Origin of the sequence: Vibrio sp. CUB2 (assembly GCF_001557945.1) — a bacterium.
In the GTDB taxonomy this organism is placed as follows: Bacteria; Pseudomonadota; Gammaproteobacteria; order Enterobacterales; family Vibrionaceae; genus Vibrio; species Vibrio owensii.
Genome location: NZ_LNRB01000011.1, coordinates 1 through 115,343, shown reverse-complemented (window position 1 = coordinate 115,343; position 115,343 = coordinate 1). Strand labels below are relative to the sequence as shown.

Genomic DNA, 115,343 nt, shown 5'->3' with positions numbered 1-115,343 from the left:
GACTGTATTTAAAGTAAATAAAAGTTCACAATAAAGTTCACGGAAATAAAAAATTCACAGGAAGTTTATTTTTGTGATCTCGGTAGAGGCAGAGTCTATGACTTATTGATAGCTTAATAGGCAGTTAATCCATTAATCACGAAACAGGTTTGAATATGTCTTACACGATGATTGCAGAAGAGTTGGTGGGCTCGTTAGGCGGAGAAGAAAACATTGTCTCTGTCGCTCACTGTGCCACTCGATTACGCGTAATGGTTGCCGATGAAAACAAAATTGATAAGAAACGCATCGAAGGCACCGACAAGGTAAAAGGCGCATTTTTTAACAGCGGCCAATACCAAATTATTTTCGGCACCGGAACGGTGAACCGAGTCTTTGAAGCGTTTGAGAACTTAAAGCTGAAGACCGCTTCGAAAGATGAACAACGTAAAGCGGTTGAAAAACAAGGGACGGCTTTCCAACGTGCGATCCGTACGTTTGGTGATGTTTTCGTGCCAATCATTCCAGCGCTTGTTGCGACAGGCTTGTTTATGGGTTTGCGTGGCTTGTTCATGCAGCCAGAGATCTTAGGCTTGTTTGGTCTAACGCCAGAAACCATTCCGCAAAACTTCATTCTTTATACTCAAATTCTGACGGATACTGCCTTCATTTTCTTACCAGCACTGATCGCGTGGTCGGCGGCGCGCGTGTTTGGTGGGTCTCCTTTAATTGGTCTGATTTTGGGTATGATGCTGGTGTCGCCAGCGCTGCCAAATGCATGGTCTGTGGCGTCTGGTGAGCTTGATCCAATCATGTTCTTTGGCTTTATTCCCGTGCTTGGTTACCAAGGTTCGGTTATCCCCGCCTTTATTGCCGGTATGTTGGGAGCCAAACTAGAGCGCCGTATTCGTAACTTCGTACCAGAAGCTTTGGACTTAGTCGTCACGCCATTCCTAACGCTATTGGTGATGATTACGGCTTCTCTATTTGTGATTGGTCCTATCTTCCACTGGTTAGAACTTATTATTCTGCAAGGTGCACAGTTCATGCTGGATCTGCCACTGGGTCTGAGCGGTATCTTGATTGGTGGTCTGCAACAAATCGTTGTGATGACGGGTGTGCACCACATCTTCAACCTGCTTGAGATTCAATTGCTGACCAACACTGGTGCAAACGAATTCAACGCCATCATTACCGCTGCAATCGCCGCACAAGGTGCTGCTTGTCTTGCGGTTGGTGTGAAAACTAAAGACAAGAAACTCAAAGCTTTGGCAATGCCATCAACACTATCTGCATTCTTGGGTATCACTGAGCCAGCGCTATACGGTGTGAACCTTCGCTTCTTCAAACCATTCATTATGGGCTTGATTGGCGGTGCAGTTGGCGGCTTCTTCGCAACGGTATTTGGTTTGAAAGCAACAGGCATGGCTATCACGGTAATTCCAGGAGCGCTGCTCTACTTGAATGGTCAAATGCTGGGTTACCTAGCGGTGAACTTAATTGCTATCGGTACGGCATTTACTCTGACTTACCTATTTGGTTACTCAGACAAGATGCTGCAAGACAAGTAATCCCTTGTGTTTTCATCCCCCTGACTTCAGGGGGATTCCTGTTTCTAGATTTTAATAAGGCTTACCATGACAGCAGAACAAACCTACATTAACGACGTGTTGGCGATTGCCTTAAATCAGATGGCAAATCCGCAAGAAGACCCTTTCCGTCCGACTTGGCACTTTGCACCGCAATTTGGCTTATTGAACGACCCAAACGGCTTGGCGCACTTTGCGGGCGAATATCACCTGTTTTATCAATGGAATCCAAAAGCGTGTGCGCATGGTGCGAAAGCATGGGGACACGCCACCAGTAAAGATCTTATTCACTGGCAGCATCAACCTTTGGCGTTAGCACCAACAGAAAACTACGAAACGCACGGTTGTTATTCTGGCTCCGGCTTGGTGGTGGATGGTGCGCTGGAACTGTTTTACACCGGCAACGTGAAGTTTGAACAAGGTGGCCGAACCGCTTACCAATGCAGGGCTACGTTAGAGGCGGGGAAACAAGTAGAGAAACAAGGCATTGTGCTCGACTTACCACAAGGCTACAGCGGCCATGTGCGCGATCCAAAAGTATGGTTGCACGATGGTGAGTACTACATGGTGCTGGGTGCAGAAGATCTCGATTATAAAGGCAAAGTGCTGCTGTACCGTTCATCAGACAGGCAGCAATGGCAGTTTGTTGGTGAAGTATTTGGTGATGGCCGCAATCAACATCAAAGTGATGACTTTATGTTGGAATGCCCAGATCTTTTCCCGATTGGTGACCAATACGCGCTGATCACTTGCCCGAAAAACTGGTTAGAAGTGGACGGTCGTAAAGTGGAAACCTTTGATGTGACTTATCATCTCGGTCAACTTGATTACCCAACGGCGGGCTTTGAACATGGCAAAGGCGTCTTGATGGATCATGGTTTCGATTTTTATGCGCCTCAGACATTTGAAGATGAGCAAGGCCGCCGCATTCTCTTTGGGTGGATGGGGAAACCAGATGAGTTCGAATCTTACCAACCAACGATAGAGTTTGGCTGGATTCACCAAATGACTTGCCCGCGAGAACTGATTCTTCAAGATGGACGCTTACTGCAAAAACCAAGTGCAGAACTCGAATCTTTGCGTTCGCAACCACAAAGCTTTACCAACCAATCGCTGCGTTTTTATGGATTGTCTTCTGAACTGCTGATTGAAAATGTTCCGGCAGAACTGACCATCGATGTTGCTGCCGATTTGAAGTTGCAAGTGACGCCACAAGGGCTAGCAACCATCCGCCGAAATCTGAAAACGGGTGAGTGGGAATCAAAGCAGTGGCAAGGTGAGGTTCGTCATCTACAAATTCTTCGCGACCATTCATGTGTGGAAGCATTTATTAACCAAGGTGAGGCGGTATCGACATCACGCTTCTTCGGCCAAAACGCACAAGGTGTGGGTTTTGTGATTGAGAGCGAAAGCGCAGTCACGGCAACACATTGGCAATTAGAGGCATAACCGTAGCTGCAAGTGCAGTTACCATGACGAGAGAGCGGTAGCTATGTATAATGATCCGACTGTTTCACAAGGAATGATATTGTCCGTGGATGTCAATCAAGTAATTCCCAATATTCGTATGCGTATGCCTTCACTCACGCGTACCGAACAATCCATTGCGGAAAACTTTCTCAAGCCTCACTTCATGCAGAAGTCGACTTCAATTAAAGAAGTGGCGGAGCGATTGGGTGTGTCAACGGCGTTGATCGTTAAGGTGTCAAAGAAGCTTGGCTTCAGTGGTTTTAAACAGCTTAAAGATGCGTTAAACGCTCATCATCACTCAGATTCTTACGCGCCAAGTGAGCAACTTCAGCCGGATGATTCTTGCGAGCAGATCGTCACTAAGGTGCTGCAAAACTCCATCAATGCCTTGACGGAAATTCTCAACTTTGTGGATGCCAACATGGTGAGCGCTGCCGCCGAGGCTATCATTAACGCGCGTAACATTGAGTTGTACGCAGCGGGTGGTTCGAACATCATCTGTGAAGATTTCCAGCACAAGCTTTTGCGTTTTGGTATTCGCGCATCAGTGCCTCGTGACCGTCACTTAATGTTGATGTCGGCTAGCGTGCTGAGCGAAAAAGACGTAGTGCTGGTGGTATCGCATTCAGGTCAAACCGTTGATCTGATGGATGCTGTCCGCCTTGCAAAGCAATCTGGTGCGACGATCATCTCTATCACCAACAACTTCCACGCTGAGTTGTCCCAACTTTCCGATTACCCGCTATACGCGCCGGCATCACCAGAACCGCTATTAGGTAAAAACGGCATCGCGCGCTTGGTCAAACTTGCCATGATCGACAGCTTGTATGCGACCATCGCGAGTAAGATTCCAGATCAAGCGGAAGAGAATTTAGAGAAGACCACCAAAGCGGTGGCGATTCTGCACCGATAAAGGTCGCTAGACGAGGCAAAGCTTCGAGATAAACAGGATTCAAAAACAATAAAGGCTGACATTACGTCAGCCTTTTTCTTATCTGTCCCTCGGGTTCTAGGATTAGAACGGATGGTTCGATAGTTGGTCGCTGCTTTCTAGCATCTTCTCAGCTACGTAGCGATGTGTGGCTGTGGTTGGGTGAGTCACATCCCAGAACACAAACTTGTCAGAGCCAGAAGAAGCACACTCTGAGCGCAACGCATGATGATACAAGTAATCTGCAGAAGACGAACGGTTAATGTCTTGGCAAGCTTGGCTCGCATTAACGAAGCCGTGTTGCTCTGGGTTCGTAGTTAAGCTTTCAAACAGGGCATGGGTATCATACAGAGTGATGTTGTAGCCTTGTGCTGTGTAGTACGCTGCTTGCGCTTTGATGAACTCGTTCATCTCGACGATCTTCGCACGGATCTTGTCGATTTCCTCTTGAGTTGAGTAGGTAAACTGTGGCGCACGAGTGGCGTCTGGTAGCGTCATCAACAACAAGTTCTTCGCACCCGCATCGGTCAGTTTGATCAAGGCTTCCGCGTAGTCTGATTTCACTTCGGGAACGCTGCGGTTGTAGTTCATAAAGTCATTCAAACCAAACTCAAGCGTAAACAATGTATTGGCTGGCTTGTAGTTTTTGGCCAGTTTCGCATACGCCAAGTAAGATGAAACTTGCTCACCCACTCCCGTCAGAGCGATGTATTGGTTTTCACCCGCTGCGCCGCCTACAGCCCAGTTGTAGAGCGGTAGGTTCTTGGCTTGAGCAATGTACTCTGTCCATACAAACCCGTTAGAGAAATGCCCTAAGAACCAGCTATTTGGATTCGGGAATCGCCATTGTGATGCGTTAAAGATGTTGCCTGTATCCGACAAACTGTCACCCAGCGCGACGACCTTGTTGATTTGATCGGGTTGCATGACTGGATCGTTGCTCCAGATGGTGTGGTTGTAGGAGAAACGGTTATCGGCAGCAAAGAAGGTGATGTCTGCGTTTTCATTCGCCAGATCTAGGGTCTGCTCACAACGCTCTTTGATGATGCTTTGTGGTGTGTCGGTGTAAAACATGTTTTTGAAAGAAACAGCACTCCACCAATAGCCATCAATTGTGAAGTAACTGCCGTCAGGATTTTCTGCCCATTCCCAATCTGTCGCAGGCTCGTCTTCTGAATAACTGGTGCGGTACCAACAGCGAACATAAGTGTAGGTTTGTTTCGCTTGCGCACTTCTGACTTGCGAGGCACTTACCATTTCAGGAGTCAGTGATGGCTCGTCGGCGTGAGCCAAACTCAGTGGTAGTAATAATGCACTAAGTAACGTAATGGTCTTATTCATGATTCACTCTCTATGATGATTATCGTCATGATTTAAGTGAGAATTTATCTCACCAAACGCCCTCATTCTGAGTAAATACCCTACTTAGTCAAATATCTAATTATTCATTCTGTCAATTTTGGTACCGCAATCGTATTTCAATAGATTTGGTAAATACTAAGATTTTATAAAATCTAGAATAATTACTCACTAACATTAATTTAACATGCACTTTTTGTATTAATAAGTAATTGCTTTATAAGGTTTTGGTGGTGTTTTTGTATGTTAACTAAATCTGTTGTTTAGATGATCTTTTGTTCATTGTTGTGTATTCATGAAACAAATTGTTTGGCATTTTTAGGCGATAACCTATAGCTGAATTGCTCATGCATAAGTCAGGGTTATGATTTTTCATGAGGATAAAGTGAATAAAAATCAGCTCAAAAAGGAATAGAGCAAATGCATCACACAACAACTAAATTAAATGGCTTGTTTTCATTGTCTGCCGTTGCAGTAGCACTGACATTTTCGATGTCAGCGCATGCGACTCCTTTAACGGGGTTCGACGAATCTAACTTGCCGACAAAATACATCGTCAAATTTAAAGAAGATACGTCCAGTCCTTCAGCATTGGGTGGGAACTCATTCTGGGGGCCACGCATCGCGCAAGAGTCAGTCTTAGATCAGCTCAAAGCGCGTAAAGTGGAAAAGCTAGGAAATCGCGCGATTTACAGCGTGGAGATGGAAGACTCGGAGTTGGGGCAATTACGTAATCGCAGCGATGTGGAATACGTTGAAATTGACCCACCGCGTTATCTGTTAAGTGAGACTATCCCATGGGGCTACGAGGCGGTAAACGCTCAGCTTCTGGATGACTCAAATGCAGGGAATCGCACCGTGTGTATCATCGACTCGGGTTACGATTTGGCGCACAACGATCTGAGTGGTAACCGAGTGTCGGGTACAAACGATAGCGGTACCGGTTCTTGGAGTGTTCCGGGGAATAACAACGCTCACGGTACACACGTAGCGGGTACGATTGCCGCGATTGCCAACACGGAAGGCATCAAAGGCGTTATGCCAAACCAAAACGTGAATTTGCACATCGTTAAGGTGTTCAATGAAGCGGGTTGGGGCTACTCATCCAGCTTGGTGAAAGCGGTACAAACTTGTGCTGACAACGGCGCGAACGTCGTCAACATGAGCCTTGGTGGTAGCCAGTCGAGTGTGACGGAGAAAAACGCGTTGCAAACCATTTACGACCAAGGCGTGTTGCTGATTGCCGCTGCGGGTAACGATGGTAACACTGCGCACAGCTACCCAGCGTCTTACGACTCAGTTATGTCCGTTGCGGCAGTGGATGATAAGCGTGATCACGCGGCGTTCTCTCAAGCGACAGACCAAGTTGAAATCGCAGGTCCGGGCGTAGCGATTCTATCTACGGTGACAGTCGGCGAGGGTAAGCTTTCAGACATTCGTTTGAACGGTGTTAGCCAGTTCGATCGTGGCATCGTTCCTCACAACCGCTTGATCCAATCGGGCGGCAGTTACGGTCCTGATCCAGTAGCCGGTTCTATCACGGCGACACTGGCAAGTTGTGACGTATCTGGTAGCAGCTCCAGCTGTGGTGATATGTCTGGCAAGATCTGTTTGACCGAGCGTGTGGGCAACCAATCATCAGGCAACTACCCAGAAATCGATGCAGTTCAAGCGTGTTACAACGCAGGCGCAAGTGCGGCGATTGTGTACAGTAACTCTGAGCTTCCGGGTTTGCAGAATCCTTTCCTTGTCGATCAAAACAACGCGGCGCGTATTGTGTCTGTAACGGTTGATCGTGCTTTCGGTCAGGAGCTGTTGGGCTATGTTGGTCAAGACATCACGGTATCGACCACCAAGGGTGAAGACTACGAGTACTACAACGGTACTTCGATGGCGACACCGCACGTAACGGGTGTTGCAGGTTTAGTGTGGAGTTACCATCCAACCTGTACCGCAGCACAAGTACGTAACGCACTGATCAAGACAGCAACGGACATCGACGTAACAGGTCGTGATAACCGCACAGGTCATGGTCTTGTGAATGCTGAAGCAGCGAAACAATACCTAGACGCTGGCTGTAATGGTCCAGATGGCGGCGGCTCTGGCAACGACAACGTTCTAGAAAATGGTGTGGCGAAAACGCAGCTTTCTGGCGGCAGCAAATCAAGCACAGTATTTGTGTTTGACGTCCCAGCGGATGCAACGCAAGCGACATTCAACATGAGTGGTGGTTCTGGTGATGCTGACCTTTACGTACGCTTCAATGGCACACCAAGTACCAGCACTTACGACTGTCGTTCATGGGCGGGCGGTAATGGCGAAAGCTGTAGCTTGAACGTATCTGGCGCAGGGCAATATGAAGTATTGGTTTACGGCTACAGCGCGTACTCTGGTGTTTCTCTTGTTGCCGCGCATAACGGTTCGGGTGATTCATCAGGCGGCGGTTCTGCACCTTCTAGCTACACCAACTCGAATGCAGTAGCGATTCCTGACAACAGCTCTGCAGGTATCGTAAGCCCATTAGATGTGGCTCGCTCTGGCGATGCAGGTTCAGTGACTATCGACTTGGATATCACTCACACCTACATTGGTGATCTTCGTGTCACGCTAACGTCACCAGATGGTGGTCAAGTAGTATTGCACGACAATGCGGGTGGTGGTGCGAACGACATTAAAACCAGTTTCCAAGCGGACTTCTCTGGTTTTGAATCACAAGGCACATGGGAACTTAAAGCGGTGGACAATGCCAGAAGAGACACAGGCACCATCAACAGTTGGACTCTGACCTTTCAATAAGGAGTGACTATGAAGAAGTTGACCTTACTTTCTTTGTCTGCGGTAGGCGCTACCGCACTATTGGCAATCGGACTGAGCTCAAGCAGCTTGGCAAACAATCAAGGATTTCCTCTCGTGGATGAACGCCAAGATCAAGCCGAGCAGCAACCTGCACGTTACTTTGTTAAGTATCATGAAGGGAAAGAGAGCGAAGTGAGAGCGCTTCTTCGTCAGCACAACATTGAAGTGGTCGACGCTCTGGTGAAACAACACGTGTTGGTTGTGGTGGGTGAACAGGCGGAAGTCGATAAGCTCGCGGATCACGATGCGGTCGAATACACCGAGCAAGAGCCGACAAGAAAGCTGCTATCTAACGGAAGTACGTTTCAATAAACCAAACCTCCTTAAGATAGTGCCAAAAAGAAAAACGCCCCTCACGTGAGGGGCGTTTGTTTTCTTTCATGCTCCGGTTCTTCTAAAGTCAGTCGCTTGCTATGACTAGAGACTCTTTAGGATTGATGCCGATGAGCCTATTCCCGCATCAATCAAGTCAGTTATCAGCTAGTCATATTCAGACTAACTACTTAACGAACAATCAGACCCAGTAGGATACCAACAGCGCCGAAGTCTGCGTCACTAAAGGTCGTGTTAGCAAAGCCTAGGTCACCAAGTACTGGCATTAGGAATACTGGTAGGAAGGTAATCAGTAGACCTTGTGCAAAAGCACCCAAGATTGCACCGCGACGACCACCTGTAGCGTTACCAAATACACCTGCTGCTGCACCCACGAAGAAGTGTGGAACGACACCAGGGATAATCACAGTAAGACCCATCACGTAAAGTAGGAACATACCCAAAAGACCTGCTGCAAAACTCGATAGGAAGCCAACCAATACCGCGTTTGGTGCGTATGGGAATACAACCGGACAATCAAGCGCAGGTTTTGCGTTTGGTACTAGTTTGTCTGAGATACCTTTAAACGCTGGAACGATTTCTGCGATAACCATACGTACACCTTGAAGGATAACGTACACACCACCGGCGAATGTGATGGATTGCATCAGCGCGAACATGAACCAGTGTTTACCACCGCTGACTTCGCGTACAAAGTCACCGCCAGCGAAGATACACGTCACCATAAAGATGATGCCCATGGTGAATGAGATTGCTACTGGCGTATCACGTAGGAACAACAAGCTCTTAGGTACGTTCATCTCTTCAGTAGAGTGTTCTTTGTTACCGAACTTGCTGCCAATAAAGCCAGCTAGCACGTAAGAAAGGGTAGAGAAGTGACCAATCGCAACGTCGTCAGAACCTGTAACTTGCTTCATGTACTTGTGAGCAATCGCAGGGAAGAACACCATCACAGAGCCCACAACCAGAGAGCCAAGTGCGATCAGTGGAACACCTTTCATGCCGCTAGAAGCAAGGATCGCCGCTACCATCATCGACATAAATAGCGTGTGGTGACCTGTTAGGAAGATGAATTTCCATGGCGTGAAGCGAGCGATCAAGATGTTCACTAACATACCGAAGAACATGATCATCGCCATCTCTTTACCAAACGCTTCTTGCGCGATAGAGACGATAGCTTCGTTGTTTGGAACCACGCCTGTGATGCCGAACGCGTGTTGGAAAATTGTCGCAAAGTCACCCAGTGAAGTCACAACCAGACCCGCACCCGCGCCAAGCACGATGAAACCAAGAATGGTTTTTACCGTGCCTTTAATGCACTCGGTGACCGGTTTTTTCTGGGCAATTAAGCCGATTAGGGCGATAAGACCTACCAGAACCGCCGGCTCTGATAGGACATCGTTCATTAAGAAACTGAAAAACTCCATAACGCCACCTTATAGAGCGCCAAGCTCTTGAAGTGCTACAGATAGACGCTCTTTCATTGCCACTTTGTCGACCATGTTATCAAGCGCAACGATGCGAGGTTCAACGCCAAGTGCGTTCAACTGTTCAACGATGTCGTTAGTACCGATGAAGATGTCACAATCCGTACCTTTTGCAGAACCTAGATCGATATGATCTACTTCTGCGTTTACATTCAACTCTTTCACGATGCCTTTGATGCTCATTTCCATCATTAGGCTAGTACCAAGACCGTGACCGCAAACAACCATAATTTTCATAATTCAGACCTTTTCTTTTTATAGGGGTGTATGCCCATTTCGAAGGGCACATCAGGAGTTAGTATTTTTCGATGATCGCTAGAACATCTTGTGTGTTTTGAGCGGTGCAGATGGCTTCTACATGCTCTTCATTCATAAACAACTCAGCCAGTTTAGAAATCGCATCCACGTGTGAGTTACTGTCTGTCGCGGCTAGCGTAACCAGCATTTTCACTGGATCGTTACCTTCAGAATCGAAGTTCACGCCGTTTTGAATCACCGTGATGGCAAGAGACAAACGGTTAACGCCATCTTCAGGGCGAGCGTGTGGCATTGCCATACCAGGACCTACCACGTAGTAAGGACCGAGCTCTTCGTGTGAGCGGTAAATAGCGTCCACGTAGCTTGGCTCAATCGCGCCATTTTCAATCAGTGCTTCACAGGATTTGCTCACCGCATCTTTCCAGTCAGTAGCATCAGAATGGATGCGAATCACATCAGAGGTAATCAGTTCACGTAGCATTGGATCTTTCCGGTTTGTTGTTTTGTTGATGGGTACTTTATCGATCAATTTGTCAGAAAAACCTGAGAATGATCACAAATGGTAGCGCTATCTGATAGCGCTATCATAAATTGTGATAGCGCTACCATTTTTATCAGTCGTCCGAGTTTCATATGCTTGTGATCGACTTCTAATGCGCTAATATCAAAACCAATAAAACGCTGTGGTAAGATGTCGCGGCAGAAAATAGAGAACACTAAATAAGAACAATGAGCGAACCTCGCAAACGAAGAAGTACTGGCAATGTCACCTTGGCGGACGTCGCTAAAAAAGCCGGCGTAGGCACCATGACGGTGTCGAGAGCATTACGAACGCCCGAGCTAGTATCTGACAAGCTGAGAGAAAAGATTCAACAAGTGGTTGATGAGCTCGGCTATATCCCGAATAAAGCGGCAGGGGCTTTGGCGTCTGCTGAAAGTTACTCCATCGCTCTTATCATTCCTTCCCTGTTTGAAAAAGCGTGCGCGCTTTTCTTACCGAGCTTTCAACAAGCGTTGAACAAAGCGGGTTATCAGTTGCTGCTTGGCTACAGTGATTACTCGGTAGAGCAAGAAGAGAAACTGCTTTCGACATTTCTTGAGAGCCGCCCAGCGGGAGTGGTGCTGTTTGGTAATGAACACAGCCAACGAACCAATCAACTTTTGGAAGCCTCGAACACACCAGTATTGGAAATTGCTGAGTTAAGTTCGAAAGCCAGTTATCTCAATATCGGTGTTGACCATTTTGAGGTGGGTAAAGCCTGTACCAAGCATGTGATTGAGCAAGGCTTCAAGAACGTGGGCTTCATTGGTGCGCGCGGCGATCACTCCACTTTGCAACGTAAGCTACACGGCTGGCAAAGCGCGATGATTGAGAACTACCTTGCGCCGGACCATTTCTTAACCACGCACGAAGCGCCATCTTCACAATTAGGTGCGGAAGGATTGGCAAAACTATTGCTGCGCGATTCAAGTTTGAATGCTCTGGTATGTAGCCATGAAGAGATTGCGATTGGCGCATTGTTTGAGTGTCACCGACGAGTGCTGAAAGTCCCAACCGACATTGCGATTATTTGTTTAGAAGGTTCTTCCATGGGTGAGCACGCCTATCCAAGTTTGACCTGTGCGGAATTCGACTACGAACGCATGGGGACGAAAGCTGCAGACAAGTTACTGCAAGCCATTAAAGGTGAGCCTGTAGAGCACGCAACGGACATGGGCTTTAAGCTAAAACGCCGAGCGAGCACTGCGATCAACTAATTTGATTTGGTTAGCGACAAAACGCGATACAAAAAACCTCTCGATGCTGAGAGGTTTTTTATGCGTGAGAATAATGATTCTCTACTAAGGACGCTCACCTGCTGCTAGGCGACGTTCGATATCTGCCACTACTTCTGGGAAGTCAGCAATAGTATCGATGAGATAGTGCGGCGAGCTCTTGAGCAATTTTGCACGCGCTTTTTCACGAGCGGCATTAAGTGTTGCTTCGTCCGCGGCTTGGTATTCTTCAAACGTGAGACCTGCTTCGTTACCAGAAAGCAGCAAACCAACGGTCCACATACCGGCGTTGTGACCTTCATCGATGCCCGGTGCGGCGTCATCCACTTTGATACACGCATTAACGTCGGTTACATTCAGCTCAATCACGTTCTTCAGTGCCATAAATGGCGCAGGGCGACCACCTTGTGGCAGGTCATCCGTGGCTACTACGTAATCCGGTTTGTAGCCGTAATCCGCTGCAACAGGAATCAGTACATCCATCACTTGGCGAGGGTAACCAGAACAAGAACCGATCTTGATGCCTTTGTCTTTCAGAGCGTTCACAACTTCAATCGCATTAAGGATTGGCTCTGCGTGGTCAGCCACTTTTGCTTTTTGCAGAGGCATGAATGCTGCGTAGATAGCGTCGATGTCTTCGCTGGTCATTGAGCGACCAAACTTCTCATTCCAACGCTTATCAACTGCAGGGATGCGACCCACAGCTTGGATGTGATCCCACTTACCAAGACCCATTGGTTCGCGCGCTTCTTCAAGGTCGATTTCAAAATCAAAGCCTTGTTTGAATGCTTCCACAAAGATGCTGGTTGGCGCAAAAGAGCCGAAATCGACGATAGTGCCAGCCCAGTCAAAGATCACTGCTTGAATTGGTGAGTTGCTCATGTTCAATCCTTTTTCTTGCTTGCCAGAGCGCTGCCTACACGTTGGAACTGCGCTCAGGATAAATTGGTTTTTGTTGAGGTCTATCGACCCTAAAAGTAGTTAAAGTCTTTGCACACTTTGGCGATGGCTTCTTCGAAGATCGCCAACGCTTCTGTTAGTTGTTCGCGAGTGATGATCAGCGGTGGGCTGAGTTGAATCACATTGCCTTGCGATACCTTGAAGCTCACGCCATTGTTGAGGCATTGGTACAACACAGCTTCCGCTTCGTCATACGCGCGTGCTTTGCTTTCGTGGTCAGTGACCAACTCAATGCCCCATAACATGCCGATGCCACGTACATCGCCAATCACAGGGTACTTGGCTTTCATCTCTAGCAGCTTTTCACGCATAAACTGGCTGTCGGCTTTGGCTTTATCTAGCAAGCCGTCTTGCTCAATGGCTTCCATGGTTGCCAGTGCTGCAGCACAACCGATAGGGCTTTTCTCATGAGTGTAGTGACCCATGGAGATTTGTTCGGCGGTGTTGTATTTGTCTTTGGTTACCATGGCTGCGATAGGCACTAAGCCTCCGCCCAAACCTTTACCGATGCACAGAATATCTGGCTCGATGTCGTAGGCTTGGTAGGTAAACCATTCACCGCTGCGACCCATGCCGTTAGGGATGTCGTCGATGATCAGCATGACATTGTGTTTGTCACAGATTTCGCGGATGCGTTTCCAGTAGGCTTTACTCGGCACTTGTACGTCGGTATTACGAACCGCTTCTGCGATAAACGCGCCCACGCCGCCTTCTTTCTCAATCACGTACTCAAGGTAGTCGGCATAATGCACATCGCTACCGTCGGCAACTGGGAAAGCGCCTCGGTAAGATACGGCTGGTGGAATGCGCTCAACGCCTGCCATTAATGGTCCCATGCCTTGACGGAAACACGCTTCACCACCTACTGAGATGGCATCCAACGATGCGCCGTGGAAGGAATCCCACAGAGAGACCACCTTGTAGTTGCCCGTGATGTGGCGTGCTAATTTAAGAGCCATGCCAACCGCAGATGTGCCACCCGGAGCAAACAACACGCGATTCAACTCGCCGCCACAGATTTGGGTGAGTTTTTCGGCACATTCAACCGCGGTTTCATTGGTAAAACGACGTGGTGAAAACGGCAGTTTGGCAATTTGCTCTTGCACACGCTTAATCACATGCGGATGACCGTAGCCTAGCTGATGGACGTTATTGCCATGGAAGTCCATGTATTTTTTACCGGTAGCATCTTGGATGTAGATGCCTTCTGCTGCTTCCAAGGTATCTAAGCAAGGCGTTGACATGGCTTGATGAAGAAAGACTTCCGAATCACGCTTCAATAATGCTTGCGTGCGTTCGTCGTCCATCGATGCATTCCAAGCTTGGCGCGCTGGCGTCGTGTTGACATCCCCTTCGCTGCGGAAATGGGTGGGTTTGATATTCTGAGTCATAACGCTCTCTCAATCAGAAGGCTGCTTTATGCAACTTGCCAGTACATTGCTTTTTCAATTGCACCGATTAAGCGCTCGATATCTGCTGGGTAAACTTCGCCAATGTTGCCGATACGGAAGCAATCTGCGTTCGATACCTTACCCGGATAAATCACAAAACCTTGCTCTTTCAAACGTGTGTAGAACGCTTTGAATTGGTAATCACTGTGCGTCGGAGAGTAGAAAGAAGTGATGATTGGCGAGTGAAGATCATCACTCAGTAGTGGCTCAAACCCCAAAGAGCGCATACCTGCAACCAGTGTTTTCTGGTTAGTTTGGTAACGGTTATGACGAGCCTCAATGCCGCCTTCTTGCTCCAGTTCTATCAATGCTTGATAGAAAGCGCGAACCGTGTGCGTTGGAGACGTAAAACGCCATTTACCGTGGTTCACTTCCATGCAGTGCCACTGGTCGTAAAGATCAAGGCTCAAAGAACGTGCCTGACCTTGGCACTTTTCTAGCTCAGTTTGTTTCGCAATCACAAAGCCAAAGCCCGGAACGCCTTGAATACATTTGTTTGCAGAGCTGATCATAAAATCGATGCCTAATTCTGCAATATCGATAGGAATGCCACCAAAGCTCGACATGGCATCGAGAATCACGACTTTACCGTGTGCTTTTGCCGCAGAAGCAAATGCCTCAATTGGGTTAAGCATGCCAGTGGTTGTCTCGCAGTGAACAATTGCCACGTGTGTGATCGCAGGATCCGATGCCAATGCAGTTTCCACCTCGTTCAAGTGTGGCTGTGATGTTTCACCTGGGGAAACTACATGGCATGGAATATTTAGGTAATCAGCGATCTGAGCGATACGTGCACCGTAAGCGCCGTTGTCGACAACCAACAATTTTCCATCTTTGCCAATGGCACTGCCAATCGTTGCTTCGACTGATGCGGTGCCGCTACCTTGCATTAGTACACTGGTGTAGCCGTCTTGCTCCGTCGCCAGTTTTACAAGCTTAGTGCGGATCACTTCTACAATGTCTTTGTTGTATTCATCATCCCAAGTACACCAGTCTTTAAGCATGGCTTCACGTACCGTTTCAGAAGTAGATAGAGGACCTGGAGTCAGTAGTAGGTATTCGTTTTTCATCTCGATTTCCATCAGAATAGGCTAATTGGTCTACACCAAATTTTGAGTTCACTCTAGCGAGGAAGAAAAGGGCAGTAAATAGGCGAATATCCAATTTCATAAAACTTTAATATCCAGAAAATGGCGGATCAATTGAACGATTATTCATCGCAAATTTTCGTAAAACTGCCATTTAATGGTCATGATTTCGTCACAAAGGCTCAGTAGGGTGGTTATCGTCAACTGGTACAGACCAAATGAAAACTTAGCCAAATTAACTGGAGAAAATGATGAAAAACCGTTTGATGAAAGGATCGCTGGCTGCACTTGTCTCTCTGCTAGCTACGAATGCAATGGCAGCACAGGAAGTCACGGTTTACACCGCTTTCGAAACTGACATTCTTGCGAAATACAAGTCTGCGTTTGAGAAAGATAACCCAGATATAAAGATTAAGTGGGTTCGCGATTCAACCGGTATCATGACGGCGAAATTGCTGGCAGAAAAGAACAACCCCCAAGCGGAAGTGGTTTGGGGTCTTGCTGGCTCGTCAATGGCACTGCTTAAAGATGAAGGTCTTCTTAAGCCTTACACACCAAAAGGTTTGGAAGAGCTGCACGCGAACCTAAACGACCCTCAATCAAACCAAGCTTGGTTCGGTAACGATGCATTCTTTAACGCAGTTTGTTTCAACGAAGCGGTAGCGAAACAACTTAACCTGCCTAAACCAACATCTTGGGAAGATCTAACGAAACCGGTTTACAAAGGTCACATTGCAATGCCGAACCCAGCGTCTTCGGGCACTGGCTACATGCAGGTTTCTGCTTGGCTACAAAACATGGGTGAAGATCAGGCATGGAACTACATGCGTGACCTAGATAAGAACATTGCACACTACACTCACTCTGGCTCTAAACCATGTGTTCAAGCGGGTATGGGTGAAGTGGCTATCGGTATTTCGATGGCAAGCCGCGGCGCGAAGCTGAAAACACAAGGCGCACCACTAGCGGTTATCACACCAAAAGGCATCGGCTGGGAATCAGAAGCCGTTGGCCTAGTAAAAGAATCGGATGCAGCGAAGCGCGTTGTCGACTGGTCAATCTCTAAAGCAGCAAACGAGCTTTACGTAGAAATGTACCCAGTGGTTGCACATAAAGAAGTTAAAGCGACTGTGTCTAACTTCCCGAACGTTCAAGAGAACATGGCGAAGATGGACTTCGCGCAAATGGGTAGCAAGCGTGCAGAGATTCTAGCGGCATGGTCTGAGAAGTTCGACGCGAAATCAGAGCCAAAGTCTTAATTGAATTTGCTTTGAGTTGAATGCTGAAATCCACCTCGATTGAGGTGGATTTTTTGTTTTTAGAAGAGGTGAGAGTAAACAGCCTAAAAGTAGCAACCCCACCTAACCTCCCCTTAGCTTCAACTTCGGGAGACTACAATAGTCATGCTGGTAAAGGGGAGGGACTGGTTCTGCGTTCGCGAATAGTTTAATTCACAATGCAACTTCCAACGTGCTGAAAATAGATTCTGAATACTCGCCTAGAATCTTTCAGAATGACATCGTGAAAGCACTGAGCTAACCGCAATAAAGAACAGCTCTCCCCCTTTATAACCACATTCAAATGCTTGGCAAAGCATGTCAAGAAAAGGGGGAGTTGGAGGGGGGGTGCAAGCACCTACCTCGACGTTAAGCAACCCCACCTAACCTCCCCTTGGCTTCAACTTTAGGGGACTACAATAGTCGTGCTGGTAAAGGGGAGGGACTGGTTCTGCATTCGCGGATAATTTAATTCAAAATGCAACATCCAACGCGCTTCAAGTAGATTCTGAATACTCGCCTAGGCTCTTTCAGAATGACGTTGGGAAAGCACGGAGCTCACCGCAGCAAAGAACAGCTCTCCCCCTTGATAACCACATTCAAATGCTTGGCAAAGCATGTCGAGAGAAGGGGGAGTTGGAGGGGGTTGGAATCGCACCTAACGTTAAACCATCAACCCCACCTAACCTCCCCTTGGCTTTAACTTCTGGGAACTACAACAGTCATGTTGGTAAAGGGGAGGAACTGGCTCTGCATTCGCGGATAGTTTAATTCACAATGCAACATCCCACGCGCTTAAAGTAGATTCTGAATACTTGCCTAGGCTCTTTCAGAATGATGTCGGGAAAGCACAGAGCTCACCGCAGCAAAGAAAACTCTCCCCCTTGATAACCAAATTTAAATGCTTGGCAAACAATGCTGATAGAAGGGGGAGTTGGAGGGGGTTGCAAGCGCAGAAACAAACCTCATCGCCCTTCATCTATTTGTCATCTTCTGGCTATAAATTTGTCATTGGAACGTAACACTCCAAAACTAAAGTTGGTATATACCATTTGGAGCGTGTGTTATGTCAACTAACCAACATTACCTAAATATTGAAAATGTAGTGAAGCAATTCGGACAGTTCACTGCATTAAAGAAAATCTCGCTAGCGATTGAGAAGGGCGAGTTCGTTTGTTTTCTTGGTCCTTCTGGCTGCGGTAAAACCACTCTGCTACGTGCCATTGCAGGTCTAGACTTGCCAACATCTGGTGCAATCTTTCAAAACGGTCAAGAGACCACATTCTTACCACCAGAGAAACGCGATTTCGGCATCGTATTCCAATCTTACGCGCTGTTTCCGAACCTAACTGTGCAAGAGAACATTGCGGTGGGTTTGAAGAACCAAGGTATGTCGACCAAAGAAGCGCTAGAGAAAGTAGATTACTGGTTAGAAACCATTGGTCTTCCAACCTCTGGCGAGAAATTCCCTAACCAACTTTCTGGTGGTCAGCAGCAGCGTGTTGCTTTGGCTCGTGCATTGGCGTTGTCACCGGGTCTACTGTTACTTGATGAGCCGCTGTCAGCGCTGGATGCAAAAGTACGTGTTCACTTACGTGACGAGATTTGTAAGCTGCAACGTAAGCTTGGCATCACCACCATCATGGTTACGCACGATCAGGACGAAGCGCTGTCGATGGCGGATCGTATCGTGGTAATGAACCATGGTGTGATTGAGCAAGTCGGCACACCTCAAGAGATCTACCAACAACCAGCTACGCGCTTTGTCGCTGAGTTTGTCGGCAGCATGAACTTTATTGAAACCTCAGTAGCAACGGACTCCCAAGTGCGCATTGCTGAAACCTTGATGCCAGCGCCAAGCTTAACCAATCGTAAGGTTCAACGTGGTGACCGCTTTGACCTTGCGGTGCGTCCTGAAAGTATCAAGTTCGTTGAAAACTACAACAACTCTTTACCTGTGCGAGTTACCGCAACCGAGTTTCTGGGGGCGTTTTTCCGCATTGATTGCGTATTGCAAAACGACAGCTCAACGAAAGCCATCGTCGTAGATGTGCCTGTGGAAACGGTTCAAAAACTCAATATCAAGGCGGGCGATGTACGTTACATCCAGTTTGCTGAAGAAGGGTTGCATGGTTACGCCGTACCCTCGGTTGATAAAGCGCTAGCGGCGTAGGTGTAAACATGGATGCGAAGACAATGACGATGAATAGCCTAACCACACAAGACAAAGCAAAATCCCTACTCGGACGTGTTAGCCGCGACAACCTTGTGTTGTTTGGCTTGCTCGCTGGTTTGTCGACCATGATGGTGCTGTTCATCTTGATGCCACTTTGGGCAATGTTGACCAAGAGTGTGCAAAATGCCAATGGCGAATTCGTTGGTTTGGCCAACTTTGCGACGTACTTTTCTTCTTCAAGCTTGTGGGTGTCGGTGGGCAACACCTTCACTTTGGGCGTGATAGTGACCTCGGTAGTGGGTGTGCTTGCGTTTGGTTATGCCTACGCGCTGACTCGTTCATGCATGCCGTTTAAAGGTTTGTTCCAAATCCTAGGTACTGCGCCGATTCTCGCGCCTTCGTTGTTACCAGCGATCAGTTTGATTTTCCTTTTCGGTAATCAAGGCATTGCCAAAGAGATGCTGTTAGGAAACTCGATTTACGGCGTGATTGGTATCTCGATGGGTTTGATCTTCTGGACCTTTCCTCATGCATTGATGATCTTAACCACTTCGCTGCGCACTTCAGATGCCCGCTTGTATGAAGCAGCACGTGCACTTAAAACCTCACCCATCAAAACCTTCTTTATGGTGACGTTACCTGCGGCGAAATACGGTTTGATCAGTACGCTTATCGTCGTCTTTACGCTAGTTATCACGGACTTTGGTGTGCCGAAAGTGATTGGTGGAAGCTACAACGTTCTGGCGACTGACATCTTCAAGCAAGTGGTGGGACAGCAAAACTTTGCCATGGGTGCGGTTACCAGCATTATGCTTCTATTCCCTGCGGTAATGGCATTCGGCGCAGACCGCTGGGTACAGAAAAAGCAGAAGAGCTTATTCGACACACGCTCGGTACCTTATCAGCCAGAGCCTAACAAAGTGCGCGACAGCATTTGTATGGTTTACTGCGGCATCATTTCTATTGCAGTGTTGGCAGTGCTTGGTATGGCGGTGTATGGCTCGTTAGTTACGTTCTGGCCTTGGGACAAAGCTCTAACGTTAAACAACTACAACTTTGCTGAAATGAGCACTTACGGTTGGAGCCCATTCTTCAACTCGCTAACGCTGGCAGGTTGGACGGCAGTGATCGGTACAGCCATTATCTTTGTCGGTGCTTACTGCATTGAGAAAGGACGTGCGTTTGGTCCAATTCGTCAAGTGATGCAAATGCTTAGCGTGGTGCCAATGGCGGTTCCTGGTATGGTGCTTGGCTTGGGTTACATCTTTTACTTCAATGATGCGAACAATCCTCTGAACGTGCTTTATGGCACCATGGCATTCTTGGTGATTAACACGGTAGTGCATTACTACACAGTGGGTCACATGACCGCCCTGACAGCGCTAAAGCAGTTGCCATCGGAGATTGAAGCCACAGCAGCATCGGTGAAGCTTCCTCAATACAAGTTGTTCTTTAAAGTGACATTACCTGTGTGTTTACCTGCGATTTTGGACATTGCGACTTACTTGTTTGTTAATGCATTGACCACCACTTCTGCGGTAGTATTCCTTTACTCAACCGATACGATTCCGGCTTCGGTCTCGATTCTGAATATGGACGATGCAGGTCAAACTGGCGCTGCAGCGGCAATGGCTGTGATGATTATGATGGCTGCCGCAATTGCGAAGATTGTTCAGATGACTTTGGGTAAATTGTTAGAGAATCGCACACAGGCTTGGCGCAAAAGATAAGGACACTTCGTGCAATACGTAAAAATTAAAGATTCGATTGTTGAACAGATTGAAGCGGGCATGCTATCGCCGCGTCAAAAACTGCCAGCAGAGCGTAAGTTGGCGGAGTCGTTCGATACTACACGCGTTACTTTGCGTGAAGCTTTATCACTGCTAGAAGCAGAAGGTCGAATCTATCGCGAAGATCGCCGAGGTTGGTTTATCTCACCTGAGCCATTGCGTTACGATCCAACCCAAACTCTGAACTTTCCGAACATGGCGAAAGCGCAAAATCGCGTGCCAAAAACGGACTTGGTCGCAGCAAAAGGGACGTTGGCAAACAAACAAGCGGCGCGCTTGCTGGACTTGCAGCCTTTCTCGGATGTGTATCGAGTCGACCGTGTGCGATACCTTGAAGATAGACCTGTGGTATTCGTAACAAACTACATTCGCCCAGAGCTGTTTCCGAACCTGCTGGACTACGATTTATCAAATTCACTGACGGATATTTATCGCGATCATTATGGAGTGACGTATCAAAAGATTCGCTACCGCATTTCAACCAGCACTTTGTTGGGTGAAATGGCTCAGGCACTGCGCGCGACAGCTGGCACTCCCGCGATGGTGGTGGAGCGCATCAACTATAACCAGCACGGTGAGTTGATTGATTGCGATATCGAGTATTGGCGACACGATGCCATCAGCATTGAATCTCTGGCGGAACTCAATCGTTAAGTGGATTTTCTCATCATCTAAGGCTCCATCTCGGGGCCTTTATTTTATTCAGACAGGAACATTGAAATGGATTTGTTGGCGATTGGTCTCGTCGTTTTTTCTGCTGTTCTCCATGCGGGTTGGAATATCCTTGGTAAAAGCAACTCAGGCTCTGGACTCGCGTTTACTATGGCGGCCAGCTTTTCTGCATGTTTCATTCTTACCCCTTATTTGATTTGGTATTTGGCAACCATTGGCTGGACATCATTACCGAGTGAGTTTTGGGGGTTGCTGTTCATTAGCGGCATTTCACAAATGGTTTATCTGGTTGGTTTGATTGTCGCTTATAAGCACGCTGACGTGGGTGTGGTTTATCCCATTGCTCGGGCACTGCCAGTGATGATGGTCGGCGCAATCAGTGTTGCATTGGGACATGAATTATCCAGTCAGCAGTGGCTTGGATTCTTGCTGATTACCCTTGGTTGTATGCTGGTACCACTGACGAATTTTCGTCAGATGACATTGGGTTCTTATTTGAACGTCGGTGTGTTCTGGGCATTGATTGCCGCAATAGGCACAACGGGTTACTCGGTGGTCGACAAAGAAGCGCTGAGTTTACTCACAGGACAAGCATCAGAGATCTTGAATGATCAGTACAGTGCAATCTTCTACTTGGGCGTGCAGTTTTGGGCAATTGGTATTCCTGCTCTTGTGTGGTGCTTAGTTACGGGCAAACCAGATGAGATTAAGACAGCGTGGCAGATCCGCAAAACAGCCAGCATGGCAGGGGTAATGATGGCATCCACCTACGGCTTGGTGTTGTTTGCGATGACCATGACAGATAACGTGAGTTTGGTCGTGGCACTAAGGCAAATCAGCATTGTGTTTGGATTGTTTATGGGGATTTGGTTTCTGTCTGAGAAATGGTATCTCACGCGAGGGCTTGGCGTTACTTCGATTGTGGCAGGGATCATTCTTGCGTTGACGAACTGACTCATATTGATGAAAGAAAAAGGCAGCGACTCAGGCCATCGCTGCCTTTTTCTTTTTTAGTTGTTGGGGAAGGGGTAGGAGTATAAGGGACGTCAGAAACGCAATTGAGCGCCGAACATCACACCACCGGAATCAAAATCACTGTTCTTTGAGTACACATACTCTGCGTTTAAACCAAAGTGCTTGTAGCTCCATCCTAATCCTGCCGCCGCTTCACCACCAACGCTAGTGTGTTCAATGTTTCGGCTCTGTCCATTCACCTTGTAAGTGTACTCAAGGGTGTAGAGCGTCATACCTGCTTTACCGTAAAGTTCGAAACCAGCACCAAGTGGATAGCTGGCATAGCCGCTTAAGCGTGGGCCAGAAAAACTCGTGTCGGTAACCTCTGAAATTGGGCTTAACAGCGTTGAGCCAATACCATCAAACGCCCCTTTGAAGCCCGCTTCAATCCCGAAGTTTTGCGTCGGCATGTATCGGTAATAAACTTCACCAAGAAACATATCACCGGATTCTTCACTTGCGGGGGCGTCATAGCTTACACCGCCATAACCTAGGTTCGTGCCTATGATGTGCTTGCTTGTACTTGCGTTCGCCGATAGGGAAAGAGTCGACAACACCAGAGCAGCAACGAATGAATAACGCATGAACGTTTCTCCTCAGCTTTTTAGCTTTTAGCCTTTTAGCTTTTAGCCTTTTAGCTTTTTTAGTTTCTTAGTACTTGTTCGAATGTTGCTTTGGTGTTGTCTAGCCATTCATAACGACGACGGTACATCGAACGTTTAGATCGCGACATCCCATCGAGATCACGGCGCGGAGCATTCACTGTGAGTGAGTAGAAGTTGCGATCGTACTCTGTACCGCCAAGTTCCTTCCACAATGCATCGTAATCCGTTTTGATTCGCCCTTTGCTATAACGTTTAGCGGCATAAGTGTGTGACGGGGTTTTCACTGCAAGAATGGTTTCAACACCCCAAATCTGAGCAAGAAGATCCAGAAGGCTGACCATCAAACTTTTTGGGCGTTGACCGTACAATTTACGAGTCAGCTTTTTGATTTTTTCATTGCTAGTTTCGTTGCTGCGTGGGCCTTGTAAGCCACCAATCATGATGCTGCGAGCGCCGTTCTCGTGTCCCAATGTGAACGACAGAGTATAGAAGTTGCCGTCTGCTTGGCTGTGTAATACCAAGCTCATGTCGCCTTCTTTTTGGTAGCGAGCTTCATAAACCAATCTGACCGTGTAGAGAATATCCTCGATCTCAAAGGTCATCAGAGTGAGTCCCTTAGCATCGGTATAGATCTGTTTCATTAGCTCAGGCGAGACGAGTTCCGACACTGTGTTGTAGTGATCAACCACAAGCGCTGAACGATCAATCGCAGGGCTATTTTTTACGATATACGGACGAAATGGCTTTTCTAAGAAACGGTGAGTACGCGTACACAGCATCTCCAGCAGTGAGGCTTCAATGTTGTCAGCCAGATACTTAAATGACTTTCGATAGAACAACGCACGAGCAATGAACTTGATGCGGTATGTCCAGATTGGATGATAAATCTCAGCATACTCATCCGAGTAAATGGTTTTGCTGTGGTGAAGGATGGATTTATTCATGGTTATTTCACTCCAAACTCATTTCCAGTGGTGTCGGTTCTGTCATGTGGCTGTGAGCGTTAGGTATCGAACGCAAAAAGGGAGAAAGCAAAGTGAGCCGTTCTTCACTCCAGCTAAGACAGGAACTAGTTTTGAACAGTGTTCTTTTTCTGAGGATTCTATGAGAAAAGCGTGGCGAGGTATTGTAAGGCTTGGTATGAGAGTGTCAGGATTCGCGGTCAGAGTGCGTACAGGAGAGAGGTATCGTGTCATATCCAAAACGCACTTATTTATAGCGATTAGATATATTCAATCCGATAAGAAAAAAAATTAGACGGTCTGATTAAGCTATCGAGAAAAGCTAATCTACGGATTTACTTGGTTTTTTATTAAAAGCAAAAGCCGAGCCTAACAGTAAATTAAAAATAAAATGGAAATTAATTAAAATTTTTCTGAAATTAATCTGACTCGCTATAGGTCTCTATACGTACCCTACATTAATCGAGTATTTGGAACTCGATATTTAAAAGGTAAGTAAGGAGCACATTATGAAACGTTTAATCACTCTAGCAAGTCTTATCGCATTAACCGCTACTCCAATCGCTGCTATTGCTGGTGGTTACCAATGGACTAATAACAGCAGAACCATTCATGGTAATGTTGTCGACAGTAAACAAGCCGCTTACGACATGGGCTTTGAAATGATTAAGAACTATCAAAGCAAGTCGTCAGCACAGCTAAGAGACGAATTCAAAAGCTCATTTGATATCGTAGACCGCCAGTCTTTCTCTATTACTAATGCGAAAGTAACAGTAGATGAATTCCTGCAAGATAACGGTCAAATCGCATACCAACCAATATTGAATGTGAAATACGAATACCGCATGCGTGAACCTGGTAATCGTTAATTAATTTATTCGCTAGCATTTATAACTCTATTGCCTGTTTAATCCTTGTTGTATATTCGTTCTATTATTTTTGGGGAGCATTTGCTCCCCTTTTTTATTATTAAATATATATTCCTGATGAATATGTTTCTTAAATATAATATCTCATAAATATTTTCTAACGCTCAGCGTAAGTTTTTCTAGCTCGTTGAATATTCGGTAGGTTTGTAAAGTGGTGACAAGGCACGGTTGTGTGCGTCACTTTTACAAAGGATATCGAATGACTCACCCTTCATATTGGTTTAAGCAAGCGCTTGAAATTGAGCAGCCAGAAACCGCTAAACCACTTCAACAAAATATCCAAGCAGATGTCGCTATTGTCGGCGGTGGTTACACAGGTCTTTGGACTGCGATCATGATCAAGCAGCAATCACCGGAAAAACAGGTGGTTGTGATTGAAAAAGGTTTGTGCGGCAGCGGTGCATCGGGCGCAAACGGCGGTTGTATGTTGACTTGGTCGACAAAGTTTCCGACCTTGAAACGCTTATTCGGCGAAGAACACGCAGCTTGGTTGGTAAAAGAGTCGGAACAAGCCGTGCTAGAGATTGACGACTTTTGTCAGCAGCACCACATCGATGCGCAATTATCTTTGAAAGGGGTTTATTACACTGCAACCAACCACGCTCAAACTGGGGGAATGCAGCCAGTAGTGGACGAGTTAAAGCGTTTAGAAGTGAATAGTTGGCGCTATTGCCAAGCTGAGGAGCTGCGTGCCAATGCGGGATCGCCGCGCAATATAGAGGGCTTTCACTCTCCTGTGGCAGCCAGCGTTCAACCTGCTTTATTGGCGAGAGGATTAAGATGCGTCGCAATAGAATTGGGTGTTGAGATCTATGAGAACACGCCGATGACGCGTTTAGATTATGGAAAACCTGCCACTGTCTGTACACCTACAGGAAATATTCAAGCGCAGCAGGTGGTGTTGGCATTAAACGCATGGATGGTGGAGCAGTTTAAGCAATTCAAAAGCAGTATCGTGGTGGTCTCTTCCGACATGGTGATCACCAAACCGCTTGGTGACGCGCTCTCTCAATCTGGTTGGCAGGCCGGTTCTAGCGTGTTGGATTCACGTATTTTCGTTCACTATTACCGAGATACGCCAGATGGCCGTTTGATGTTGGGGAAAGGCGGCAATCAGTTCTCTTTCAACAACCAAGTCAACGCAATGTTCAACAAGCCAACGCGCTATCAAGAGCTACTGCGTAAGTCGTTCGATAAGTTGTTTCCGCGCTTGAAAGGGGCTGAGTTCGCTTATTCATGGACGGGCGGTTCAGATCGCTCCGCAACTGGTTTTCCATTCTTCGGTGAGTTAGATAACCAAAGCAATATCTTTTATGGCTTTGGTTATTCAGGTAACGGGGTGGCGCAGACTCGAATGGGCGGAAAGATCTTATCTTCATTGGTACTGGGAATTGATAATGAATGGACGAAAAGCGGTTTAGCCAAAGGGCCGTTGGGGCATTTCCCGCCAGAGCCATTCCGATGGACGGGAGCAATGATGGTGCGCGACGCGGTACGTCGAAAAGAGGAAGCAGAAGATAACGAGCAGACGCCATTCATCTGGGATAAGTGGCTAGCAAAACTCGCGGGACCAGCAGGCAAAGCGGATAAGCTCGACTAAACTGAATATTTTGATCGCAAACAGATAGGGAAGAAGTGAAAGTGTTAGAGGCACCTCTTCCCTTTGTGTTAGCCTCAGTCTTTCAAGCTCAGATGCAAAAGGTGAGTAATAAAATGAAAGTATTCAGCAACTTTGACAGCGGCAGCATTCACGTAGTGAAAGCGGACGACAAAAACGACATCCAACTCAAAATTCCTAACGACAACATGTCGGAATTCTACCAGTGGTTCCACTTCCGTCTAGAGACAGAAGCCGAGCAATCACACACCATCAAACTTCTTGATCTTGCGAAATCGGCTTACCCAGAAGGTTGGCAAGGTTACGACGTGGTTGCGTCTTACGATCGTGAAGAGTGGTTCCGAGTACCGGCAGAGTTCGATGGCGACACGCTGACTTTCACTGTTATCCCTGAGCGCAGCTCAATTTACTTCGCGTACTTTGCTCCTTACACGTACGACCGTCACCTAGACCTGTTACACATGGCACAAAGCGCGCACCACTGCCAACTAGAGACGCTTGGCCATACGCTAGATGGCAATGACATGAGCTTGCTTACTTTCGGTGAGCCAGAAGAAGGCAAAAAGAAAATCTGGATGATTGCACGTCAGCACCCAGGTGAGACGATGGCGGAATGGTTCATGGAAGGCATGATCCAACGTCTGCTTGATGAGAACGACACGGTTGCGCGCGCATTGCTTGAAAAAGCAGTACTTTACGTTGTGCCAAACATGAACCCAGACGGCGGTGTGCGTGGTCACCTACGTACTAACGCGGTGGGCGTAAACCTAAACCGTGAGTGGCAAACGCCATCAATGGAAAAGAGTCCTGAAGTCTTCTTGGTTCGTGAGCGCATGCTAGAAACTGGCGTGGATATGTTCCTAGATATTCATGGTGATGAAGCTATCCCTTACAACTTTGTGGCGGGCTCTGAAGGTATTCCTTCTTATAACGAAGGCATGGCTGAGTTGGAAAACGCGTTTAAACAAGCACTTCTGACGATTACACCAGAGTTCCAAGACGAGATTGGTTACGACAAAGATGAACCGGGTAAAGCGAACCTAACCGTTGGCTCTAACTGGGTAGCAGAGCAATTCAAGTGTTTGTCTTACACGATTGAAATGCCATTCAAAGACAATAACAACCATCCAGACCCTCTGTACGGTTGGTCTCCTGAGCGTAGTGTTTTGTTTGGACAGGATGTTTTGGCTGCAACATTGGCGGTCTCTGACAAAATTTAACGCAATTCGTTCACAGCCCGTACTTTACGGGCTGTCTTTTCTGCCACTATTCTTTCCACGTTCTCTACTGACGAACTACTTTCTAAGCGCTTTAAACAAAAAATCTGCAATATCTGATGGTTATCTGAGTATCGATAAGAATTTTTTGTCGTGACGACAAAAATAATGATTTATTTTAGAGATGGTTATTCTGTTAAAGTCCGTTTCGAGATTCTTGTCACAAAACTCATATCATCTCATAGGGTTACCGATCCAGAGTTTGCGGTTGAAGTAGGCACAGCCGATTAAATTACTTTTTAGTTGCTATGTGATTACAAGATAGAATCCGGATAATTTTCGTCCCGGAATCTTGTACCTACAGAGGTTTGCTCATCGTTATCTCTCACTCCTGATGTGCTGGTTAAAGGCGTCAGTGATATTGTGGCAGATAGGTGCATCAAAATTCCAACCAACGCTCTTAATGGATGAATCCCGATTAAGGCGTCGCATGATGATGCGTTAATAGAGATTGTTGGCGTAGTTTTTAATCACTTGAAAACAGTGTAGGTTCTGAGTTTCCTAAAAACAGATTTTTCTGGGGAAAGTAATCGGGTCGCCTCGCATAAAGGAAAAATAATGAAAAAGATCGCTCTTGCAGTGGCTACCGTTCTAGCTGGTGGCGTAATGTCGAATGTTGCTCTTGCTGATACATACATCGGCGGCAAACTTGGTTACAACGCTCTAAACGACGCATGTCACCTAGACGCTCCATGTGATGACGACAGCTTCGCAGCTGGTATGCACATTGGTTACAACTTCAACGAATACGTTGCAGCTGAATACGGTGTTGATTACCTAGGTAACTTCACAGCTAACTTCAACAAAGCTGGCCTAAACACAGTTGACGGTGACCTATGGGCGCTAACTCTAGCTCCTAAGTTCAACCTTCCTCTAACTGATTCTTGGAACCTATTTGCTAAAGTAGGTGCTGCATACATGATGGCTGGTGACGAGAAAGATTTCGTACCAACTGGCTCTCTAGGTGCTGAATACCAAATCAACTACAACTGGAGCCTACGCGCTGAGTACCAACGTTACCAAGACATGTCTGATGACATCATCGACGACATGGATGCTGACTTCTTCGGTATCGGCTTCAACTACAAGTTCGGTTCTGAGCCAGTAGTTCAAGAAGAAGTAGTTGAAACTCGTCCAGCGACTCGCATCGTTGAGAACGAATACCCAGCTCAAACAGCAACAGTACAATTCGGCCTAGAAAGCGCTGAACTACAAGACGCTTCTGCGTTCAACGGTACTGTAGAGCTAATGAACACTTACCCACAAGCTCAAGTTGAAATCAACGGCTACAGTGACACAACTGGTTCTGAAGCTTACAACCAACAGCTAACAGAGAAGCGTGCACAAGCAGTTGCTGATCACTTCCAAGCTGAAGGTATCGCTGCAGACCGTATGACTGTTAAAGGTATGGGCGAAGCTAACCCAGTAGCTAGCAACGAAACTCGCGAAGGTCGTGAAGAGAACCGTCGTGTAGAAGTTGTTGTTCCTGCGTTCCAATACCAAACTGAAGAAGCTGCTCAATAATTCATTATTGAATCAGTAACTTTAAAAGCCAGCGTCTGACGCTGGCTTTTTTGTTTCCCTTCATTTATCTGTCACAGCTCCGTCATAGTATTTTCTTACTTGTTCGTCTGGAGCCTGATATGCAAAACCTACCGCCACTCAATTCTCTCAAAGCGTTTGAAGCAACCGCTCGATTGCAAAGCTTTACCAAGGCGGCAGAAGAGCTCAATGTCACCCGTGCGGCGGTCAGTCAGCAAGTTAAATCCCTCGAAGTGTACTTAGACGCCACCTTGTTTGAACGTAATGGTGCTCAGCTCAATCTCACTCAAGCTGCTCATGATTATTTACCTGTGGTAAGTCACGTCTTTCAGAGTTTATCTGCTGCGACTCAACATCTTTTCTCCCGACAAAAGCAAGCGCAGTTAACGTTACACGTGGCACACAGCTTTTGTTCTCAATGGCTAATGCCACGACTGGCGGATTTCCATCGCCAACATCCTAAAGTGAGCTTTAAAGTCTCTACCACCGCCAACGCAATGCCGAGCAACAGTGATATCGCTGATGTGGAGATCATCAATGGTTATGGCGATTGGCAGTCACAGCAAGCCATTCAACTGACGCAAGAAAACTGGATTGTGGTGGCAAGCCCAGGCTTTTTGCATCTGAATCCCATTTCTCACTTATCTGATCTTGCTCGCTTGCCTAAGTTGGCTACGGGAGGCTACCAAGAAACGTGGCAGGGTTGGTTAGCGTATCAAGGTGTTGAATGCAAAGGGGTGAAGCTCACAGGAGAGTTTGAGCACTCTCTGTTAGCGATTGAAGCTGCGGTGAATCAACTGGGCATTTTGCTTGTAAGAGATTTGTTGGTCGAGGATCATCTTCAGCAAGGCTCGTTGGTGCAAATCGGAGATTGGTCGATGCCAAGCCGAGGTGCGCATCACATGATTGTTCGCGGTGAAGAAAGGCCCCACGTGAAAGCATTTATCGGGTGGTTAAGGCAAAGTCTAGAAGCGCAATTTTAGGGCTCAATCACAAGACGGAAACGAACTGCGATTTATCTAACAATCTGAAACATTATCGGCCTCCATGAGTAAAGTTCGAGTGCTAAGATGACGAAGTACGTTTCATGTCGTCATCACTCACAGAGCGCACGCTCTGAGCATCAAGGAGCTGTAATGGAAGCGTTAGAAGGTGGCAGAGAGAATGCCATTTATCGTAAGGGAGAGCTCGTTAGCCGACCTGCCAGTCATTGGACTATGACGGTTCATCAATTACTCCAACATCTCCACAACCACGGCTTTGCCGCGTGTCCAAAAGCCGTCTCCATTGAAGGGGGAAAAGAGCTGCTGACTTTCGTTGAAGGCGAGACTTACAATTACCCGCTAGAAGGGTCAATTAGCTCGTTAACGGCACTGAAATCCGCCGCTAAGCTACTACGTCGTTTTCACGATGCCTCTGAAAGTTTTCTCAAGCTCAATACACAAGATGTCCATCACTGGATGCTGCCTTCACGCTCTCCAAAAGAGGTGATTTGCCATGGCGATTTCATGCCTTATAACGTCGCGTTAGAGGGCGATGTTGTGGTGGGGGTATTCGATTTTGATACCGCTCACCCAGCTCCTCGAATATGGGACATCGCTTTTTCTGTATATGGCTGGGCACCGTTCAAAACTGATGAAGACGACAAAATGGGGACGCTTGAGGAGCAAATTCGAAGAGCCAAGATCTTCTGTGATGCTTATGGCTGTACTCGATTAGAACGTGAAGAGTTGGTCGAGGTAATGACGTTGCGTTTGACGGCGTTAGTAGACCACATGCGGTCAATGGCTGCGAAGGGCGATGCTCAGTTCCAAGCCAATATGGAGGACTGTCACCACACCGCTTACTTGCAAGATATTGAGTACATTAATAAGCATCACCAAGCCATTACGCTTGGGGTACTCGGTGAAATCAAATTTTAATCTGGCTTTGAATGCTGCTTAATGATGGATTGAATCACGTCAAACAACCATTGGTTTTGTGGATCATGCTGCTGAGAACGTCGGCAGCTCATCACAAAGCTCACGCCAAGTTCCAGCCCGTTTGGTAGCTCGATACTGCGACATGATTCAGGAACGTTACCACTCATGGTAATACCGAAATGGTCGGTGTTCATGATAATGCTGTGAATCATCGCAGGGTGCTCAATCTCAACTTTGGGTTCAACGTGAAAACCGATGTTTCTCAATCGATCCAACAGCGGGTATTTGTGATCGTTCCACCCCGGTGTTTTGAACAGAACAAAGGTGTAATCGCTTAGAGATTGAAAGTCTTGCGCAGGATGATCTTCTTTCACAAAGAAGACGGCTTTCCCTCGACCAAGTTCTTTTTGAGCGATGGATTGAGGCAGGTCTTCATCAAAGTAGTGAATAGCAATGGCATTCTCACCTTCAATGATGCGATTGCGCGCATCCGCCCCCCATCTTAAAAAGGCATAGCTGGCGTGCGGTGCTTGCTTAAGTAGTTCGAGATAAAGCTTGTCACCGAATCGATCCCAAAACAGTGTGTTGGCGTAGATTGCAACTTCGCCCGTAAATGAATCTGGTGAAAACTGCTGTGGCTTAATGGCGTCTGCACTGGCGAGGATCTGTTCAAAGTGAGGCATGTTGGCTTCAATAAACGAGGTCGGCTCAAAGCCATTTTTGGTTTGAATGAACAAAGGATCGTCCAGTTGCGCTTTCATCTTGGTTAAGTTCTTACTGATGGCACCTGAGGTTTTCCCCATTGATTCTGCCACTAAACGAACGTTACGCAGCTCATACATGCGCTTTAATACCAAGACGTTTTGCATATCTAGATTCATTGTCATTCTTTTACTCCAGCCAACGTTGCCACGGCATCATAACTCCGCCTCTTATAAAAAAAGACAGGGGATGGTCAATTCTAAGTTTATGGCAGAAAAGCATTTTTTGACCGAGGATTTCCATTTGGTAAATTCGGGTTTTCCTCGTGCTACTTTGGAACTGTTGCTACAGTTTCTTCATCGAAACGATGTACCACAAATAATCGAGGTGACGTATGAAAAAACTAATCGCACTAGTAGGCTTAATGGCTTGTTCAATGAATGTAGCATTCGCTGGCGATGGCTCATACACGGGTACCATTGATATGGCTACTAGCCAAACAAACCAAGTTAATGTGGAGCGCGCGGATTCTAACCTGACTCTTAAAGGTCGTAATGACGCTACTTACGGTGGCGTGATGATTCAAACAGACGCTTCCAACCAACCGATTCAATTGCGCGGCCGTCGCGACTAAGTAATCGAAACCATCCCCCGCTTTCAATGCCGCGTCTAACGCGGCATTGTTGTTTTTGGTCGATGGCAAGCCAAATTCAACAGAAATCTTTGATAGCTTTTGTTTATCGATAAATAAAAATTAATTGTTGAAATCTTAATTACCGTTTTTGTGTGTCTAAATGATATTGATTCTCATTTGTGTGGACGTATGATTCTTCTCATCGACTAGAGAGGAATATCGTCATGAGTAATGTATCGATAAATAATGCATCCATACATTTAGATGCTGCCACAACATCAAAAGTTTCGGCATTCAATAAAATCAAACGCAAAATGCTGATGTTAGGCCCGGCGTTTATTGCGGCGATTGGTTACATCGACCCAGGCAACTTTGCGACAAATATTGAATCAGGATCTTCATTTGGTTACCAGCTACTTTGGGTAGTGCTATGGGCAAACCTAATGGCGATGTTGATTCAGTATTTATCCGCCAAGCTAGGTATCGTAACAGGCAAAAACCTAGCAGAGCATCTACGTGACCACTTACCAAATAAATGGGCGGTGGGCTTCTACTGGATCCAAGCTGAAATCATCGCGATAGCAACAGACCTTGCCGAGTTTATCGGTGCAGCAGTCGGCTTTCAGTTGGTGTTTGGAATTAGCTTAATGGAAGGTGCGATGATCACTGCGGTAGCAACCGTGATGATTTTGATGCTTAACCAGAAAGGTCAAAAACCGCTAGAAGTCGTGATTGGTTCACTTTTGATGTTGGTGGCGGTTATCTACATTGCTGAACTGTTTTTTGCGCACCCTGCAGGCGGTGAGATGGTGAAAGGTCTGTTAACCCCAACCTTTACGGATTCCCATCAAATCTACCTTGCTGCGGGCATTCTGGGCGCGACCGTAATGCCTCACGTGATTTATCTTCATTCGCATTGTTTAAAAACAGCTATGGCGAAAGCATCAAAACTCGCCTTCGTACCACTCGCTTTGATGTGTTGATTGCGATGGTAATTGCAGGTTTTGTGAATATCGCAATTGTGGCGATGGCCGCAGCCGTATTCCATTACTCAGGCAACCAACATGTGGCGGAAATTGAAACGGCATACATGACACTAACGCCATTGGTAGGTAAAGCCGCATCTGTGTTGTTTGGCGTCTCGTTGATTGCTTCAGGCTTGTCTTCTACCGTCGTAGGCACAATGGCAGGTCAGGTGGTGATGCAAGGCTTTGTACGCTTCTCTATTCCAATGTGGGTACGACGCTTTATTACTATGGCACCTTCGTTTGTGGTGATTGGTTTGGGCATGAACACCACCGATATCTTGGTGATGAGCCAAGTGGTATTGAGCTTCGGTATTGCGCTGGCGATTATCCCATTGCTTATCTTTACCAACAGCGAACGCTTGATGGGTGAGTTCAAAAACAACAAATGGGTCTCTTACGCAGGTATGGTTATCGTTACTTTGGTACTGGCACTCAACGGCTATTTGATGGTTACCTTAACCGCTTAATGGTTTCTCCCTCCTTTTCTCTGTCGATAAAAAAACGGAAGCCACTTGGCTTCCGTTTTTTGTTTGATGCTGAGAGAGAATTAGTTTTGCTCAACCACTTCCAATTCAGCTTCACTTTGTTTTGCCGCTTCAAGCATCTTACGAATGATGAACGATGCACCAAGTGCGATAGCCACCATTACCACCGCTAAGATAGTCAGCAGTTGGAAGTAGTCACCGTAAACGTGTTGTACGATTTCTTGCGTGATCTCTTGGCCTTTCTCTAGTGCGATAGACGTAGAGAACGCAGCACCGACGATACCACTTAGCGCGATTGCTACAGAGAACAAGCTTACTGAGAAGTTTTCGATGTGCTTAGGGGCTACAGACAGAATGAACGCAACAACCATTGAACCTACGATAACTTCCGCAATTGCTTGGAAGAAGTGAATCGCTAGGAAGATTTCAGGCATGATGATAACGTCTTCGCCAACAGTCGTTACTGCGAACGTTAGGATGCCGAATGCGATAGCGGTTAGCACGAATGCTAATGCAATCTTAGTCGCTGTTGATAGGTGAATATCGCGTTTTTCCAGCATGCCAAAGAAGCCAGCAACGATAGGGCCACCAACCATACACCATAGTGGGTTCATTGCCATTGCTGCTTCAGGCTCTAGAGGGATGAAGCCAAATAGAGAACCTTTCAGAGTGTTGATCGCTACCATGTTCATTGAAGTCATCATTTGACCGTAGTAAACGAAGAAACACGTGGTTAGGAAGGTAACGATAAGGATAGTACCCATCTTCAATGATTCTGCTTTGCTTGCTTTCAACATCAAAGAAACAAAGTAAAGAATCGCTGCACCGCCGATGGCGTAAACGATGTTTTGACCGATATCCATGTTAGAGAACATGAAGAATACCAGTGCAATCATTGCCGCTGAGATGATCGCGAAGAAAATCCAGTTCTTCATGCTTACGCTTTGACGATCCAGATCCGAAGCAACGCCAACCAAGCCTTTGCGGAACACAAGTAGCATCACCAATGCGGCGCCAGCCATCACTGCTGAAATAGTAAAACCACCATTAAAGCCGATGATAAGCACAATCATAGGGAACAAGTATTGGCCTAGGAAAGCGCCCACGTTGTTCACTGAGTAGTTGATTGGGTAGCCTTTCTCGAAGTCTTCTTGTGACTTAAAGGTACGTTTGTACAAGCTAGGGTAAGAAGGAGACATCAAACCACGGCCGTAACTTGCTAGCGCGATACCACACATTGAAAGTGGTACGTTGGTTGCCGAAGCACCAAGATCAAGCAGTACGTAGCCAGATGCGAATGCTAAGAAGGCAATCGATAGAGAGCGGTAAGCACCTAAAAATTTGTCAGCGATAAAGCCGCCAGCAATCGCAAATAGAGGGCCAATCGCCGAAAATGCACCGACGATCATCATGGTATCAGCTTCGTTGTAATTCAGATCCTCTAAGAAGAAACGCGTCAGACTGACTAACACGCCGTAAAATGATAAGCCAAACATCATTTGGCAGAACATCATAGATTTATTTAGTTTATTCCACATAATTAAATACTCACTATTGCGAGAAAGGTAGTTATTATTTCTGTTAAATGTTACTTAAACGCTATGTTACATATTGAAACAATTGTCGCATAAAACGAAATTAATGCACTAAAATTTCTAATGCGAAACGTTTGCCTCGCTAATGTGTTGTTCTAGATCAACTGAAAATTATGTGAATAAATGACTAAAAAATAACAATTTATAAGACTATTATTCTTTTGTGTTTTTTAAGGTTTTGAAAAGTCGCTGAATTAATAAGCAGAATGAAGAGAAGCGAGAGGTAGGCTGATTTTTATACACGAACAAAGGCGTTGGCGGAATTTTGTCCGCCAACAATGAAAAATATTAATTAGCAAAAACTGATATAAAGTATGCTATTCGCATGGTGGGGCCATATGAATCACCGCGAGTCCTCCAAGTGATGTCTCACGATATTTCTTATTCATGTCTTTGCCCGTCTGGTACATGGTTTCGATAACTTTATCTAATGAAATAAGGCATTTGCTGGTGCGTTTCAGTGCCATGCGTGATGCGTTAATGGCCTTCATCGCGCCCATCGCGTTTCGCTCAATACACGGCACCTGAACTAGACCGCCTATTGGGTCGCAGGTCATGCCTAGTGAGTGCTCCATGGCGATCTCTGCGGCAATACAGATTTGTTCATTGCTGCCTCCACGCAGTGCCGTTAAGCCTGCGGCCGCCATCGAAGAAGATACGCCGACTTCGCCTTGGCACCCGACCTCTGCCCCTGAGATGGAAGCGTTGGTTTTGTACAAGATGCCAATCGCCCCCGCCACGGCTAAGAAGTCTTTCAGTTGCTTGTTATCGAGCTCTTTAATGAAGCGATGGTAGTACATAAGCACGGCAGGAATAACACCAGCAGCACCGTTGGTTGGCGACGTCACTACCTGACCACCTGCGGCGTTCTCTTCACTTACTGCAAAGGCAAACAGGTTAATCCAGTCCATGATCTCCATTGGATCGTTCTCGACTGCTGCATTGGCTTCGAGTTTTTTGAGTAGGTTTGGCGCTCGGCGCGTTACGTTCAACCCACCTTCGAGAATCCCTTCGGTATCAAAGCCTCGTTGCATGCACAGCGACATCACTTTCCAGATTTGTTCGGCTTTTTGATCGATCTCTTCCTGTTCACGGAAGGTACGCTCGTTTTGCAGAATCATTCCACCTAAGCTGAATCCGTTTTGCTCCGCTTTTTCTAGCATTTCATCGGCGGATTTGAATGGATAAGGTACCTGTACTTCCGCTTCGGAACTGCCATTTTCCAACTCGGCTGCGGTTGCAATAAAGCCACCACCGATAGAGTAGTAAGTTTCAAACGCCACCTGATCACCAGCAGCATCATAAGCCGTGATGGTCATGCCATTTTCATGAAGAGGGAGGTTATCACTGTGGAAGACAATATCGTGCTCATAGCTAAACACGATTTCATGAACACCTGCGACCGAGAGTGTGCCATGTTCAATGGTATGTTGCAGTGCACTCTTGGCGCTGGTCATTTTAATGGTATCGGGCTTATTGCCCATCAAACCAAGGACGGTGGCACGGTCTGTATGGTGGCCTTTGCCAGTCAGCGATAAAGAACCGTAAAGGTCAACTTGCACCTTATGCACTTTCGCCATAGAGTCGCTAAGTAATTGAGTGAAATGGTAACCTGCGAGCATTGGGCCATTGGTGTGGGAACTGGATGGACCGACACCGACCTTAAAAATATCGAAAATCGACAGCATAATTGACTTCCTTTCTCTGCGGACCTTTGTTCAGGTCTCTAGAACGACATTGTTAATTAGATGTTAATGCCTGAAAGAGTATTGGCAAAGCAAATTTTTGTATACAAATTGTTCGCTAAAGTATGAGTAATTGAGATCTGGGTAATGAAGCTAAACAAGGTAGTGATCATTCTAGGTAAGCGGTTGGTGCACGATCAGTTGAGTGCTGAAGGCCGATCACGCGTGGAAGCGCTGTTGAATGTTTTAAACGAATTTTGCTTTGAGACGACTGCCTTGGTTTTTTGTGGCGGTGTGACTCAAGGACAAACCGTCTCAGAAGCGGATGCGATGTACCGCTACTTTTGCCAGTTAGCCAAGGCTAGGGAAATCGATTTTCCTGAGCTGCAGGTCATCATCGAGAATCGCTCACTCAATACGGTGCAGAACATGCAAAATGCCGCTGCGGAATTATTGAGAAGTGGTCTTTGCGAGGCGGGGCAAACCATTGAAGTCACATTACTCTCCAATGGCTATCACCTAGAGCGCATCATCGAGATTCAAACCTTAATGGATGAACAAGGCTTATTGCGCGTGCTGAAGTCGCGTTGTGCGGACATGGGGGTAAAGCTCAATATTCCACTCGATCTCTCGCATCATGTGAGTGTGCCTTACCCAAATACCGGCGTTTTAGCGGACGCATTTCTATTGTTTGATGAACTCACGACTTACCGCGTGTATCTAGAGGGAGTCAAGCGTGGTGCCTTTGAACGTGATCTCGCTGAGGTACGAGCAAAGCCCTTAGCCATTGGCCTTGGTGCGATAGAAAAGCTTCAAGCGCTCGATTTAGAGCATGAAGTGCTAGGGCAAATTGCAGATATGAAAAAGGCCATCGAAATGACGGCCTTTGATGATTCAGTGGTTGCAGCAGAGCAAGCGTTAGCAGTGTTTCATCCGATATTAACGACGTTGAACCTGCAACTTGACCCCGAAGCGAATGGCTAGTTAAGCCACTTCAACTTACTGACGCTTAAGTTCGCGACGTGTGCGTACGGCACTTAGCGCGATTAGGCTGTAACACAACAGCTCCATACCTTCTTCCGAGATGTTTTTCACATCGCGTACATAGTGCTCGCCCATTACGTGTTGCCAGAAGCTACCCATGCCGTACAGGCGAGAGAACACCAACAACAAGATCACCGAGCCTATAAGTAGCTTCATGTAAGGTGATTGTAGAATGGTTGCCATTTCGTTCACGGTGCCTTTACCGCCTTGGTACGCTTTCGCACAAGCTAGTACAGTTAGTGCAAGAGCAGGGAAGACCCAAGAACCGTGGTGAATCATGTCAAACCAGTAGTCCATTTCACGGATCATCAATACCGCAAAGAACCCAGAGATCAAGATTGCCGCGTGTGATACATGGCTTTCTTGTTTAGAAATGCGGAAGAAAGACCAAGACGCAACAGCCAACATGATCAGCTGTAAGGTTTCCGTAACAGAGGTTTCCCCCAAGCTTGAACCAAGTAAAACGTAATCCACACGGATACTTAGGTTGACCAAAATACTAAGCGCAATGATGGTCAATGCACTTAACATCGATTTGTAGATGATGCGCTTTGACTCTTCAGTAATCACATTGGTTTGTGCCGATTCGGCTTGTTTGACTGTATCTGTTTTCATCCTGACCACCCGCTCCCGTAAAAATGTGGAAAAAACGTGAAATTTCGTGATGTGCGCGAGAAATTTTATTGACCAAGTGGAAAGTAATGTCAGGGGAATGTCAGGAATAAAACGCCGTTCGATATCGTACCGCTATGCGGTAAGGCCGATGGATAAAGGGGTAAGTATCAGAAAGTAGGGAAATTTACGGTAAACAAAAAGGAGCTTAAAGCTCCTTTGTTGATAAAATTGCAATCTTAGATTGCGTAAATGTTAACGTTGTTTACGACTCGCCATCTTCTTTGTGGTTGTTGCGGTAGTATTCCCACTGCTCAAAGCGCTCGTTTTCAGACAGTTGGCAGTAAGTTACGCGTTCACCATTTTCCGTTACTGTATCTAGCTCGCCGCCTTGCTGTACGCAGTATACCGCTGCTGGGTTTGCTGCTGATGTGTATTCATTTGAGCGAGTTGCACCGTCATAAGTTGAGCAACCTGCCAACACCATCGCTGCTGCCACTGCCGTTACTAAAGTTGTCTTTTCCATTCTTGATCTCCGCATGGGATTAACGAGTAGTGTGTTGATTATAGGAGAGTTTCAGAAAAATATTGTCTTATGTTTGTTAAAAGCACGACGCTTGTAAGGGAATTCTGTGCAATTTTAGAATTTGCTCACTGTTCGCCTATATTTGTTTCAGACGTGCTCAAATTGAAACTTGGGAATGCGCATGAATTTCGGTAGTATGCGCGCAAAACATTCACAGCGGATTCTGCGATGAGACATTTGAAAACCACCACGCACCCAGATATCGAACATCTGGATGACAAAATCATCTTCCAACGCAATGCGGCGCGCGCCATTGTATTAGACGGTGAAGATGTCCTGCTTCTTTACACAGAGCGTTACCACGATTACACACTGCCTGGCGGTGGCATCGATGACGGTGAGGATGTGATTGCAGGTTTAGTTCGTGAGCTGGAAGAAGAAACCGGTGCGAAGAACATTCACAACATCAAGCCTTACGGTATCTTCGAAGAATTTCGTCCTTGGTACAAAGACGATGCCGATGTGATGCACATGACGTCTTACTGCTACACGTGCAAAATTGACCGTGAGTTAGGTGAAACAGCTTATGAAGATTACGAAGTGAAGAACGGTATGCGTCCAGTTTGGATGAATGTTCACGACGCGATCGCGCACAATGAAAAGACGATGGCGGAAAGCCCGAAGAAAGGCATGAGCATTGAACGCGAAACTTTCTTGCTACAACTTATCGCAAAAGAGTTGCTGTAACCCTCCTCAGATCAAAATTGTAACTTCCAAGCAATAAAAAAAGTCCGAGCTCCCCCCCGGAACCCGGACTTATTCCAGACGCGCAAGCGAAGCGTCATCTCGATATTCTGTTTTTTGTATCAATCTGTGAAAACAATAGCGGCTTTATATTTGTTGTGTAAATAATTAATAGGTCTAACTATTGGTTTTCACTTTATTTGCACACGTAATGTGATGGATATCTAGCCAATACACAAGTGCAAGTTGGTAAATTATCAGCAAACCACTGCTCTTTCTTATCTTTGAGATACATTACCGTAACTTTTATGCACGCGTTTGCATCGAGATCACGAGTTTGCAAATTGGCAGAACAGGATCTTGTAATTTTACGTGCTTCTGACATTGGTGGAATTTAGTGAGAGTGTTCACAATTTCACGAGTGGAGGCAATCGACTAAGGTCTATAAGCGGTTCGGCGTAGATGGTGGAATGGTTTGCAAACAAAAGTAATGGTTGGAAAGAATCGGTACGCAATTGCTGTATGTTCACCAAACGTTCCAATGCGTAAAAGCGATTGACGTATTGCTGAGTCTCTTTCGGCAAAGTAAGTGCCGTGAAATCTCGACTGTCTGCTTTTTTGATGGCACGTGCAACTCGACCTTCACCTGCGTTGTAAGCGGCCAGCGTGAGCGCAATATCTTGATCAAACTTGTTATACAGAAATTCCAAATATCTGACGGCGGCTTGAGTGCTGGCTTTGGTATCAAAGCGCTCGTCTTGCTTATCGCTCACTTGCAAGCCAAAGCGCGTCGCTGTAGCAGGAATCAGTTGCCATAAACCGGCGGCATTGGCGTGTGAGACTGCTTTCGGGTTGTAGGATGATTCCAGCATGGGCACTAACACCAAGTTGGCGGGTAAAGACTTTTGCTTAAGCTGTTTGAAAATATGATCGAGAAGCGGGCTAACGGAATCGAGACGTTGGGTAATTTGCGTTTGATATGGCGCGAGCACTTGATATTGCTGGTCGATAGTGGCTTTATGCGGCTTGGCCATCGTCATTGGAGACAAGCACATCACGCACAAAACAAAAAAGCCCACAGCAATCGACCGGGATGGCGGTAGACTCTGCAGGCAAGGCGAGAATCGTTGTTTAGAACGAACGCTCTTCATAAGTGTGTTGCACAGGTTGTTTGAGTTGACTGACTAACTCTTGGAACGCTGCAGAGTTTTGGCCATTGCTCTGATTGTCCTGTTGGCATTGTTTCACCAAGGATTCCAACAGCGTCCATTGTTTCCTCGCTTGCGTACCAATCTTGGCGGGCAAGGCATTGAAAATACGATTCACACTGGTCTCGTTACAAGGCAATCCGAGCTTGCGCATTAATTGGCTTCTCTCACTTGCTGAACGACCAAGCTGATTCAAAATCGGCATTTGTTTTTGAATGTTCTCGCTTAGCGCCTCACCATCGAACTTCAAATACAGTGCTTTTTGCTGCTGAATCAGCCCCAACAATTGCTGATAGAGTTTGATGTCTTCGGAAATAGAACGAACAAACTGCTGAATATGCTGTGATGCCGCCGTTGCCATGCATGACTCCTAGTGCGCTGCGTTACTCGTGACCGGTGTGAAATTGCATTACTGCTTTGGATAATGCTTTGGTATCTAGATTCAGTTCACCACGTGCCAACGCATTGCGAATTTGCTCAACCTTTGCCATGTCAACGTCTGGCAGGGATTTCATTTCTGCTTGAGCGCGATCGATCGCAGCCGTGTTCGCTTGGAATGCTGGCTCGTTAATTTTGCTCTGTGCAATGGTGTCGACTGGCTTTTTACTCGCCTGCTGGAATTTAGTTTGTGGGACATGACCGCCCGCGACTTTGTCGATTTTCATGCTGTTGTCCTCAATCATCATGTTCTAAATCGAATAGGCGACTAGGGTGTGATGAACATTAAATATTTATTTTTTGTACTCGAAGTTCACCTGCGCTGACGAGTGCCTAAATCGAAAAATGATAACCTGAGTCCAAAATCAAAATTGGGTATGCACCTGATTGAGCCCCGTTACGACAGCGCGTATCACCTTGCCAGAACTGGTGTTTTCTACCTCAATTTGCTGACCTTTCTTACCTTGTTCTAAAGCGACTCCCTTAGTGCTGGCACTAAATCCACCTTTGCTGGCGATGATGATCACTTCGTTGCCTTTCTCGATCAATGGCGGCGAACTTAAGTTGGTTGGGTCAATGATTTGACCTGCTCGAATGCGGCGGGTGGTCTCAAGTCCAATGGCTTGGTTTGCTTTCGTGTAGAAATCATCTTGGCGTGAAATCGTGCGTGTTTCTGATTTTAAGTTTGAGGCTGAGAGGGTGTCGTTGCGGTCAATCGTGCTGGTGGCGACAAGCACAGGAAGTGTCACCGCCGATTTGATTGTGACATTGATGCGCCATGGAGAGTTCACCGCTTCACAACTGACAGCACGCTTTAAATTACCAACAGGCAACGGGCGGTTATCACGTCCTGTGATTGCCAAAGGTACGTCACAAACCGGTAGATGATTGGCAGAACCTGGCACCCATATTTGATAATCGAGTTGGTAGTTTCCCCATTGGCGTGAGTGTGCTATTTGCGCCACTTCTTGCTCAAACTGCTCGCCGACAATGGCTTTTAACTCGTCTGCGGTTAGGTTTTTCTCATTCGCTAATGCACTGGCTGAGCTTGTACTCAAAGCCAAACCGCAAAGCAGCATGATTGAGGAAAATCGACCTTTCCCCTTGGTTTGAATGGTTTCCGTAAACCGGAAGCGAGGCTTCCTTCCTTGTTTGTAATTCATTGATATATATAACTAAATTTTATGGCATGCATCTTGTTTTGATCTTGGCGTATTCGAGCCGACTTTAAGGAAAGATGCATGGCGATCACATTCGAAAATGCGTTAGGTGTACATCCAGAGGCACTTAATTTTCGCGTTCAGCGTACCAAAGTCCTCGCCAGTAACCTAGCAAATGTTGATACCCCAGGGTACTTGGCAAAGGACCTAAGTTTCACCACCGTGATGAATCAAATGTCAGCGGGCAGTGTGAACAAACCGGTGCCGAAGTTTCAGGTTGAGGCGCAATATTCGGTGCCTTACCAAAACAGCAAAGACGGCAACACTGTGGAACTGGGCGTTGAACAAGCCAAGTTCACACAAAACAACATGGACTTTCAAACCAGCCTGACGTTTCTCAACATGAAATTCAGTGGCTTGGCGAAAGTGATTGAGGGACGTTAAACATGTCATTTACTGATATCTATTCGATCACTGGCTCGGCGATGACGGCACAAACCGTTCGCCTGAACACGGTAGCCAGTAACCTTGCCAACGCCGATGCGGTGTCTGCCAATCCGGATGATGCCTACAAAGCACTCAAACCTGTGTTCGCCACTGTGTATCAAAAAACGCAGATGGCGACGGAAAACGGTGTTTATCCGAATGCGGAAGTGCGCATTGTAGATGTGGTGCAGAACGCGGGTCAGGCAGAAAAACGCTTCGAACCTAACAATCCGTTAGCGAACGACGAAGGCTACGTGTACTACCCAGACATTGATGTGGTGTCAGAGATGGCCGACATGATGTCCGCAACGCGCAGCTTTGAAACCAATGTGGAAGTGCTGACGAATGTGAAAAGCATGCAGCAAGGTCTGCTTCGATTAGGGCAGGGTAATTAATGAGTCTCGCACAATATACTGCGCTCTCTTCTGACGCTCCAGTCGCAACTTCCGCTAGTGGTGATACCAGCGGCATTTCTGCGAACCCATCGGATATGAACAGCGCAACATCACTGCAAAACGAGTTTATCTCGCTCATGGTGGCGCAAATTCAAAACCAAGATCCACTTAACCCGCTTGATGGCACTGAGTATGTCAGCCAGCTAGCGCAATTTTCGCAAGTTCAAAGTACTGAAAACATGTCGATGCTGATGCAAAACAGCATGGTATTGCTCGACAACATGCAGGTGCTTTCAACGGCAGGTTTGGTTGGTCAAACCGTGTATGTCTCTTCGAATGAATTTGAACTTGGTGAAGGCGTGCAAAGCGGGAAGGGAGAGCTAGAACACGGCTCGAACCAAGTGACGTTAGTCGTTAAAGATGAATTCGGCCAGTCGACCAAAGTGCCTTTAGGTGCGCACGGTGCGGGTGACGTTGAGTTCTCGATCAATCCTGAAGAGCTTGGTTTGAAACCGGGTAAATACACCGTTGCGGTGGAAGTTCAAGAAGGGCAAAAGAGCCCAAATGTTTTGCTGGCAGGCACGGTTGAGCAGGTACGTATTCCTAGCTCAGGTGGCGCAGCACTGGTCAATGTTCAAGGCGTTGGCAACGTTCCTTTCTATCAAATCACTCAGTTTGGTGCTTAACCAAATAAGGAAATCAGAGGTTATTTATGAGTTTTAACATCGCACTTAGTGGGCTGGACGCGACCAACACAGAGTTAAACACCATCAGCCACAACATTGCCAACGCATCAACGTACGGCTTTAAAGGCGGCCGCACAGAATTTGCCGCAGTTTACAACGGTATGCAGCCTGGCGGCGTAGAAGTGGCGTCGATTTCTCAGAACTTCGATAAGAATGGTTCGGTGACAGGCACAGGCCGTGCAATGGACTTGGCGATCAACGGCAGTGGCTTCTTCGTGACGAAAGATCACATGGGTCAGATGCTTTACACTCGCGCAGGTGTGTTTGGCACTGATAAGAACAACTTTGTGACCGCAAATAACGGTGCCAAGTTGCAAGGTTACAGCGTAGACAACAATGCGAACCTTCAAACCGGCTCCGTTGGCGACATCAAAGTTTCTACCTCTTCACTTAACGCAAAAGCGACCGACAATCTGGACTTTGTGGCGAACTTCGACGCAAGCGCAACGGCAGTCGACCAAGCGATTTACCCATTCGATTCTTCCAATCCAAACTCATTCAACTCTTCTTACACCACTAAGGTGTACGACTCACTTGGCAACTCGCACACGATAACTCAGTACTTCACGAAGACATCAGATAACGAATGGCAAGTGAACGTGGAAGTTGACGGAGCACCAACGACGCCAGCAACGGCTCAAACGGTTCAATTCAATACTGACGGCACGCTAGCTTCTCCAACGGGTTCTTTTAACGTTGCATTCCCAGCAGCGGGCGCAAACTCAATGAGCATTGATATCAGCTTGAACGGCAGCACTCAGTTTGGCGCTGCGTTTGGCGTGAGCACCAACAACCCGAATGGTTACACCTCAGGTGAGCTTGCGGGCGTTCGAGTGGAAGACAACGGCATGGTTTACGCGACTTACACCAATGGTCAGTCTCAGCTGCAAGGTCAGGTTGTGCTTGCGGATTTCGCTAACACGCAAGGTCTATCGAAAGTGAGTGGCACGGCTTGGACACAAAGCTTTAGCTCAGGCGCGCCAATAATGGGTGTTCCGGGTACGGGCACATTGGGTGACTTAACACCGGGAGCGCTAGAAGGCTCTAACGTTGACTTAACCAGCGAACTGGTTGCGCTTATGACGGCGCAGCGTAACTACCAAGCGAACGCGAAAACCATTTCGACCAACGACAAGCTGACTCAAGCTCTGTTCAACGCGGTGTAATGGGAGAGTCGCATGGATAGCTTGTTATTTACTGCCACGTCGGGTGCGAGTCGAGTACTTAAGGCTCAGCACGTACGTTCGAACAACTTATCGAACGCTGACACCGCAGGTTTCCGTGCCGATATGGAACGCGTGCGCAGTGTTGAGCTACAAGGTGCGGGCTTTGATGGCCGTACCATGGTGGTGACCAACTCAGCCGCAACGCGTTTTGATTCTGGCGACATCATGAAAACCGGTCGTCCTCTCGATGTGGCGATCATGGGCGAGGGCTACCTCACCGTTGAAACGCCAATTGGCAATGAAGCATACACCCGAGCAGGCAACATCAAAGTCGATACCTTTGGCGCAATGAGCATCAATGGTTTCCCTGTGGTCGGTGAAAACGGACCCATCGTTGTGCCTGATTTTCAGAAGATTGAAATCAGTGAACGTGGCCGTGTTTCTGTGATTCCTCCGGGTGGTGGTGCAGAAGTGGAAGTGGGCACCTTGAAGATGGTGAAACCGCCAATTAACCAACTGCAAAAAGAGAGCGACAGCTTGCTACACAGCGCAGATGGTGTGCCTTTCCCTGCGGATGAAACCGTGCAGCTGTCTCCAGAGCACATTGAGGGCAGTAACGTGTCTGCCATTGATGAACTGCTAAGCGTGATGTCGCTGACACGTAACTTCGAAATGCAAGTTCGCATGATGAAAACCGCAGAAACCTTGGCGCAAGCCGGAAACAAATTGATGGCGGCGAGATAACCCTCTCAGTAAGGGGTTCTCGTCCAAAGGAGATAACCAATGCATTCAGCATTATGGGTAAGTAAAACGGGCATGGCAGCTCAAGATACCAAAATGACTGCCATCTCCAACAACCTAGCGAACGTTAACACGGTTGGCTTTAAGCGTGACCGCGTGGTGTTTGAAGACTTGTTTTACAGCATTCAGCGTCAGCCGGGCGCGCAAGTCGACCAAGTGAATGAATTGCCAAGCGGTGTTCAGCTTGGTTCCGGTGTTCGCGTTGTAGGCACGCAGAAAGTCTTCACTCAAGGCAATACACAAAATACCACTCAAGAGTTGGATTTAGCGGTGATGGGGCAAGGCTTCTTCCAAATCGAAAACTCTGACGGTCAGATCATGTACACGCGTAATGGTCAGTTCCACATCAACTCAGAGGGTTTGATGGTCAACAGCCAAGGCTTGCCACTAGAGCCGCAAATTCAAATCCCAGACAACGCGATTTCGTTCTCTGTGGGTGTGGATGGCACGGTAACAACCACATCGGCTGACGACCCAACGCCGCAGCAACTGGGTCAAATCACGCTGGCGAAGTTCATCAACCCAGCGGGTCTAGAAGCCGTTGGCGGTAACTTGTTCCGTGAAACAGAAGCAAGTGGTCCTGCGGATGAATTGATTGCAGGCGAAGACGGAGCAGGCAGCATCAAACAGGGCGCTTTAGAAGGCTCAAACGTGCAGGTAGTGGAAGAGATGGTCGACATGATCACCACTCAACGCGCGTACGAGATGAACGCCAAAGTGGTTTCTGCCGCAGACGACATGCTGAAGTTTGTCGCGCAATCGATGTAAGTAAGAAATTGGTGATGATGAAGGAAAAAGCAATGAAATGGCTTTCGAAGAGTTGGGCAGTTGCCGTCGTGTTTCTGGTGGGATGTGCAGGGCGTCAGGAGTTTATTCCACCTGAGCCAAACACAGAGGAATACGCGCCGCCAGTGCTGGATTACACCTTGCCAGAAGCCAAATCCGGCAGCCTTTATCGTCACCAATACACAATGACGTTATTCCAAGACCGCCGCGCCTACCGAGTGGGTGATGTCTTGACTGTGCAGCTTTCTGAAGAGACCGAGTCCAGCAAGAAAGCGGGCACCCAGTTTGGTAAAAGCTCTACCGTTGACTTTGCTACGCCAACCATTGGCACCAAAACCATAGATGAGTTGGGCGTGAGTATTGATGGCAGCCGTAACTTCGATGGCAGTGCGTCCAGCTCGCAAGGCAACAAGTTACAAGGGGCGATCACCGTAACGGTGCATGAGGTACTGCCAAATGGTGTGCTTCGCATTAGCGGTGAAAAGTGGCTCCGACTCAACCAAGGCGACGAGTTTATTCGCCTAACGGGCATTGTGCGTGTTGATGACATCAACCGCAGTAACCAAGTGTCTTCTCAACGTATTGCGGATGCTCGCATTACCTACGCTGGTCGTGGCGCATTAGCCGACAGCAACGCAGCCGGGTGGCTGACTCAGTTCTTCAACAGCCCATGGGTACCATTCTAATGAAGCCAATCAACGCATTCTTTACTTCTTTCCTATTGGCTCTGACCTTGGGACTTCCTGCCACTTCACAAGCCGAAGTGGAAATTCCGATCATGGACTTGGTGGATGTGCAGGGCATCCGAGAAAACCAATTGGTCGGTTACGGTTTAGTGGTGGGCTTGGCCGGTCAAGGCGACCGTAACCAAGTGAAATTCACTGCCCAATCGATTACCAACATGCTGCGCCAATTTGGGGTCCAGATTGATGACAGCATGAACCCGAAATTACGTAACGTGGCGTCCGTAAGTGTTACCGCATCTGTTGACCCAATGGCGGGGCCGGGTCAAACACTGGACGTAGTAGTTTCTTCTATCGGCGATGCGAAAAGCTTACGTGGCGGCACGTTACTGCTGACGCCACTGCGCGGTATCGATGGTGAAGTGTACGCCATTGCTCAAGGTAGCGTGGTTGTTGGCGGTCTGTCTGCCGAAGGCAGAAGTGGCTCTAAGGTGGAAGTGAACACGCCAACCGCGGGTCGCATTCCAAACGGAGCTACGCTAGAGCGAGAAATCGAAACTGACTTCAACCAGCGTGATGAAATTACTCTGAACCTGCGTAAACCAAGCTTCACAACGGCGAAGAACATCGCTCGTGAAATCAACAATACCTTTGGTCCAAACGTGGCGAAAGCCATCAACAAAGCGCGCGTCGAAATGCGTGCACCAATGGACACCCAACAGCGTGTCACCATGATGTCGATGTTGGAAGAGATGAGCGTGGAAGAAGGTCGTAAACCAGCTCGAATTGTCTTCAACTCCCGAACGGGTACGGTGGTGATTGGTAAGAACGTTAAGGTTGGTGAAGCGGCAGTAAGCCACGGCAACTTGACTGTTCGAATCTCCGAATCTCAACAAGTCAGCCAACCGAACGCGTTTGCTGATGGTGAAACCAAAGTCGTGGATCAAACCCAAATCGAAGTAAACGAAGAGCAAGCGCAAATGGTGATTTGGCCTCCGGGTACGGAACTGAACACTATCGTCAACGCCGTAAACAGTTTAGGCGCAACGCCAACGGATCTGATGTCGATTCTGCAAGCATTGAACGAAGCGGGCGCACTGAATGCTGAGCTTGTGGTGATTTAAGGAGTTAGCGATGAAGTTAGATACGAGCGGCGATCAAGCACAACTCAATACCATGCTGTATCACGACAACAGCGCCCTAGCGAGCATCAAGAAAAGCCGCGATCAAGAAGGTGCTCTTGAAGTGGTAGCGGGTCAATTCGAGGCGATGTTCCTACAAATGGTTCTACGCCAAATGCGCAGCAGCAGTGATGTATTGGCCGACAAAGACAGCCCGTTTGCTAGCCAACAACAAGGTGTGTTTCGCGATATGTACGATGGGCAATTGGCGATGGAGTTGGCGAAAAAACAGAACTCTGGGATCGCCAATATGCTGATCCAGCAACTTAGCCCGTCAATGCGTGAAGTGGCGTTCGACCAATCACGAAATGTCTCTCCGGCGAACGATGGAAAAGTGGTCAGCCTTGAACGCACGTCACAACTTGAAAACGATGAAATCGCGATGAAGACCGATGCAGTTAATCCCACGCTGCAAGCGGTCGCCTCTGTTAAACAAGTGCTCGGTGAAGCCGGAATGACGACCGCGTTTACTCAGCCGCTGATCAGGAAAATGGAGCTGTAAATGAACCTTGTTAATATCGCCCTTTCAGGCTTAAACGCGAACCGTGTAGCGTTGGATGTGACCGCGCAAAACGTGGCAAACATCAACACGCCGGGATACAGCCGACAACAAGCGCTAACTGCGTCTGTTGGTGACGGTAAGTACAACAAGCTAAGCCCAGGTATGGGTGTTGAAGTGACGAGTATTCGCCGTGTCACTGACCAGTTCTTGGTGAAGCAAACGTGGTCCACCAACAGTTTAGCGGCGTATTCAGCGGGTTATACCACCGCTATGAGCCAGCTTGAGAACACGCTTGGCGCGGATGGATTTAGTGTTTCTGCGGGGTTAGATTCCCTTAATACTGCGCTTAATGATGCCACAGTAAAACCAGAATCAATCCCATACCGTCAGCAGATCATTAATGAATCAGAAGCGTTAGCGCGCCGCTTCAATACGTTAACTGAGTCCCTTCATAATCAGCATAAAGACATGAGTGACCAGCGCACTGCGGCGTTGAACCATGCCAATAGCTTGATGGCGAATATTGCGGATGTGAACAAGCAGATTGTCGAAATGCAAGGCACAGGCGGTAACCCAGCACAGTTGATGGACACTCGCGATGTGTTGATTGGCGAGCTTTCTCAAATCGTTGAAATCAAAACTACCGACCAACCAGACGGCAGCATGCAGGTGACACTCGCTTCTGGTCAGCCTTTGGTTATGGGTTCGGATTATGGTCAGCTGACAGCGAAGCCAGACCCAAGCGACCCATACCTTGCGGATTTGAGTGTCGATTTCGCCTCGCAAAGCTTTGTCATTGACCACTCGGTAGGTGGTAAGTTGGGTGCGATTAACGATTATCAAACCGATGTGCTTAAGCCAAACCAAGTCGCTTTGGATGACATGGCAAAAGCATTGGCGGATGAATACAACGCTGTGCTGGCGACAGGGCAAGATCTTAACGGCAATCCGGGCAAGCCATTGTTTAGCTACGATCCAGCAAACCCAGCAGCGAGCCTCACCATTACTGATATCAGTGCGGAAGAATTAGCGTTCTCCAGCGATGGCACTCCGGGTAATGCAGATGTGTTGAATGACCTAATTCAACTGAGCAATAAGCCGGTTTCAGTCACTGGCCATGGCTCTCTGAGCTTAAACGATGCGTTCACCGCAATGGTGGGTGAAACGGCGATCAAAGCACGCCAAGCAGAAGCGGATTATGAAGCTAAAGCGGCAATGAACAAACAAGCGCATGCCGCGCGCGACAACGTCAGTGCGGTGAACAGCGATGAAGAAGCGGCGAATCTGATGACATTCGCTAATGCACACAACGCCAACATGAAAGTCATTAGCACCGCTAACCAGCTTTTCGACTCTGTATTGCAGTTATTCTAAAAGGAACCCGAGATGCGAATCAGTGACAGTCAATTTAGCCAAATGATGCTGCAAAGCCTGCAAACCAACAACGCAGGTTTGGGGCATGTTCTTCAACAAATGGCCACGGGTGACCGACTAACCAAGCTTTCTGACGATCCTATGGCGTCGATAAAGCTGCTGAACCTTGAACGTGAAAACAGCGCGATCGGCCAGTACCAGAGTAATATCGCCAATCTGAAAACCACACTTTCTGCTCAAGAAACCCATTTGGATTCGGTCAACGAGAGCTTGAAGAGTGTGCGTGATTTGGTGCTTTGGGGCGCGAACGGCACGTTAACCGATGAAGACCGTAGCGGCATGATCATCGAGCTTAAAAGCTACCGTGATTCGATAGAATCTTCGTTCAACGCGCAAGATGAAGAAGGCCACTACTTGTTTTCTGGTACTCAGACGGACACGCCGGCAGTGAGCAATGCTGGTGGTGCGTACCAAGTTGATGGCAACAGCGATAAGCGCGTGGTAACCGTCGCAAAAGGCGTGACCATGGATTCCAATATGACGGCGAAAGAGATTCTGGAGCTTGGCGGTGGCGATAACGTATTGAACCAAATCGATGCTTTGATTGCAGAATTTGAGAACCCGAGTCCGAATTTTCAAGCGGAAGTAGACGCTAGCTTATCTGCCATTGATGATACCTTGGCGAACGTTCTGGGAGCGATGACAGAAATTGGTGGTCGCCATAACAACCTCGACCTAATGGACAGTGCACACGGCGAAAACAAGTTGTTCGTTGATAAGGTGACCAGTGACTTATCTGCATTGGATTACGGTGAGGCGTCAGTACGTTTGAGCAACTACATGGCGGCGTTACAAGCAACGCAAGCTAGCTACGTGAAGATCAACGATCTCAACCTGTTTGATCGTATTTAAGGAAGTTTTGTATGGTGATGAGCACAGTAGAGGTAAGACCCCATAGCATACGCTTAGGTGGGCAAGAACAAGCCTCTATCATGCCAACCCGCTCAGCGGATTCGAGCAGTGCGATTAAGCCGCGTCCTACGCAAGTTCAGGCTGACACAGCGTCAGCCTATTCCGTTTCCGGTATTCAGCTTACTCAAGGTCAGCAACAAGCAACCGCGGTGCAAATCGCCTCTAAGTCGTTGCAAGTGATTGGTAAAGAGCTGACTCAAATCAAGCGAGGTTTGACCCAAGCTATCAACCAAGGCGTGCAGAATGTTCCCGGTCTGCAAGAAGGGTTAGTACGTTCTAAAGCATCTATTCAGCAAGTGGTTGAACAGGCGCGCTTTGACGGGCAGAAAGTGCTTGATAACGAACTGCACCTCAAACTGGATAAAGCGGATATTCGCCGTTTTTCCATCCCCGGTTTGAACGTGCATCGTTTGAGTGAGAAAGCCGAGCAAATCCGCTTAGACTTTCCCCAAGGCCAATCGGTGATGATTCAATTTGATGGTCAAGCTGACGGTGCGCGCACCGTGAAAATGCTCGACCGCAGTTTGATTGCGATGGGCATGCGAGCGTCACTGGCAGAAGACGGCACCATTTTGTTTGAAGCGCGCGATACGGCATATCAACAAATGCAGCAAAAGGTGCTAGTGACGGGCGAAGGTCATCGTTTTCCTGCAGGGCAAGCGAATGTTCTGAACCTAAAATCAGAACCGGATGGCATCGCTGAGTTGAGCTTTGATTTAGGCTCTCGTGATGGCATCAAGCAAACCATCGCCAAAGTGAATCAGCATATAAGGCAGGTACAAACCAGTTTGGAAGAAGCCAAAGCGTTTCACGGTGAGTTGAACTCCCAAATGCGCACTGTGCAGAGCCAATCCAAGCAGTTAAGTGCTGCTGATGTGAATGCGAAACTCGATGGTTTTATGGCCACTTCCGGTCAGTTTAGCTCGACATTCCAAGCGCTGAATGCACAAGCGAATGTTCGTCGTCATACGGTTGTGGCGCTGTTGAAATAAGACTTCAGTTGAAATAGACCTTAGTTGAAATAGCGCTTTAAGAACACTCCAAGATTCCCTTCTCTATTCATCAGTGGTTGCGTAACCCAGAAAAGAGTTGGGAATCACCTTTCTTATCTTGAACTCTATTCTGCTTGCTCGGCAGGTTTCGCGACCGAGCGATGGAGTTTTTGGAATAACCATCCTAATCCAATCAGTGATGCACCTAGGCCCAAGAAGCTGATCGCACGCCAGAAGCCATCCAATGAGCGGACATCCCACAAGAACACTTTGAGCGCGACGCACGCCAACACGGCTAAGCCAATACGTTGAATCGTCATTGCTTTGCGTGTTGCGCCAACCCAAGTCAATAAGCCGCCGACAATCAAACCAGCAATCGAGTAAGTAAACAGCTCTGCCATACCAGTCGGCTGAACTAGCGTCATAGAGATAGGTTGCCAGAACTGGCGAATCGACATACCTAGCCAAACGGCCGCTAAGATAAGACCAAAGCTGGCGACCACGGAGCGTGGGATCTGCAACGTGTTCCAGCGCTTGTAAGTAGTTACTAGCAAAACAATCGCAGGCAACAACCAGCCAAGAGACAGCATGTTGAACACAGGCATGGATTCAGCGGAAACATTATTGACCATCAACGGCGATTCGAGGCTATTGAGCAACATCATCAGCACAACAAAAGCGCCCCAAAGTAGATAGCTGTATGCTTGATAGACGCGTTCTAGTTGCTGTGCAAACTGGCTGCGATAGCTGTAAACCAATCCCATCACTAATGCTTGGTTAGCAAACACAATCGCCGAAGTGAAATCGATGTAGCCAAGGTAGCCGTATTGTCCCGTCAGCCAGTAGTTGGTTTGGGTGAACACCGCCATCAAGAAGACGTGTAAGAACGCCCCTTCAAACCAATTGGCGAGCTCTGTATCTGAGCGATGTAATACAGTGCGAGCGTAAGCAAGAATCGCCAAAGAAGGCAGGTAACTGATCAGCACCCAAGCCCAGTGTCCTGCATTGACGGGTTGCCACTCTGGAATAAACGGTAATAGCGTCAGACGTACGACTAAGATGCCCATGGCGACTTTGACTGCCCAATGTGCTGGGCGGAAAACATTGGCTTGAGTCTGCAACGCCATAACCGCCACTTGAATCGAAATAGCGGTCGTGAGCCATGTGTCATTCAGCCAAACGAAAGCCGTTCCGGCAATGATGGCATGCATGATTGCAGAGCATTCCAGTGCTAGCGCTTTGAACCTTTGTCCAAGTAAGGCGTAGTAAACCGCAATCACGGCGGTGAAGAACGTCCAACCTAGAACATGACCGCTCATGAACTCGTAAGTGTAGAGCAGGGTAATCAAGGTCATTGCAGGGGCAAGCACAAGGAAGAGGATGCCTGTTAGTTGAGAGCGGTCACCTGCCAATGTCTGGAATAATGTTCTCAGTGCAATCAACGTAATACTAATGCCGAGTGCGACCAGTACTGGCGTTTGTCCTTCAGCCATGTAGATAGATTCGAGCGCAATAGAAAGCAACATGATCGCGGTAGAAGGCACCAATATCGATGGTAGATAGACTCTTAAAGACCAAGTTTTACGAGCGGCGGGTAGCCAAATCATGGCAGTAAAGAAAGCATAGAAGTAAATCATCTCTGCGGTATCAATGCTAGACATGCGAGCGAGGGCCGACAGCACTAATAATGTCAGCGCGAGAGCAATACCTGTCGGTGGATGCGTCCATCTGCCTTGGCAATGACGGTAACGCGGTTTGAGCATCCAACCCATTCTTGGCACCGCAAACAGCAGGTACAAACTCAGAGAAAGGAAGATCGCAAGCCATGAGAAAAGTTGCTCTATTGGCATGCTCTCAATCAGCAACAACATCCACAAAATATGCGGCACGGTAATCGATGGTGAAATCCAAGCGTGTCGGATCTTTTGCATCAGCAGTGTTGCGGCAACTGAAATTGCAGTGATGTAGCCAGCGAGTAAGTAATAGTTAGGTTCTGCACCGCCAATCCAAAGTGGTGCTGAATAACCACCGATTAAGCCGAGCACGGCCATCAAAGGGCCTTGGCGCAGAGAAAGCGCTAAGCTCGAAAATGCCGCGCCGGCCAAGATTACCAGAGACGCACTTGGCGATAAGAGTTGATAGAAGACAAACGCAAAGATCACCGTGCAGTAGATACCGGTTAACCCTGTTCCGGTAATGGCGGCAGGAACGTAAGTAAAGCCTTTCGCTCGTTCTGCTCGGTCTGGGGATTTCTGTTCGCGACGATGGAACCATTCACCTGCTATCACGGTAGCGAGAGAGATGGAGAATGCGATGACCACGCGCATGATTGGTGAAAACTCAATGTGACTGCCAATCACTTGTACAAGGTAACCACCACCAATCAACATGGCGAGTGCGCCAACCCAAACCAACCAGTTTTCTTGGATGTTGGTCAGCAGTTTATTGGCTTGTTTCTCAAACACGGATTCACTGCTTTGTGCCAGACCACCGATGTGTACTTCATCGAGTGACGGGAGGCTTGGCTCGACAATTGGCGGTGGTGCTTCTTTGGCAGCTAGAGGCGCAGAGGTTGGCTCTGAAACCATTGTTGGCTCTGGGTTTGATTTGAGCGACGGAGCACTAGGTTGTGCGGGCTGCTCCGGCGGCGCTTGGTGTGGTTGAGAAGCGTGTTGCTCGGGTTCTGGAGTCGGCGGTGTCTCTCTCTCAAACCAACGCGCGCGCAGTTCTGCCAGTTCTTTATGAAGCTGAGACACTTCGTCTTCGAGCCTCGATATTCGACCGACTGCTTTCAATGTGATGAGTAAGGCGCAACCCGCCAAGATAACCGCCAATGAGATAAACAACTGCTGCACTCCCTGTCCTTGTTTCAGAATCCTTAACTTTGAGCAACTTAGCTAAGCTTAGTTCACTGTGTGACAAGCTAACGGGATATACAACACTGAACAAGAAATTTGAGAGGAAGTCGCATATTTGAACGAAAACTGGCGGAGCGTTCACTCTAAACTAATCTTTTTTATAGAGTTAATCGGTTTTGGGCGAAAGCTCACCAGAACAATAACAAATTAGGTGATGATAAATGCAAGTGGGCAACGAAGCGCTGGTGCTGTCGGCGGTTGGGGGAATAGGGTTAGGGTGTCAGGGGTTAGCGTGGCGGATGGGCTTTCCTGCCATTCTGTTCTTGCTATTAGCAGGGATCATTGTTGGGCCGATCCTGCAATGGCTTAATCCAGACGACATTCTCGGGGATTTACTCTTTCCTTTAGTCTCTCTCGCCGTGGCGGTGATTCTGTTTGAGGGCAGTTTAACCCTTAATTTTAAAGAGATTCGTGGTGTGAGCGGTTCGGTGTGGAGCATTGTCTCTGTTGGCGCGATCATCTCTTGGGTAGCGACCAGTGTGGCGACGCCCTATTTCCTTGGTTTTACTTGGGAGCTTGCGATTTTGTTCGCCAGTTTAACCGTCGTGACTGGTCCAACGGTGATCGTGCCATTGCTGAGAACCGTGCGCCCAAGTTCCAAACTCGCCAATATTCTGCGTTGGGAAGGCATTCTCATCGACCCACTAGGCGCGCTGTTTGTGGTGATGGTGTACGAGTTTATTGTCTCGCACAATGCCGTTAACAGCGTCGAAGTGTTTGGCACCATCATTGCGGTGGGCTTGATCCTCGGTGTCGCTTCTGGTGCTGCGGTGTCTACTGTTTTGCGGAGAGCTTGGCTGCCGGAATACCTTCAGCCCTTTGCGGTATTGATGGTCGTGCTCGGTGTGTTCTCGATTTCTAACCAAATGGAATCGGAAGCAGGTCTACTGACCGTTACTGTGATGGGTATGTGGCTGGCGAACGCCAAGGGCATCAATATTCAGCAAATCCTGCACTTTAAAGAGCACTTAACCATCTTGTTGATCACCGGGTTGTTCATCTTCCTAGCGGCACGCATCAGTCTTGATGATTTCGCGGCGCTTGGGAGCGGTGCAGTGTTGCTGTTTGTTTTCATGCAGTTGGTGTCGCGTCCACTTTCGATTTTCGCTTCAACCATTCGCAGTAACTTAACCTTCAAAGATAAGCTGTTCCTCTCGTGGGTTGCGCCGCGCGGTATCGTGGCGGCGTCCATCTCATCACTGTTTGCTATCAAGCTAACGGAATATGGCATTTCAGAAGCTATGCTGTTGGTGCCAATGACCTTTATGGTGATCATCGGCACGGTGGTGCTGCAAAGTGCGACGGCGCGTCCTATGGCTAAAGCGTTGGGTGTGGCTGAGCCAGCACCAAGAGGTTTCCTACTGATTGGTGCAAACCGAGTGGCGCAAGAGATAGGTAAAGCGCTGGCGAGATACGATCGCAAAGTTCTGCTCACCGATTCAAACTGGGACTACATTAGCCAAGTTCGCATGCTGGGCCTAGACCATTACTACGGTAACCCGATCTCTAGCCATGCTGATGACAACCTGAATCTAATTGGCATTGGGCAAGTGGTAGCACTGACGCCAGACCAACACTTCAACATTATGGCGTGTATGCAATTTGTTGGCGAGTTCGGCGAAGATAAAGTACATTGTCTGCAGAAAACCAAATCTAACGGCAATGAAAAACACTCGGTTGCAGAAGAGTATCACGGCAAATTATTGATGGGCGGCAACGTCAGTTATACCCAAATGGCGAGTTTGCTGAGCCAAGGGGCAGAAATCAAACACACTAAGTTGAGTGAGAGCTTCACCTACCAAGATTACCTTGAGCACCACAAAGACAATTTGGTGATTCCCCTTTTCCATGTTGAAGAGAAAGGCAAAATTCAATTCTGTGATGATCCGGACCAGTTCACACCACCTACAACCAGCACAGTGGTGGCGCTTATTCAATCCGTCGAGACTCAATAGCCTAAATGGCATCTAGAACTGCCACTCTTGGCACATCGGAGTGGCAACATTGTTAATCGTTACCCAAGCTTAATAGAGCAGTGAGGCGCAGTGTTTTAAACGCTGCCCCTTAATATGATTCCTTAGTCATAAGGCCAGAGCCCACAAGGATCGATTCGGTAAATAAATTGTTCAATTTCCGAATTTTCGCATTGACGGCAATGACAAGGATCGCAATACTGCGCGACTGTTTTACTTTAGGGTGACATTATGGCTCCGCAATCTAATCGAAAAGACTTACATCTAGACGCTGTTTTACATCATGACATGAACATGAAAAGTAAAACGGCGGGCTTTGAGTCTGTCGAATTTGAGCATTGCGCATTGCCTGAATGTGACTTTAACGCCATCGATCTTTCGAGCGAGTTTCTTGGTCACTCATTGACGCTGCCGTTTTTGATCAGTTCTATGACGGGCGGCGCAAAAGACGCAGAGATCATCAACTGTCGTTTGGCAGAAGCGGCCAGTGAAATGGGCATTGCGATGGGAGTTGGCTCGCAGCGCGTGAGCCTAGAAGACAGCCTACATTCAGGTTTGGGCAAAACCATTCGTGATCTCGCCAAAGGCGTGCCTTTGTATTCCAACTTGGGTGCCGCTCAACTGAGAGACAAGCAACGCCTCGACAACGCCCAACGTGCGGTCGACTTCATCCAAGCGGACGCTTTATTCGTGCATCTCAACCCTATGCAAGAAGCCTTTCAGCAGAATGGTGACCATGATTGGATTGGTGTGCTCAAATCGATTGAGCAGTTAAAACAGCGCGTTGATGTTCCTATGATCATCAAAGAGGTCGGCTTTGGCATCAGTGGCGCAGTAGCCAAGCAGCTTGTTGACGCTGGTGTGGATGCGATTGATGTTGCGGGCGCTGGTGGCACGAGTTGGTCTGCGGTTGAAGGTTACTGCCAGACAGATAACAAGATGCAGCGCGCTGCGGAGCTATTTCGTGACTGGGGCATTCCTACGGCCAAGTGTCTAGAGCAAATTCACGCTCAATACCCTGACTTACCTTTAATTGCCTCTGGTGGCGTGCATAATGGCTTAGAAGCGGCAAAAGCGATACACCTAGGTGCTAACCTTGTTGGCCAAGCTGGTGCGGTATTAAAAGCCGCAACAATCAGCACGCAATCTGTCGTCGACCACTTTGAACAAATGGCATTAGAGTTACGTCTAGCGTGCTTTGGTACAGGCTCTGCGAATCTTCAAGCATTGACCCAAGCTCGTCGTCTTTAGCTTCAATCAGACCTAGAGATCTTCTAGGTCTCGGACAAATTCTAAAGCTTGAACCTACAAAACAGTTTTGGGCTACTCGTCCTGATAGCGGTAGCTCTGCAAGGTTTTTACTAGAGCTTGCAAAACCGGGCCCATACCTCGGGTTCGAGAAACTAAACATCCAACTGTCGTGAGCCAGCCATCAAATTCGTGCGCAACGGGCAGGGCAACTAGCTTACCGCTCTCAATCTCATTGCTGACCACTCTTTCTGGCAATAATCCCCAGCCAACGTTTTGGCATGCTAAGTCGGTCAGCGTCTGATGTGAGTTAGCGAACCATAACTGAGTGCTGATAGCGTAACTGAACCACAGCTCTTTCCTTTGTGCGCTGCGCAGTACCAGTTGGCGATGGGCTTTGAGCTCCGCATCATGAACCATCGATAGCTGTGCCAATGGGTGAGAAGGCGAAGCAACGGTGAGAAAACGAGTGTGCCCAAGGGTAAAGAAATCCATGTCCATTTTTAGCTCACCATCAGCCAACACGATACCCACTTGCGCTTTTCCTTTGCGAATCAGCTCTTCTACATCGAATGTTGGTGCGGTAATGATATCGAACTGCGTAATAGGGAATTGGTCAGCCAAGCTAGCAAATTGCGCCAGTAGCGATTGGTTGATGAGAGATTCATCCACCGCAATCACTAGCTCGTGTTCGTAGGCTTGCTCTAAGGACTCGACTTTTTGGTCGAAGAATTTCTGTTGATGCAGAATGGACTGAGCGATAGGCAATAAGGCTTTACCGTTATCTGTGAGTGTCGGTGTGTTTTTCTCTCGATTGAACAACTCTTGGTTAATTGCGATCTCAAGGTTAGCGACAGACTGGCTTACACCTGATTGTGCGCGCTTTAGCTTTCTTGCGGCTGCAGAGAAAGAACCTGTTTCGCACACGGTGACAAAGATTTTGAGTTGTTCAAAGCTGTACATTTAAATACCTAAAGAGAATTTGGATGAGACTCATCCAGAAAGCCTAGTTGTAAGCTATCACTATTCGTGATGGTTGTTAACTTTCCCTTCGTTATCACGCTGTCATAATCGCCGCCACTTAACTTGTTCCATGTGAAGTTGTGAGGTTTTTATGGGAGCGTTAGAGCGTGTGTTTCACGCCGTATTATTTGAAGTATTGGCAATCGGTTTATCCATTATTGGTTTGGCATTGTTTACAGATCATGAGGTCAGTGCATTATCAGGAACCATGATAGTCGTTGCGACCATCGCGATGATTTGGAATTTCATCTTCAACTGGATATTTGATCGCTTTGCGACAGAGGCAAAAGAGAAACGTACAATCAGACTTCGAATCGTACACGTGGTGTTGTTTGAAGCGGGTCTGTTATTTGCCACCATTCCGGCGATGGCGTGGATGCTAAAAGTCAGTATGTGGGAAGCGTTTGTCATGGACGTGGGCGTGACGATTTTCATTACCCTGTATGCGTTTGTCTTCAATTACATCTATGATCATGTTCGAGCGTTTATGATGAGACGTCGAATGGCAACTTCGGTGCAGTTAGGCTGATTTAAGGGAATTTCGTCACTTTTACGGAGCGTGAGTCGATAAATTGTCGTTGGCTTAACACGAGCACTGATATTTTGGGTATAGTTCATTCATCAATTGAAAGTGGAACCTAAATTTATGAAAAAACTGGTAATGCTACTGCTAGCGGCAACAGCGCTAACGGCATGTTCTGACGAAGTGGGTACAGAAGCTTGGTGTAAAGACATGCGCGAAAAGCCAAAGACAGAATGGACAACAGACAACGCGGTTGATTTCGCGAAGCACTGTGTTCTGCAAGATGGCATCGGTAGCGAGCAGTGGTGTAAGAACCTAAAAGACAAGCCGAAAGGTGAGTGGACGGCAAACGAAGCGACAGACTTTGCTAAGCACTGCGTGTTCTAAATTGACCGAACAAAAATGAGAAAGCCGAGCACTATGTTCGGCTTTCTTGTATCTGAAGGTCATCAACACCGACACTAACATCGATATCTACGTCGGTGACCTTTTGTAGAGTAGGTTCGACGGCATTCTTATAGGTTCTCTTGGTGACGTTCTTTTGCAGCAAGAGGTTATTTGGATAAGTCGAAAAGTCGCCGTCTTCATGTTTTATCAAGGTGTGAAACAAACGAATGTCTGTGATCATCCCTTCAATTCCTGCGCCATCATCAATACGAATGTTATCGCCTACACGGTAAGGGAAAACGAAGAAGATAAGAAAGCTAGCAGTGATGTTGCTCAGAATTGACCACTGAGCAATAAAGCTCACGCCTAGAACGGTAAACACAGAAGAAAGGAAGATAGAAAAATTCCCGTAGCCAATACCACTCACGAGCAAAAAAGTGGCAAATAAGAAGACGAACAACAAAATGTTCACCGTTCTGGTAATGAATAATATTCTTGGTGGTTTGACTTTTTTATTCCGCGCTAACGTAGTGAGTGCTTTCGTCGCAATCTTACTGAAGATCTGATAAGCCAAAATAAAAATCAGACCGAGCAGTATGTCGTAGTCACTCAGGATTTGTAGAAATTGTTCAATCGATGACAGCATTACGTTCTCCTCTTTATAGGGCGAGTGTACGGTCAACCATCGGAAAAAGCGTCAAGTCTCTCTCAGCAAAAAATCATATCTCCCTCATGCCATTTTATAAGCCAAAGAAACCGTTTCTTTTGGTACGAATTTTTCACCTTTGGTGGTTTTGAGTTTATTTAAAGCTATGAAATTAAGGTGTTTATTTGTTTTATATTTTCTTTATCTTTTTCTAAGTGCTTTGTGATGTGGTTATGAAACTGGTGAATACAATAGCCTTCCTCTGATTAACCACAACCTTGGAGAAAGTGATGACACTTATCGCGATCAAATTGCTTTACGTGTTCTACAAAGCAATGAAAAGACGCTACTCATAATCGCGTCATTAGGGAACAACTCACCCAAAGCACCTAAGAACGGAATACAGACTTCCCCATGTTTGAGAGGGGATTTGAGCGCAAGGTAGTGCCTGCTTAGGAGAGAGTGGATATTGAATAACTATTCTTTCGTACTTTGCACAGAGAACTTAAATAATGAATCTCGACTACTTTATCGCCTTCGGCACCTTACTCATGTTAGAACTCATTCTGGGTGTCGATAACATCGTTTTTATTACCATCATGACTGAGCGTCTTCCTGCTCATTTGCGCCAACGCGTGCGTAATCTCGGTATCGGTTTAGCAGTGTTAAACCGCATTGCGCTGGTATTTTCGGTATCTTGGTTGCTGTCTTGGAAAGAACCGTTTGTCGAATACCAAGGGGTATCACTCTCTTGTAATGATCTTATCTTTATTGTCGGTGGCGCATTCTTGCTGTTTAAAGGCATCAAAGAGCTTTGGGCGTGGGTCGTGCCTATTGAAACGCCACCACATCAATTCTTTGCTGGGCAAGTTGGCACGGTCATATTGCAGATTATTGCGGTGGACGCGGTGTTTTCTCTCGATTCGTTGATTATTGCGGCAAGCCTAACGCAGGACATCACTATTCTTGCTGGTGTGATCATCTCTTCAAGCGTGATTCTGATGTTGATGGCGAATAAAGTACAGGCCGTGATTACTCGCCATCCTGGATTGAAAGTGCTCGCGCTGCTGTTCCTGATTGTATTAGGTGCGCTGCTGATTGTTGAAGGGTTGGGGCTGAACATCGATAAGCACTACGTTTACAGTGCGCTCGCGTTTGGTTTGCTGCTTGAGCTATGCCATATCTTAATCAGCCGCCAACCTTCTTCTCGACGTGTGGCAGGACAATATTTCTAAACTTTAATGTGAAGCTAACCACTATGGGTTAGCTTCACTTTTTACGCTTTGCAATTCTTTAATCATGGTGTCCAAGTTGCTGTCAAAGAACAATGGACCTGCAAGTTTCAATGCAATTGGCGACGACGTATTTTGTGTCGCTTGCAAATACAACTCTTTCGCCCCACTTGTGTGACCGCGAGCTTCTTCCGCTTTCGCCATCAGTAGATACGTCAGTGACGTTTGTTGGTTGTAAGGAATCGACAACAAAATCTGCGACGCTTTTTCTGGGTTGTCCTCTGACAATGCCAAGATAGCATTGGCTTCACATACCCTCGGGTTATTCCCTTTCTTTAAGATGGACGATAATGAGGAAGAATACTCCTTGTTTAACTCATCTATTAATTGCTGTTTATTTTCTTCATCTTTTGTAAATGCAGTCAGAACCTCACCAATATAACTAACGGCGATTGTGTATGCGTTATCAGGGGCGAGCGTCTTTGCGGCTCTAAAGTGCGCCATTGCAGTTTCAAATCCGGAGTGGTTATACAGCGATCCCGTTCCAGACATCAGAGCCTTGATCGCTTCGGGATCATTGGGGAAGATAGACACATTATGTTCCAACTCTTCTTCTGGCACTTCAATGTACATCGCACGCAGCATGTCTTCGATCATTGAAGGAAAGGTATGATGAAAACGTGAAAAGTTGGTGGAATAGCGGCGATTTAGGTGCGTTTGACCAGATACGCGGTTGTGATATTGGAGCAGCAGTCTCAACTTTTTCCCATCTCCGCTCATTGCGGTCGAGATATTGAACTCTATTGCGGCGAGTTTTCTGTGCTCTTTGGATTTGACCACGCGAATGTTGCTGTAAAACCCAATGTGTTCCATGAACTTAATGACGATGCCATACAACTCCGGCTGTGCTTTCACATCCTCGCTGACATTCAATACCGCATAACGAAATTCGTAATGGCTTAGGTGTCCGGTATGCGCATCCGGGTTCGGCTTTGGGTGGTCTGCGCTAAACAGTAAAAATGCCGCCTGAATAAGAACAATCAAAGAAAGTGCACCAATTAAGATGGGTTGTTTGCTCTTTTTAGGGCGGGATTCAACGGCCTCCACTGCGGGTTTCGAGGTTTCAGTTTGTGACTCTTCCTCTTCAATTACCTGATCTTCAGGTTTCTGTATCGCGATTTTTTCCAATTTTACTTCGCCATCAAATCGGTAGCCACGCTTTGGTACGGTGACGATGTAGCTGCATTCCTGTTGGCTGTGTTTTTTCAGTACTTTTCTGAGTTCAAATACCGCTTGGGTGACCACTTGATCGGTCAATACACTGCCGCCCCACACTTGTTCGATAAGTTCATCACGCGTGTGAGTCAGTCCTGGGTTCAGACACAAGAACTCAAGCAACTTTGAGAGACGGTTATCAATCGTAATGCATGAGTCAGCAAACTGTATTTGCCCCTCATTGGGCACAAAACGCCACTCATCTACGATAAAACTGATGTTTTTGTCAGGCATTCACGCTCGCTCTTCTATTTTTTATTCATCTCATTGAGTAAATGTAGTCTCAATTGAATGATTTTGCTGACAATTTAAAGCGCGAGTAACGTGATTTTCTACACATTTCGTTATCGGAACGCCAATTTTCTCTCCCTACCTTTAATGCCTTCCTTTTTACCTAGGAAATCAACACTGAATGGAAGAAAAGTTCCAATTAATTTGTTTGTTTTATCCTCTGTTTTGATGTTTAAGTTTATGTATTTATTGGTTTTATATTTTGTTTATATGCCAGTGATGAAGTTTTATGAACTGCTGAGTTTTACGTTATGTCACAGCGGCGAAAACACAGGATGATGCATCCCACACCGCAAGTGAGGGGCGAGCTTCTTAAAAGAGAAAAGGCGCAACGTTCCCTGAAGTCACTTGCAATAAGGAAATAAAAAATCGATGCATGAGCATCACGTACTGAAGGATTAGGGAATGTTAGTCAACCTTTTATATTGAGAGTTATTAAGAAATGAAACTGAACAAATTTATTCTTCCAATCGCTGCTATCTTCTTTGCTACACAAGCTGCTGCTAACCCATACATTGGTGCTAGCTACCTATATTCTGAATACCAAGTAAAGAACGAGAACACAGACTTTAGTGATCAAAACAGCGGTTACAACCTTTACATCGGTTACCAGTTTAATGACCTACTATCGATTGAAGGTGGATATGCAGATTTCATCGATACGCACAAAGACTTCGAGCACATCTACTCTGATGCTTGGCTAGCAAGTGCGAAACTAACACTACCAATCACTATTTTCGACGTTTACGGTCGTGTCGGTATGGGCCACTTCCAAACTAACCTTGGTGATTCAAACGACATCTACTACGGCGTAGGTGCAGGTGTGACATTGGGCCCAGCTCGCGTTGCACTTGAGTACACCATGTACGAAGCAAAAGTTGTTGAGAACAGCTACGCGCTAAGTGCAGAGTTCCGCTTCTAAAAAAAAGCAACGACTTGTCCTAGTTGTTTTCCACTGCGCTTATGGAAGAGTGCGGTGGTTTTCTTCGTTCCATTTTTGCAAACCTGACTTACTTGTCTTTATTTCGTCGTGTTGGACTGGCATGGTGATTCGGTAACTGACATTCCAATAAAGAGAAGGACTTAACAATGGAAGTACTCAAAGGCTCATGTCTGTGTGGCAAGGTGAAACTCGAAGTCGCGGATGAATTCAAATACATGGGCAATTGTCATTGCTCTGAATGCCGCAAATTTACCGGATCCGATTACTCGTCAGCAGGTGGCGTTACACTGGATAAACTGATTGTGATTGAGGGAGCGGAACACATCCAAACCTATCAGAAGAGCGCCAATACCGAACTCTCATTCTGCCGTCACTGCGGCTCTAGCCTTTATTCGAAAAAGAACAACGGTATCGTCAATGTGCGCTTGGGTATTCTTGATGATGTGCCTTCCCATAAGCCAAGCTTCCATATTTTTGTCGCATCTAAAGCGCCTTGGAATGACATTACTGATGACCTCAAGCAATTCGAAGCCGAACCCAAGCTATAAGCCGGTTTGAGACTGAGCATCGTACCAAATCAGAACGCATTTAAAGTTGTGAGATAGAGCCACTCAAATGAGTGGCTTTTTGCTTTTGAGTGGCAGTAATATCCGACAATATACGGGTACAGTTAGATAACATCGGCAGATTTTAGGAGAACATCAGTGAGCGAAGAATACAACCAAGCCATCTCTAAGCATTACGCGGCTTATCGTCCGCCACTGCATCAAGTCATCCTACAAGCTAACTTAGGTGCGTTACCCCAGTTCCAATTGGGATTAGATATTGGCTGCGGTACGGGCGTATCAACACTGGCATTGGCTAAATACTGTCAGCAACTGCATGGTGTGGATCCAAGCACGTCAATGATTGAGCAAACCAAACCATCAGCAGGTATTGAGTATCATGTCGGCGATGGTGAGCATGTGCCGTTGCCAGACAACAGTGTGGATGTCGTGACGTTTGCAGGTTCACTTTCTTACGCAAAATCTGCGGCTTTGGTGACTGAGCTTCAACGCGTTTGCCAATCTGCAGCGCACGTTGTGGTGTACGATTTTGAAGTGTTGCTCGAAAAGCCCCTCAAGCTATTGGGCATAGAGATGGAACTGACGGAATCCAACTATGACCACGCTATCAACTTCAGTGATTGTGATGCTTTCCAAGCGACGAAGGTTTACAAAGAGACCGTAGAGTTAGAAGTCAGCGCTGAAGAGCTGGCGCGTGTGCTGTTTTCTTCTTCAAAGCGTTACAACAAGTTGGTTGAAGCATTCTCAGGAGATGACCCATTCGCAAACGCTGTTGAGGCTTTGAAGCAACTTAGCCAAAAACACGTTATTCAAGCCGATACCTATTTCGCGATGTACCAGATAAATGCGTGAAGCTCACGCCAATTAATGACTGACCAAGGCCGCTATCACAGTGGCCTTTTTGTTCCGTGAAACTGTGAAATACGCTCCGTTTTTCTTTTGTGTGTGAATTTGCGGTCAGATTTTGAGTAACTGTTTCATCTGTAAGTAAATCCAAAGGAAAGTGCGGCCAAACTCTAATTTTGAAGACAGGGGCTTATGATAGGCTCACTTCAATTATGGGGCAGAACCACCCTCAAATTAGCAAGCCTTTCTATTTGAGCATCGGGATGCTGCCTATTTCCAGATCTGCACTGTTACCTTAGGACCCCATTATGGCGAAAGCACTAAAAATCGAATCTGGTCGTTACCTGAATATGGACCAAGTTGTTACGTTCGAACTCAGCCATGATTCCATCAAAATTACGTCGACGGTCGAGTCTTTTGCTCATGTTTATATCGGCATTGATGGTAAAACAGAATACGCCGATTGCTTTGTCTCGGTACAAGACTTTCACCGAATTAAGCGTGAACTGTGTGACTACATGGGCATCGACGAGCCAACGCTATTAATTGGCTGATCACTCAAAAATGACAACAAAATTACAAGTACAGTATGCGGTGTTGCAACTTGTAGTCTAACTTTTAACAACCACTGGCTAGGGTGAGCAATAACACGGCGGCGAAGATCGTCCGTTCACCAGATACAATAAGGGACGTTATGTCTGATAAATACATCTCAATGATCCAGGACTTTTTTCATGTGTTCGAAGCACTGAACCAATACGTCTTGGATTCCTACGGTGAATTGGCAGCGTGGGAAACTCAATTGGTGAGGCTTGATATTGACCAAGGTGATAAAGAAAAGTCGTATGACGTCGCGCAAGTCGCGAGCATGCTTAACTTTTCGGAAGACGCAGTAAAATCATTCTTAGTGGTATACAGCTTCTTAAGTAATAACCTTTACGATCTCATTGGTAATCGTGAGTACGAAGATTGGGGTACGGACGGCAACAGCCTGCAAGTCGAGTATTCTGATCTGACGATCGAATCATTTGATGCAGACCAAATTGCTCCGCTGATGGAACGTCGCGTCTACTTCGAATGGACGTTTGATGCATTACAACGCACCTACGATGAAATGATGGCAATCAGCCACGGAAGAATTGCCTGACAGGTTTAATGTTTACTTAAACACCTGAGTAAACGTTAAAACAAATACAAAAGCCGCTCATTCGTAGCGGCTTTGTTTTTGGGGCTTTCAAACGTTTCTGTTTCCTCTTCTTACAACTCTTGAATTAAAATCTATCGGCTAATCACGTATTGTGATGATTAGCGATTTACTTGTTAGAAGAACAAATATGAAAAAGACAATCTCAACAATGGTTTTAGCAATGGCACTTGTCGGCTGTGATGACGCAAGCAAAGCCATTGACCAAGCGCAAGAAGCCGCAAACAAAGCGATTGATACGGTTCAAGAGCAGATGGATTCAGTAGAAGAAGCGTTTAACCTAGACCAATTTGGTGATGCTGCGGAATCTGCAGAAGAACTTGCGGCATCGGTTGAAGAAGCAATGAATGTGGATTTCAGTGACCCTGAAGCGCTTATTGAAGCGAAAGAACATATTGCCAATGCGTACGCTTGTTTGGTGGAAGCGTCTTCTGAATCGACAGTGGATAAGGTGATGGACAAAGTGATGTCATCTATCGGCAGCGAAGAAACTAAATCTCTGATTGAAGAAGGCATCGAGAAAGCACAAGCAGCAAAAGAGTGCGTGATGTAATCGCTCTCAGCGAATCAAACCGATGAAAAAGGGGATAGTGATATCCCCTTTGTTGTTTCTATCTATCGTTGTTTTTGCGTATCGTTATTTCGATGCTGTGCGAGCTCTACTCGCTTTTCAGCTCTTGCTGGAAGTAATCCATACAAAGCTGCTGAGCTTTCGGCTTAATACTGACTTGCTCGTTCTCTCGCAGCGACAAATACAGCTCTACGATCTTTTCAAATGCAGGAATCAGCGCTTCTCGCTCCGGCATGGCGACGGTTTGTTTTAACTGCGCCGCAAACGCAGGCATGCGTGATTCAATCTTTCTCACGCCAGAGGGAGTCAATCCTTGTTGTTTCAGGGCTAATGGCGATATCGCAACAGAGCGCAGGAACGATAAAAATTCCGCGGCCTCAAAGTATTCCCCACGAGCAATCTTGGTTGCGCCGTAATGAACCCAAATCCAAAAACGGTCTTCAATCCACTGTGGATCCGGTTGTGGGTAGTGAGGCTTCGCAGTTTCAAAGACTTGCGATAGCTGCCCGTCGCGTTCCCAAAGCACTTTGGTGTCATCAACACGAGTGGCTGCATCGGGCAAAGAGACAAACTTGAAATCGACATGAATCGCATCTGGCGCGTAGATTGCGATCACTAATCTTGGCTCTCCCACGTGTTCACCAGTGAAAGCCGCGACTTGACCTCCTACTTGGTCGATAAGCGCAAAGCGCTCTGCCATTACCGAGTCAAAATCTTCAGGATTGATGGCGATGACCAAATCCAAATCACTGTATTTGTCCATGGAGTCAGAGGCGTAAGAGCCACTTGCACCAATGCCAAGAATGCGTGGATCAGCAGTAAATACCGCAAGAATTTTACTTAGAAGCTGTTCATGAGTTTGAGGAAGCGTGCTTGAGAATTTCATATTTTACCTATTAATCATGGTTGATATTAGAACCATCAGCAGGATGGTTAGTGCGGTAAAATTAGCGCAGCATTACAATATGGCGTGAAGCATCTTAAGAAGCAACAAAAACCGCTCAAAATTGAACGGCTTTTGATATGGGCTGTGAATTACTTCAGCGAGTTATGGTGCATAAACTGCTCGTCAATGCCTTTTAGTTTCATTTCATCCATGATGAAGTTCACTGTGTTCAGCAAACGCTGTTCGCCTTTCGGGATAAGGTAACCAAACTGACCTTTGGTGAATGGATCTTCACAGCGAGCTGCTTCTAAACGCTCGTCCGTAACTTGATAGAACAGGCCTTCTGGCGTTTCGGTTACCATTACGTCGACTTTACCTGTTGCAACGGCTTTCGGTACGTCTAAAATCCTCTAGTTTCAATTGAAGAGATCCAATAGAATGCTGATCTTTTTTTGTACCTAGTCCAAGAGTAAGAAGTGAAGAAATTACTTATTGAATACCATCGTGTCAGTGATCCAACTCAGTTAGCGAAGACTGGTATGGCGCAGCAGAAAGCACCTAGTGAGCTAATAGAGAAGTTGTGTAGAGAGCACAATCTAGAAGTGTTCCCAACAGTATTCGATGACCGTGGTATTTCAGCATTCAAAGGAACCAAAGTTCGTAATGGATATGAAGAGTTAAAAGAACTTCTAGCATCTGGTGAAGTTCACCCAGAGAGCGTACTGGTCGTACTGAACCAAGATAGATTAAGCAGACAAGCAGTGTTCGATGCTCAAGTAGAATTGATGGGTATCTTGAAACATTGCCGTATCTACGTGATGCACGACAACCGTTTAATGGATAGAAACTCTGAGAATATTATGGGTGATCTGATCCTATCTCTAGCCAATGCACAACGTGCTTTTAGTGAGAGTGATGCTAAGAGTAAGCGTACTAAAGGAGCAGTCCTAAATAAGATTAAAGCTCACCAGAATGGTGTTCGTGGAGTAACTGGTAAGCCTATAAATTTAGGTATGGGTAAGTTGCCTTGGTGGTATTCATCAGACCCAGTAACCAAAGAGATAGAACCAATCGAAGAAGCAGTTGCAGCAGCTAGAGCAGCAGTTGAATTGTTTATTAAAGGAGAATCTGTTTATGGTGTTAAACGATATCTAGATGAGCACCATCAGCTACCAGAGAAGCTATCCAAGAAAGCAAAGAATGGATGGTCTATAGACGTAGTACGAAGAATGCATAAGTCACCAAATCTAGTTGGTGAATTCAGTATTAGTGTTGATGGTGTGGAGCATCAGGTAACTGAGTATCTAGAACCAATCATAGATAGAAAGACCTATCTCAAGTTTCTTAGTGTACGTGGTAGTAAATCAACACCACGTAGATCAAAAGATGAAGCAGTAGCTTTGTTTAGTGGTCTTGGTCATTGTCGTGGTTGTGGTGGAACACTGACTAATTTGTCAGATAAAGGACGTATTTCTTTAAGGTGTACCAATGCTCTTAATCGTCGAGTAGCTTGTCCAAGTCCAGTATCAATAACTGGTAACTGGTTTAAGGATTATATGGTCAACGTAGTACTACGGTATTTAGGAACCAAGCAGACCACTAGACCAGTGAATAGTGAAGCTGACCTCAAGTTATTGGATCAGCAGATAGCAAAATCAGAGCAGAAGCTAGAGCAGTTGCTAGAGGTATTGGTAGCTAGTCCGAGTGAGGCGTTAGGTAAATTGGTTCAAAGCCAAGAGCAACAGCTATTGCAGTTGCAGACCCATAGAGATGATCTTGAGATGAAGGTGGTAACTGAGGTATTCGACCCAATAGAGAAGATGCCAGAGAATGACCCTGAATTAAGAGATGCATTACTCCGACTCATTAAAGATATGAGAGTAAGCCGTATTGGTAGAGGTACTGTTTTAGTCAGTATCTTTACGAAGAATGACATTAACGTGAGTGTCGCCTTTAAATCTGGAGTACTACTCCGAGAAGGTTATTTATCTGGTACTAGTGATGGTGATGCTCAGTTTATTGATGATGCTCAGTTCCATAAGTTTGTAGCAGATGGAGAGCTAGACCTCTGGTTAAAGGAACCAACAGATTCACCAGTACTAAGTGCTAGTGAGCTAAGTAGTATCTTTGATTAGGAACCAACAGGTCATAAAGGTCATAAAGGTGAAGTAGAGCCTGAAGCACCCATAGCACCTATAGATACTACGAAGATTTCGTAGATACATTACCGGGTAAGAGATCGGATAAGAGAACCATCATATGCTTTGTCGTATGGTGGTTTTGTTGTTTATGAAGGTACAGATTTCAAATCAGTCCTTCAGCTTGCCGAGTATGGATTCACGGCAAATAGCGTATTGCGATTTAAGTCGTAATTTACGATTGGTTCAGAGGTCACGACGATTTTGTCGTCACCTCTAGCATTACAGATTTACTGCAACCGACTGAGGGAATAAGTTTCCCTCACTAGCTAATACAGATTTTGTGTTGGCTATGGATGCTCTTATTCCAGATCCATCAGGAGCAAATACCAACACAGAATTTGTGTTCGCTTTACGTAGTCACCATTGGCTACGAAGTCAGATGATTCTAGATTTGGATCATCAGTGATTCGTGAGGAAGACCTCACACATTAAGAGTAGTGGTATGGATTCACCAGAAGCACCACCAGCAGCTTTAAGTAATGGCAGTACACTTTATTGAGTTGGATTAAATGGAGGTGTTAGGAGTTAAAGGAAACCAGTTCAGCATAGCTATTAATTATAAACTTTCCCCCACGGCAGTTGCCGAAGGCAACCCGTAATAGCATTTCTCACCGGATGAGAATAATGGGAATTATGGAATTTAAGTAACAATTCTATCAATTGGTAAATTGGTACTTATTCAGTGAAGGTGAATGAAAGTTAGTGTTCTAGTTGTAGAAAATGTTATTTATGCACTATGGGTAAGTTACGACCATTAATAGATCATATTGGAACCAATATGGTTATTTTTTCTCAATCAGAGAGTTTGGAGCAATATGCTAACCTAACCACCTCTCAGCGAGAGAAGCACCCACTCTAACCACTACTCTCTTATTATTAATAATATATATCCCCAAAATAATGGATGAATTAGATAAAGAGAAAGCCAACGGACGGTTGGCTTGCGAGTGTGAGTAGTAAGTGGGAATGGAGTATCTCCAAACCTGAACCATAGAGACAATGCAGGATGTTTGAATTAAGAAGAATCGTACTACGTAAAGGAACTATTCATAAGAATTTAACTGAGTTAAAGCAGTGGATGAGTTTTAGCGAGGTTAAGTTTTTAGAGAGTATGATTAAGCAAGTTACTCCTTTTAGTAGTAAGCAGATTGAGATTTATAGTTCGATAGTAAACAAGTATGCAGTCCTTGAGATCAGGGAGGAAACCATTGGTAAGGAACCAATTAGATGAATGCTATTAGTGCTCTTATTAGGGCGAGTAAAGGTAGAGTTAAAAGGGAAGTAAGTGTTGATCACCTAGATGGTAGGAAACATAGATCCAAGGATAAGATTAAGAGAGATGCTATTGAATGGATCAGTAAGTACCGAGGTATGCTTTCAAGTAGAGCTATTGGTATTGGTGAAGAAGAGAAGGTAGCTATTAGGTTAGTAGTAGTGGATAGATTGGTAGATCACTATGAGCTTACTTTTGATGATGCATTGAGAGTTACTGGTCTAGTAAATGATGACTGGTTAGAGTTTAGTAAGTACTACCCACAAGGATATGCTCATTACATTAGGGAATTACTGAAGTTTCCTATTTTAGTGGAGCGAGATGAAGATCCAATAGATGACTGAGATGATGACCACCGTAATGGTGGTTTTCTTTTATCTGGAGTAAATGATATTCGTCATATATGACGAGTTGGAGCACTGGTATCTGCTATGCAGGGAACCAAGATATCAATGTTTATGAATGTGGAAGATTTACCACATTAAGAGCTAGTGGAGCTGGTGGTACTTCAAGAGAAGGAACCATAGTTGTTACTGGTGAAGCCTATAGAGAATTTCTGCGCATAATATTTTTGAACTCTAATAGAGAATCATATTATTTAGAATGAGAGCAGTACTTAGAGTGCAGAGGGTTAAATTTCGACCATAGCCCCCCTAGGTATCTACTAGGGACTCCGACCTTCACTACCTACCCACCATCTTTCTCTAGAGCTAAAGCTCACCGATGGAATCAATGACCATCGAGATCTATTCATGAAAGACTTAATCAATGAAGTATTCACTGCACTAACTCAAGCAGTGCGAGCACTACTAGGACTAGCAACAGTAGCAACCAACTTAACTCAATCAGCAGTTGAAGTAACTGAAGTAGTAAAGGATGCAGCAGAAGCCTTTAAACTTACTGAACGTACCGAGAATGCAGCAAAGCTAGCAGAGCTACGTGCTAAGTACCAAGCAGCAGAAGCAGAGCAATGATCGTCTTATTCAAAGGTAAGTACTACCTATGGGACGAACTCACCAACCTACTCAAGAGCAAGGGTATCCATTAGGGATACCTTGTTTCCTTCATACACTTAATACACTCCAAGATAGTCAGTAGAGATAGTGTGCGCACCACCAGCTTTACTATGAACCTCACCGTGTACTTAGGATTGGTTTCTATCTTAAAGGTGCATTTTAGATGTAACTTTAAAGTAAGGGTAAGGTACACTGAGTAGTTTACTTTTGCAATATCGGTAAGAGTTCATAGGTTGTAGTTACATATCTTGTAAGAGATGGATAGTTGAAGATAGCTATTCTTGTAAAATGACCATTTCCACTAGCTCAATAATCAACACATCAAAAACATCCGTTAATGATGACTAATAAATACCCACTTGAACTACTCATCAAAAACTAGGTATTGATGTTTTGATGAGCACACATATAATGATGACTCGTTTTTGATGAGTGCCATCAAATCACAATCCTAGTTGAGAATAACAATGAACCAAGCAACAACACTTCTAACTGACACTAACGCTGATACTAATAAAGGTCGTACATTTCTTTATGCTCGTGTATCTACTACTGAGCAAACCACTGAGAACCAAGTGCTAGCAGTTCGTAATAGAGGATATGATATCCGTGATGACCGTGTTATCTCGGAAACTGTATCTGGTAGTGTTGAAGCTATGAAACGTAAAGAGTTCAAGAATATGATTGAGAACAAAATGGAAGATGGCGACACACTAGTAGTGCTCAAACTAGATCGTCTAGGTCGTGACAACATTGACGTACAAACCACCATTAACTTGCTACAGAGCAAAGGTATTAAAGTGGTATGCCTAGATTTACCACACCCAGATCTTAGTAGTACTGAAGGTAAACTAATGATGCAAATGTTCGCTGCATTCGCTGAGTTTGAGCGTAACCGTATTAGAGAACGTACTAAAGATGGTCTAGAGAGAGCAAAGTCTCAAGGTCGTGTTGGTGGTCGTCCTAAAGCAACTAGTAAAGAACAAGTCCTAGCTCTTAAAGAAGATGGTAAGACTCAGAAGCAAGTAGCAGAGATCCTAGGTATTGGTATTGCTACAGTGCAACGTAACTGGAAGTAAGAACCAACAGCAGATACAAAGAAGCCCACAACTAGTGGGCTTTGTCATTTCTATATCTACCTAAAGAGGGCGCTTGAACCTTATGATGCTAACGCAGACCCAAAGTTATTTGGTTCATCTGCAAGAGAAGTCTTCTCTTTTAGCTTGGCTTGGTACTTCAACTGGAATGCTTGAGCTTGCCTGAAGTCCTCTTTAAATTGCCATAGCTGAACCATAGACATATCTTTCAGAGCATCCACAACATCCAGACATTCACCTCTAGCACTAGCTTGTGCTTGTTCACCTCTAGGCATCAAATGAGTAGTAACCGGATGATGCATAAAGTAACCATCAATACTGTACTTAGTACAGTTAATCACAATATGAGAATGCTCTTGTGTGTAGTCCACACCTAGACCATCAGCTTGCTTAATGTAGTGATCCTCAAAGAGTTCATAGTCTCTGATCCAAGGTACATAGAATGGATGACCAGTGTAATTAGGATCATCAGGGTTCAAGCTAGTAGCTTTGGTCTGGTTGTATCTTTTACGAATGTAATAGTTGTATGGTCTATCCACCTTACCAAGTTCATCCTTTGATGCTTCATAAGCTTGTACTACTGCTAGAGCAACTGGTGTAACGCTACCGCTAGAACCAATAGATTCACTGGTATCTACGACATTATTGTCCGTATTAACTGGAGCATTAATCTCTGGAGTAACTGGAGCAGTAACTTGAGTATCACCTTGAACATTTGGTTCATCTGCATAAGCAGATAGTGGTGGTACTTCGACAACTTGTAGCGGTAGATCTGGAATATTCTTAAAGAAGTCTTCAGGTAGTGAAGTATCCATTACTTCAATTGGAGCAACTGGTGCAACTGGTGCAACGGGTACAACTGGAGCAGTATTAGTTGTAGCAGTCGGAGTGTTATCAAATACACTAAAACTAGCTTTGTATTCTTGAGTTTCAATCATAGTGTTTCCACCTTAAATAATACCCACCTTCGAAGAAGTTCGAGAACGTGAGTGGTGGAAGAACTCACAATCACGGTGGTAATTAGTCACCGCTATCTCGAACTCTTCACGTAAGATATACACATAATTTGGTGTGTAAATACACCATTGAATAGGTTTAGTTATGATTCTATCGGAATCTATATCCTATGGTTTTTACGTGCTACTAAGTAAATACTTAATATAGCTATTTGATTGTTAAGGTATTTGGTTCCCTAAGTTAAGAGAGTTATTAGCTATCCCTAATGAATACTTACTATATGACGCTCAAAGCCTAACTTTTTTGGGAATCTTAAGAATATCACTTATGAATGGTAGGAATATCTTAATGGTGTAAAACCAGTAAATACTACCGCTCCACCAGCTCACCAGAGCTATTCTAGAATCCATCTATCCATTGGTATAACTGACGTTACAACACTTAATCTAGCCTACGTAGAAGCAGCAGAAACGCTATGCTCAGAACCAAGATATTAATGAGCTAATAGAGTATGAGTACCTTCAGTATTACCACCAGTATTTCAGTCGCCATAACTAGAAGAACTCTAACGAGGAACCAAGTTGATTATCTTGATGAAGGAATAAGATCACCAGTGAGCTGATCTAGAAGTGCATTATTTACTGGTAAGGAACTAACGTTCCTTTGAAACCTAATCCACTATCCAGAGAGAACTGGAAATCCAGAATAGATAAGCTAGTTCGTGCATTCTGCACGTATAGAGGTGGAAGAAGTACTCACTAGTAAGAACAAGAGTATGCAGAGTAAACCAGAGCTACGAGAGCACCATAAGCTCTATTTGGTTCGAATCTTATTCTTACTAGTGAGCCTAAACTTGAATTGTAGTTATAGGATTTTAAGTACGTCTAAGTTGTTTTCGAAACGAGTAAAGCTGGCCTTTTGTAAATTAGCATCGGCGAAGGCTTCGTTTGTACCGCCAATATTCACGCCCACACGCACTGAGGCCTGATTTACTTTGTCTATTGTGTTGTATTGCTCGGCTTTCCCTTTAGCTACCAAGAAGCACTTACCAAACGTCATGTAACCTTGGGTTTGTTCTGCATTCAGTTGGCGTTGCATTTTGCGGGTAATACCGCCCATGGCGATGTCGTACTTATCTTGGTTCAGGTCAGTCAGAAGATCTTTCCAACTTGTGCGAACGATTTCTAGCTCTACGCCGAGCTGTTTCGCGACGTGTTTCGCGACATCAATATCGTAACCAGAGTAGGTCTTGCCATCATAGTAAGAAAACGGTTTGTAATCGCCCGTGGTTCCGACACGTAATGTGCCTGATTTTTGGATATCTTCCAGCTTATCGGCTTGGGCGACACCGGAAAGCGCCATTGCTACGGAAGCAAGTAAAAGTGTTGTTTTTTTCATTGTCGTTGTTTGATGTGTTGTGTTTGTTTGAACACTCAAAGTAACAGGAAGTATCAGAAAAAGAGATCAAACCAATAAGAAAAAACACGATATTGAAGAAAAAAATAGCGACATTGAATGTGATTGCATTTGCTAATTTATACGTATGAAAAGCAAACTTTTTCTTATGAATGGCAGAGCGTTATGAATCGAGTTCACCCTAAAAAGTTACTTCGCAGCAAATGGACTGCGACCGAGCCTGTAAACAAAGAGAAGCACTTCATCATTTCAGAAATGGAGTTTGATGAAGAAGGCAACGTCGTGAGATGCGTGATTGAAGCGGTTATGACCAAGCGAGAACGCGAGCTAGATTGGCATGATTTGAAAGACACGCAACAATGGCGACAAGGATGGAAATAACCATGGTGTGATGACCAAAAACGAGATGGAGTTAGAAAAGTCACCAAAATCAATAGGCTCGTAGCAGAGACTTTGCTATTAATTGATGAGTGATTTTATTTACATTCTAAGGTAACGCCATGATCGATTTCGAAAACTCATCGATATTCAAACTTAAGCCAATTGAAATCTCAAAGGTGCGCGACGATTTCCACAAATTCTTAATTGACGGAGAGAGCATTTTCGCTGGCTTCAAAACGGTGCGTGACCAAGTGGTGTTCACCAACAAGCGCGTTATCGCAGCTAACGTGCAAGGAATTACAGGGTCAAAAGTGGACTACACTTCTCTGCCATACAGTAAGATTAATGCATTCTCGATTGAGACCTCAGGCACGCTAGATCTGGATTGTGAGATTGAATTGTTCCTCAGTGAAGTAGGGCGAGTGCGCTTTGAAATCAGAGGCTCTTTTGATCTAGTCTCGTTCAACAAGATGATCAGCGAACGCGTACTGGCTTAAATATCAGCCCAGAAACGAAAAGGGACGCCAAAGACAAGGAGTCAACATGGCCAAACAAATGGTATCGAAAGAGAAGCACAGCAAACCGAGCTCAACATTTTTGGCCATATTAGGGTTCACGGCAGGCGTGCTCTTTTATTTGATGATTCGTTAATCTGAGCTTCGATACTTAACGCTTCAGAATTCAATCACCACCTTCAAAGGGAGCCCTCACGGCTTCCTTTTTCATTCCCTTCATTTGGTTTAGACCTATACAGAGATATATCGTCGCTTAAGATCACTTAACGATATGAGTGTGCTTGCGTAATGATTTGTCGCACGATATTTTCCCCTTCTGTTAGGTAAAATTAGCATTTCCATCGTTTAGGGATGTTTGCTATTACCGAGCTATGTGACGTTTGAATAGCGATATGAGGTGAGTTATCGATACCCAAATTTATGATGTATTCTGCTCTGAGGATGCGCAAGGTAATCCTTGTGGCGTAGTGTTTTTGTCTGAGTGGTTGAGTGACTCAGAGATGTTGGAGATAACTCAAAGTATCGCCCAACCTATCACTTCATTCCTTTGCTGTGTGAATGGGCGTTGGTGGATTCGTTGGTTTTCTTTGGCCAGTGAAATCAACTTGTGTGGTCATGGCAGTATGGGAGCTGGCGCGGCGTTAATTGCTCATCTAAACCAACGCTCTGTTAAGTTGCACAGCAATTATGGGGATATCACCATTGCTAAGCATGGTACTCAGTACCAAATGGCTTTGCCTGCATGGGACGCAAGTCCTGTTCCTGCTAGTTTAGATTTACAGTTATTAAACTTAGAGCAATCTGGTGTGCAAGTGTTAGATGTTATCACTACCCGAGATCTTGTGGTGGTGTTAGCGTCTGAGCAGCAAGTGAAACAGTACCAACCGGATTTTGAGCGCCTATACCAAATCCGAGGCTTTCATGCTGTGATGGTCACCGCTCAAAGTGGGCCTAACGATTATGTTTTGCGTTACTTTGCGCCAAAAATCGGCATCAATGAGGACATCGCAACAGGGTCAGCACAATGCTCACTCGCTCCCTATTGGTTTAAGAAGTTGGATGTGGATAACCTCAATGCGAGTCAACTCTCCTCAAAAGGCGGCTTCTTCCAAGTCGCGAAACTCAGCTCTGACACGTTAGTGATATCTGCATCAGCGCGATCAAGAGAGCAGTAAGGCTAACTAGGTACAGCAAGAAGAACCACAAAAGCGCGATGATCTTATTGTCGCCAAATGACAAGACAAGGCGCTTTCTTTTCTTTACCTTCCAACCAAACTCAATGTGGTAAGGAGATAGGTGATGGTGGGTTCATTCAAGGGCGTTCCGTTAGTCAGGGCGACATGTACCCATGGCCTAGGTGAGCTTTTCAAAGAGCTTGATATTGATACTCATCAATTGATTCAAGTAACCGGAGCCCCAGATGACGTTCAAAAAAGAGAGTTCGAGTTCCTACCTGAAACGACATTAAAAAATCTCATTTTGACATTTGGAGAGTCTTGCACGACAGAAGATTTTATCCTTACGATTTGGACTAAGTGCCGAGAGCTCTATATACCAAAGGTATTGGAGAACTTACATCTCGTACCAAGCATGACAGTGGCTGACGCCATTGAGGCCTTCTGTCGATTCATCCGACAATACTCCAACAATGCTCAATTCTGTCTTGAGAGATACCATCATCATACTTGGTTTGCGCGGTATAAAGAGGGGGAAAATGAGCCTTGGTACAAGTATGCGGAGGTGTTCAGTATCATCTTTATGGATGAATTAGTCGCCGCACTTGCAAACTCTCGTCAAAAAACCATGAATGTGAGTTTGAAAAGTACTGAGATGGAGCCGTTTTTCACCTGTCCGCAACTCCTGCATATTCAGTTTTATACCAATCGTGCCGCAACCGGTATTCAGCTTGATGATGCGAACCTGAACAAAGCGATTTTTATGCCCAAAAGACAACGACAGGAGAGGGTAGTTACGCTTTGTGAGGTCCCGGCGTCTTTTCTTTCCTCGTTTCGATCTGCAATTCAGCCTTATATCTCTTGTGGCCGACTTTCTATTCTCGATGCGGAACGTATTCTGGGGATTCCGAAACGGACCCTACAACGACGCTTGCACAAGGAAGGAGTGACCTATAGTCAGATTGTTGAAGAGCTGCTATTGGAGAGAAGTCTGCAATTATTGAGAAACTCTCGCCTGTCTATTACGGCTATCGCATCTTCTTTGGGTTATGCCGATACAGCGAACTTTACTCGATTTATTCGTCGAAGAGTGGGCATGACCCCTTCAGCTTATCGAAAGCTTAACTCTTCGGCGTCAGACATAGTCATCATTTGAGGTGCTGCGTTTCATCACTGCCACAACTTGTTCCATTTGATGGCACAGGATGACAATTTATATTTCTCTCAATCAATAAGATTAAGGGCATCGAAACTAAAGAGAGAGAAACGAATATGTCCCATAGATTCAATGAGTACCGTTCACCGCTTACCCAATCCTTCGAGCACGCTGTCGAGTACTTAGAGTCATTAAATGAACGACCTGTCGACAAATGTGTGACATCCCAGGAACTAAGAAATGCGATTGGTGGCGCGCTGCCAACTACGCCAACAGAGCCATCTACAGTGATTGATGAGATGGTTAAGAACGTCGATGCCGGTCTGATTGCAACAGGTGGTCCTCGTTTCTTTGGTTATGCAATTGGTAGTTCTTTCCCTGCATCATTAGCAGCAGATTGGCTAGTAAGCGCGTGGGACCAAAACGTACCGTATTACGTTGCTAGCCCTGCGTTATCAGTGGTTGAAGAGACGGCTGCTGAATGGATGACTCAACTACTCGGTTTAGCGCCTAACTCTGGCATTGGCTTTACCTCTGGCGCGCAAGAAGCAATTTACACCAGCCTTATCACTGCTCGTAATGCGCTATTGCAACGTGCAGGTTGGGATGTAGCTGTCCAAGGTATGTATGGTGCGCCGCGCATTAATGTGGTTGTAAGTGACCAAATTCACTCAACGATTAAGCGTGCTCTTTCAATGATCGGTATTGGTTTGGAAAACATTGTTAAGGTGCCGACAGACAACAACTTACGCATTATTCCAGACAACTTAATGGAAACGATCACCGCGCTTGAAGGACCAACTTTAGTTTGTGCGCAAGCGGGCTGTATCGACTCTGGCGCTTTCGATCCTTTCCACGCGCTTGCTGACGCTGTCGCTGCGCATGGTAATGCATGGCTACACGTTGATGGTGCGATTGGTTTGTGGGCGGCTGCAAGTGCAACACATCGTTACCTTCTTGATGGTATTGAAAGAGTCGATTCCATCGATACGGATGGTCATAAGTGGTTCAACATGCCTTATGACTCGGGCATGGTCATTGTGAAGGATGCAGGTTTGCTGGCTCAAGCGATGGGAGGCAGCAATATGGGGGATTACCTGAACGATGCGATGGATAAACCAGATCGCAATGCCATTAATTTTGGCATTGGAGCTTCGCGTCGTGCACGTGGTGTACCTGTCTACGCTGCGTTTAAATCGCTTGGCAAACAGGGTATTGAAGAGCATGTTGATCGTTGTACTTCGCTTGCTCAACATATGGCAGAGCGGCTTTCAACGGTAGATGGCATTACTATTTTGAATGATGTTGTGTCCAACCGTTTCTCCGCACAGTTTGGTGAAGGGGATGAGTCGTATCGTAACGAACTGACAGCACGAGTAGTCCATAGACTGCAGCAAGAAGGAACGCTTTACCCTTCAACTTCGGGTTACAAAGGGCTGAAAACCATGTTGTTCTCAGTACTAAGTTGTCACACTTCTCTTGAAGATATCGACCTATCCGCAGAGAAAATCGTGAAAGCATATGTGCAAGAGAAGCAACGCATGGAGGCTGAGTAACGTCTTCGAACGCGAAAATTGAATATAAGCCCAGTTTGATACTGGGTTTTTTTTATGTCTGCTCAATGTACTTAGGCATACAATGACAATTAATTCTGTATGGGTTTACTTATTCTGTTTGAGTCACTTATCTCATTAAATAAGGATTCAGATATGAAATCAAAACTACTCACTCTTCTCTTTGGATTAGCTATTCTCAATGGATGTTCTAGCGCCACGCCTGTCGACAGTCACCTTATTAGTGCCTCAGGAGTTGATACGGCTTTCTTAGTCAGCAAAAAAGCCCGCTTGGTCGGACAGATTGAATACTCAAAAGCCGACACAAAAAGTGGTACTGCCCTTAATCAAACTCAAACCAATATCAAAGTGTTTAAAGATAAAGAAAATAACTTGACCCTCGCTCAGGTGACGAGCTGCAACAATTGCAATTATCATCTAAAACGCAGACAGAAAGGTGTTTCTTTTCCTGTTGATGGTGAAAACCAACACACTTACATCGGTAGAAGGAAGTTAGAAGACTTGTACTTGGATCCTCCAGTTTATGTGGACAAGATTCGGTCTTTTATCACGGCTAATCCATCGTTAGAAGAGCATAAAGAAGCTTGCCTTGACGTACTGACTGTCTATTCAAAAACCAGTCGTATTGAGGTTGGAACCATCACCAGTTGTGCAATGCCGCTAATAAATAGTCGTTCAATAAAAAATGTGCAGATGGTGCCCTTAAGCTAGCGTTTCTGCGAGGAGGGTATCAGTGCAATCGCATAATCCCTGAAATCACACCAAAAAGAAAAAATACAGAAAGCAGACGAACGCCAGTAGCGTTGCTGAAAGCACTGGGTAGATGATGTAAGAATCGTGGTTGCTGGTGCGCTGGTAGCAAAAAGAGACCAGTAAGATGTTATAGAGCACGAGCAACAAGCTAATCATGGTGCCGCTGTTGAGATTGAGGCTTGATAACTGAGTGAGAAAAAACGCCAGCAATAGGTAGTCGAAAATGATCAGCCAGAGAAAGGCTTTTTTAAGCGAGTCATTTTTTGATTTATTGGGCGCGGGTACGGGCATATCGAACTCAACTAAACAAATTTCAGCAATATTATCGTTGGGAATAAAAGGTCACGCAGAGGGTAGAAACTGGTGACCTTTTAGGGGGTTAGAGGTCTTGAATCTGAGCTTTTTGGTCGCTCGGTTCGACCGAGTAACGAATCACTTCTTGCCTAACGACGGGCTGATTAAATTCCGCTTGTTGCTTGGCTTTTTGTAACTCACTGCCTTCTTGATTGCCAAAGAAGGTTTCCAAAACTTGCGCCGCTGGCGTAGTCAGAATAAACAACTCGATTCGACGGTTTTCGCTAGAGTCAGGCTCTTCAGGGTTCAGTAGCGCCCGATCCGACATCCCCGTCACTTGCATAACGCGATCATCTGGCATGCCGCCTTCCACCAAGGTATTTCTTGCCACATCAGCACGAGAGGCGGACAACGCCCAGTTCGATTGTCGACCAAAACGCTTCTTGAATGGCGTCGAGTCAGTATGGCCACTGATGATCAATGGATTGCTGATGCGTTCAAATACGGGAGCAAGCGCAAGTAATAAGTCTTCAAAGAAAGGGGTCAACTCAGCGCCGCCACGGCTGAACATGTGTTGCTTGTAGTCATCTTGCAAAACAATGCGCAGACCTTGCGGTGTGATGGTGACATTAACGTTACCTTGCGCGCTGATTTGCCCGACGACTTCATCAATCACTTTAGCCAGCAGAGCAAGTTGCTCTTGGGTGTCGAAATTGCCCGGGATAAGTGAGTCAATCTCTGGACCATCGCCGTCACCTTGGAAGAACGAGCTGACGACATGGTTGGAGTTGTGTTTACTTGGCACAGAAGAGTCCTGTGCCAAGTCGATAGGAGAGATACTTTGTGAGGTATCGAAAGGGTTGCCGTAGCTTTTATCAAAAACGCTCGAACTATGAAGGTGCGCCACAATGGCTTTGCGCTCTTCCTTGTCGACCACTTGCATGACCCAAAGGACAAGAAACAGCGCCATTAACGCGATCATGAAGTCGGCAAATGCGACCTTCCACGCGCCACCATGAAACTCGTCATGGTTATGTGCTTTTGCGCGTTTGAACACCACATGCTCTTGTTTTTGCATTATCCCTCCTGTTCAGCGAGCCACTTCTCCATTTGGTTGAAAGTTGGTTTGATGTCTAACTGAATGTGTTTACGGCCAGCGTCGATAGCGAGCAAGGTTGGCTTTTTCGCAACGTAAGCAACCAAAGTGGCGCGTACACACTCGAAAGCCGTCATGTTTCGTCTAACTCGTTGAGCCATGGCGTTACTGAGTGGATCTAAACAACAGTAACAACCGAAAATACCAATGAATGTACCAACAAGGGCAGCGGCAACGTGGTAACCAATTAACGCAATTGAGCCATCAATGGCTTGCATGGTGATGATGATGCCACCGACTGCCGCAAGAATACCGAACCCTGGAAGAGCCTCTGCCGTGCGCTGCATGGAGCGTGAAGGCAAAAGCATCTCGGTTTGAATCGCTTCGATTTCTTGTTCTAACAGTCCCTCTAATTCATGAGGCGACATTTGTCCCATTGCCATTAAACGTAAATTGTCGGTAATGAAAGAAATAAGACGGTGATCGTTACTGACTTGTGGGTAAGCAAGGAAAATAGAGCTCTGCTCTGGTGATTCAATGTGAGAATCAAGAAACTTAAAGCCACGGCTGCGTGCTGTTTCAAGCAAGTTGTTCAGCAGTGCCATCAGCTCCATGTAGTACTCATACTCTTCACGTGGGCCAGAGATGGTCGCACGCACTTGTTGGCGCATTTCTTTTAGCACTTGTGGCGGGTTACCGATGATCAGTGAGCCTGCGGCCGCACCAATGATGATCAAAAACTCGGCTGGCTGCCAAATTGCACCGAGGTTACCGCCTGCCCACATGTATCCGCCGAAGACACACATCAGTACGGTAATGGCTCCAAAAAACTTTTGCATCTTGTGACTCCTAAGAGGACATTAATTGGTTGAGTTGTTTAAGCGCTTGTTTGTGCAACTGACAGATGCGAGGTGGTGTCAGGTCGAGCACGAGCGCGATTTCATGGAGGTTGAGTTCGTGTTGATAGAACAAGGTGAGCAAGAGCTGATCGCGCTTCGACATTTTGCCAAGTGCGGTGTCTAAACTACGACGAATGTGTTCATGCTCCATGCCGTCGTATTGGCCGCCGAAGTGACTGTCTCCACCTGTTTCCATCAGTTGATCAAGGCTTTGCATTTCGCCCGCCAGCGCTGCATTTTGACGGTTGTAGAAGTCTTGTTCGTCAGTGCCAAGCGCTTTAATGATTTCAGCATCGCTCGGCATTCTGCCCAGTGTACGAGTGAGATCTCGGGTTACGTCGTTCAACTCATGCGCTTGTTGGCGGGTTTTACGAGAACGCCAATCCAAACGGCGAAGCTCGTCCAAAATCGCGCCACGAACACGACAAACAGCAAAAGCGGGGAAGTGTGGGTCATCCACATCCCCATAGCGACGCCCGGCTTCGACAAGCGCTATCAAACCAATTTGCTGCATGTCTTCAATACTGCAATGAGAGGTCGCGTGAACGCGCAGCTGGTTGACCACGCGTTTAACCATGACTTGATGACGTTGCAACAAGGCGTTTTCATCAATCGGGCGAGACGGAGTATTCACTTCCTCCGCCACGGTATAACTTTCCTGTAAGTTCATCTCCAACATAGCTGTGCTCCGTTATTGCACAACGTATTTGGTCAGCAGAACATCATCGATATCGCGAACGATGTCGGTTTTTGCAAAGGCCAGCAGTAGAGTTTCTTTCACTTCGCTTTGCAGAATATCGATAGCACCCGTTTGCTGTAGCTCATCAAAGGTTTTGTCACTGAACAGTTTTAGCAGCGAGTTTTGCACCATTGGCATGTAAGCATCGATGTTCTTCATGCGTTCTGGACGGCGTGTTTCTACGGCAAGCTCAAGCATTACAAAGTGCGTCTGCTTTTTGCCTTTGATGGTCAGAACTACTTTGTCTAATGGATGAAAGCTTGGGCCTTTCGTCGTCGGTTGCTCAGCAGTTAAGAAAGCCAGCGGAGAATCTTCTAAGAAAGTGCTCACGCTCGATTCAGATGAAGAAGACTCCGAACTTTTGTTGAGGTACCAAATACCGCCTACCACAGTGGCAGCGGAAACGAGGGCACTGGTGATGATCATGGCGATAAACAGGGCGATCATTTGTTGTTTGGTCATAACCTTTTTCCTCGATGATTAATTAGGCTTGGGTGTTCAGCCAATGCTCTGAATAGTTTGTTGTTGTATGTGTTTGAAATGCGTTGGTTTCACGCGCAGCGAAGATGTTTGCCTCTTCTTGAGCGCCATCATGTGCTTGTCTTTCTTGACCTTGGTCCGAACCTACGTTGACATCTACATGCACAAAGTTTTGCTCTTGAAGCTCGGTGCGAAGGCGCTCAGACACTTGCATCAAGGCTTCACGAGTTGCGGCAGTATTGGCGTTGATTTGCACGCTCAGGCGGTCACCTTCCACGCGTACCAGCAAATCCAACTTGCCCAGCTCTGGTGGGTCGAGACGGATTTTGGCTTCTTGTAGGTTTTGCTGAGCCTGCAAAGTCACGCGGTCTTGCAGCACTTGCATCATCTGCTCGCCCCATTTACCAGAACTGGTATCCACACGGACGGCCGCCCACTCCGCGCCTTGAGCTTGAGTCGCTGTCAGTGGTGAGGTTGGGTTCGAATGCGGCACTGTCCCTGTTGTTGTTTGCACTTGTGAGCTGGCCACTAGCACTTGCCCTTGAGCGGGTTGATTAAGCAGAGTTTGCAAGTCCGAAGCCGACACCTTTAGTGCGCTTGTTGAGCTGGTTTGAGGGGCGTTTGGGCTCTGTTGCACTGTGGCGTTAAGCATTGGGTTTGCTTGGCTTCCGACATTTGTATTTTGAGACGCCTGGCCTGCCGATACTTGCGCAAGTTGGTTGGTTTCGCCTTGCTTAAGCGCGGTTTTGCTCATTCCTTGGATGAGGGCTTGCGCTTGAGTGGCGAGATCCGTGGTAGCAGGAACCGCACTCAGTAATGCCTCATCTGAGCTGATTTCAGCATTGAGTTCCGGTGTGTCAGCTTCTAGTTGGGTAGCTTGCGTCGGTAAGGCTTGCGCATTTAAACGAAACCCTGCCACCACAAGAGGTGCGTTGGTTTGGCCCTGTTGATTTACCGAGGTTGCATCGGTTTGCGAAAAGCCTTGTTCTGAACGCGCTTGTGAGATTTTGCCCGACGATGACGACTGAGAAGGCGCATTTGCAGGCACTGAATTGGTTACCATCATTGCGTTAGCTCCATCGTCATCGCGAGCTGATAAGCCATGGCACGTTCTTGTTGATCGTTCACCATATTCATCTCTTGTTTTAGCTCGCTGGTGGCTTTTTCCAATGCCGTGAACGCGCACGCATGTACGGCTTTTGCTCGCTGAATTTCCGGTGCGAGTTTCGGATCTTTCAAAAATGGCTTATGGCTGATCAGCAGTTCACGCAACTGTAAGTCGTAGCGTTTAAGCGCTTGCCAATCGGCCGTTTTAGTCGCGATTTGGATCAGTTTTGACAAGTGGCGAAATCGCTCTGGCGACACTTTATGCTTGCTGTCCAAAATTCATCCATCCTTCTCGTACGTTACCCATCACGCGCTCTACGTTGTCTAAACGTGCTGCGTCGTTCTGTGTGCTGGCGTAATACAACTCGATTTGGCAGAAGTCATAGAGTTGGCGTAAGTTTTCCGCGATTTCGCCGCCGTTTTCGTCATCTAACGCACTGCTTAAGCCGATAAGGATGTTCATGCACTTGTTAATGCTGACGCCTTTTGCTTCTAGGCGGCTCGCGGCAAGGTGGCCACGAATACGCTCAATTTCATCGAGTAACCCATCGATCAGCATGACGACGAGTTGGTGTGGGTTGGCTGATGCTGCTTGAGCATCAAGATCGACCTGTTGGTATGAGTCGTAGCCGGAATCCATTAGCATGAGTACTTCTCCTAAAGCCTTAACCAAACATCGACATGGTTTGGTTCATTTGCGTCATTAAGGTGTTCATTTGAGTAAACTGGGTGAGGTAGCGGTTGTACGACATCTCGTACTTACGCTGTAAAGAGGTTTGCTTGTCGTCAATTCGGTCTAAGTTGGCTTGCAGCGCATCTTTGCGAGAATTGAACGTACCTGTAGAGAACTTCAAGAACGGTTCTGCCATGTCATCAAGAGAGTCGAGCAGGGCGCCATCACCGTTAAACATGGTTTCTAGTGCGGCACTGTTGTTCTTCTGTGCTTCGGCAAACTTATCCTGATCGACTTTCATTTTGCCGTCACGATCAATAGTGATGCCGACTTCACTTAAACGCATACCACCATGCTCACCACGAACGAGCGTATTCAATTGGCTCTCAATAGAGCGCAAGGTAGGGTCACTGGCGAGCACGCCACGAGCTTGGTCTTCACCGCCGATTTGAGTGTATTCATCTAAGGTCGAAATCAATGCGTTATAGGTATCGACAAACTTGGTGATTTGTTCTTTCGTCCCCTCGCTATCTGCGCCTACTTCCATTGAGATCGGCGCTTCTCCTGAGGTTTGTGCTTTGGTGACGGTGATGTCGACGCCATCAATCACGCCTTCAAAAGTATTGCTTGAGTTGGTGAGTTGAAGACCAGTTCCTTCCGCGCCAAGCCAGATAACAGCGTCTTGTGGTTTGCTGATTTCTGTCGTGTTGGTGAACGCATCTTCAAACCAAGCTTGCCCTGTTCCCGTCGCACTGACATTGATGGTGTTTGCCACGCCTGTCTCGGTACTAGAGAGCATGAAGTGTGTTTGCCCGTTTGAGCGAACAAGTGTGGCATTCACGCCTGGGTTATCAGGGTTGTTGTTGATTGCACTGACTAGGTCTGTCACGGTCGCTTTGCCATCGTCGTCGGTATCTACCGTGGACATATCTAACGTCATGGTTTCGCCGTTGATGGTGAATTCTAGAGTGCCGGTAGTAGGAACTTCCGTTGAGGCATCTAGATTTGCGGGCATGCCAGTAGAGATTTGGTGTGACGTTGCGACTTGTTCAACAAAGATCTGGTAGTTACCAACTAACGCGTTCGCATCGGCACTCGCGGTGAAAAAGCCATCTTGAGAGGTTGTTGCCGTATTCTTGATGATGCTGTTTGTGCTGCTGTTCATCTCGTTTACCGCAGTGCGGAACTCACGCAGTGCACTTTCTACCTTACCTAAAGCAGTAAGCTGCGCCTGGTATCGATCGGCTTGTAATTGGTAGCGCTGTTGAAATGGCTGAACATCTAACGTGGCGAACTGGGTTGCCATAGTAATTGGATCTAACGAACTCATGAGGTCGCTCCCTCTCTCATCTGTATTTGGCTTTTGTTGCGCCAGTAATAAATACTCAATCGCAAGATGTGTGCCTGATATTTATATCTATATAAAACAGTGTCTTACGATATGTTTTGTTAGTTGGGAGGAAGCGCTTTTTCCACCTTGTTGGTTCCGCTTTCCCCTTGATGGTTAAAGGGGTTTCCCAAATAAAACAGGCGACCAAAAGGGCTGAAAGATTTAATCCAATGGAGGAAAGAAAGGAGAGTTATGGGGTTGTATGCATAACGAGCAGAATTCGGCGTTTACTGCTAAAGGATTCAGATTTTTCTGACCCTGTCTGAATGCAAAGGTTTGCTATCTTATGCCCCTGCAATTTTTGTGGTTGCTAACGTCTGGCTATTCCCCCAATTCGACTAAAAAGAACGACAGTAATGAATGAATTTGTTTTACGACTGATGAAGTGTGCCCGTGCGTATGAGGCTTTCATTGGCACTAAACTACGCAGTAAACAGAACATTAATGCCGAAGAACTGGCGAACATCCGCATAGAAGCGATCTCTCGATTCCCAGAACTCAAAGCGTATCAACCTCATCGAGGAGTAGAGTCTGCCGAGTTGGAGCTGTTCAACAAGGTTTTGCACAACACCATGCTAAAAGCCGGTTTCCGTATTCCTGCTAGCCATACCAACGAAGCCACTTCCATCTACATTCGTCGCTAGAACGCTTTTCCAAACGCTTTTTTTTGCAGACAAAGAAAAAGCCTCCCGGATGAAGGGGAGGCTTTGAGCTTTCGGACGAACTAAATTTTGCGCGTTGTTAGCGAATAGAAAGGTTCTATTAACGCAGTAGCGACATTGCCATGCCTGGCAGCTGGTTAGTTTGAGAAAGAACTGTGGTACCTGCTTGCATTAGCATTTGGTTCTTAGTCATGTTTGAAGATTCAACTGCAAAGTCTGCGTCAGTGATACGGCCTTTCGCTGCAGATGTGTTCTCAACCATGTTGCTTAGGTTCACTACTGTGTGGTCTAGGCGGTTGATTGTTGCACCCATACCTGCACGAGCTGCGCCTACTTCGTCGATTGCTGTTTGGATTTCACCCATAGCCGTTTTTGCGTTTGCTTGGTCTGCTGCAACGTCTGCGCCGCCGCTGAAGTTAGTGAAACCAGTAGTAAGAGTGTCAAACGCTGTACCAACTGCACCGTCAACTGTTGTTGCTAGGCTTAGTGTCTCTGCACCTGAAGCTCCGATTTGAAGAGTAAGACCGCCGCCTTTAACACCACCAGTCGCAAACAAAGCGTCGCCAGCAAATTTAGTGTTAGTCATGATGCTGTTTAGCTCTGTTTCAAGCTCTGCAAACTCTTTATCAAGTGCAGTTTGGTCTGCTTGAGAGTTAGTACCGTTCGCTGCTTGTGTTGCTAGGTCGTTCATGCGGTACAGAATGTTAGTTGCTTCATCGAAAGCACCTTCCGCTGTTTGCAGCATAGACATACCGTCTTGTGCGTTACGCATTGCAACGTTCATACCACGTGATTGAGTTTCTAGACGGTTCGCGATTTGTAGACCTGCAGCGTCATCAGCTGCTGAGTTGATGCGGTAACCCGTGCTTAGACGCTCCATCGAAGTGTTAAGCATGTTGTTTGTATTGCTTAGCGTGTTTTGAGTAACCAGCGAAGCGTAGTTAGTGTGCATTGATAGAGCCATAATCTGTTCTCCTTGATTGTTCAATGTGGGACTATCGCCCCGCTCACTAACTAGAGGCGGTCGGTTGGTTTTAATGATTAATTGGAAATTTAAAAATTTTTTCGAAATCGCCTAATTTGATGATTTTTGGTGACATCTATTCCAGAAAACCCGCATTTTAAGGCTGTTCAGACATAAAAAAGGGCGAGTTCTTATTGCTGAACTCGCCCTTTATCGTTACCCCTGTTTATTCATCGTCGAACGATTTAAACGACAATGAGGTGGGAATATCACTGAAATAGCCGAAGTAATAACTCGCACCAAGTAAGCGGTAGCGATTGAGTTCATTTTGGCTTGCGACTCTTCCGGCTACCCAAGGAAATTGGTTACGACGCAGAAAGCGCGCTATAGGTAGGAACGCGTGCTGATCTTGTTTGTTTTCCATGGTGACGGACAGCTTGATCATATCGGGTTCAAACTCAGCAATGCGCTCGAAGTGCGATTGGCTGGTCGCGATTTCAAACCATAAGGCATACGCGTTGTCTTTCAGTTGTTCAACCAAAGTGGTGACTCGTTCGTGCAGGCGCAGGGTTTCATCGGCCTGCAAAGAGGGCACGACATGCTGAAATGCCGCCTTGTGGAACTGAATCATCTGATTTAAAAAATAGCCGCCTGCCTGCCACAGCAAAGCGTCAACACGAATGGGCACGACAACATTGCTGATAAGGTCGGGATGAAAGGTCTCAAGTTGGAACTGTGTTTGGCGCAGCGCTAAATACAAACTATATAAATCTAAGCAATATTGCATTTGCTCTGACAGTTCAAACTGATAGACACTCTGCTCGCCGCGTAGGCCAAAGCGTAGAGTGAGGTGTTGGTATTCCACCTCGCCAGTTTTGGTTTCACGGATGGCCTGACAGGCGTGTTGAATGTCATTGTGTTTAAGTGCATCAAACACCAGTTGGTCGTCGTCCGTGACAATGTGTTGCAGTGCGAGATCGCACAAATAGTCGTACATCGCTTTTGTTGAGATGAGATTAACCAAGGTTTCCTACCACGTTGATCTGTTTGTTTTCTGGAATTTCATTGTAAGACAGTACCGCCAATCCTTGGGTAAAGGTACGTGCGTATCGTGCCAGCAATGGGCGCAGCTGAGGCATGACCAATAAGATTGGCGGCAGCCCTTGTTGCTTCAACTGCTGACGAATTAAAGGCAAGTTCTGTTGGAACTGGCTAAGAATGTTTGGCTCAATTGGGAAGCTATCGAGCATGACAGCGCCTGCGGCTTGAGCTTGTTGTAACGACGTCATTAGCATCTGTTCAAGTTCATCAGACAAGGCGTAGACGTTCAGTTCGTTTTTCTGACCTGCGACTAAGTTAACCAAGGTTCGTTTAAGTGCACAGCGTACATCCGCCGCGAGTAAAATTGGATCTTTGGTGTTTTCTGAAGATTCCAACATGGTGTTAGCGATGGTGCGAATGTCTTTCAACGGGACTTGGTCGAGCAGAAGCTGACGGTAAACCTTAAGTTGCTGTGCTGGGGTCAGTGCAGAGGCTAGGGCTTCGGCCAATTTTGGCGCTTGTGCTGTGAGACGTTGAGTCATGGCTTCAACATCGTCATGGGTAAACAATTCAGCCAAATTGGTTTTCATGATTTTGCTGATGTGTGTGGCGATAACCGTGCCATCATCAACCACTTGGTAGCCCATGTTCAGCGCTTTCGCTTTGTCTTGATGTTCAATCCAAACCGCAGGCAATTGGTAGGCTGGATCACTGCCAAGAATGCCATCCACCTCGCCATAGGTTTCACCCACAGCAATCGCCATCAAACGTTCTGGCTCGATAAAACCTTGTTCAATCACTTCGCCGTTCAGAGCAATGGTGTATTGGTTCGGCTTTAAACTTAGGTTGTCGCGGATACGCACTTCCGGCAGTAGAAAGCCCACTTGTTCGGAGAGATTACGACGAACACCGCGGATACGCTGCGCCAAAGGTGCACCTTGCTCTTTGTTAACCAAGTGAACTAAGCGGTAGCCCAACGCCAGAGACAGGGTATGGACATGAGGAATATCGTCCCAAGTAAGTGCGGTTTCTTCTTCCTGCATCGCATGAGAGAGTGCTTCTACTTGGTCGATTTGCGTATCTTGCACCGGCTTTTTGCTCTGTCGCCAACCTGCAAATGCCAATACTGCTGCAAAGGTGAAGAACGCGAGATGAGGCATTCCCGGAACCATACCAATAACAGCCATGATAGCCGCCACGGTAAACAAGGTAGCTGGTGTTGCAAGCAGCTGCTTGTGCATGGTTTCCGACATGCCGTTATCGCTGTCGTTAATACGTGTCACGATAATCGCGGCAGCGGTAGCAAGCAACAGTGATGGAATTTGAGCAACTAAGCCGTCACCGATAGTCAGTAGGGCATAAGTCTTGAAGGCTTCTGATGCAGGCAATCCGTGCTCGAATACACCAATGCTGATACCACCAATGATGTTGATGAACAGGATCAGCAAGCCGGCAACCGCATCACCACGCACAAACTTGGAGGCACCATCCATTGAACCGTGGAAGTCCGCTTCGTTCGCCACTTCTTTGCGGCGTTGACGCGCGGTTTCTTGGTCAATCAAGCCAGCGTTTAAGTCGGCATCGATGGCCATTTGTTTGCCCGGTAGCGCATCCAAGGTAAAGCGTGCTGATACTTCAGAAATACGTTCGCCACCTTTGGTGATCACGACAAAGTTAATGATCATCAAGATGATAAACACCACCATACCGACCACGTAGTTACCACCGATTACCACTTCACCGAAGGCTTGAATCACCTTACCAGCAGCATCGCCGCCGTTGTGGCCTTCAAGCAATACGATACGTGTTGAAGCTACGTTCAGAGTAAGACGCAGCAAGGTCGCGACCAACAGAATGGTTGGGAAAATCGAAAAGTCGAGTGGTCGCTTCGCTGTGGTGCTGACCAACAATACCAAGATGGCTAATACGATATTGAAGGTGAACAGCGCATCCAATAGCAAGGGTGGCAAAGGCAAGATGACCATCGCCAGCACCATCAACAAGACGATTGGAATGCCAATGTAGCCTTTGGTGGAAGTTTGAAGTTGTTTTAACCGGTTAAACATACTCTGGTGTCCTTGGGTAAACGCGGGTTAATCAGTGTTGCAAATGCTTTGGAATTGAAAAATGAGGCAAAGGCGTTGGCTCTTTTCCATCCCCTTTACGGAAGGCTTTCAATTGCAAAACGTAAGTCAGAATGTGTGCCACGGCGATGTAGAGCTGGCTTGGTATGGCTTGCTCAATCGCCGTGGTGTGATAAATCGAACGAGTCAGCGGCGGCGAGTTGATGATCTCGACTTTGTTCTTGCGTGCGATGCGTTGAATGTGCATTGCGGTTTCATCGACGCCTTTTGCCACGACAAATGGTGCATCGGACAGGGATGGCTCGTATTTCAATGCAACGGCATAGTGGGTCGGGTTGGTGATCACCACGTCTGCGGTGGGCACCATCTTGTCGATTTTTCGCCGTGCGAACTGTTGCTGAATTTGGCGAATGCGCTGTTTAACTTCAGGTCGCCCCTCGTTGTTCTTGAACTCTTCTTTCAGCTCTTGTTTGGTCATGCGCAGCTCTTTGAGGTGCTCCCAACGTTGATATGGGATATCAATCACCCCGAACAACAACAGGGCAAAGCCCATCAGCAGCAGACCTTCAAACAGAATCGACATGATCAGTGAGAAGCCTTGGCTGAGTGGTAAGTTTTGCATGCCAAGCAGTGGCTGAAGATGGTTGTCTAGGTAGCCATAAAGAATGCCGAAGATGACTAATACTTTGACGGTGGATTTAACCAACTCCACTACTGAGCGAGTGGAGAAAATACGTTTAATGCCCGAAATGGGATTGAGCTTACTCAGCTTCGGTAGCACGTTCGCTGGGCGGAACATCCAACCGCCTAACACCATGCTGCTGCCAAAGGTGACAATGATGATGACCGTGAAAAGGGGCAGTAGCATCTCAATGATCACCGCCAAGCTCTGACCAAGGTGCTCCACCAATTGTTTTGGGTTTTCTAGGTCTGCTTTGGTCAGGGTCATGTTGTAACGGAATACGCCCGACATGCTCTCCCAAATGCTATTGAGCTGGGAATAGAAAAACATCGCAACGGCTAAGAAGATAACCGCGGTAGTGAACTCTTTTGCGCGAGGAATTTGCCCTTCTTGACGGGCTTTTTTCACCTTCTGGGGGGAGGCTTTCTCGGTTTTGTCTTGAGACGACTGTTCGCTCATGCGCCCCCCAACATAAAGTTATTTAAGAAACGAATGGTGTCGTGGACTAACGTGGTATAACGACTAGGCACGCCAGAAACAGAGATCAACACGCTGAACAAACCTAACAGCATGGTCATCGGGAAGCCCAGTGCATAAACGTTTAGAGAGGGCGCTGCTCGGTTCATCACACCAAAGCTGATGTTGGCGAGCAGCATAGAAACGATAGCTGGCAACGCGAGAGCCAACGCAGAAGCAAACATCCACCCAAAGATATTCACGACGCCTTGCAAAGACAGGGCGGTGATACCCGCTCCCACCGGCCAAACGACAAAGCTTTGAATGACGATGTCGATAACGAGTAAATGCCCTTCAAGCGCAAGAAACAGCAAAGTTGAGAAGATAAGGAACATGCGACCGAGAATCGCCACGGACAAGCCGTTAACCGGATCGTTCATCACGGCCATACCCAAGCCCATTTGCAATGAAATTGTCTGGCCGAGCATGGTGAAAACATTGAATAACATGTGCAGGATTAAGCCGAACATCAGGCCCCATATCGCTTGCTCGAACGCTAAGAAAAGCGAGGTCATTGAGAACAGTTCGACTTCTGGCATCGGTGGCATTAGTGGCGCGGTGATCACCACAATTGAGAGGGCAAGCAAGCTGCGAACCCAGACTGGAATCAACGCGTCACCAAAAAATGGCATGGAAATGAACACGGCACCGACGCGAAAAAATGGCCACCAAAGCTGACCTAGAATCACGGACAGTTCCGCAAACGTGATCGCCATTAGCCGATCATCCCCGGAATGTTGTGGAACAAGAAATCAAACAGCTCCATGATTTTTCGCAGCATCCAGTGACCTGCAAAAATCACCATTAGCAGCGTGACCAACAAACGTGGTAGGAAGCTTAGCGTTTGCTCGTTAATTTGCGTAGCAGCCTGGAATACAGCAATACACAGGCCGACAATTAAACCCGGTACGACCAAAACGGCCACCATCAAGATGATCAGCCAAACAGCATCAGAAAATAGGGTAACGGTGAGTTCCGGTGTCATGATGCGCTCCCACTACCCAAAGCTGGCGGATAGTGTGCCGACCGTCATTGCCCAACCGTCGACCAGAACAAACACCACCAATTTGAACGGTAGAGAAATGATCAGGGGTGACAGCATCATCATACCCATCGCCATCAACACGCTGGCGACAACAAGGTCGATGATCAGGAACGGGATAAACAACATGAAGCCGATTTGAAATGCGGTTTTCAGCTCACTGATGACAAAGGCCGGCAACACGACCGCAAACGAAATGTCTTCCACATTTTGGTCGATGGGCTCGTTGGCAATGCGTAACATTTGCTCCAGCGAGCTTTGGTGGGTTTGTGCCAACATAAAGTTTCGCACTGGCTTTTCGGCCACCGAAAACGCCTGCATCAAGGTGATCTCGCCATTGTCATAAGGCTTAAAAGCATTGTCGTGAATATCGGTCCAGACAGGACGCATGATCAGTAACGTCAATGCCAATGCAATACCGACTAACACGCGGTTTGGCGGGCTTTGTTGCAACCCCAGTGCCTGACGCAGAATCGCCAATACCACGATAATACGTGTGAAGCTGGTGGCCATGAGGATGAAAGCTGGCAAGAAGCTGAGCGCCGTCATCAGCAACAGAATCTGCAGCTTAACGCTGTACTCTTGCTGCGTGTCCCCGTCGGAAACGGATAAGATGGTTAAACCGTTGTCAGCAGCCATGGTTGGAAGCGTAAACAACAGCAAACCAAGCAATGCAATCACCAACAAAGGTAATCGACGTTGACTGGTACCCAGAACATTCATCGCACAACCCACCTGAAACTATCGACCTACGCTGTTAAGCGCAGAATCATGAACGTTGATCAGGCGCAGGCCATATTTGTCGTTAATGACCACGACTTCCGCTTGCCCCATTAGAGAACCATTTACTTTTACATCAAGTGGTTCGCCATTGAGTTTGTCCAGTTCAATCACTGTTCCTTCACCGGCTTTCATCAAGTCACCCAAAGGAATTTCTTTGCTCGCCACCTCAAGTGTCACGGTAACCGGGATGCTTTTGAAGAAACTCAAATCGCGCTCAGCAACGGGCTCAGGAGCGAAAGCCTGTTCGGTTTCGAAATCTTCTAATTGAAAATCGTCAAAGTTTAATTCATCGGCGTCGAATGCTTGGTTCTCTTGCGCTTCGCTCATCGCTGCGATTCCTTATCTGGGTTAAAGATCAATACAAGCTGACCGTCTTGTTCTGCAACACGACCAGAGAAAAGAGTTTGGTTACCAATGCTCACTGGCACGGTATTGAGGAGTTCGATTGGCAAAATATCGTCTGGCTGCAATCCAACCACATCACTCAATGCCATGGTTTTCTTGCTCAAAACGACGTTAAGACGTACAGGGGTTGACTCTAACGAGCGACAAAACGGTTGATACAAATCGGCATCGTTATGAAGGGCTAGCTGCTCAATCAAGGTTTGAATCATGGTGCTATCAAGCTTGAGATGAATGGCACCTTGGAAATCTTCAAACGCGATTGAAAGCTCAGCATGCAGACCGATGCCTCGTGGCGTTTCATATTCGCAGGGTTGCCACATTTCTTGCGGCGCTAGCCAGTTGATGATGATTCGACTGATACGCTCCTGAAGGCGCAGGTCACTCGCGGTCAAGCTAGTAGAAGTACGCTCTGTTGCCGCACCGTAAAAACGGTCAGCCAATTTGATTAATGCTTGTGCGTCTCCGTGGATATACACCATGCCACCATCTTGATGCTGATAAGTGGAGGTTTGGTCTTTATCCAATAAAGTTGGCGAGAATCTGTGTAGCTCTACTGCAACTAAATTCACTTCGATTTTGTTGGTGCTGAGCCAATTTTGTAATTCATTGGTTAGGCTTGAACAAGATTCTGAAATCAAACTTTCGAGCTTTTCACGAATGATATGAATAGGTTTGCCTAGCAACTCTACATCAAGCAACTTGATGTCGGAAATAGGCTCGTTAACTCTGCTTTCCATTTATATTTTACCGTGCGTTAACAAACGAAACTGTTTTAACTTAATTGCGGACAGTCTACACAGACTTTTTTATGATCCTTTAGTTTCAACTTTAAAGATTGTGACTTTAGTTCACATGTTGATTTGAAGCTAACCATAGGTACTTTTAATAAAAATTAAAAAGAGTTAGTTTTGAATTATAAAAGAGTTAATAAAAAACTATAACAATTATTAGCTAAGTTGTTGTTAATTCGGTCAGTTTATGCTGATAGGGAAAACAGCGGCTTTTCAATTTGAGCTTTGTAACTCATTGTTTTATTGGTCTAAAAAAGTCTTTCGACGAATGCTTCTCTAAGCTGCATGAACGATTAATGACCGCTTTTAATATTTCAGAATAGGGAATTAATATGATTACCTATGCCAAATTTTTTCATCCAATGGCATATTTAATTAAACCTTCAATGTCAGGGTTGTGTGATAAATACCTGCAAAGAAGAGGTTTGATAATACTTTCTAAAGTATTCCTATTAGCTGGTTTAACTTCACCTAATTTTTCATTGGCAGGTGAAAAAATCACCATACCTATGGACCTTTCTACTTGGCTATATAAAGGAAATAAATTTGAGTGCAACTTAATGCATTCAAATATTCCACAGGGGAAGTTTTATTTCCTAGCGGAACCAAATAACCAAGTTACATTTATTGCTGACGTTCACAATAACAACAATAAATGGAATAACGTTTTATTGTTTAGTGAGAGCGCTCCTTGGGAAAAAGAGCTTTTAAGGAAAGAAGAGGCTTCTCTTGCATTAACAACAGCAACGAATCAGTTTGCTTTCACGCATGGGACGGAGTCTCTACTTAAAGCCATTACTTCCGGAAGTTGGGTTACGTTGTCACTAAGTGGAAAGAATGATTCCGCCATCAGTGGTGTCACCTTACCAACCATTCAAATTCAAAATGCGTTGGCATCATTCAATCAATGTCGAGCGCAGTTGCCGAAGTTGTCGTACTCCCAAGCTCGTGATGTGAATTTGCCATTCCAGTTTGGCCAAAAAACACTAAGTCGCAGCCAGCAAAGCACTATCGCAGCGTTATACAGCTACATTTCTGTCGATGACCGCGTCACCAAGATTCTGGTTGATGGTCATACTGACAATGTCGGCTCTCAATTGGCGAACTTAACCGTATCTCGCCAGCGAGCTGAGCAAGTCGCAGAAGCTCTGGTTCAACAAGGTGTTGACCATTCGTTGATTGAAGTTCGTGCTCATGGCTCGCGATACCCAATAGCAAGCAATAACACGCAAGCGGGACAAGCTAAAAACCGTCGTGTGACGTTGCGCCTTGTTCGAGACAACGAGCGTGTGGTTGCCAAAATCAACGTTGCTACCAACAACGCAGAAGCAAAACAACAAACCCAACAAGAGAAGGTAAAGGTTCAATGATGACGAAAACGGATATTTTGTTGGTTGAGCCAAATGAACACCTCGCTCAACCAGTGCTTGATGTACTTGGGAATGCTGGTTATTCCGCAAGACACAGCCGCACTGGTCGCAGCGCGCTATTGGAAGAGCGAGCTTGCATTACGTTGGTCAGCTCAAACTTACCGGACATGTGTGTGCGTGAGTTTGTCGCTTGTCATCAAAAGCAGCGCAATGCTGGCGTGGTGATTGCGATTGTTGACCAAGAGCAGGGTATTTTGGCGGCGGAGACGATGAAGTCGGGTGCGACGGATTACTTGCTTCGCCCATTTGAAACAAACCAATTGCTGAACTTGCTCAAGCGTGTAGAAGCGTTGGGCAAACCACTGGCAAACATCGTTGCCGAATCATGGCGCAGTAAACAAGTACTTCAACTCGCGCATCGCGCAGCGTGTACTAATGCTAGCGTGCTTATTACTGGCGAATCTGGCACGGGTAAGGAAGTGCTGGCGCGTTACGTTCATGAACAATCGCCTCGTGATGACGGCCCGTTTGTTGCCGTGAACTGTGCCGCTATTCCAGAATCAATGCTGGAAGCGGTGTTGTTTGGTCACGTGAAAGGGGCATTTACCGGAGCTACGAATTCGCAAAGCGGTAAGTTTGAAGAGGCTAATGGTGGCACGATTCTGCTCGATGAAATTGGTGAAATGTCACCAGCGGTTCAAGCAAAGTTGTTACGTGTACTTCAAGAGCGCGAAGTAGAACGTGTTGGCAGCCACAAAGCGATTCAGTTGGATATCCGAGTGATCGCCGCGACCAACAAAGACTTGCGTGAAGAAGTGCAAAAAGGCACGTTCCGTGAAGATCTTTACTACCGCCTAGATGTGCTGCCATTGCATTGGCCGCCATTGCGTGAGCGCAAAGAAGACATCTTACCTATCAGCCAATTCTTTATTGAAAAATACCAAGATAGCAGCCGTTGTCATCTGTCCCAAGATGCCATTGCGGCGCTAAGCCAGTACCACTGGCCGGGCAATATTCGCGAACTCGAAAACGTCATTCAACGAGCACTTGTCATGCGCCATGGGGATTACATCACCGCTCATGATCTAATGCTGCCGATTGAATTGCTGACGCCAGTGCCTTCCGCTGAGCCTGTTTCCAGCTTTGGTCATGTCGAAGCGAAGAAGCAAGCCGAGTTCCAATTCATCCTAGATAAATTACGTCAGTTTGGTGGAAACCGAACCAAAACCGCCAACGCTTTGGGTGTGTCTACTCGAGCGTTACGTTACAAGCTTGCAGCAATGCGCGAACACGGTATTGATTTACAGTCGGCGCTTGGCTCGGCTGCCTAAAAGGAGAAAAGTAGATGGCAAGTCAACCAACTAATGCAGTCTCAGCAGAGCAGTTAATGCTGTCTAAAATGGAGGCGATGCGAACGCAAGCTCAGCCACCTGAATTTGTTGTGAGTGCAAACCCGTTAGATCAACAGACTTTGAATGCACCGATTTCTTTCTCACAAGCGATGACCAATGTGCTCGACACGGTCAATCAGCATCAATCGGTAGCAAGCCAAAAAATGACAGCTGTTGAAACCGGCGCGAGTGACGATTTGGTCGGCGCGATGGTCGCCAGTCAAAAGGCGAGCCTTTCATTCAATGCTTTGATGCAAGTGCGCAACAAAGTGGTCATGTCCTTTGAAGATATCATGAAGATGCCGGTGTAACCCATGTCAGAACTATCCACTCAAGTGGCCGGAAATTCTGCAATGCATGCCGGCTCCGCTCAGACTCTGTCCTCAAACCGTGGGATGGATGACGTAACCAATAAACTCAAGCAACTGTGGTCAAGCAGCCAACGTAACTTGGTGCTGTCAGCGGTTTTAGCGGCCATTGTTGCGGCTATCATCGTGGTAGCGCTTTGGAGTTCTTCACAAAGTTTCCGTCCGCTTTACAGTCAGCAAGAGCGTTTTGATATCGGCGAAATTGTGTCGGTATTAGAAACTGAAGGCATCAGCTACCGCATGCAAGAGCAAAATGGCCAAGTATTGGTTCCTGAAGGTGAAGTTGCCCGTATTCGAATGTTGCTTGCGTCGAAAGGTGTCAAAGCCAAACTGCCTACGGGTTTAGATTCGCTTAAAGAAGACAGCTCTCTGGGTACGAGTCAGTTTATGGAAACGGCGCGTTACCGCCATGGTTTAGAAGGTGAGTTAGTGCGCACTATCATGTCGCTGAATGCTGTAGCAAACGCGCGTGTGCACTTAGCGATTCCTCGTCAAACCTTGTTCGTGCGCCAAAACACGGAAAACCCTTCGGCTTCTGTCATGTTGGAACTCAAGCCGGGTGAAGATCTTAAGCCAGAACAAGTGGAAGCGATCATCAACTTGGTGGTTGGCAGTGTCACGGCAATGAAGCCTGAATTTGTTTCAGTGATTGACCAATACGGCCGACTATTGAGTGCTGACGTCGCTTCTGCCGAGGCGGGTAAAGTCAACGCGAAGTACCTTGAATACCAAAAGAGTGTTGAGAAGCAGATTATCCAACGTGCGGCAGACATGCTAACGCCAATCCTGGGGCCAAGTAACTTCCGCGTACAAGTTGCGGCAGACATGAACTTCAGCCAAGTCGAGGAAACCCAAGAGATCCTCGATAACGCGCCAGTGGTTCGCAACGAGCACACCATTCAAAACAATTCTGTTGATCAAATTGCACTAGGTATTCCTGGTTCGCTGAGCAACCAACCGCCAGTAACCGGTGAAACCCCAACCAACGATAGCCAGAACACCAATGCTCGCTCAGAAATCAACCGTCAGTATGCGGTAGGCAGTAGCGTGCGTCGCACTCAATACCAGCAAGGCCAAATCGAAAAGTTGAGCGTTTCTGTATTGCTTAACTCGCAAGCGGCACCAGACGGCGTTGCTTGGAGTGAAGCGGACAAAACTCAGATCTCAACCATGATCATGGACGCAGTAGGCATCTCAAATACTCGTGGTGACAGCCTAAGTTTGATGAGCTTTAACTTCACTCCGATTGAGATTGATGCGCCGCCAGCACTGCCTTGGTGGCAAGACCCGACGGTACAGCAGCCACTGCGCTACGTAATTGGCGGCATGCTGGGCTTAGCAATGATCTTCTTCGTGCTTCGTCCTTTGATCATGCACTTAACGGGGGCGGACAAACCAGCACCAGAGCTTGAATTTGCTGAGCCACAAGTGGAGCCGGAATACGACAACCTTCAGACACGTGAAGAGCGTGAGCGAGAAGAAGTGCTTAACCGCAAACTGTCGGAGAAAGGCATTGCCGTGTCGTCTGGCTTGGATGTAAACAGTGACATGCTGCCGCCAGCAGGCTCTCCACTCGAGATTCAATTGAAACACCTACAGCTTATTGCTAACGAAGAGCCAGAGCGTGTAGCCGAAATTCTGAAACAATGGGTAAACATCAATGAACACAGCGCAGTCGACGTCAAAGCAGACGCTTAGTTATGTAGAACAAACCGCACTTGTGCTGTTGGGAATGGGTGAAGATGCGGCCGCCAAAGTGTTGCAGCACTTCAGCCGAGATGAAACCCAACGCGTCACACGTGCAATGGCGAAGTTGAATGGCATTAAGAGTGATTCTGCACGAGGGGTGATTCAACATTTCTTCGAAGATTTTCGTGAGCATAGCGGTATCCGTGGTGCATCAAAAGAGTACCTATCGAATACGCTGCGTAAAGCTTTGGGTAATGACCTAGCGAAAGGCTTACTCAACAATCTGTATGGCGATGAAATTCGCAACAACATGCAGCGTTTGCAATGGGTAGAAGCAGAAACGTTGGCGCGCTTTATTGTCAATGAACACCCTCAGATGCAAGCTATCTTCTTGGCCTATTTGCCAGCAGACAGCTCTTCGGCGGCCTTGAAGCATCTACCTCAGGATTACCACGATGAAATCTTGTTCCGCATCGCTCAGTTGCAAGACATCGATCATCAAGTGGCGAACGATCTGCATGAACTGGTGGAACGCTGCATCGAGAAAGTGTCAGCAAGTCAAAGCACACCGCTTTCGGGCGTGAAGCAAGCCGCAGACATCATTAACCGATTCGAAGGTGATCGCGCATCCTTGATGGAAATGCTCAAGTTGCACGACGAAAACGTGGTCAACGAAATCGAAGAGAACATGTTCGACTTTATGGTGCTTGGTCGTCAGCGCGAAGAAACCATGGATGCGCTTGTCCAGCAGATCCCGTTGGAATTGTGGGCGGTGGCATTAAAAGGTTCCGAGATTACCTTGCAGCAAACCATCAAACGTTCAATGCCGCAACGCATGGCGAAAGCATTGGAAGACGACATGGAGCTACGTGGTGCTGTGGTGTTGAGCCGAGTACAACGCGCTCGCCAAGATATTATGCAGCTGGTTCGTGAGCTTGATGAAGCGGGCGAAATCCAATTGCTGCTTTATGAAGAGCAAACGGTGGAGTAAGGCAATGGCAGAGAGAGCAACCAACACCATGCGCTTGCCACCAAGTGGCTACCGTTTACATCGTTTTCCACCGCTGGCGCAGCCAGTGAATATTGAAGATGATTTCGCACTAGATAATCAAGGTTGGCAAGATACCCAAGCGGATATTCAACAGCAGCTTGAAGCAGGCTTCCAGCAAGGTTTGCAGCAAGGCCATGATGAAGGGTTACGTCAGGGGCTCGACCAAGGCAAACAACAAGGATTGCTTGAAGGGCAGAAAGAAGGCTTTCAGAAGGGATTCATCTCTGGTGAACAATCTGGCAAGCGAAGCTTTGTCGAAGCGGCGAAGCCCGTCAATGAACTGTTTCAAGCCTTATCTCGTTGGCAAAATGACAAAGAGCAGCAGCAACGTCATATGATTTGTGAGTTGGTGCAGAAGGTTGCGCAGCAAGTGATTCGTGCGGAGCTAACCTTGATGCCGCAACAGATTCTGGCTCTTGTTGATGAAACCTTGTCAGCCATGCCGGGTAAAGCGGAAAGCGTGATTGTTCATCTTAATCCTCAGGATTTGGAGCGAATTACGCAAATCAATGCTGACCTACCAACGGCTTGGAAGTTAGTGGCAAATGCAGAGCTACCTGTTGGTGGGTGCCAGCTAGTGACAGAAGACGCAGAGGCAGACGCAAGCTGCGATTCACGTCTGCAAGCCTGCATGGACAACGTAAAACAGCATTTGCTCGATGAAGTCTCGATGCCACAAGTAGAGACTGAGCATGAGTAATACATTGAGCCATGAACTGTTAAACGAGAGATTGAGTGATGCGTTGGCGTCACTCGATTCGATTCCTGTTGCGCGAGTGACGGGACGTTTGATTAAAGTGAACGGCTTAATGCTGCAAGCCGTCGGGTGCCGATTCAAACTTGAACAGCGCTGCTTAGTGGAAACGGCAGAGGGCGACATGATCGAGGCACAAGTGGTTGGCTTTGATCATACTGTGGCCTACTTAATGCCAATTCGACGCCTAGGGGGGTTGTTCGCTGGCGCCAAAGTGATCCCCCTTGACGGTGACAGTACGGTTCAACTGAGTTCGCAATGGCTAGGGCGTGTAGTGAATGGACTTGGCGAACCTTTTGATGACGGTGCACCGCTTAAGGGGGGAGATCGTGTTTCACTTGAACCTAAACCGATCAACCCACTTAAGCGTCGTCCTGTTGATACGCCGTTAGACGTTGGCGTCCGAGCGATCAATGGTTTGCTCACCGTGGGCAAGGGACAACGCATCGGCTTAATGGCCGGTAGTGGCGTGGGTAAAAGTGTCCTGATGGGCATGATTACTCAGAACACCGAGGCCGATGTGATTGTGGTGGGCTTGATTGGCGAACGTGGTCGAGAGGTGCGAGAGTTTGTTGAACGAAACCTCACTCCAGAAGCGCGTAAAAAAGCCATTATCGTTGCCGCGCCAGCCGATGAGTCTCCGCTCATGCGACTGCGTGCGACACTACTTTGCCATCGTGTGGCGGAGTATTTTCGCGACCAAGGCAAAGACGTCTTATTGTTGATGGACTCATTGACGCGTTACGCTATGGCACAACGTGAAATTGCGCTTTCCTTGGGAGAGCCGCCTGCCTCGCGTGGTTATCCGCCTTCGGTATTCAGCGTATTACCTCAGCTTCTTGAGCGAGCAGGTAACAGCGAAAACCCCCACGGCAGTTTAACTGCGATCTATACCGTTCTCGCCGAGGGGGATGATCAGCAAGATCCAGTGGTGGATTCGGCGCGTGCAATTCTTGATGGACACGTGGTGTTGTCTCGGCAACTGGCTGAGCAAGGCCATTATCCAGCGATTGATATCAACGCCTCCATCAGCCGTTGTATGAACGCTTGTGCCCATGAAGCGCACAGTACGATTGCGAATAACTTCCGTCAGCTTTATTCCAACTATCTGCAAGTGAAAGAGTTATTGCCTCTTGGTGGATACCAACCAGGGCAAGATCCTGAGTTGGATCAGTCGGTTTCTATGTATCCGCATTTGCGTGCTTATCTGCAGCAATCAGCGAGTGAAGCTGTTGATTACCCAACCAGTTTGACTTCGTTAGCGCAGATGTTTCAAAGCGAGCAGTAATTGCTGCTTGATAAGTGGATTAAGGAATTAGATGGAATCGAAACTTAAGGCGGTGGGCAAGCTGCAATTGATGGAAGAGAAGCAGCGAGACAAAGTCGGGCAGCAACTTGATCTCATGCGTCAGCGTCACTCCCACCTTACGATGCAAGTAGCGCAACTTTCTGCCTTGAAAAACCACGCCGGACAATCCGCTTTAACCACGCCTGTGCTGAATAGTGCTGCGCTGATGAATCTTAATCGCGTCGACCAAATGCTACAAAAGATGCTGCGCCACCACGAACAGGAACAAGCGGTGATGCAGGCGGAATGTGCATCGGTGCAAAAACATCTCGAATACAAACATGCCCGAGTTCAGGGTTTGGAGAAGGTGTTGGAACGTTGGCGCACTAAACAAAACTACGAAAAAGCCAAGAAAGAACAAAAGTTGATTGAAGATATCATCAACTCTCGTTTAAAGCGCAAAGCCCTATAGCGTCTCCAACTCTGGCTGTTGAGCTTTGTGTGAAGCCTTAAATAGCTCGGCTAAATACTCGCTCAAAGGCATCGGTTTCGCGACCCCATAACCCTGTGCAAAGTCGATGCCTAAACCTCTTAATATCGCAATGTGTGCGGTGCTCTCGACAAACTCTGCCACTGTTTCTAAATGCATTTCTTTTGCGACCGTCGCGATAGAGCTGACGATCAAACGGTCGGTTTCATTCTGCGTAATCTCACGAACAAACGCTCCTTCAATTTTAAGAATGTCCAGTGGCAATCTGCGCAAGTACGCGAAGCTAGCGTAGCCTGTTCCAAAGTCATCTATCGCGATTTTGCAGCCCTGATTTCGCAAGTAATTCAAGGTTGCAATGGCTTGCTGTTCATTGATCAGGGCGGATGATTCGGTGATCTCAAAGCAAATCTTATTTAAGGGAATAGAGAAGCTTTGGGCACTTTCAATAATGCGCGCTGCAAGGTTTTCGGCACTGAGTGTTTTAGCTGTTAAGTTGATCGCACAGTGGCCAATCTCATCCCAATTCTTAACCTTGTCACTCAGCATGCGGAAGGTATTGAGGATGACCCAATGGTCGAGTTTGAGTTCTAATCCAAACTGATTAATCAATGGGAAAAATGCTGAAGGTGGTAGAGCCTGACCATCACGCTCTTTTAGGCGGAGAAGTACTTCAAAGCTGTGTTTCGACGGCTCAGATTCAGAAAGCTTCATGTATGGTTGGCAGAACAACTCAAACTGCTCGCGCTTAAATACCTGCTGAATGTGATTGAGTTTGTCCACGCGGTCCATTTCAAAAGATTGAATGTTGACCCAGTGGATGCTGCTGTCATTCTGTGGTGGCTGATCGCACAGAATCGACACCACTTTCTCAATGTCTTGGTCTTGGCTAACGAGCGTGCAGAAGATGGTCGGCGACACCAATGCGACGGATGTGCCTCGCCAGTAGAATTGGAAGCTCTCTAAGTACTCGGCGACTTCGCTAAGGTCATCCTCAGCAGTATCTGAGTAATGGGTAAAGCTCAGCAGCCCTGTAGAGAAAGGCGGGCGATAGCAGCGATTGATGCTGTTGTTTCGTGAGTACAAAAACTCACTAAGCTGCATGATGAGTTGAGATTTTCCCTCATGCCCTAAATCGGTCAACATCGATAGCGTTGGCGTTAAGTCAAGGTAGATCAACAATGAACGAGATTGATGACTGATGTCCTCTTTCAACTGAGCGATGTTCGAAAGCCCTGAATATGGGTCGATACGCTCTGAGCGGATTTGTCTTTGTGTCATCTCAAACAGTTTCACTGAGTAGCCGCCAAGTAGGTAAGCTAACGTAGTGAGCACGGTAATAATGATCAGCAAGCCGTAGAACTGTTTGTCTCCAATCAATCCTTCATTGAAGTGACGAATACCGTCATTAAGGATCAACAAAATAAACGGCGAGCCGACAAAGAGCGGGCGAATCAAACCGTGTTTTGCTAAACCGACCACGACAAGTAAGACGGCAAAGAAGCTCAGTGAATTGAGCATAAATGAAGAAGAAGAGAGTGCGGCCGCAAAGAAAATCGCGACGCAACTTACCAACCAAGTTATGTAGCTTTGACAACGGTTGTTGGAGATCCTCAAACGTTTATCTAGTGCCAGATAGGACTGGGTATCGGTGTCGGTCAACAAACTGACCACCACGTACAAGATTGGCGTGACCAGTAATTGAGTTAAGTAGTTACCTAACGTGGCATAAAACAGAAAATCGGCGCTTAAGAACTTACCATCAACGAAGGTATTGACCAACATCATCTTGATGGTATTCGCGAACGGAAATAAACAACCAATAATGATGAAAAACAGGCTTATCCGCCGTGCAGCAGGTTGATGAAGTGAGCGACTGTTGAGGTAGTGAAATAAGCTTGAAAACGCAAAAGGCAGTATGGGAACGGTGAGGGAATAGAGCAAGGCGTGCTCAAAGCTTCGACCCGTAAAGAAGTAATAGGCCATCAAGCTCAATACAATCGCAGGTAAAGATTGCCATTGGTAACGTAAAAAACTCACCACCATTACTGAGCTGACTACTGATATAAGCTGGAATGCATCTTTTTCAATGACGAACATTTGCGACAGTGCAAATCCGGCAAACACGGATAGGGTGACGCCAAGAGTCAGAAACAGCATCGCTTTGATTCGGCGAGCCGATGCAGCTTTATTCATGAGTTTGATCTGAAAATGGTTGGATAGCCGATAATAACAGTATTATCGGCTTGAGATGAACTGGAAAATTACGTGGATTAGAGTTTTTATTCTAAAATTTGTAACTAAGGATAAAGCTACGTGCTACAAAGGCTTACGTCGTCTTGTCCAAGCCAGTAGGCCTCCTAAAGCGACCCATCCAAACCCGATAGAACCACCATCACTGCCGTTATCACCGAAGTCATTACTTGTGGTGTCTTCTGGGTCAAAACCTGAATCCCCTTCACTGTGGTAATCTTCGGTTGTGGCTAATGCGGCATCGTAAGTGGTCTTAGTGCCAGCGCTGGTCTGCGCCTCAATCCAAGGGGTGTAATTCAATACTTCAGTAAATACGCTAGGAATGGCAGGAGATTCGCAAACTGATGAGCCATAACTAACGATGCCGATTTGTTGATAATTACCGCTACCATCTTGATACGTTAACGGGCCGCCGGAATCACCGCTACATATTCCCGTGTAAGCTCGGTTTGGGAAGCCGTTCGCACACAAACTTTCTTGAGAGTTAAAACCTGAAACCAGCGAAGAACATTGTGAGTCTGTAAGAGGTTGGATCTCTGCCCAGCGCAGGTAATTCGGTCCTGTCGCATCGTTGGTTGAGGTTTGACCAAGGCCAAAAATTTGGAAAACTGACCGGTTACTGTAGTCACCAAAGTCCTGTGGCAAAGTGATGGATTGTACGTTGTCTGTGATAGGGCGGGTTAGTTCCAATATCGCGATGTCATTGATCCACAAGTCACTCGCGTTGTAATCGGGATGTATCGTGATAGAGCGTACGTCTTTGAACTCTTCGACAAACACATCATCCATGGTTGGGTTTTTGACTAAAACGCGAAGATCATTGATTGTCCACCCGTCGGTGAATACATCCGATTCTACACAGTGTGCAGCCGTCATTATGTACCTGTCATTGACGATCGTGCCGCCACAGATGTTGGCAAATTGACTCGAACCAGTGCGGTGCAGTATCAGGCGTGCAAAGAAGGGGAGTTGATTCGCAGACGCTTGTTGCCCGCCAATAATAAACGTTTTTAAATCAGGATCGTTACCGCTACTGGCGGTTTCTGCAGTTCCAGACAGTGGCACCATGAGTAAAACGCCACTCATTAAGACATGATACAACCTCATAAAGCCATCCTTGGGTTTTCAAAGTACTCTTCTTACTTTATACCAATTCCGGCATTAATCTATTCACTTAAGAAACGAATAATTTTAATAAAGCCTATAGGTTACTCAAAGGGTTGTATATTGCTCTGACCAAACTCTTGTCGCAGCCAAGAGCGTAACAAGTGAAACGCCTCATGTTTGAGTTTGTGCGGCGGACAGACAAAGTAAAACTGCTGATAAGGATTGATGATTGGCTGCCCTAATTCTACGAGTTGGCCGTATTTGATGTCATCTTTTACAAATAGACGGTGCGTGACCAGCAAGCCCAGTCGCCGAGTTGTTGCTTGCACGGCCTGAATCGACATATCAAAGGTGACCGGTTTTTTCCCTTTTGGACGTTCTATGCCGGTTTCTTCTTGCCAAACTTGCCAGTCGTGTTTGCGGCGGTCATTGGTGACTTCGATAATGGGGTAGGTGTTCAGAAGTTCTGGAATGTCATATGGGGCAGAGTGTTCGAGCAGTTCAGGGCTGCACACCAAGACCAACTCATCTTCACTCAACTTCTCACAATAATAGTCTTGCCATTCAAGAGGACTGCCGTGCACCAAGGCGGCATCGATGCCTTCCTGTTCCAAACTGAATTGACCAATCAGGTTAGATAAGCGGATATCTAGTTGCGGGGCGAACTCTTGCAAACTCGACATTCGAGGTATCCACCAATGCAGGGCCAGTGAGTTGACCATATTAAAGGTAATGCGCTTGGAATTTTGGTCATGAATCAGCGCTTCTGTGGCATCGACAATCTGCTCAAGTGCAGGTGCGACTTTACGATAGTATTTTTTTCCTTCGTTATTGAGGCGAACTTGGCGACCAACCCGATCAAACAGAGGCTTGTTAACTTGGCTTTCTAAGGATTTGATGGCTTGGCTAACCGCGGAATGGCTAACAGAGAGCAGTTGAGCCGCTTCTGTCATGCTGCCAGTCTCTGCTACCGCAACAAAGGCATAGATTGACTTCAGTGGGACTAATTTGCGCATAGTGTCTTCACTCCTATTACCTTTGTAGTTAGCGGTAAGCTGATTCTTAATCTGTAAGTTTTTCTTACATTAGCGTTTAAAATAACTCGCTATTTCTGATGAACGCCTTTGCCTAAAATACTCCATGAATTAAGGAGTATCCAATGAAAGTCGAAAATAAATCCGTCATCTTTATGCTGATGTCTACATTAAGCTTATCTGTTACTGGACTGCTAGCGAAGCAGCTTAGTGATGACCTTTCGGTGGCCCTATTCAGTTTCTTGCGCTTTTTCACTCCGGCGTTGATTTTATTGGTCATGCTGCGCTTCAAAAACCTGACTCTCCCTACTGGCAAGACTTTTAAACCCATTTTGCTTCGTGCCTTTTGTATTGGTATGTGTCAGTTGTGCTTTATCGCTTCTTTGCAAACGCTCACGTTAGTCGAAGGTGTGGTGTTGTTTGCGACAGGGCCTTTGTTTATGCCTATCGTTGAAAAACTCTTTATGCGCGGACAGATTCGAATGTCGACCATAGTGGCACTGGTTATGGCATTTACTGGTGTGATTCTGTTGGCTGGCGCAGATGGTGAATTTACATGGCGAGTCGACCTGTTACTGGGCTTGGCTGGTGGCTTGTTTAACTCAGGCTCGCAACTGACACTCTATAAAGCGAGTAAAAGTGACCTGTCGCCATTAGAAATCAACTTCTGGACGTTCGGTTGTGCTGCTTTACTGATATTGCCACTGATGCTCTTCAACGATGCAAATGTGGTATTGCACTCGCTTTCACTTCACGCGTTTGAAACACCGAATACATTGCTTGTCTTTTTGATGTCTCTTTTGATCATCAATACACAGGTCTTTCGTTCGAAAGCGTATCAATTGGCTAGCAGTGGTTCTCAACTTGCACCGCTTATTTTCACCAATCTACTGTTCACAGCGGTATGGCAATGGATGTTTTTCGATGACCAAATGAGCCACAGACAAATATTCGGAATAAGCCTTATTGTGCTGGTGACGATATTAAACACATGTTGGGTTCGGTTCTCTTCGACGTTTGAATTGCAAAAACAGAGGCGTGGATTTACAAAAATTCACTAATAAATAGAAGCGGAAGATAAAAATCTTCCGCTTTTTTTATGTTTTTTCATCTCTGTCTTAGAACTTAAAACTCAGTTTGAATTAACAGTTGATTATTTCTCAAATGCATTCGTATGTAAGAGTTTTATTCTTTAATAACATTAAGTTGAAGATCGAATTAACTGAAAATCGACGTAGTCTCTCCTCTAAATTTGTAGCACATAAAATAACCACAACAGATTTGAGTTATTTGTAGCTAAAGCCCTACAGCATCTAAATTTCTTATCAATATTCTTATCAAATTAGACCAGTTGCTATGAAATTGGGCTATTAGCATTATCTGGGAAATGATTTGTAAAATGCTAATTTGAGATTTTATTAGACTGATAAATTAAATTTGAACTCAGGAAATGAGAGTTCGGTTCACAAAATAATGTTGAATCCCGAAGTTTACATTTATAAATCAAGATTAAAGGAAGATTTCATATGAAGCTCACTCAATTAGTTTCTATCTTAGGTTTTACTCTATTCACATCATCTGTACTTGCGGCATCTGCAAATACCATCACTTTCCAGGGTGAAGTTACGGATGAAACTTGTACCGTAGCGGTGAATGGTGAAAGTGCTTCACCAGTGGTGTTGCTGGAAACCGTGTCTAAATCGCAACTGACCAACAATGGCGATACTGCTGGCGGTGCTGACTTTGATATTTCTATCTCTGGCTGTACTGGCGACGTTGCAGGTGTTCCAAACATCTCGACTGTCTTTGTTGGCAACCAAGTAACGGGCAACGGAAACCTTGGCAATACGGGCAGCGCAACCAATGTTGAGATTCAAATCCTAGATACATCAGGTTCTGCGATTGATCTGACAGGCGGCTTTAAAGGCAGCAATGACCTAGCACTAGCGGCAGGTGAAACCTCAAATACAGCAACATACAGTGCGCAATACTACGCAACAGGTGCAGCAACGGCAGGTACGGTGAACGCGTCACTTCAATACGCGGTTTCTTACCAGTAATCAGTGTTGGGAGAGAGGTTCACCCCTCTCTCTAACCAAGCCAAATAACGAGGTGATAATGTTTTTGCGATTCTGTGTTGTCTTTATCACGTTAATTTCTGGCTTCGCTGCCCATGCCAATATTGTCATGACGGGAAGCCGAATTATTTACCCAGAAGGTGAACCCTTCGTTAACGTTTACCTAAAGAACAAAAGTCAAAACGTCTTCATGGTTCAGTCTTGGTTTGAGAGCGAAGATGGAACCAAAGCGACTCAAAATGAAGTGCCATTTATAGTGCTGCCGCCCATCGCGAAAATCGAGCCGCAGCAAGGCCAAACACTAAGAATAATCAAAGGGGTAGACGGAGAACTGCCTCAAGACAAAGAGTCTGTATTTTACTTTAATTTCTTACAGATCCCATCCAATGCAGCCATCTCAAAAGTGGTTTCAAATGGCAATAAGCTTGTCGTGACAGTGAAGCACAAAGTGAAACTGTTTTATCGACCATTGTCAGTGGTTAATTACAAAAGAAATTGGGTTGATGATTTTCAAATACAGCTCATTAAATATCATGATGGAATAGCTAAGATTCGCATTAATAATAATCAGCCATTACATGTTTCTTTATCCTCAAGTATTTACTTTGAGCGTGAGGGTAAAAAATGGGCTACAGATGCGAAAATGATTTCACCTTATTCATATAAGGACTTTACTTTCAATAATATGGAAGTAAAACAGGGAGAGAAAGTGGACTTGGTAATAACTACAATTAGTGATCAAGGAGCTTTAATACCTAAACGCTACTCCATCCAATTTTAAAAACTATTTTAAATTTGGTGAGTGTTATGTTGTTCGTCAAACGTTCGTCTTTTATCTTTTCCTTGCTTGCTATCCCGCCAACCTTCGGTGAGGAACTGGCTTTTGACCCATCCCTTTTTCAAGGTGATGTCGATATAAAAAAGCATACGATTTCCAATGGTGCTTTTAACGGTTCTACGTTTGAAAATGGTCATCTAGTGGACCTGTATGTGAATGGAGAAATGATTGCTCAAGGCAGTGTGGTTTCTTCTGCTTTCAATAAGGAAACGAAACGCAAAGAACCCTGCTTTACGACACAGCAACTTGAGCTGGTTGGACTCAAAGTTGAGCCAAAAGGGAAAGCGAAATCTGGTTGCCACTTATTGTCAGAGATCGCTCCCATGGTGAAGTGGAATTACGACGAGTCAAATTTTCATTTGAACTTGGATATTCCCCAGGCTTTGTTGCTTAATTCGGTGGGAAGACATGGCAGCCTAAAGTTGTTCAGTTCTTAAGCAATATACTGAGTTTCAGGCATACCAAGTCCTGTAAGTTTGTTCAGCGCTTTGATCATTGCGTAAGTCTCGCCAACCTGAGCATTGTAATTTCTTAGGCTTAATTTCCCACCTAGCAGCTGTTTTACTCGGTACATTGCTGTCTCTGATAGTGAGCGCTTGTGATAGCCATACCGCTTTTTCCACTTCTTGTTGGAGCCGTAGAGCTTTTGACAACCTACTGCTAAATTGCGAGGGT

111 protein-coding genes and 4 pseudogenes are annotated in these 115,343 nt (G+C 46.4%); 67 read left to right on the top strand and 48 right to left on the bottom strand.

The features are described 5' to 3' along the window. Positions 1-155: 155 nt before the first annotated feature. The 3 genes from ATB78_RS18350 (at position 156) to ATB78_RS18340 (ending at position 3,951) form a co-directional block, all read left to right on the top strand. The gene (locus ATB78_RS18350) at positions 156-1,550 is read left to right on the top strand and encodes a sucrose-specific PTS transporter subunit IIBC (protein WP_005442341.1); all 1,395 of its coding nucleotides are present in this window, start codon (positions 156-158) and stop codon (positions 1,548-1,550) included. 66 nt (positions 1,551-1,616) lie between these two features. Then, a complete protein-coding gene (locus ATB78_RS18345; protein WP_061009731.1) occupies positions 1,617-3,017 on the top strand; it encodes a sucrose-6-phosphate hydrolase in 1,401 nt (466 codons plus the stop codon). 85 nt (positions 3,018-3,102) lie between these two features. Then, positions 3,103-3,951, top strand: coding sequence for an SIS domain-containing protein (locus ATB78_RS18340; RefSeq protein ID WP_009705064.1), 849 nt, complete (start codon positions 3,103-3,105; stop codon positions 3,949-3,951). Between the two features lie 102 nt (positions 3,952-4,053). Here ATB78_RS18340 and ATB78_RS18335 read toward each other — a convergent pair whose 3' ends face one another. After that, a complete protein-coding gene (locus tag ATB78_RS18335) occupies positions 4,054-5,313 on the bottom strand; it encodes an SGNH/GDSL hydrolase family protein (RefSeq protein WP_155647837.1) in 1,260 nt (419 codons plus the stop codon). Between the two features lie 435 nt (positions 5,314-5,748). Between ATB78_RS18335 and ATB78_RS18330 the strand changes: the two genes are divergently transcribed. Together ATB78_RS18330 and ATB78_RS18325 are read left to right on the top strand one after the other, a co-directional pair. Further along, entirely contained in the window at positions 5,749-8,124 is a 2,376-nt protein-coding gene (locus ATB78_RS18330; RefSeq protein ID WP_061009727.1) for a S8 family serine peptidase, read from the top strand. Between the two features lie 9 nt (positions 8,125-8,133). Further along, entirely contained in the window at positions 8,134-8,496 is a 363-nt protein-coding gene (locus tag ATB78_RS18325) for an ATPase (protein WP_038895857.1), read from the top strand. Between the two features lie 191 nt (positions 8,497-8,687). On the opposite strand, the gene ATB78_RS18320 is transcribed toward ATB78_RS18325, so the two are convergent. From ATB78_RS18320 to ATB78_RS18310, 3 genes are read right to left on the bottom strand one after another with little or no spacing between them, the layout of a single operon-like run. Then, positions 8,688-9,944, bottom strand: a complete 1,257-nt coding sequence (locus ATB78_RS18320; RefSeq protein WP_005384349.1) for a PTS ascorbate transporter subunit IIC — start codon at positions 9,942-9,944, stop codon at positions 8,688-8,690. Between the two features lie 9 nt (positions 9,945-9,953). Continuing rightward, entirely contained in the window at positions 9,954-10,241 is a 288-nt protein-coding gene (locus ATB78_RS18315) for a PTS sugar transporter subunit IIB (protein ID WP_005374080.1), read from the bottom strand. A 58-nt stretch (positions 10,242-10,299) separates the two neighbouring features. Next, positions 10,300-10,743, bottom strand: coding sequence for a PTS sugar transporter subunit IIA (locus tag ATB78_RS18310; protein WP_005384357.1), 444 nt, complete (start codon positions 10,741-10,743; stop codon positions 10,300-10,302). 248 nt (positions 10,744-10,991) lie between these two features. Here ATB78_RS18310 and ATB78_RS18305 point away from each other — a divergent pair, with 248 nt between their 5' ends. Beyond that, positions 10,992-12,020 carry a LacI family DNA-binding transcriptional regulator gene (locus ATB78_RS18305; RefSeq protein ID WP_005442357.1) on the top strand — a complete coding sequence of 343 codons (1,029 nt, stop codon included), beginning with the start codon at positions 10,992-10,994 and terminating at the stop codon, positions 12,018-12,020. An 84-nt stretch (positions 12,021-12,104) separates the two neighbouring features. Here the strand turns inward: ATB78_RS18305 and phnX are convergent, their stop codons facing one another. The 3 genes from phnX to phnW all read right to left on the bottom strand — a co-directional run bounded on the left by phnX (position 12,105) and on the right by phnW (position 15,519). Next, positions 12,105-12,920, bottom strand: coding sequence for a phosphonoacetaldehyde hydrolase (phnX, locus tag ATB78_RS18300; protein ID WP_061009725.1), 816 nt, complete (start codon positions 12,918-12,920; stop codon positions 12,105-12,107). 89 nt (positions 12,921-13,009) lie between these two features. Next, positions 13,010-14,389, bottom strand: coding sequence for an aspartate aminotransferase family protein (locus ATB78_RS18295; protein WP_061009723.1), 1,380 nt, complete (start codon positions 14,387-14,389; stop codon positions 13,010-13,012). Positions 14,390-14,415: 26 nt separating this feature from the next. After that, positions 14,416-15,519, bottom strand: a complete 1,104-nt coding sequence (phnW, locus tag ATB78_RS18290) for a 2-aminoethylphosphonate--pyruvate transaminase (protein WP_061009721.1) — start codon at positions 15,517-15,519, stop codon at positions 14,416-14,418. A 266-nt stretch (positions 15,520-15,785) separates the two neighbouring features. Here phnW and ATB78_RS18285 point away from each other — a divergent pair, with 266 nt between their 5' ends. The 5 genes from ATB78_RS18285 (at position 15,786) to ATB78_RS18265 (ending at position 22,406) form a co-directional block, all read left to right on the top strand. Continuing rightward, complete coding sequence (locus tag ATB78_RS18285; RefSeq protein ID WP_005384363.1) at positions 15,786-16,796, top strand: putative 2-aminoethylphosphonate ABC transporter substrate-binding protein; 1,011 nt, start codon at positions 15,786-15,788, stop codon at positions 16,794-16,796. Positions 16,797-17,880: 1,084 nt separating this feature from the next. After that, complete coding sequence (locus ATB78_RS18280; protein WP_061009719.1) at positions 17,881-18,987, top strand: putative 2-aminoethylphosphonate ABC transporter ATP-binding protein; 1,107 nt, start codon at positions 17,881-17,883, stop codon at positions 18,985-18,987. A gap of 8 nt (positions 18,988-18,995) precedes the next feature. After that, positions 18,996-20,720: a putative 2-aminoethylphosphonate ABC transporter permease subunit gene (locus ATB78_RS18275; RefSeq protein WP_061009717.1), complete on the top strand. Its 1,725-nt coding sequence runs from the start codon at positions 18,996-18,998 to the stop codon at positions 20,718-20,720. A gap of 9 nt (positions 20,721-20,729) precedes the next feature. Further along, positions 20,730-21,434 carry a phosphonate utilization transcriptional regulator PhnR gene (phnR, locus tag ATB78_RS18270; RefSeq protein WP_041054140.1) on the top strand — a complete coding sequence of 235 codons (705 nt, stop codon included), beginning with the start codon at positions 20,730-20,732 and terminating at the stop codon, positions 21,432-21,434. Positions 21,435-21,500: 66 nt separating this feature from the next. Continuing rightward, positions 21,501-22,406: an EamA family transporter gene (locus ATB78_RS18265; protein ID WP_061009714.1), complete on the top strand. Its 906-nt coding sequence runs from the start codon at positions 21,501-21,503 to the stop codon at positions 22,404-22,406. Between the two features lie 92 nt (positions 22,407-22,498). Here ATB78_RS18265 and ATB78_RS18260 read toward each other — a convergent pair whose 3' ends face one another. Together ATB78_RS18260 and ATB78_RS18255 are read right to left on the bottom strand one after the other, a co-directional pair. Further along, positions 22,499-23,050, bottom strand: coding sequence for an outer membrane beta-barrel protein (locus ATB78_RS18260; protein ID WP_009705052.1), 552 nt, complete (start codon positions 23,048-23,050; stop codon positions 22,499-22,501). Between the two features lie 59 nt (positions 23,051-23,109). After that, positions 23,110-24,015, bottom strand: coding sequence for a VirK/YbjX family protein (locus ATB78_RS18255; protein WP_061009711.1), 906 nt, complete (start codon positions 24,013-24,015; stop codon positions 23,110-23,112). A gap of 527 nt (positions 24,016-24,542) precedes the next feature. Here ATB78_RS18255 and ATB78_RS18245 point away from each other — a divergent pair. The 6 genes from ATB78_RS18245 to ATB78_RS18220 all read left to right on the top strand — a co-directional run bounded on the left by ATB78_RS18245 (position 24,543) and on the right by ATB78_RS18220 (position 31,321). Beyond that, complete coding sequence (locus ATB78_RS18245; RefSeq protein WP_005442378.1) at positions 24,543-24,902, top strand: DUF3316 domain-containing protein; 360 nt, start codon at positions 24,543-24,545, stop codon at positions 24,900-24,902. Between the two features lie 259 nt (positions 24,903-25,161). Then, positions 25,162-26,562, top strand: a complete 1,401-nt coding sequence (locus ATB78_RS18240; RefSeq protein WP_061009707.1) for an FAD-dependent oxidoreductase — start codon at positions 25,162-25,164, stop codon at positions 26,560-26,562. Between the two features lie 113 nt (positions 26,563-26,675). Continuing rightward, a complete protein-coding gene (locus ATB78_RS18235; protein WP_061009706.1) occupies positions 26,676-27,800 on the top strand; it encodes a M14-type cytosolic carboxypeptidase in 1,125 nt (374 codons plus the stop codon). A gap of 615 nt (positions 27,801-28,415) precedes the next feature. Further along, positions 28,416-29,381 carry an OmpA family protein gene (locus ATB78_RS18230; RefSeq protein ID WP_045413387.1) on the top strand — a complete coding sequence of 322 codons (966 nt, stop codon included), beginning with the start codon at positions 28,416-28,418 and terminating at the stop codon, positions 29,379-29,381. 119 nt (positions 29,382-29,500) lie between these two features. Next, positions 29,501-30,382, top strand: a complete 882-nt coding sequence (locus ATB78_RS18225) for a LysR substrate-binding domain-containing protein (RefSeq protein WP_061009703.1) — start codon at positions 29,501-29,503, stop codon at positions 30,380-30,382. A 153-nt stretch (positions 30,383-30,535) separates the two neighbouring features. Then, positions 30,536-31,321, top strand: a complete 786-nt coding sequence (locus ATB78_RS18220; RefSeq protein ID WP_061009701.1) for an aminoglycoside phosphotransferase family protein — start codon at positions 30,536-30,538, stop codon at positions 31,319-31,321. On the opposite strand, the gene ATB78_RS18215 is transcribed toward ATB78_RS18220, so the two are convergent. Beyond that, the gene (locus ATB78_RS18215) at positions 31,318-32,208 is read right to left on the bottom strand and encodes a LysR family transcriptional regulator (RefSeq protein WP_005443668.1); all 891 of its coding nucleotides are present in this window, start codon (positions 32,206-32,208) and stop codon (positions 31,318-31,320) included. The two genes, ATB78_RS18220 and ATB78_RS18215, sit on opposite strands and share 4 nt — an antisense overlap. A 209-nt stretch (positions 32,209-32,417) precedes the next feature. On the opposite strand from ATB78_RS18215, the gene ATB78_RS18210 reads away from it, so the two are divergent. Both ATB78_RS18210 and ATB78_RS18205 read left to right on the top strand, forming a co-directional pair. Beyond that, entirely contained in the window at positions 32,418-32,657 is a 240-nt protein-coding gene (locus ATB78_RS18210) for a hypothetical protein (RefSeq protein ID WP_009705043.1), read from the top strand. A gap of 224 nt (positions 32,658-32,881) precedes the next feature. Continuing rightward, positions 32,882-34,152: pseudogene (locus tag ATB78_RS18205) on the top strand (Nramp family divalent metal transporter). A gap of 80 nt (positions 34,153-34,232) precedes the next feature. On the opposite strand, the gene ATB78_RS18200 reads toward ATB78_RS18205, so the two are convergent. Continuing rightward, on the bottom strand, positions 34,233-35,708 hold the full coding sequence (locus ATB78_RS18200; protein WP_061009699.1) for an MFS transporter: 1,476 nt from the start codon (positions 35,706-35,708) through the stop codon (positions 34,233-34,235). Positions 35,709-36,082: 374 nt separating this feature from the next. Then, positions 36,083-37,453, bottom strand: a complete 1,371-nt coding sequence (locus ATB78_RS18195; protein ID WP_061009697.1) for an L-serine ammonia-lyase — start codon at positions 37,451-37,453, stop codon at positions 36,083-36,085. Between the two features lie 144 nt (positions 37,454-37,597). Between ATB78_RS18195 and ATB78_RS18190 the strand changes: the two genes are divergently transcribed. After that, positions 37,598-38,434: a YdcF family protein gene (locus tag ATB78_RS18190; RefSeq protein WP_061009695.1), complete on the top strand. Its 837-nt coding sequence runs from the start codon at positions 37,598-37,600 to the stop codon at positions 38,432-38,434. A gap of 15 nt (positions 38,435-38,449) precedes the next feature. Here ATB78_RS18190 and ATB78_RS18185 read toward each other — a convergent pair whose 3' ends face one another. Together ATB78_RS18185 and ATB78_RS18180 are read right to left on the bottom strand one after the other, a co-directional pair. Continuing rightward, complete coding sequence (locus tag ATB78_RS18185) at positions 38,450-39,109, bottom strand: hypothetical protein (RefSeq protein WP_061009694.1); 660 nt, start codon at positions 39,107-39,109, stop codon at positions 38,450-38,452. Between the two features lie 262 nt (positions 39,110-39,371). After that, the gene (locus ATB78_RS18180; protein ID WP_061009691.1) at positions 39,372-39,632 is read right to left on the bottom strand and encodes a DUF333 domain-containing protein; all 261 of its coding nucleotides are present in this window, start codon (positions 39,630-39,632) and stop codon (positions 39,372-39,374) included. Positions 39,633-39,860: 228 nt separating this feature from the next. Here ATB78_RS18180 and ATB78_RS18175 point away from each other — a divergent pair, with 228 nt between their 5' ends. Next, positions 39,861-40,379: an NUDIX hydrolase gene (locus ATB78_RS18175; protein ID WP_005443683.1), complete on the top strand. Its 519-nt coding sequence runs from the start codon at positions 39,861-39,863 to the stop codon at positions 40,377-40,379. 404 nt (positions 40,380-40,783) lie between these two features. Here the strand turns inward: ATB78_RS18175 and ATB78_RS18170 are convergent, their stop codons facing one another. The 4 genes from ATB78_RS18170 to flgA all read right to left on the bottom strand — a co-directional run bounded on the left by ATB78_RS18170 (position 40,784) and on the right by flgA (position 43,185). Continuing rightward, positions 40,784-41,461 (bottom strand): lytic transglycosylase domain-containing protein, encoded by a 678-nt coding sequence (locus tag ATB78_RS18170; RefSeq protein ID WP_061009796.1) that lies wholly within the window; start codon positions 41,459-41,461, stop codon positions 40,784-40,786. Between the two features lie 46 nt (positions 41,462-41,507). Further along, the gene (gene flgN / locus ATB78_RS18165) at positions 41,508-41,945 is read right to left on the bottom strand and encodes a flagellar export chaperone FlgN (protein WP_061009690.1); all 438 of its coding nucleotides are present in this window, start codon (positions 41,943-41,945) and stop codon (positions 41,508-41,510) included. Positions 41,946-41,967: 22 nt separating this feature from the next. After that, positions 41,968-42,249, bottom strand: a complete 282-nt coding sequence (flgM, locus tag ATB78_RS18160) for a flagellar biosynthesis anti-sigma factor FlgM (RefSeq protein WP_027726655.1) — start codon at positions 42,247-42,249, stop codon at positions 41,968-41,970. A gap of 138 nt (positions 42,250-42,387) precedes the next feature. Further along, positions 42,388-43,185 carry a flagellar basal body P-ring formation chaperone FlgA gene (gene flgA / locus ATB78_RS18155; RefSeq protein WP_081096623.1) on the bottom strand — a complete coding sequence of 266 codons (798 nt, stop codon included), beginning with the start codon at positions 43,183-43,185 and terminating at the stop codon, positions 42,388-42,390. Between the two features lie 78 nt (positions 43,186-43,263). On the opposite strand from flgA, the gene flgB reads away from it, so the two are divergent. Genes flgB through ATB78_RS18095 form a run of 12 tightly spaced genes read left to right on the top strand, consistent with a single transcriptional unit; the run spans position 43,264 to position 53,266 of the window. Continuing rightward, entirely contained in the window at positions 43,264-43,626 is a 363-nt protein-coding gene (flgB, locus tag ATB78_RS18150; RefSeq protein WP_005432433.1) for a flagellar basal body rod protein FlgB, read from the top strand. A gap of 2 nt (positions 43,627-43,628) precedes the next feature. After that, positions 43,629-44,063 carry a flagellar basal body rod protein FlgC gene (gene flgC / locus ATB78_RS18145; protein ID WP_005432431.1) on the top strand — a complete coding sequence of 145 codons (435 nt, stop codon included), beginning with the start codon at positions 43,629-43,631 and terminating at the stop codon, positions 44,061-44,063. Next, complete coding sequence (gene flgD / locus ATB78_RS18140) at positions 44,063-44,749, top strand: flagellar hook assembly protein FlgD (protein WP_061009686.1); 687 nt, start codon at positions 44,063-44,065, stop codon at positions 44,747-44,749. The genes flgC and flgD overlap by 1 nt, the downstream gene beginning before the upstream one ends. 26 nt (positions 44,750-44,775) lie before the next feature. After that, a complete protein-coding gene (gene flgE / locus ATB78_RS18135; RefSeq protein WP_061009684.1) occupies positions 44,776-45,975 on the top strand; it encodes a flagellar hook protein FlgE in 1,200 nt (399 codons plus the stop codon). A gap of 12 nt (positions 45,976-45,987) precedes the next feature. After that, on the top strand, positions 45,988-46,719 hold the full coding sequence (gene flgF / locus ATB78_RS18130; protein WP_061009682.1) for a flagellar basal-body rod protein FlgF: 732 nt from the start codon (positions 45,988-45,990) through the stop codon (positions 46,717-46,719). Positions 46,720-46,758: 39 nt separating this feature from the next. Next, on the top strand, positions 46,759-47,544 hold the full coding sequence (gene flgG, locus ATB78_RS18125; RefSeq protein ID WP_005432423.1) for a flagellar basal-body rod protein FlgG: 786 nt from the start codon (positions 46,759-46,761) through the stop codon (positions 47,542-47,544). 32 nt (positions 47,545-47,576) lie between these two features. Next, positions 47,577-48,248 (top strand): flagellar basal body L-ring protein FlgH, encoded by a 672-nt coding sequence (flgH, locus tag ATB78_RS18120; RefSeq protein WP_061009680.1) that lies wholly within the window; start codon positions 47,577-47,579, stop codon positions 48,246-48,248. Beyond that, the gene (locus ATB78_RS18115; RefSeq protein ID WP_038895878.1) at positions 48,248-49,369 is read left to right on the top strand and encodes a flagellar basal body P-ring protein FlgI; all 1,122 of its coding nucleotides are present in this window, start codon (positions 48,248-48,250) and stop codon (positions 49,367-49,369) included. The genes flgH and ATB78_RS18115 overlap by 1 nt, the downstream gene beginning before the upstream one ends. Before the next feature lie 10 nt (positions 49,370-49,379). Further along, positions 49,380-49,928, top strand: a complete 549-nt coding sequence (locus tag ATB78_RS18110) for a rod-binding protein (protein WP_005432415.1) — start codon at positions 49,380-49,382, stop codon at positions 49,926-49,928. Continuing rightward, positions 49,929-51,302 carry a flagellar hook-associated protein FlgK gene (flgK, locus tag ATB78_RS18105; RefSeq protein WP_061009679.1) on the top strand — a complete coding sequence of 458 codons (1,374 nt, stop codon included), beginning with the start codon at positions 49,929-49,931 and terminating at the stop codon, positions 51,300-51,302. 12 nt (positions 51,303-51,314) lie between these two features. After that, on the top strand, positions 51,315-52,214 hold the full coding sequence (gene flgL / locus ATB78_RS18100) for a flagellar hook-associated protein FlgL (protein WP_005432410.1): 900 nt from the start codon (positions 51,315-51,317) through the stop codon (positions 52,212-52,214). Between the two features lie 11 nt (positions 52,215-52,225). Beyond that, entirely contained in the window at positions 52,226-53,266 is a 1,041-nt protein-coding gene (locus ATB78_RS18095; protein WP_061009677.1) for a hypothetical protein, read from the top strand. A gap of 125 nt (positions 53,267-53,391) precedes the next feature. Here the strand turns inward: ATB78_RS18095 and ATB78_RS18090 are convergent, their stop codons facing one another. Further along, positions 53,392-56,121, bottom strand: coding sequence for a DUF2339 domain-containing protein (locus ATB78_RS18090; RefSeq protein ID WP_061009674.1), 2,730 nt, complete (start codon positions 56,119-56,121; stop codon positions 53,392-53,394). A gap of 224 nt (positions 56,122-56,345) precedes the next feature. Here ATB78_RS18090 and ATB78_RS18085 point away from each other — a divergent pair, with 224 nt between their 5' ends. Both ATB78_RS18085 and fni read left to right on the top strand, forming a co-directional pair. Further along, positions 56,346-58,139, top strand: a complete 1,794-nt coding sequence (locus ATB78_RS18085; protein ID WP_061009672.1) for a sodium:proton antiporter — start codon at positions 56,346-56,348, stop codon at positions 58,137-58,139. 249 nt (positions 58,140-58,388) lie between these two features. Then, positions 58,389-59,408 (top strand): type 2 isopentenyl-diphosphate Delta-isomerase, encoded by a 1,020-nt coding sequence (fni, locus tag ATB78_RS18080; protein ID WP_061009670.1) that lies wholly within the window; start codon positions 58,389-58,391, stop codon positions 59,406-59,408. A gap of 72 nt (positions 59,409-59,480) precedes the next feature. On the opposite strand, the gene ATB78_RS18075 is transcribed toward fni, so the two are convergent. Next, positions 59,481-60,368, bottom strand: coding sequence for a LysR family transcriptional regulator (locus ATB78_RS18075; protein WP_061009667.1), 888 nt, complete (start codon positions 60,366-60,368; stop codon positions 59,481-59,483). A gap of 151 nt (positions 60,369-60,519) precedes the next feature. Here ATB78_RS18075 and ATB78_RS18070 point away from each other — a divergent pair, with 151 nt between their 5' ends. After that, positions 60,520-60,957, top strand: a complete 438-nt coding sequence (locus ATB78_RS18070) for a PACE efflux transporter (protein WP_061009665.1) — start codon at positions 60,520-60,522, stop codon at positions 60,955-60,957. 117 nt (positions 60,958-61,074) lie between these two features. Next, positions 61,075-61,338: a DUF3012 domain-containing protein gene (locus tag ATB78_RS18065; RefSeq protein WP_005435930.1), complete on the top strand. Its 264-nt coding sequence runs from the start codon at positions 61,075-61,077 to the stop codon at positions 61,336-61,338. A gap of 31 nt (positions 61,339-61,369) precedes the next feature. On the opposite strand, the gene ATB78_RS18060 is transcribed toward ATB78_RS18065, so the two are convergent. Further along, positions 61,370-61,984, bottom strand: coding sequence for a mechanosensitive ion channel family protein (locus tag ATB78_RS18060; RefSeq protein WP_061009663.1), 615 nt, complete (start codon positions 61,982-61,984; stop codon positions 61,370-61,372). Between the two features lie 512 nt (positions 61,985-62,496). Between ATB78_RS18060 and ATB78_RS18055 the strand changes: the two genes are divergently transcribed. After that, entirely contained in the window at positions 62,497-63,219 is a 723-nt protein-coding gene (locus tag ATB78_RS18055; protein WP_009705022.1) for a TerC family protein, read from the top strand. A 21-nt stretch (positions 63,220-63,240) separates the two neighbouring features. Here ATB78_RS18055 and ATB78_RS18050 read toward each other — a convergent pair whose 3' ends face one another. Then, the gene (locus ATB78_RS18050; protein WP_061009661.1) at positions 63,241-64,725 is read right to left on the bottom strand and encodes a winged helix-turn-helix domain-containing protein; all 1,485 of its coding nucleotides are present in this window, start codon (positions 64,723-64,725) and stop codon (positions 63,241-63,243) included. 499 nt (positions 64,726-65,224) lie between these two features. Between ATB78_RS18050 and ATB78_RS18045 the strand changes: the two genes are divergently transcribed. The 6 genes from ATB78_RS18045 (at position 65,225) to ATB78_RS18020 (ending at position 68,894) form a co-directional block, all read left to right on the top strand. Next, a complete protein-coding gene (locus ATB78_RS18045) occupies positions 65,225-65,704 on the top strand; it encodes a porin (RefSeq protein ID WP_038868315.1) in 480 nt (159 codons plus the stop codon). Between the two features lie 167 nt (positions 65,705-65,871). After that, positions 65,872-66,273: a GFA family protein gene (locus ATB78_RS18040; RefSeq protein ID WP_061009659.1), complete on the top strand. Its 402-nt coding sequence runs from the start codon at positions 65,872-65,874 to the stop codon at positions 66,271-66,273. A gap of 156 nt (positions 66,274-66,429) precedes the next feature. Further along, entirely contained in the window at positions 66,430-67,143 is a 714-nt protein-coding gene (locus ATB78_RS18035) for a class I SAM-dependent methyltransferase (protein ID WP_061009657.1), read from the top strand. A 302-nt stretch (positions 67,144-67,445) separates the two neighbouring features. Continuing rightward, positions 67,446-67,691, top strand: coding sequence for a hypothetical protein (locus tag ATB78_RS18030; protein WP_061009654.1), 246 nt, complete (start codon positions 67,446-67,448; stop codon positions 67,689-67,691). Between the two features lie 140 nt (positions 67,692-67,831). Further along, entirely contained in the window at positions 67,832-68,284 is a 453-nt protein-coding gene (locus ATB78_RS18025; RefSeq protein ID WP_009705016.1) for a hypothetical protein, read from the top strand. 187 nt (positions 68,285-68,471) lie between these two features. Further along, positions 68,472-68,894 (top strand): hypothetical protein, encoded by a 423-nt coding sequence (locus ATB78_RS18020; RefSeq protein WP_009705015.1) that lies wholly within the window; start codon positions 68,472-68,474, stop codon positions 68,892-68,894. A 106-nt stretch (positions 68,895-69,000) separates the two neighbouring features. Here ATB78_RS18020 and ATB78_RS18015 read toward each other — a convergent pair whose 3' ends face one another. Continuing rightward, the gene (locus tag ATB78_RS18015; protein WP_061009652.1) at positions 69,001-69,798 is read right to left on the bottom strand and encodes an aminoglycoside 6-adenylyltransferase; all 798 of its coding nucleotides are present in this window, start codon (positions 69,796-69,798) and stop codon (positions 69,001-69,003) included. A gap of 149 nt (positions 69,799-69,947) precedes the next feature. Continuing rightward, a pseudogene (locus ATB78_RS18010) lies at positions 69,948-70,202 on the bottom strand (transporter substrate-binding domain-containing protein); the annotation flags it as partial. Positions 70,203-70,274: 72 nt separating this feature from the next. Between ATB78_RS18010 and ATB78_RS18005 the strand changes: the two are divergent. The 4 genes from ATB78_RS18005 to ATB78_RS17985 all read left to right on the top strand — a co-directional run bounded on the left by ATB78_RS18005 (position 70,275) and on the right by ATB78_RS17985 (position 75,367). Further along, positions 70,275-71,933 carry a recombinase family protein gene (locus ATB78_RS18005; protein WP_061009648.1) on the top strand — a complete coding sequence of 553 codons (1,659 nt, stop codon included), beginning with the start codon at positions 70,275-70,277 and terminating at the stop codon, positions 71,931-71,933. Between the two features lie 1,293 nt (positions 71,934-73,226). Beyond that, positions 73,227-73,616, top strand: a complete 390-nt coding sequence (locus tag ATB78_RS17995; protein WP_061009644.1) for a hypothetical protein — start codon at positions 73,227-73,229, stop codon at positions 73,614-73,616. Between the two features lie 408 nt (positions 73,617-74,024). Then, on the top strand, positions 74,025-74,246 hold the full coding sequence (locus ATB78_RS17990; RefSeq protein ID WP_061009642.1) for a hypothetical protein: 222 nt from the start codon (positions 74,025-74,027) through the stop codon (positions 74,244-74,246). 509 nt (positions 74,247-74,755) lie between these two features. Next, positions 74,756-75,367: a recombinase family protein gene (locus ATB78_RS17985; protein WP_061009640.1), complete on the top strand. Its 612-nt coding sequence runs from the start codon at positions 74,756-74,758 to the stop codon at positions 75,365-75,367. Positions 75,368-75,447: 80 nt separating this feature from the next. Here ATB78_RS17985 and ATB78_RS17980 read toward each other — a convergent pair whose 3' ends face one another. Both ATB78_RS17980 and ATB78_RS17975 read right to left on the bottom strand, forming a co-directional pair. Then, the gene (locus tag ATB78_RS17980; RefSeq protein ID WP_061009637.1) at positions 75,448-76,323 is read right to left on the bottom strand and encodes a hypothetical protein; all 876 of its coding nucleotides are present in this window, start codon (positions 76,321-76,323) and stop codon (positions 75,448-75,450) included. A gap of 898 nt (positions 76,324-77,221) precedes the next feature. Then, positions 77,222-77,740 (bottom strand): annotated as a pseudogene (locus ATB78_RS17975) (transporter substrate-binding domain-containing protein); the annotation flags it as partial. Positions 77,741-77,923: 183 nt separating this feature from the next. Here ATB78_RS17975 and ATB78_RS17970 point away from each other — a divergent pair. The 6 genes from ATB78_RS17970 to ATB78_RS17945 all read left to right on the top strand — a co-directional run bounded on the left by ATB78_RS17970 (position 77,924) and on the right by ATB78_RS17945 (position 83,270). Beyond that, on the top strand, positions 77,924-78,139 hold the full coding sequence (locus ATB78_RS17970; protein ID WP_005435943.1) for a TIGR02450 family Trp-rich protein: 216 nt from the start codon (positions 77,924-77,926) through the stop codon (positions 78,137-78,139). A gap of 119 nt (positions 78,140-78,258) precedes the next feature. After that, positions 78,259-78,636 (top strand): PH domain-containing protein, encoded by a 378-nt coding sequence (locus tag ATB78_RS17965; RefSeq protein WP_005435945.1) that lies wholly within the window; start codon positions 78,259-78,261, stop codon positions 78,634-78,636. A gap of 434 nt (positions 78,637-79,070) precedes the next feature. Continuing rightward, on the top strand, positions 79,071-79,829 hold the full coding sequence (locus ATB78_RS17960) for a PhzF family phenazine biosynthesis protein (RefSeq protein ID WP_081096622.1): 759 nt from the start codon (positions 79,071-79,073) through the stop codon (positions 79,827-79,829). Positions 79,830-79,953: 124 nt separating this feature from the next. Further along, positions 79,954-80,985, top strand: a complete 1,032-nt coding sequence (locus ATB78_RS17955; RefSeq protein ID WP_061009633.1) for an AraC family transcriptional regulator — start codon at positions 79,954-79,956, stop codon at positions 80,983-80,985. A gap of 116 nt (positions 80,986-81,101) precedes the next feature. After that, complete coding sequence (locus ATB78_RS17950) at positions 81,102-82,541, top strand: aminotransferase class V-fold PLP-dependent enzyme (protein WP_041054047.1); 1,440 nt, start codon at positions 81,102-81,104, stop codon at positions 82,539-82,541. A 153-nt stretch (positions 82,542-82,694) separates the two neighbouring features. Further along, positions 82,695-83,270 carry a hypothetical protein gene (locus ATB78_RS17945; protein ID WP_061009631.1) on the top strand — a complete coding sequence of 192 codons (576 nt, stop codon included), beginning with the start codon at positions 82,695-82,697 and terminating at the stop codon, positions 83,268-83,270. A 45-nt stretch (positions 83,271-83,315) separates the two neighbouring features. On the opposite strand, the gene ATB78_RS17940 is transcribed toward ATB78_RS17945, so the two are convergent. The 9 genes from ATB78_RS17940 to fliD all read right to left on the bottom strand — a co-directional run bounded on the left by ATB78_RS17940 (position 83,316) and on the right by fliD (position 89,930). Continuing rightward, positions 83,316-83,603, bottom strand: a complete 288-nt coding sequence (locus ATB78_RS17940) for a hypothetical protein (protein WP_005435947.1) — start codon at positions 83,601-83,603, stop codon at positions 83,316-83,318. 88 nt (positions 83,604-83,691) lie between these two features. Further along, positions 83,692-84,684 (bottom strand): flagellar motor protein MotB, encoded by a 993-nt coding sequence (locus ATB78_RS17935; protein ID WP_061009629.1) that lies wholly within the window; start codon positions 84,682-84,684, stop codon positions 83,692-83,694. After that, on the bottom strand, positions 84,684-85,541 hold the full coding sequence (gene motA / locus ATB78_RS17930) for a flagellar motor stator protein MotA (protein ID WP_005435952.1): 858 nt from the start codon (positions 85,539-85,541) through the stop codon (positions 84,684-84,686). The genes ATB78_RS17935 and motA overlap by 1 nt, the downstream gene beginning before the upstream one ends. Positions 85,542-85,551: 10 nt before the next feature. Then, positions 85,552-86,280 (bottom strand): FliA/WhiG family RNA polymerase sigma factor, encoded by a 729-nt coding sequence (locus tag ATB78_RS17925; protein WP_061009627.1) that lies wholly within the window; start codon positions 86,278-86,280, stop codon positions 85,552-85,554. 12 nt (positions 86,281-86,292) lie between these two features. Further along, positions 86,293-86,802 (bottom strand): flagellar basal body-associated FliL family protein, encoded by a 510-nt coding sequence (locus ATB78_RS17920; RefSeq protein ID WP_039840025.1) that lies wholly within the window; start codon positions 86,800-86,802, stop codon positions 86,293-86,295. Positions 86,803-86,824: 22 nt separating this feature from the next. After that, positions 86,825-87,886, bottom strand: coding sequence for a flagellar hook-length control protein FliK (locus ATB78_RS17915; protein WP_061009624.1), 1,062 nt, complete (start codon positions 87,884-87,886; stop codon positions 86,825-86,827). Then, positions 87,883-88,203 (bottom strand): hypothetical protein, encoded by a 321-nt coding sequence (locus ATB78_RS17910; protein WP_009705006.1) that lies wholly within the window; start codon positions 88,201-88,203, stop codon positions 87,883-87,885. Before ATB78_RS17910 ends, ATB78_RS17915 begins: the two co-directional genes overlap by 4 nt. Next, positions 88,187-88,573: a flagellar export chaperone FliS gene (gene fliS / locus ATB78_RS17905; RefSeq protein WP_009705005.1), complete on the bottom strand. Its 387-nt coding sequence runs from the start codon at positions 88,571-88,573 to the stop codon at positions 88,187-88,189. The genes ATB78_RS17910 and fliS overlap by 17 nt, the downstream gene beginning before the upstream one ends. A 19-nt stretch (positions 88,574-88,592) precedes the next feature. Beyond that, positions 88,593-89,930: a flagellar filament capping protein FliD gene (gene fliD / locus ATB78_RS17900; RefSeq protein WP_061009622.1), complete on the bottom strand. Its 1,338-nt coding sequence runs from the start codon at positions 89,928-89,930 to the stop codon at positions 88,593-88,595. Positions 89,931-90,346: 416 nt separating this feature from the next. Between fliD and ATB78_RS17895 the strand changes: the two genes are divergently transcribed. Then, positions 90,347-90,634 (top strand): hypothetical protein, encoded by a 288-nt coding sequence (locus ATB78_RS17895; protein ID WP_005435960.1) that lies wholly within the window; start codon positions 90,347-90,349, stop codon positions 90,632-90,634. Positions 90,635-90,752: 118 nt separating this feature from the next. Here the strand turns inward: ATB78_RS17895 and lafA are convergent, their stop codons facing one another. From lafA to ATB78_RS17850, 9 genes are all read right to left on the bottom strand, one after another. Continuing rightward, entirely contained in the window at positions 90,753-91,616 is an 864-nt protein-coding gene (gene lafA / locus ATB78_RS17890; RefSeq protein ID WP_061009620.1) for a lateral flagellin LafA, read from the bottom strand. A 226-nt stretch (positions 91,617-91,842) separates the two neighbouring features. Further along, positions 91,843-92,640 (bottom strand): EAL domain-containing protein, encoded by a 798-nt coding sequence (locus ATB78_RS17885; RefSeq protein WP_155647835.1) that lies wholly within the window; start codon positions 92,638-92,640, stop codon positions 91,843-91,845. After that, positions 92,633-94,723 (bottom strand): flagellar biosynthesis protein FlhA, encoded by a 2,091-nt coding sequence (gene flhA, locus ATB78_RS17880; protein WP_061009616.1) that lies wholly within the window; start codon positions 94,721-94,723, stop codon positions 92,633-92,635. Before flhA ends, ATB78_RS17885 begins: the two co-directional genes overlap by 8 nt. A 31-nt stretch (positions 94,724-94,754) precedes the next feature. Next, entirely contained in the window at positions 94,755-95,882 is a 1,128-nt protein-coding gene (gene flhB / locus ATB78_RS17875; protein ID WP_061009614.1) for a flagellar biosynthesis protein FlhB, read from the bottom strand. Beyond that, on the bottom strand, positions 95,879-96,655 hold the full coding sequence (gene fliR / locus ATB78_RS17870) for a flagellar biosynthetic protein FliR (RefSeq protein ID WP_061009612.1): 777 nt from the start codon (positions 96,653-96,655) through the stop codon (positions 95,879-95,881). Before fliR ends, flhB begins: the two co-directional genes overlap by 4 nt. Further along, positions 96,655-96,924 carry a flagellar biosynthesis protein FliQ gene (gene fliQ / locus ATB78_RS17865; RefSeq protein ID WP_005375036.1) on the bottom strand — a complete coding sequence of 90 codons (270 nt, stop codon included), beginning with the start codon at positions 96,922-96,924 and terminating at the stop codon, positions 96,655-96,657. The genes fliR and fliQ overlap by 1 nt, the downstream gene beginning before the upstream one ends. Before the next feature lie 12 nt (positions 96,925-96,936). After that, positions 96,937-97,704: a flagellar type III secretion system pore protein FliP gene (fliP, locus tag ATB78_RS17860; protein WP_061009610.1), complete on the bottom strand. Its 768-nt coding sequence runs from the start codon at positions 97,702-97,704 to the stop codon at positions 96,937-96,939. Positions 97,705-97,722: 18 nt separating this feature from the next. Beyond that, positions 97,723-98,091 carry a flagellar motor switch protein FliN gene (fliN, locus tag ATB78_RS17855; RefSeq protein ID WP_005435977.1) on the bottom strand — a complete coding sequence of 123 codons (369 nt, stop codon included), beginning with the start codon at positions 98,089-98,091 and terminating at the stop codon, positions 97,723-97,725. Further along, positions 98,088-98,906 carry a flagellar motor switch protein FliM gene (locus ATB78_RS17850; protein WP_061009608.1) on the bottom strand — a complete coding sequence of 273 codons (819 nt, stop codon included), beginning with the start codon at positions 98,904-98,906 and terminating at the stop codon, positions 98,088-98,090. Before ATB78_RS17850 ends, fliN begins: the two co-directional genes overlap by 4 nt. Positions 98,907-99,292: 386 nt before the next feature. Between ATB78_RS17850 and ATB78_RS17845 the strand changes: the two genes are divergently transcribed. Genes ATB78_RS17845 through fliJ form a run of 8 tightly spaced genes read left to right on the top strand, consistent with a single transcriptional unit; the run spans position 99,293 to position 107,343 of the window. Next, the gene (locus ATB78_RS17845) at positions 99,293-100,330 is read left to right on the top strand and encodes an OmpA family protein (RefSeq protein ID WP_061009606.1); all 1,038 of its coding nucleotides are present in this window, start codon (positions 99,293-99,295) and stop codon (positions 100,328-100,330) included. After that, the gene (locus tag ATB78_RS17840; RefSeq protein ID WP_009704998.1) at positions 100,330-101,661 is read left to right on the top strand and encodes a sigma-54 dependent transcriptional regulator; all 1,332 of its coding nucleotides are present in this window, start codon (positions 100,330-100,332) and stop codon (positions 101,659-101,661) included. The genes ATB78_RS17845 and ATB78_RS17840 overlap by 1 nt, the downstream gene beginning before the upstream one ends. A 14-nt stretch (positions 101,662-101,675) precedes the next feature. Beyond that, positions 101,676-102,032 carry a flagellar hook-basal body complex protein FliE gene (fliE, locus tag ATB78_RS17835; RefSeq protein ID WP_005435984.1) on the top strand — a complete coding sequence of 119 codons (357 nt, stop codon included), beginning with the start codon at positions 101,676-101,678 and terminating at the stop codon, positions 102,030-102,032. Positions 102,033-102,035: 3 nt separating this feature from the next. Beyond that, positions 102,036-103,787, top strand: coding sequence for a flagellar basal-body MS-ring/collar protein FliF (gene fliF / locus ATB78_RS17830; RefSeq protein WP_061009604.1), 1,752 nt, complete (start codon positions 102,036-102,038; stop codon positions 103,785-103,787). Beyond that, positions 103,750-104,769 (top strand): flagellar motor switch protein FliG, encoded by a 1,020-nt coding sequence (locus tag ATB78_RS17825; RefSeq protein ID WP_061009603.1) that lies wholly within the window; start codon positions 103,750-103,752, stop codon positions 104,767-104,769. The genes fliF and ATB78_RS17825 overlap by 38 nt, the downstream gene beginning before the upstream one ends. 4 nt (positions 104,770-104,773) lie before the next feature. Next, positions 104,774-105,529, top strand: a complete 756-nt coding sequence (fliH, locus tag ATB78_RS17820) for a flagellar assembly protein FliH (protein ID WP_061009601.1) — start codon at positions 104,774-104,776, stop codon at positions 105,527-105,529. Then, on the top strand, positions 105,522-106,871 hold the full coding sequence (gene fliI / locus ATB78_RS17815; RefSeq protein WP_061009599.1) for a flagellar protein export ATPase FliI: 1,350 nt from the start codon (positions 105,522-105,524) through the stop codon (positions 106,869-106,871). The genes fliH and fliI overlap by 8 nt, the downstream gene beginning before the upstream one ends. Before the next feature lie 31 nt (positions 106,872-106,902). Continuing rightward, the gene (gene fliJ / locus ATB78_RS17810) at positions 106,903-107,343 is read left to right on the top strand and encodes a flagellar export protein FliJ (RefSeq protein ID WP_061009597.1); all 441 of its coding nucleotides are present in this window, start codon (positions 106,903-106,905) and stop codon (positions 107,341-107,343) included. Here fliJ and ATB78_RS17805 read toward each other — a convergent pair. From ATB78_RS17805 to ATB78_RS17795, 3 genes are all read right to left on the bottom strand, one after another. Continuing rightward, positions 107,338-109,554: an EAL domain-containing protein gene (locus ATB78_RS17805; protein ID WP_061009595.1), complete on the bottom strand. Its 2,217-nt coding sequence runs from the start codon at positions 109,552-109,554 to the stop codon at positions 107,338-107,340. The genes fliJ and ATB78_RS17805 overlap by 6 nt on opposite strands. 123 nt (positions 109,555-109,677) lie before the next feature. Beyond that, complete coding sequence (locus ATB78_RS17800) at positions 109,678-110,718, bottom strand: trypsin-like serine protease (RefSeq protein ID WP_179947008.1); 1,041 nt, start codon at positions 110,716-110,718, stop codon at positions 109,678-109,680. 101 nt (positions 110,719-110,819) lie between these two features. After that, positions 110,820-111,734 carry a LysR substrate-binding domain-containing protein gene (locus ATB78_RS17795; RefSeq protein WP_005436002.1) on the bottom strand — a complete coding sequence of 305 codons (915 nt, stop codon included), beginning with the start codon at positions 111,732-111,734 and terminating at the stop codon, positions 110,820-110,822. 143 nt (positions 111,735-111,877) lie between these two features. Here ATB78_RS17795 and ATB78_RS17790 point away from each other — a divergent pair, with 143 nt between their 5' ends. From ATB78_RS17790 to ATB78_RS17775, 4 genes are all read left to right on the top strand, one after another. Continuing rightward, the gene (locus ATB78_RS17790) at positions 111,878-112,813 is read left to right on the top strand and encodes a DMT family transporter (protein ID WP_061009591.1); all 936 of its coding nucleotides are present in this window, start codon (positions 111,878-111,880) and stop codon (positions 112,811-112,813) included. 465 nt (positions 112,814-113,278) lie between these two features. Then, positions 113,279-113,812 (top strand): fimbrial protein, encoded by a 534-nt coding sequence (locus ATB78_RS17785; RefSeq protein ID WP_061009589.1) that lies wholly within the window; start codon positions 113,279-113,281, stop codon positions 113,810-113,812. Between the two features lie 58 nt (positions 113,813-113,870). Next, a complete protein-coding gene (locus ATB78_RS17780; protein ID WP_061009587.1) occupies positions 113,871-114,611 on the top strand; it encodes a fimbria/pilus periplasmic chaperone in 741 nt (246 codons plus the stop codon). A gap of 26 nt (positions 114,612-114,637) precedes the next feature. Then, positions 114,638-115,105 carry a FimD/PapC N-terminal domain-containing protein gene (locus ATB78_RS17775; RefSeq protein WP_061009585.1) on the top strand — a complete coding sequence of 156 codons (468 nt, stop codon included), beginning with the start codon at positions 114,638-114,640 and terminating at the stop codon, positions 115,103-115,105. Here the strand turns inward: ATB78_RS17775 and ATB78_RS17770 are convergent. Beyond that, positions 115,102-115,343 (bottom strand): annotated as a pseudogene (locus tag ATB78_RS17770) (IS5/IS1182 family transposase); the annotation flags it as partial. The gene ATB78_RS17775 and the pseudogene ATB78_RS17770 overlap by 4 nt on opposite strands.

Excerpts from the sequence above, each read along its gene's own strand:
- ATB78_RS18350 (WP_005442341.1), top strand. The coding sequence starts at position 156 with ATGTCTTACACGATGATTGCAGAAGAGTTGGTGGGCTCGTTAGGCGGA.
- ATB78_RS18345 (WP_061009731.1), top strand. The coding sequence starts at position 1,617 with ATGACAGCAGAACAAACCTACATTAACGACGTGTTGGCGATTGCCTTA.
- ATB78_RS18330 (WP_061009727.1), top strand. The coding sequence starts at position 5,749 with ATGCATCACACAACAACTAAATTAAATGGCTTGTTTTCATTGTCTGCC.
- ATB78_RS18325 (WP_038895857.1), top strand. The coding sequence starts at position 8,134 with ATGAAGAAGTTGACCTTACTTTCTTTGTCTGCGGTAGGCGCTACCGCA.
- ATB78_RS18320 (WP_005384349.1), bottom strand. The coding sequence starts at position 9,944 with ATGGAGTTTTTCAGTTTCTTAATGAACGATGTCCTATCAGAGCCGGCG.
- ATB78_RS18315 (WP_005374080.1), bottom strand. The coding sequence starts at position 10,241 with ATGAAAATTATGGTTGTTTGCGGTCACGGTCTTGGTACTAGCCTAATG.
- ATB78_RS18310 (WP_005384357.1), bottom strand. The coding sequence starts at position 10,743 with ATGCTACGTGAACTGATTACCTCTGATGTGATTCGCATCCATTCTGAT.
- ATB78_RS18305 (WP_005442357.1), top strand. The coding sequence starts at position 10,992 with ATGAGCGAACCTCGCAAACGAAGAAGTACTGGCAATGTCACCTTGGCG.
- phnX (WP_061009725.1), bottom strand. The coding sequence starts at position 12,920 with ATGAGCAACTCACCAATTCAAGCAGTGATCTTTGACTGGGCTGGCACT.
- ATB78_RS18295 (WP_061009723.1), bottom strand. The coding sequence starts at position 14,389 with ATGACTCAGAATATCAAACCCACCCATTTCCGCAGCGAAGGGGATGTC.
- phnW (WP_061009721.1), bottom strand. The coding sequence starts at position 15,519 with ATGAAAAACGAATACCTACTACTGACTCCAGGTCCTCTATCTACTTCT.
- ATB78_RS18285 (WP_005384363.1), top strand. The coding sequence starts at position 15,786 with ATGATGAAAAACCGTTTGATGAAAGGATCGCTGGCTGCACTTGTCTCT.
- ATB78_RS18280 (WP_061009719.1), top strand. The coding sequence starts at position 17,881 with ATGTCAACTAACCAACATTACCTAAATATTGAAAATGTAGTGAAGCAA.
- ATB78_RS18275 (WP_061009717.1), top strand. The coding sequence starts at position 18,996 with ATGGATGCGAAGACAATGACGATGAATAGCCTAACCACACAAGACAAA.
- ATB78_RS18265 (WP_061009714.1), top strand. The coding sequence starts at position 21,501 with ATGGATTTGTTGGCGATTGGTCTCGTCGTTTTTTCTGCTGTTCTCCAT.
- ATB78_RS18260 (WP_009705052.1), bottom strand. The coding sequence starts at position 23,050 with ATGCGTTATTCATTCGTTGCTGCTCTGGTGTTGTCGACTCTTTCCCTA.
- ATB78_RS18255 (WP_061009711.1), bottom strand. The coding sequence starts at position 24,015 with ATGAATAAATCCATCCTTCACCACAGCAAAACCATTTACTCGGATGAG.
- ATB78_RS18245 (WP_005442378.1), top strand. The coding sequence starts at position 24,543 with ATGAAACGTTTAATCACTCTAGCAAGTCTTATCGCATTAACCGCTACT.
- ATB78_RS18240 (WP_061009707.1), top strand. The coding sequence starts at position 25,162 with ATGACTCACCCTTCATATTGGTTTAAGCAAGCGCTTGAAATTGAGCAG.
- ATB78_RS18235 (WP_061009706.1), top strand. The coding sequence starts at position 26,676 with ATGAAAGTATTCAGCAACTTTGACAGCGGCAGCATTCACGTAGTGAAA.
- ATB78_RS18230 (WP_045413387.1), top strand. The coding sequence starts at position 28,416 with ATGAAAAAGATCGCTCTTGCAGTGGCTACCGTTCTAGCTGGTGGCGTA.
- ATB78_RS18225 (WP_061009703.1), top strand. The coding sequence starts at position 29,501 with ATGCAAAACCTACCGCCACTCAATTCTCTCAAAGCGTTTGAAGCAACC.
- ATB78_RS18220 (WP_061009701.1), top strand. The coding sequence starts at position 30,536 with ATGGAAGCGTTAGAAGGTGGCAGAGAGAATGCCATTTATCGTAAGGGA.
- ATB78_RS18215 (WP_005443668.1), bottom strand. The coding sequence starts at position 32,208 with ATGACAATGAATCTAGATATGCAAAACGTCTTGGTATTAAAGCGCATG.
- ATB78_RS18210 (WP_009705043.1), top strand. The coding sequence starts at position 32,418 with ATGAAAAAACTAATCGCACTAGTAGGCTTAATGGCTTGTTCAATGAAT.
- ATB78_RS18200 (WP_061009699.1), bottom strand. The coding sequence starts at position 35,708 with ATGTGGAATAAACTAAATAAATCTATGATGTTCTGCCAAATGATGTTT.
- ATB78_RS18195 (WP_061009697.1), bottom strand. The coding sequence starts at position 37,453 with ATGCTGTCGATTTTCGATATTTTTAAGGTCGGTGTCGGTCCATCCAGT.
- ATB78_RS18190 (WP_061009695.1), top strand. The coding sequence starts at position 37,598 with ATGAAGCTAAACAAGGTAGTGATCATTCTAGGTAAGCGGTTGGTGCAC.
- ATB78_RS18185 (WP_061009694.1), bottom strand. The coding sequence starts at position 39,109 with ATGAAAACAGATACAGTCAAACAAGCCGAATCGGCACAAACCAATGTG.
- ATB78_RS18180 (WP_061009691.1), bottom strand. The coding sequence starts at position 39,632 with ATGGAAAAGACAACTTTAGTAACGGCAGTGGCAGCAGCGATGGTGTTG.
- ATB78_RS18175 (WP_005443683.1), top strand. The coding sequence starts at position 39,861 with ATGAGACATTTGAAAACCACCACGCACCCAGATATCGAACATCTGGAT.
- flgN (WP_061009690.1), bottom strand. The coding sequence starts at position 41,945 with ATGGCAACGGCGGCATCACAGCATATTCAGCAGTTTGTTCGTTCTATT.
- flgM (WP_027726655.1), bottom strand. The coding sequence starts at position 42,249 with ATGAAAATCGACAAAGTCGCGGGCGGTCATGTCCCACAAACTAAATTC.
- flgA (WP_081096623.1), bottom strand. The coding sequence starts at position 43,185 with ATGAATTACAAACAAGGAAGGAAGCCTCGCTTCCGGTTTACGGAAACC.
- flgB (WP_005432433.1), top strand. The coding sequence starts at position 43,264 with ATGGCGATCACATTCGAAAATGCGTTAGGTGTACATCCAGAGGCACTT.
- flgC (WP_005432431.1), top strand. The coding sequence starts at position 43,629 with ATGTCATTTACTGATATCTATTCGATCACTGGCTCGGCGATGACGGCA.
- flgD (WP_061009686.1), top strand. The coding sequence starts at position 44,063 with ATGAGTCTCGCACAATATACTGCGCTCTCTTCTGACGCTCCAGTCGCA.
- flgE (WP_061009684.1), top strand. The coding sequence starts at position 44,776 with ATGAGTTTTAACATCGCACTTAGTGGGCTGGACGCGACCAACACAGAG.
- flgF (WP_061009682.1), top strand. The coding sequence starts at position 45,988 with ATGGATAGCTTGTTATTTACTGCCACGTCGGGTGCGAGTCGAGTACTT.
- flgG (WP_005432423.1), top strand. The coding sequence starts at position 46,759 with ATGCATTCAGCATTATGGGTAAGTAAAACGGGCATGGCAGCTCAAGAT.
- flgH (WP_061009680.1), top strand. The coding sequence starts at position 47,577 with ATGAAATGGCTTTCGAAGAGTTGGGCAGTTGCCGTCGTGTTTCTGGTG.
- ATB78_RS18115 (WP_038895878.1), top strand. The coding sequence starts at position 48,248 with ATGAAGCCAATCAACGCATTCTTTACTTCTTTCCTATTGGCTCTGACC.
- ATB78_RS18110 (WP_005432415.1), top strand. The coding sequence starts at position 49,380 with ATGAAGTTAGATACGAGCGGCGATCAAGCACAACTCAATACCATGCTG.
- flgK (WP_061009679.1), top strand. The coding sequence starts at position 49,929 with ATGAACCTTGTTAATATCGCCCTTTCAGGCTTAAACGCGAACCGTGTA.
- flgL (WP_005432410.1), top strand. The coding sequence starts at position 51,315 with ATGCGAATCAGTGACAGTCAATTTAGCCAAATGATGCTGCAAAGCCTG.
- ATB78_RS18095 (WP_061009677.1), top strand. The coding sequence starts at position 52,226 with ATGGTGATGAGCACAGTAGAGGTAAGACCCCATAGCATACGCTTAGGT.
- ATB78_RS18085 (WP_061009672.1), top strand. The coding sequence starts at position 56,346 with ATGCAAGTGGGCAACGAAGCGCTGGTGCTGTCGGCGGTTGGGGGAATA.
- fni (WP_061009670.1), top strand. The coding sequence starts at position 58,389 with ATGGCTCCGCAATCTAATCGAAAAGACTTACATCTAGACGCTGTTTTA.
- ATB78_RS18075 (WP_061009667.1), bottom strand. The coding sequence starts at position 60,368 with ATGTACAGCTTTGAACAACTCAAAATCTTTGTCACCGTGTGCGAAACA.
- ATB78_RS18070 (WP_061009665.1), top strand. The coding sequence starts at position 60,520 with ATGGGAGCGTTAGAGCGTGTGTTTCACGCCGTATTATTTGAAGTATTG.
- ATB78_RS18065 (WP_005435930.1), top strand. The coding sequence starts at position 61,075 with ATGAAAAAACTGGTAATGCTACTGCTAGCGGCAACAGCGCTAACGGCA.
- ATB78_RS18060 (WP_061009663.1), bottom strand. The coding sequence starts at position 61,984 with ATGCTGTCATCGATTGAACAATTTCTACAAATCCTGAGTGACTACGAC.
- ATB78_RS18055 (WP_009705022.1), top strand. The coding sequence starts at position 62,497 with ATGAATCTCGACTACTTTATCGCCTTCGGCACCTTACTCATGTTAGAA.
- ATB78_RS18050 (WP_061009661.1), bottom strand. The coding sequence starts at position 64,725 with ATGCCTGACAAAAACATCAGTTTTATCGTAGATGAGTGGCGTTTTGTG.
- ATB78_RS18045 (WP_038868315.1), top strand. The coding sequence starts at position 65,225 with ATGAAACTGAACAAATTTATTCTTCCAATCGCTGCTATCTTCTTTGCT.
- ATB78_RS18040 (WP_061009659.1), top strand. The coding sequence starts at position 65,872 with ATGGAAGTACTCAAAGGCTCATGTCTGTGTGGCAAGGTGAAACTCGAA.
- ATB78_RS18030 (WP_061009654.1), top strand. The coding sequence starts at position 67,446 with ATGGCGAAAGCACTAAAAATCGAATCTGGTCGTTACCTGAATATGGAC.
- ATB78_RS18025 (WP_009705016.1), top strand. The coding sequence starts at position 67,832 with ATGTCTGATAAATACATCTCAATGATCCAGGACTTTTTTCATGTGTTC.
- ATB78_RS18020 (WP_009705015.1), top strand. The coding sequence starts at position 68,472 with ATGAAAAAGACAATCTCAACAATGGTTTTAGCAATGGCACTTGTCGGC.
- ATB78_RS18015 (WP_061009652.1), bottom strand. The coding sequence starts at position 69,798 with ATGAAATTCTCAAGCACGCTTCCTCAAACTCATGAACAGCTTCTAAGT.
- ATB78_RS17995 (WP_061009644.1), top strand. The coding sequence starts at position 73,227 with ATGAATGCTATTAGTGCTCTTATTAGGGCGAGTAAAGGTAGAGTTAAA.
- ATB78_RS17990 (WP_061009642.1), top strand. The coding sequence starts at position 74,025 with ATGAAAGACTTAATCAATGAAGTATTCACTGCACTAACTCAAGCAGTG.
- ATB78_RS17985 (WP_061009640.1), top strand. The coding sequence starts at position 74,756 with ATGAACCAAGCAACAACACTTCTAACTGACACTAACGCTGATACTAAT.
- ATB78_RS17980 (WP_061009637.1), bottom strand. The coding sequence starts at position 76,323 with ATGATTGAAACTCAAGAATACAAAGCTAGTTTTAGTGTATTTGATAAC.
- ATB78_RS17970 (WP_005435943.1), top strand. The coding sequence starts at position 77,924 with ATGAATCGAGTTCACCCTAAAAAGTTACTTCGCAGCAAATGGACTGCG.
- ATB78_RS17965 (WP_005435945.1), top strand. The coding sequence starts at position 78,259 with ATGATCGATTTCGAAAACTCATCGATATTCAAACTTAAGCCAATTGAA.
- ATB78_RS17955 (WP_061009633.1), top strand. The coding sequence starts at position 79,954 with ATGGTGGGTTCATTCAAGGGCGTTCCGTTAGTCAGGGCGACATGTACC.
- ATB78_RS17950 (WP_041054047.1), top strand. The coding sequence starts at position 81,102 with ATGTCCCATAGATTCAATGAGTACCGTTCACCGCTTACCCAATCCTTC.
- ATB78_RS17945 (WP_061009631.1), top strand. The coding sequence starts at position 82,695 with ATGAAATCAAAACTACTCACTCTTCTCTTTGGATTAGCTATTCTCAAT.
- ATB78_RS17940 (WP_005435947.1), bottom strand. The coding sequence starts at position 83,603 with ATGCCCGTACCCGCGCCCAATAAATCAAAAAATGACTCGCTTAAAAAA.
- ATB78_RS17935 (WP_061009629.1), bottom strand. The coding sequence starts at position 84,684 with ATGCAAAAACAAGAGCATGTGGTGTTCAAACGCGCAAAAGCACATAAC.
- motA (WP_005435952.1), bottom strand. The coding sequence starts at position 85,541 with ATGCAAAAGTTTTTTGGAGCCATTACCGTACTGATGTGTGTCTTCGGC.
- ATB78_RS17925 (WP_061009627.1), bottom strand. The coding sequence starts at position 86,280 with ATGTTGGAGATGAACTTACAGGAAAGTTATACCGTGGCGGAGGAAGTG.
- ATB78_RS17920 (WP_039840025.1), bottom strand. The coding sequence starts at position 86,802 with ATGACCAAACAACAAATGATCGCCCTGTTTATCGCCATGATCATCACC.
- ATB78_RS17915 (WP_061009624.1), bottom strand. The coding sequence starts at position 87,886 with ATGATGGTAACCAATTCAGTGCCTGCAAATGCGCCTTCTCAGTCGTCA.
- fliS (WP_009705005.1), bottom strand. The coding sequence starts at position 88,573 with ATGCTAATGGATTCCGGCTACGACTCATACCAACAGGTCGATCTTGAT.
- fliD (WP_061009622.1), bottom strand. The coding sequence starts at position 89,930 with ATGAGTTCGTTAGATCCAATTACTATGGCAACCCAGTTCGCCACGTTA.
- ATB78_RS17895 (WP_005435960.1), top strand. The coding sequence starts at position 90,347 with ATGAATGAATTTGTTTTACGACTGATGAAGTGTGCCCGTGCGTATGAG.
- lafA (WP_061009620.1), bottom strand. The coding sequence starts at position 91,616 with ATGGCTCTATCAATGCACACTAACTACGCTTCGCTGGTTACTCAAAAC.
- flhA (WP_061009616.1), bottom strand. The coding sequence starts at position 94,723 with ATGTTTAACCGGTTAAAACAACTTCAAACTTCCACCAAAGGCTACATT.
- flhB (WP_061009614.1), bottom strand. The coding sequence starts at position 95,882 with ATGAGCGAACAGTCGTCTCAAGACAAAACCGAGAAAGCCTCCCCCCAG.
- fliR (WP_061009612.1), bottom strand. The coding sequence starts at position 96,655 with ATGGCGATCACGTTTGCGGAACTGTCCGTGATTCTAGGTCAGCTTTGG.
- fliQ (WP_005375036.1), bottom strand. The coding sequence starts at position 96,924 with ATGACACCGGAACTCACCGTTACCCTATTTTCTGATGCTGTTTGGCTG.
- fliP (WP_061009610.1), bottom strand. The coding sequence starts at position 97,704 with ATGAATGTTCTGGGTACCAGTCAACGTCGATTACCTTTGTTGGTGATT.
- fliN (WP_005435977.1), bottom strand. The coding sequence starts at position 98,091 with ATGAGCGAAGCGCAAGAGAACCAAGCATTCGACGCCGATGAATTAAAC.
- ATB78_RS17850 (WP_061009608.1), bottom strand. The coding sequence starts at position 98,906 with ATGGAAAGCAGAGTTAACGAGCCTATTTCCGACATCAAGTTGCTTGAT.
- ATB78_RS17845 (WP_061009606.1), top strand. The coding sequence starts at position 99,293 with ATGATTACCTATGCCAAATTTTTTCATCCAATGGCATATTTAATTAAA.
- ATB78_RS17840 (WP_009704998.1), top strand. The coding sequence starts at position 100,330 with ATGACGAAAACGGATATTTTGTTGGTTGAGCCAAATGAACACCTCGCT.
- fliE (WP_005435984.1), top strand. The coding sequence starts at position 101,676 with ATGGCAAGTCAACCAACTAATGCAGTCTCAGCAGAGCAGTTAATGCTG.
- fliF (WP_061009604.1), top strand. The coding sequence starts at position 102,036 with ATGTCAGAACTATCCACTCAAGTGGCCGGAAATTCTGCAATGCATGCC.
- ATB78_RS17825 (WP_061009603.1), top strand. The coding sequence starts at position 103,750 with ATGAACACAGCGCAGTCGACGTCAAAGCAGACGCTTAGTTATGTAGAA.
- fliH (WP_061009601.1), top strand. The coding sequence starts at position 104,774 with ATGGCAGAGAGAGCAACCAACACCATGCGCTTGCCACCAAGTGGCTAC.
- fliI (WP_061009599.1), top strand. The coding sequence starts at position 105,522 with ATGAGTAATACATTGAGCCATGAACTGTTAAACGAGAGATTGAGTGAT.
- fliJ (WP_061009597.1), top strand. The coding sequence starts at position 106,903 with ATGGAATCGAAACTTAAGGCGGTGGGCAAGCTGCAATTGATGGAAGAG.
- ATB78_RS17805 (WP_061009595.1), bottom strand. The coding sequence starts at position 109,554 with ATGAATAAAGCTGCATCGGCTCGCCGAATCAAAGCGATGCTGTTTCTG.
- ATB78_RS17800 (WP_179947008.1), bottom strand. The coding sequence starts at position 110,718 with ATGAGGTTGTATCATGTCTTAATGAGTGGCGTTTTACTCATGGTGCCA.
- ATB78_RS17795 (WP_005436002.1), bottom strand. The coding sequence starts at position 111,734 with ATGCGCAAATTAGTCCCACTGAAGTCAATCTATGCCTTTGTTGCGGTA.
- ATB78_RS17790 (WP_061009591.1), top strand. The coding sequence starts at position 111,878 with ATGAAAGTCGAAAATAAATCCGTCATCTTTATGCTGATGTCTACATTA.
- ATB78_RS17785 (WP_061009589.1), top strand. The coding sequence starts at position 113,279 with ATGAAGCTCACTCAATTAGTTTCTATCTTAGGTTTTACTCTATTCACA.
- ATB78_RS17780 (WP_061009587.1), top strand. The coding sequence starts at position 113,871 with ATGTTTTTGCGATTCTGTGTTGTCTTTATCACGTTAATTTCTGGCTTC.
- ATB78_RS17775 (WP_061009585.1), top strand. The coding sequence starts at position 114,638 with ATGTTGTTCGTCAAACGTTCGTCTTTTATCTTTTCCTTGCTTGCTATC.